The 89,829-nt window shown below is 47.2% G+C and carries 81 protein-coding genes, 1 tRNA gene and 1 riboswitch (1 of these 83 cut by a window edge); of the genes, 47 read left to right on the top strand and 35 right to left on the bottom strand.

Annotation, left to right across the window (positions count from 1 at the left end; all coding sequences use genetic code 11):
• Together ACKU41_RS00270 and ACKU41_RS00275 are read right to left on the bottom strand one after the other, a co-directional pair.
• On the bottom strand, nucleotides 1-942 hold the 5' portion of the coding sequence (locus tag ACKU41_RS00270; RefSeq protein WP_319779365.1) for a DnaJ C-terminal domain-containing protein. It extends 51 nt beyond the left edge of the window; only the first 942 of its 993 coding nucleotides appear in the window; its start codon is at nucleotides 940-942; its stop codon lies off the left edge, out of view.
• A gap of 226 nt (nucleotides 943-1,168) precedes the next feature.
• The gene (locus ACKU41_RS00275; RefSeq protein ID WP_319779367.1) at nucleotides 1,169-2,875 is read right to left on the bottom strand and encodes a Na+/H+ antiporter NhaC family protein; all 1,707 of its coding nucleotides are present in this window, start codon (nucleotides 2,873-2,875) and stop codon (nucleotides 1,169-1,171) included.
• Nucleotides 2,876-3,199: 324 nt separating this feature from the next.
• On the opposite strand from ACKU41_RS00275, the gene thiC reads away from it, so the two are divergent.
• Nucleotides 3,200-4,468 (top strand): phosphomethylpyrimidine synthase ThiC, encoded by a 1,269-nt coding sequence (gene thiC / locus ACKU41_RS00280; protein WP_319779369.1) that lies wholly within the window; start codon nucleotides 3,200-3,202, stop codon nucleotides 4,466-4,468.
• 145 nt (nucleotides 4,469-4,613) lie between these two features.
• Entirely contained in the window at nucleotides 4,614-5,273 is a 660-nt protein-coding gene (locus ACKU41_RS00285; protein WP_321403301.1) for a hemolysin III family protein, read from the top strand.
• A 115-nt stretch (nucleotides 5,274-5,388) separates the two neighbouring features.
• Here the strand turns inward: ACKU41_RS00285 and thiL are convergent, their stop codons facing one another.
• The 5 genes from thiL to ACKU41_RS00310 all read right to left on the bottom strand — a co-directional run bounded on the left by thiL (nucleotide 5,389) and on the right by ACKU41_RS00310 (nucleotide 12,627).
• A complete protein-coding gene (thiL, locus tag ACKU41_RS00290; protein WP_321403302.1) occupies nucleotides 5,389-6,360 on the bottom strand; it encodes a thiamine-phosphate kinase in 972 nt (323 codons plus the stop codon).
• A gap of 158 nt (nucleotides 6,361-6,518) precedes the next feature.
• Nucleotides 6,519-8,642: an ATP-dependent helicase gene (locus ACKU41_RS00295; RefSeq protein WP_321403304.1), complete on the bottom strand. Its 2,124-nt coding sequence runs from the start codon at nucleotides 8,640-8,642 to the stop codon at nucleotides 6,519-6,521.
• A gap of 246 nt (nucleotides 8,643-8,888) precedes the next feature.
• Entirely contained in the window at nucleotides 8,889-10,184 is a 1,296-nt protein-coding gene (locus ACKU41_RS00300; protein WP_321403307.1) for an alkaline phosphatase family protein, read from the bottom strand.
• 173 nt (nucleotides 10,185-10,357) lie between these two features.
• Nucleotides 10,358-11,242: a phosphatidylglycerol lysyltransferase domain-containing protein gene (locus ACKU41_RS00305; RefSeq protein WP_321403308.1), complete on the bottom strand. Its 885-nt coding sequence runs from the start codon at nucleotides 11,240-11,242 to the stop codon at nucleotides 10,358-10,360.
• Complete coding sequence (locus tag ACKU41_RS00310; protein WP_321403310.1) at nucleotides 11,242-12,627, bottom strand: MATE family efflux transporter; 1,386 nt, start codon at nucleotides 12,625-12,627, stop codon at nucleotides 11,242-11,244. The genes ACKU41_RS00305 and ACKU41_RS00310 overlap by 1 nt, the downstream gene beginning before the upstream one ends.
• 287 nt (nucleotides 12,628-12,914) lie before the next feature.
• Here ACKU41_RS00310 and ACKU41_RS00315 point away from each other — a divergent pair, with 287 nt between their 5' ends.
• The gene (locus ACKU41_RS00315) at nucleotides 12,915-13,322 is read left to right on the top strand and encodes a LysR family transcriptional regulator (RefSeq protein WP_319779377.1); all 408 of its coding nucleotides are present in this window, start codon (nucleotides 12,915-12,917) and stop codon (nucleotides 13,320-13,322) included.
• Nucleotides 13,323-13,562: 240 nt separating this feature from the next.
• Here ACKU41_RS00315 and ACKU41_RS00320 read toward each other — a convergent pair whose 3' ends face one another.
• The 7 genes from ACKU41_RS00320 to ACKU41_RS00350 form a co-directional block, all read right to left on the bottom strand.
• The gene (locus ACKU41_RS00320) at nucleotides 13,563-15,821 is read right to left on the bottom strand and encodes a carboxyl transferase domain-containing protein (RefSeq protein ID WP_319779379.1); all 2,259 of its coding nucleotides are present in this window, start codon (nucleotides 15,819-15,821) and stop codon (nucleotides 13,563-13,565) included.
• A 9-nt stretch (nucleotides 15,822-15,830) separates the two neighbouring features.
• The gene (locus tag ACKU41_RS00325) at nucleotides 15,831-17,249 is read right to left on the bottom strand and encodes a biotin carboxylase N-terminal domain-containing protein (RefSeq protein ID WP_321403316.1); all 1,419 of its coding nucleotides are present in this window, start codon (nucleotides 17,247-17,249) and stop codon (nucleotides 15,831-15,833) included.
• 506 nt (nucleotides 17,250-17,755) lie between these two features.
• A complete protein-coding gene (locus ACKU41_RS00330; protein WP_321403319.1) occupies nucleotides 17,756-18,364 on the bottom strand; it encodes a tetratricopeptide repeat protein in 609 nt (202 codons plus the stop codon).
• A gap of 182 nt (nucleotides 18,365-18,546) precedes the next feature.
• Entirely contained in the window at nucleotides 18,547-19,818 is a 1,272-nt protein-coding gene (locus ACKU41_RS00335) for a Y-family DNA polymerase (RefSeq protein WP_321403321.1), read from the bottom strand.
• Complete coding sequence (locus ACKU41_RS00340; protein ID WP_319779383.1) at nucleotides 19,818-20,252, bottom strand: translesion error-prone DNA polymerase V autoproteolytic subunit; 435 nt, start codon at nucleotides 20,250-20,252, stop codon at nucleotides 19,818-19,820. The genes ACKU41_RS00335 and ACKU41_RS00340 overlap by 1 nt, the downstream gene beginning before the upstream one ends.
• Before the next feature lie 94 nt (nucleotides 20,253-20,346).
• Nucleotides 20,347-21,264: an exopolyphosphatase gene (locus tag ACKU41_RS00345; protein WP_319779385.1), complete on the bottom strand. Its 918-nt coding sequence runs from the start codon at nucleotides 21,262-21,264 to the stop codon at nucleotides 20,347-20,349.
• A gap of 120 nt (nucleotides 21,265-21,384) precedes the next feature.
• Nucleotides 21,385-21,807: a universal stress protein gene (locus ACKU41_RS00350; RefSeq protein ID WP_319779386.1), complete on the bottom strand. Its 423-nt coding sequence runs from the start codon at nucleotides 21,805-21,807 to the stop codon at nucleotides 21,385-21,387.
• A gap of 829 nt (nucleotides 21,808-22,636) precedes the next feature.
• On the opposite strand from ACKU41_RS00350, the gene ACKU41_RS00355 reads away from it, so the two are divergent.
• The 3 genes from ACKU41_RS00355 (at nucleotide 22,637) to ACKU41_RS00365 (ending at nucleotide 25,791) form a co-directional block, all read left to right on the top strand.
• Complete coding sequence (locus tag ACKU41_RS00355; RefSeq protein ID WP_319779388.1) at nucleotides 22,637-23,209, top strand: TetR/AcrR family transcriptional regulator; 573 nt, start codon at nucleotides 22,637-22,639, stop codon at nucleotides 23,207-23,209.
• A gap of 154 nt (nucleotides 23,210-23,363) precedes the next feature.
• On the top strand, nucleotides 23,364-24,272 hold the full coding sequence (locus tag ACKU41_RS00360) for a TIGR01777 family oxidoreductase (RefSeq protein WP_321403326.1): 909 nt from the start codon (nucleotides 23,364-23,366) through the stop codon (nucleotides 24,270-24,272).
• 139 nt (nucleotides 24,273-24,411) lie between these two features.
• Nucleotides 24,412-25,791, top strand: coding sequence for an esterase-like activity of phytase family protein (locus ACKU41_RS00365; RefSeq protein WP_321403328.1), 1,380 nt, complete (start codon nucleotides 24,412-24,414; stop codon nucleotides 25,789-25,791).
• 113 nt (nucleotides 25,792-25,904) lie between these two features.
• On the opposite strand, the gene rsgA is transcribed toward ACKU41_RS00365, so the two are convergent.
• Nucleotides 25,905-26,945 carry a ribosome small subunit-dependent GTPase A gene (rsgA, locus tag ACKU41_RS00370; RefSeq protein WP_321403330.1) on the bottom strand — a complete coding sequence of 347 codons (1,041 nt, stop codon included), beginning with the start codon at nucleotides 26,943-26,945 and terminating at the stop codon, nucleotides 25,905-25,907.
• A 222-nt stretch (nucleotides 26,946-27,167) separates the two neighbouring features.
• Here rsgA and ACKU41_RS00375 point away from each other — a divergent pair, with 222 nt between their 5' ends.
• The 5 genes from ACKU41_RS00375 to ACKU41_RS00395 all read left to right on the top strand — a co-directional run bounded on the left by ACKU41_RS00375 (nucleotide 27,168) and on the right by ACKU41_RS00395 (nucleotide 31,714).
• Nucleotides 27,168-28,133: a serine/threonine protein kinase gene (locus ACKU41_RS00375; protein ID WP_319779392.1), complete on the top strand. Its 966-nt coding sequence runs from the start codon at nucleotides 27,168-27,170 to the stop codon at nucleotides 28,131-28,133.
• A 37-nt stretch (nucleotides 28,134-28,170) separates the two neighbouring features.
• Entirely contained in the window at nucleotides 28,171-28,659 is a 489-nt protein-coding gene (locus ACKU41_RS00380; RefSeq protein ID WP_319779393.1) for a universal stress protein, read from the top strand.
• A 39-nt stretch (nucleotides 28,660-28,698) separates the two neighbouring features.
• A complete protein-coding gene (locus tag ACKU41_RS00385) occupies nucleotides 28,699-29,682 on the top strand; it encodes an ABC transporter substrate binding protein (RefSeq protein WP_319779395.1) in 984 nt (327 codons plus the stop codon).
• 107 nt (nucleotides 29,683-29,789) lie between these two features.
• Nucleotides 29,790-30,236, top strand: a complete 447-nt coding sequence (locus tag ACKU41_RS00390) for an arsenate reductase ArsC (protein ID WP_319779397.1) — start codon at nucleotides 29,790-29,792, stop codon at nucleotides 30,234-30,236.
• Nucleotides 30,237-30,505: 269 nt separating this feature from the next.
• On the top strand, nucleotides 30,506-31,714 hold the full coding sequence (locus tag ACKU41_RS00395; RefSeq protein ID WP_319779399.1) for an L-serine ammonia-lyase: 1,209 nt from the start codon (nucleotides 30,506-30,508) through the stop codon (nucleotides 31,712-31,714).
• Between the two features lie 149 nt (nucleotides 31,715-31,863).
• Here the strand turns inward: ACKU41_RS00395 and ACKU41_RS00400 are convergent, their stop codons facing one another.
• Both ACKU41_RS00400 and ACKU41_RS00405 read right to left on the bottom strand, forming a co-directional pair.
• On the bottom strand, nucleotides 31,864-32,820 hold the full coding sequence (locus ACKU41_RS00400) for a dipeptide ABC transporter ATP-binding protein (RefSeq protein WP_321403336.1): 957 nt from the start codon (nucleotides 32,818-32,820) through the stop codon (nucleotides 31,864-31,866).
• A gap of 15 nt (nucleotides 32,821-32,835) precedes the next feature.
• Nucleotides 32,836-33,798 carry an ABC transporter ATP-binding protein gene (locus ACKU41_RS00405; protein ID WP_321403339.1) on the bottom strand — a complete coding sequence of 321 codons (963 nt, stop codon included), beginning with the start codon at nucleotides 33,796-33,798 and terminating at the stop codon, nucleotides 32,836-32,838.
• A 99-nt stretch (nucleotides 33,799-33,897) separates the two neighbouring features.
• Here ACKU41_RS00405 and trmFO point away from each other — a divergent pair, with 99 nt between their 5' ends.
• From trmFO to cobI, 7 genes are all read left to right on the top strand, one after another.
• Nucleotides 33,898-35,214: a methylenetetrahydrofolate--tRNA-(uracil(54)-C(5))-methyltransferase (FADH(2)-oxidizing) TrmFO gene (gene trmFO, locus ACKU41_RS00410; RefSeq protein WP_321403341.1), complete on the top strand. Its 1,317-nt coding sequence runs from the start codon at nucleotides 33,898-33,900 to the stop codon at nucleotides 35,212-35,214.
• Nucleotides 35,215-35,237: 23 nt separating this feature from the next.
• Nucleotides 35,238-36,575: an MATE family efflux transporter gene (locus ACKU41_RS00415; protein WP_321403343.1), complete on the top strand. Its 1,338-nt coding sequence runs from the start codon at nucleotides 35,238-35,240 to the stop codon at nucleotides 36,573-36,575.
• Nucleotides 36,576-36,624: 49 nt separating this feature from the next.
• Nucleotides 36,625-36,830, top strand: a riboswitch (cobalamin riboswitch).
• 103 nt (nucleotides 36,831-36,933) lie between these two features.
• Nucleotides 36,934-37,836 carry a sirohydrochlorin cobaltochelatase gene (locus ACKU41_RS00420; protein ID WP_321403345.1) on the top strand — a complete coding sequence of 301 codons (903 nt, stop codon included), beginning with the start codon at nucleotides 36,934-36,936 and terminating at the stop codon, nucleotides 37,834-37,836.
• Between the two features lie 21 nt (nucleotides 37,837-37,857).
• A complete protein-coding gene (locus tag ACKU41_RS00425) occupies nucleotides 37,858-38,925 on the top strand; it encodes an iron ABC transporter permease (protein WP_321403347.1) in 1,068 nt (355 codons plus the stop codon).
• Entirely contained in the window at nucleotides 38,922-39,698 is a 777-nt protein-coding gene (locus tag ACKU41_RS00430) for an ABC transporter ATP-binding protein (protein ID WP_321403349.1), read from the top strand. The genes ACKU41_RS00425 and ACKU41_RS00430 overlap by 4 nt, the downstream gene beginning before the upstream one ends.
• Nucleotides 39,616-40,548, top strand: coding sequence for an ABC transporter substrate-binding protein (locus ACKU41_RS00435; protein ID WP_321403351.1), 933 nt, complete (start codon nucleotides 39,616-39,618; stop codon nucleotides 40,546-40,548). Before ACKU41_RS00430 ends, ACKU41_RS00435 begins: the two co-directional genes overlap by 83 nt.
• Nucleotides 40,549-41,256: a precorrin-2 C(20)-methyltransferase gene (cobI, locus tag ACKU41_RS00440; protein ID WP_321403353.1), complete on the top strand. Its 708-nt coding sequence runs from the start codon at nucleotides 40,549-40,551 to the stop codon at nucleotides 41,254-41,256. It abuts the gene before it with no gap.
• A gap of 60 nt (nucleotides 41,257-41,316) precedes the next feature.
• On the opposite strand, the gene ACKU41_RS00445 is transcribed toward cobI, so the two are convergent.
• From ACKU41_RS00445 to ACKU41_RS00465, 5 genes are all read right to left on the bottom strand, one after another.
• Nucleotides 41,317-42,267 carry an aminodeoxychorismate lyase gene (locus tag ACKU41_RS00445; RefSeq protein ID WP_321403354.1) on the bottom strand — a complete coding sequence of 317 codons (951 nt, stop codon included), beginning with the start codon at nucleotides 42,265-42,267 and terminating at the stop codon, nucleotides 41,317-41,319.
• Between the two features lie 248 nt (nucleotides 42,268-42,515).
• Nucleotides 42,516-43,544, bottom strand: a complete 1,029-nt coding sequence (locus tag ACKU41_RS00450; protein WP_321403356.1) for an aspartate-semialdehyde dehydrogenase — start codon at nucleotides 43,542-43,544, stop codon at nucleotides 42,516-42,518.
• 161 nt (nucleotides 43,545-43,705) lie between these two features.
• Entirely contained in the window at nucleotides 43,706-44,578 is an 873-nt protein-coding gene (locus ACKU41_RS00455) for a methylenetetrahydrofolate reductase (protein WP_321403358.1), read from the bottom strand.
• 144 nt (nucleotides 44,579-44,722) lie between these two features.
• A complete protein-coding gene (locus tag ACKU41_RS00460; RefSeq protein ID WP_321403360.1) occupies nucleotides 44,723-45,130 on the bottom strand; it encodes a (deoxy)nucleoside triphosphate pyrophosphohydrolase in 408 nt (135 codons plus the stop codon).
• A gap of 105 nt (nucleotides 45,131-45,235) precedes the next feature.
• Nucleotides 45,236-47,230 carry an ABC-F family ATP-binding cassette domain-containing protein gene (locus tag ACKU41_RS00465; protein WP_321403363.1) on the bottom strand — a complete coding sequence of 665 codons (1,995 nt, stop codon included), beginning with the start codon at nucleotides 47,228-47,230 and terminating at the stop codon, nucleotides 45,236-45,238.
• A 361-nt stretch (nucleotides 47,231-47,591) separates the two neighbouring features.
• Between ACKU41_RS00465 and ACKU41_RS00470 the strand changes: the two genes are divergently transcribed.
• Nucleotides 47,592-47,852 carry a GIY-YIG nuclease family protein gene (locus ACKU41_RS00470; protein WP_321403366.1) on the top strand — a complete coding sequence of 87 codons (261 nt, stop codon included), beginning with the start codon at nucleotides 47,592-47,594 and terminating at the stop codon, nucleotides 47,850-47,852.
• A gap of 69 nt (nucleotides 47,853-47,921) precedes the next feature.
• Here the strand turns inward: ACKU41_RS00470 and ACKU41_RS00475 are convergent, their stop codons facing one another.
• Nucleotides 47,922-48,617, bottom strand: coding sequence for a CatA-like O-acetyltransferase (locus ACKU41_RS00475; RefSeq protein WP_321403367.1), 696 nt, complete (start codon nucleotides 48,615-48,617; stop codon nucleotides 47,922-47,924).
• Between the two features lie 150 nt (nucleotides 48,618-48,767).
• On the opposite strand from ACKU41_RS00475, the gene ACKU41_RS00480 reads away from it, so the two are divergent.
• The gene (locus tag ACKU41_RS00480) at nucleotides 48,768-50,441 is read left to right on the top strand and encodes a glycosyltransferase (RefSeq protein WP_321403369.1); all 1,674 of its coding nucleotides are present in this window, start codon (nucleotides 48,768-48,770) and stop codon (nucleotides 50,439-50,441) included.
• A gap of 181 nt (nucleotides 50,442-50,622) precedes the next feature.
• Nucleotides 50,623-50,850 carry a YgdI/YgdR family lipoprotein gene (locus ACKU41_RS00485; protein WP_321403370.1) on the top strand — a complete coding sequence of 76 codons (228 nt, stop codon included), beginning with the start codon at nucleotides 50,623-50,625 and terminating at the stop codon, nucleotides 50,848-50,850.
• Between the two features lie 59 nt (nucleotides 50,851-50,909).
• Here the strand turns inward: ACKU41_RS00485 and ACKU41_RS00490 are convergent, their stop codons facing one another.
• The 3 genes from ACKU41_RS00490 to ACKU41_RS00500 all read right to left on the bottom strand — a co-directional run bounded on the left by ACKU41_RS00490 (nucleotide 50,910) and on the right by ACKU41_RS00500 (nucleotide 55,589).
• Nucleotides 50,910-52,448 (bottom strand): methyl-accepting chemotaxis protein, encoded by a 1,539-nt coding sequence (locus tag ACKU41_RS00490; protein WP_321403372.1) that lies wholly within the window; start codon nucleotides 52,446-52,448, stop codon nucleotides 50,910-50,912.
• Between the two features lie 263 nt (nucleotides 52,449-52,711).
• On the bottom strand, nucleotides 52,712-53,254 hold the full coding sequence (locus ACKU41_RS00495) for a hypothetical protein (RefSeq protein WP_319779424.1): 543 nt from the start codon (nucleotides 53,252-53,254) through the stop codon (nucleotides 52,712-52,714).
• A 148-nt stretch (nucleotides 53,255-53,402) separates the two neighbouring features.
• Complete coding sequence (locus ACKU41_RS00500) at nucleotides 53,403-55,589, bottom strand: glutamine synthetase III (RefSeq protein ID WP_321403376.1); 2,187 nt, start codon at nucleotides 55,587-55,589, stop codon at nucleotides 53,403-53,405.
• Nucleotides 55,590-56,410: 821 nt separating this feature from the next.
• On the opposite strand from ACKU41_RS00500, the gene glnH reads away from it, so the two are divergent.
• The 4 genes from glnH (at nucleotide 56,411) to ACKU41_RS00520 (ending at nucleotide 59,365) form a co-directional block, all read left to right on the top strand.
• Nucleotides 56,411-57,154, top strand: a complete 744-nt coding sequence (gene glnH, locus ACKU41_RS00505; protein ID WP_321403378.1) for a glutamine ABC transporter substrate-binding protein GlnH — start codon at nucleotides 56,411-56,413, stop codon at nucleotides 57,152-57,154.
• A 78-nt stretch (nucleotides 57,155-57,232) separates the two neighbouring features.
• A complete protein-coding gene (locus ACKU41_RS00510; protein WP_321403381.1) occupies nucleotides 57,233-57,901 on the top strand; it encodes an amino acid ABC transporter permease in 669 nt (222 codons plus the stop codon).
• A gap of 4 nt (nucleotides 57,902-57,905) precedes the next feature.
• Nucleotides 57,906-58,637, top strand: a complete 732-nt coding sequence (locus ACKU41_RS00515; protein ID WP_319779428.1) for an amino acid ABC transporter ATP-binding protein — start codon at nucleotides 57,906-57,908, stop codon at nucleotides 58,635-58,637.
• Nucleotides 58,638-58,789: 152 nt separating this feature from the next.
• Nucleotides 58,790-59,365, top strand: coding sequence for a calcium-binding protein (locus ACKU41_RS00520; RefSeq protein WP_321403382.1), 576 nt, complete (start codon nucleotides 58,790-58,792; stop codon nucleotides 59,363-59,365).
• 248 nt (nucleotides 59,366-59,613) lie between these two features.
• On the opposite strand, the gene ACKU41_RS00525 is transcribed toward ACKU41_RS00520, so the two are convergent.
• From ACKU41_RS00525 to ACKU41_RS00535, 3 genes are all read right to left on the bottom strand, one after another.
• Nucleotides 59,614-60,888 (bottom strand): hypothetical protein, encoded by a 1,275-nt coding sequence (locus ACKU41_RS00525; protein WP_321403384.1) that lies wholly within the window; start codon nucleotides 60,886-60,888, stop codon nucleotides 59,614-59,616.
• Nucleotides 60,889-61,137: 249 nt separating this feature from the next.
• On the bottom strand, nucleotides 61,138-62,976 hold the full coding sequence (locus tag ACKU41_RS00530) for a UbiD family decarboxylase (protein WP_319779432.1): 1,839 nt from the start codon (nucleotides 62,974-62,976) through the stop codon (nucleotides 61,138-61,140).
• A 129-nt stretch (nucleotides 62,977-63,105) separates the two neighbouring features.
• Complete coding sequence (locus tag ACKU41_RS00535) at nucleotides 63,106-63,483, bottom strand: PH domain-containing protein (protein ID WP_319779434.1); 378 nt, start codon at nucleotides 63,481-63,483, stop codon at nucleotides 63,106-63,108.
• Nucleotides 63,484-63,669: 186 nt separating this feature from the next.
• Here ACKU41_RS00535 and ACKU41_RS00540 point away from each other — a divergent pair, with 186 nt between their 5' ends.
• The 3 genes from ACKU41_RS00540 (at nucleotide 63,670) to ACKU41_RS00550 (ending at nucleotide 65,889) form a co-directional block, all read left to right on the top strand.
• Complete coding sequence (locus tag ACKU41_RS00540) at nucleotides 63,670-64,560, top strand: AraC family transcriptional regulator (protein WP_321403386.1); 891 nt, start codon at nucleotides 63,670-63,672, stop codon at nucleotides 64,558-64,560.
• 87 nt (nucleotides 64,561-64,647) lie between these two features.
• Nucleotides 64,648-65,352 (top strand): HAD family hydrolase, encoded by a 705-nt coding sequence (locus ACKU41_RS00545; RefSeq protein ID WP_321403388.1) that lies wholly within the window; start codon nucleotides 64,648-64,650, stop codon nucleotides 65,350-65,352.
• A 144-nt stretch (nucleotides 65,353-65,496) separates the two neighbouring features.
• Nucleotides 65,497-65,889 carry a ferredoxin-thioredoxin reductase catalytic domain-containing protein gene (locus tag ACKU41_RS00550; protein ID WP_321403390.1) on the top strand — a complete coding sequence of 131 codons (393 nt, stop codon included), beginning with the start codon at nucleotides 65,497-65,499 and terminating at the stop codon, nucleotides 65,887-65,889.
• Between the two features lie 92 nt (nucleotides 65,890-65,981).
• Here the strand turns inward: ACKU41_RS00550 and ACKU41_RS00555 are convergent, their stop codons facing one another.
• Nucleotides 65,982-66,707: a PAS domain-containing protein gene (locus tag ACKU41_RS00555; RefSeq protein ID WP_321403392.1), complete on the bottom strand. Its 726-nt coding sequence runs from the start codon at nucleotides 66,705-66,707 to the stop codon at nucleotides 65,982-65,984.
• A gap of 201 nt (nucleotides 66,708-66,908) precedes the next feature.
• On the opposite strand from ACKU41_RS00555, the gene ACKU41_RS00560 reads away from it, so the two are divergent.
• Entirely contained in the window at nucleotides 66,909-68,603 is a 1,695-nt protein-coding gene (locus ACKU41_RS00560) for an FAD-dependent oxidoreductase (protein ID WP_321403394.1), read from the top strand.
• A gap of 60 nt (nucleotides 68,604-68,663) precedes the next feature.
• On the opposite strand, the gene ACKU41_RS00565 is transcribed toward ACKU41_RS00560, so the two are convergent.
• Together ACKU41_RS00565 and ACKU41_RS00570 are read right to left on the bottom strand one after the other, a co-directional pair.
• Nucleotides 68,664-69,836 (bottom strand): iron-containing alcohol dehydrogenase, encoded by a 1,173-nt coding sequence (locus ACKU41_RS00565; protein WP_321403396.1) that lies wholly within the window; start codon nucleotides 69,834-69,836, stop codon nucleotides 68,664-68,666.
• 152 nt (nucleotides 69,837-69,988) lie between these two features.
• Nucleotides 69,989-71,338, bottom strand: a complete 1,350-nt coding sequence (locus tag ACKU41_RS00570; RefSeq protein ID WP_321403399.1) for a DEAD/DEAH box helicase — start codon at nucleotides 71,336-71,338, stop codon at nucleotides 69,989-69,991.
• Between the two features lie 189 nt (nucleotides 71,339-71,527).
• On the opposite strand from ACKU41_RS00570, the gene ACKU41_RS00575 reads away from it, so the two are divergent.
• Nucleotides 71,528-72,907, top strand: a complete 1,380-nt coding sequence (locus ACKU41_RS00575) for an ATP-binding protein (RefSeq protein WP_319779446.1) — start codon at nucleotides 71,528-71,530, stop codon at nucleotides 72,905-72,907.
• A 222-nt stretch (nucleotides 72,908-73,129) separates the two neighbouring features.
• On the opposite strand, the gene ACKU41_RS00580 is transcribed toward ACKU41_RS00575, so the two are convergent.
• Nucleotides 73,130-73,220, bottom strand: a tRNA-Ser gene (locus ACKU41_RS00580).
• Between the two features lie 450 nt (nucleotides 73,221-73,670).
• Between ACKU41_RS00580 and ACKU41_RS00585 the strand changes: the two genes are divergently transcribed.
• Nucleotides 73,671-74,597 (top strand): hypothetical protein, encoded by a 927-nt coding sequence (locus tag ACKU41_RS00585; RefSeq protein WP_321403401.1) that lies wholly within the window; start codon nucleotides 73,671-73,673, stop codon nucleotides 74,595-74,597.
• Between the two features lie 50 nt (nucleotides 74,598-74,647).
• On the opposite strand, the gene ACKU41_RS00590 is transcribed toward ACKU41_RS00585, so the two are convergent.
• Together ACKU41_RS00590 and ACKU41_RS00595 are read right to left on the bottom strand one after the other, a co-directional pair.
• Nucleotides 74,648-75,157, bottom strand: a complete 510-nt coding sequence (locus ACKU41_RS00590; RefSeq protein WP_319779449.1) for a nucleoside deaminase — start codon at nucleotides 75,155-75,157, stop codon at nucleotides 74,648-74,650.
• Between the two features lie 46 nt (nucleotides 75,158-75,203).
• The gene (locus ACKU41_RS00595; protein ID WP_319779450.1) at nucleotides 75,204-76,013 is read right to left on the bottom strand and encodes a phosphoribosylformylglycinamidine synthase subunit PurQ; all 810 of its coding nucleotides are present in this window, start codon (nucleotides 76,011-76,013) and stop codon (nucleotides 75,204-75,206) included.
• Between the two features lie 290 nt (nucleotides 76,014-76,303).
• Here ACKU41_RS00595 and ACKU41_RS00600 point away from each other — a divergent pair, with 290 nt between their 5' ends.
• The 16 genes from ACKU41_RS00600 (at nucleotide 76,304) to panD (ending at nucleotide 89,763) form a co-directional block, all read left to right on the top strand.
• A complete protein-coding gene (locus tag ACKU41_RS00600; RefSeq protein ID WP_319779451.1) occupies nucleotides 76,304-77,935 on the top strand; it encodes a CTP synthase in 1,632 nt (543 codons plus the stop codon).
• Nucleotides 77,936-78,059: 124 nt separating this feature from the next.
• The gene (kdsA, locus tag ACKU41_RS00605) at nucleotides 78,060-78,824 is read left to right on the top strand and encodes a 3-deoxy-8-phosphooctulonate synthase (protein ID WP_321403404.1); all 765 of its coding nucleotides are present in this window, start codon (nucleotides 78,060-78,062) and stop codon (nucleotides 78,822-78,824) included.
• Nucleotides 78,814-79,335: an HAD-IIIA family hydrolase gene (locus ACKU41_RS00610; RefSeq protein WP_321403407.1), complete on the top strand. Its 522-nt coding sequence runs from the start codon at nucleotides 78,814-78,816 to the stop codon at nucleotides 79,333-79,335. The genes kdsA and ACKU41_RS00610 overlap by 11 nt, the downstream gene beginning before the upstream one ends.
• Complete coding sequence (gene lptC, locus ACKU41_RS00615; protein ID WP_319779455.1) at nucleotides 79,336-79,926, top strand: LPS export ABC transporter periplasmic protein LptC; 591 nt, start codon at nucleotides 79,336-79,338, stop codon at nucleotides 79,924-79,926.
• Between the two features lie 44 nt (nucleotides 79,927-79,970).
• Nucleotides 79,971-81,566, top strand: a complete 1,596-nt coding sequence (locus tag ACKU41_RS00620) for an LptA/OstA family protein (protein ID WP_321403409.1) — start codon at nucleotides 79,971-79,973, stop codon at nucleotides 81,564-81,566.
• Nucleotides 81,567-81,722: 156 nt separating this feature from the next.
• Nucleotides 81,723-82,445 carry an LPS export ABC transporter ATP-binding protein gene (lptB, locus tag ACKU41_RS00625; RefSeq protein ID WP_319779458.1) on the top strand — a complete coding sequence of 241 codons (723 nt, stop codon included), beginning with the start codon at nucleotides 81,723-81,725 and terminating at the stop codon, nucleotides 82,443-82,445.
• 319 nt (nucleotides 82,446-82,764) lie between these two features.
• Nucleotides 82,765-84,180 (top strand): RNA polymerase factor sigma-54, encoded by a 1,416-nt coding sequence (gene rpoN / locus ACKU41_RS00630; protein ID WP_319779459.1) that lies wholly within the window; start codon nucleotides 82,765-82,767, stop codon nucleotides 84,178-84,180.
• Nucleotides 84,181-84,230: 50 nt separating this feature from the next.
• Entirely contained in the window at nucleotides 84,231-84,767 is a 537-nt protein-coding gene (hpf, locus tag ACKU41_RS00635) for a ribosome hibernation-promoting factor, HPF/YfiA family (RefSeq protein WP_319779460.1), read from the top strand.
• A gap of 3 nt (nucleotides 84,768-84,770) precedes the next feature.
• Nucleotides 84,771-85,220 (top strand): PTS sugar transporter subunit IIA, encoded by a 450-nt coding sequence (locus ACKU41_RS00640; protein WP_319779462.1) that lies wholly within the window; start codon nucleotides 84,771-84,773, stop codon nucleotides 85,218-85,220.
• Between the two features lie 99 nt (nucleotides 85,221-85,319).
• Nucleotides 85,320-86,201, top strand: a complete 882-nt coding sequence (gene rapZ, locus ACKU41_RS00645) for an RNase adapter RapZ (RefSeq protein ID WP_319779463.1) — start codon at nucleotides 85,320-85,322, stop codon at nucleotides 86,199-86,201.
• 30 nt (nucleotides 86,202-86,231) lie between these two features.
• Nucleotides 86,232-86,660 (top strand): PTS sugar transporter subunit IIA, encoded by a 429-nt coding sequence (locus ACKU41_RS00650; protein WP_319779464.1) that lies wholly within the window; start codon nucleotides 86,232-86,234, stop codon nucleotides 86,658-86,660.
• Between the two features lie 3 nt (nucleotides 86,661-86,663).
• On the top strand, nucleotides 86,664-87,125 hold the full coding sequence (locus ACKU41_RS00655) for a PTS sugar transporter subunit IIB (RefSeq protein ID WP_319779465.1): 462 nt from the start codon (nucleotides 86,664-86,666) through the stop codon (nucleotides 87,123-87,125).
• Between the two features lie 64 nt (nucleotides 87,126-87,189).
• Nucleotides 87,190-87,837, top strand: coding sequence for a PTS sugar transporter subunit IIC (locus ACKU41_RS00660; protein WP_319779581.1), 648 nt, complete (start codon nucleotides 87,190-87,192; stop codon nucleotides 87,835-87,837).
• 76 nt (nucleotides 87,838-87,913) lie between these two features.
• Nucleotides 87,914-88,834 (top strand): manganese-dependent inorganic pyrophosphatase, encoded by a 921-nt coding sequence (locus ACKU41_RS00665; RefSeq protein ID WP_319779467.1) that lies wholly within the window; start codon nucleotides 87,914-87,916, stop codon nucleotides 88,832-88,834.
• 167 nt (nucleotides 88,835-89,001) lie between these two features.
• Nucleotides 89,002-89,229, top strand: coding sequence for a MoaD/ThiS family protein (locus ACKU41_RS00670; protein ID WP_319779468.1), 228 nt, complete (start codon nucleotides 89,002-89,004; stop codon nucleotides 89,227-89,229).
• Nucleotides 89,230-89,412: 183 nt separating this feature from the next.
• The gene (gene panD, locus ACKU41_RS00675; RefSeq protein WP_319779469.1) at nucleotides 89,413-89,763 is read left to right on the top strand and encodes an aspartate 1-decarboxylase; all 351 of its coding nucleotides are present in this window, start codon (nucleotides 89,413-89,415) and stop codon (nucleotides 89,761-89,763) included.
• The last annotated feature ends 66 nt before the right edge of the window (nucleotides 89,764-89,829 follow it).

Consider the following 89,829-nt stretch of genomic DNA (forward strand, 5'->3'; position numbering starts at 1 on the left):
TTTTTTTATTTCGTCTGTTTCGGCCTTGGGCACCTGAATCATGATGCGTACAAACTGATCGCCTTTCTTGGATCCGGTACCAAGTCCGCGTCCTTTGATGCGAAGTTTCTTGCCGCTTCCAAGCCCTGCGGGAATATTCATTTCAACCATTCCGTCAAGGGTGGGCAGCTTGAATTTTCCGCCGAGCGCCGCTTCCCACGGGGCAAGGTGCAGGTCAAGGATAACATTGCTTTCTTCGACCTTGAAATCCTTGTGCGCTGCAAGCTTGATTTTCAGGTACAGGTCGCCGCGCGGTCCGTCATGCTGGCCGGGTGATCCCTGACCGGAAAGGCGGATTTTCTGGCCTTCCTTGATACCTGCGGGAATCTTAACATCCAGAGTCTTTGATTGGACCATGGGATGCCCGCCCGGACCGGTTGCTCTTTCCTGTACTGTCACGGATTTCGGTCCGCCCTTGTAGGCTTCTTCAAGAGTCAGCAGCAGGGTGGTTTCTGAGTTTTCACCTTTGCGCGGACGCTGCTGGAATCTTTGTCCACTAAATCCTCCGCCACCGAAATTGGCACCGCCGAAGTTTGCACCGCCTCCGCCGAAGATGGTTTCAAAGAAGTCGCTGAAATCACCGCCTCCGGCACCTCCTCCGCCGAAGCCTCCGAATCCGCCACCGCCGAAGTTCATGTTTTCGTAGCCCGGAGGCGGACGGAAATTCTGTCCGTGCTCCCAGTCCGCACCGAACTGGTCGTACATTTTACGCTTTTCCGGATCCTTGAGAACTTCGTAAGCTTCGTTGATTTCTTTAAACTTCTGCTCTGCTTCCGCTTTATCCGGGTTCAAGTCAGGGTGATACTGCCGGGCCAGTTTTTTAAAGGCCTTGGCTATCTCATCCTTGCTTGCGGAGCGGGAAACCCCCAGAAGTTTGTAATAGTCCTTATATTTGACGCTCATCTTGTAATTACTCCTTGAGTGATTGGACGATCAGTTTATGTTCGCCACTCTATCAGAGTAAATCAGAGTTTGAGCAAGTCAAGCGTAATAATTGAAATTTGAAGGATGGATAGTGGGTGGTTTGTGCTAAAAGTAGTAATAGCAAAGTTTACCGATGTGAAAAAAATCCCTCCCACCGATTTTAAACGGGGGTGGGATTTTTTTAATACGTATATTCTGCTTCGCGCTAATTGGAAACTGGCTTACCCAGAAATCTTACTACTGCGAGAACTGCGATGATTCCGGCGGGCAGGACAATTGATACGGGCATTCCTAGTCCTGCGGGAATGTATCCGAACAGGATGGAGATGAGAGCCACCGGGATGGCGTAAAAGAGCTGTGTTCTGGTGTGGTCGATGTGGTCACATGCGGAACCCATGGAGGACAGGATTGTGGTATCCGAGATGGGAGAGCAGTGGTCGCCGAAGATAGCTCCGGTAAGGACCGCACCGATGTTCAGGATTACGTATCCCTGCTCAGGTACCAGCGCGTAGGCCAGCGGGATGCAGAGCGGCATGAGGATACCCATTGTTCCGTAAGATGTTCCTGTAGCAAAGGAAATGATGGAACCCATTATGAAAATAATGGAGGGCAGCAGGAAGGTCGGAATGGTGTCGGAGAGCACGTTTACGAGGTAGGCGGCAGTTCCGAGTTCCTTGATGATGCCGGACAGTGACCATGCCAGCAGCAGGATTACCGCAGTGATGTTAAGTGATTTAACACCCTGAATCCAAGTGGAGATTGCTTCGTCCACAGTCAGAATGCGTTTGCCGATGGCGATGGCCAGAGCCACAACACCTGCGATGAGTGCAGCCTGAAAAAGTACAACTGATGCATCTGATGCACCGAATGCTTCGCGGATAGCCACAAAGCTCATGGGTGCGTCCTCGAAAATCTTTTTCAGCGCGGCATCGTCACCGCCCATAATTCCGTTGTAACCGTTGAAGTAGAAACCGAGGAAAGCTGCAACAATCAGTGTTCCGATAGGGATGATTGCATACCAGATGCTGGGAGTTACGTTTTCCGCTGGCTGCAGTTCAGTTGCTTCATCCGCGACCATGGGTTTGGCCTTGTCGTCAATTACTTTTCCGGTGGTGCGGGCGCGGTGTTCAGCCTTGTACATGGGGCCGAATTCGCGCATGAGCCAGATGGTGGCGAGAATGAAAACCAGAATAAGAATATTGTAAAATCTGTACGGAATGGTTTCCACGAAAACTCCGTATGCATTCATGGTATAGCCGATACCCTGAAGGCCATCGCGGATCAGGCCAACTTCGTAGGCAACCCAGGTGGAGATCAGGGCGATGCCTGCAATGGGTGCTGCGGTGGCATCGATGATAAAAGCAAGCTTCTCACGGGAGACCTTCATTTTATCAGTTACCGGACGCATGATCGGGCCGACGGTGAGAGAGTTCGCATAGTCATCAAAAAAGATGAAAAGCCCGAGCACCCAAGTCACAAACTGGGAACTTCTCGGGCTTCTGGCTTTTTTTGCCAGAGCATCGGCAATTGCCTTTGCGCCGCCCATCTTGGATACCAGTGCGATAAGCCCACCGATGGCGAGACACTGGAGTACGATACCCGCGTTCCATGAGTCGGCAAGAGAAGCGAGAATTTCGTTTGAAAGACGCAGGAAGCCGCCGATAAATCCGTTGTAGATGTCAAATCCTTTGGCTTCCAGCATGAAAGCACCGGAAAACACACCGATGAAAAGTGACAGGACAACGTTCTTTGTAATGAAGGCAAGAACAATTGCCACCAGTGGTGGAATCAGTGTGAATAAACCGTAAATTTTGGCATTGGCCGGTCCGAGGCTGGAGTCAGCAGCAAAGGCCGGTTGACAAAGCAGTGTAAACAACACCGTGAGTATAAAAAATCCACTCCATTTGCGCATTTTAAATTTCCCCCTTGAAATATTAGTGTCGCAAAAAATATGATCTGCTCATCTACTAGATTTGTTACATAAATGCAAATTTGATTTTGTATCTGTTTAATTTTCCATGATAAAATTATGAAATGACAGACTTTAGCTTAAAAAAATTAATGAAAAACAAATTTATGCTGGTTGTGGTTAAAATCGGTTAGTCTCACTCTTATTTGCTTTCGGGGGTAAAAGTACCATTGTACCCTGTTACAATTTGGGGTATGCACTTGCCTGTACAGACACCATTGATAATACGATAAATGCACAATTCTAAATAAAATATAAGGAAATCAGATGTTTTCAAAAAATAAAGCTCTCAAAAGCATATTTGATTCCAGCATTGATGAACTTTGCAAGAGCGAAGGGCTCTCCAAAGAGACCATTATTCAGGGCATTGAAGACGGGACCATGGTTCTGCTCGGGAACCCCAACCATAAAAATGTAACTCCCACCCTTATCGGGCAGCCCGCAAAGGTAAAAGTAAACGCTAACATCGGTACTTCTCCTTTTAAGAATGACCGTGAAAAAGAAATGAAGAAGCTTGATGCCGCATGGAAGGCAGGCGCACATGCCGTTATGGACCTTTCCACTGCGGGTGATCTTGACGGAATCAGGACCGATATGCTGAACAGCTGCCCCCTGCCGCTGGGTACTGTTCCCATCTATGCCATGGCGCAGCAATACGTTGCCCGTGATGAAGATCCTGCCGGTTTTTCTATTGATGAGCTTCTTGTCGAAGTGGAAAAAGAAGCAGAACAGGGCGTTGATTTCATGACTCTGCATTGCGGCCTGACCCGTCGCGGAGCAGACTGGGCAACAGCTGAAGACGAGCGTCTGCTGGGTATTGTTTCCCGAGGCGGGTCCATCCTTGCCCGTTGGATGCGTGATCACGACGAGGAAAATCCGTTGCTGACCAACTACGACAGACTTCTTGAAATCTGCCTGAAACACAATGTTACCTTGAGTCTCGGTGACGGCCTGCGTCCCGGTGCCGGTGCAGATGCAGGCGATGCCGCACAGTGGGAAGAAGTTCTTGTCCTCGGCAAGCTTGCCAAGCGCGCGCATGAGTACGGCGTACAGGCTATGATTGAAGGCCCGGGCCACGTACCCATGAATCTCGTTGAAACCCAGATCCGTGGTATCAAGGCAGCTACTTACAACGCTCCCCTTTACGTCCTCGGACCTCTGGTTACCGATTCCGCTCCCGGTTACGATCACATTGCCGGAGCAATCGGCGGCGCTATTGCCGTAATGAACGGTGTTGACTTCCTTTGCTATCTTACTCCCGCAGAACATCTGACCCTGCCTGAGATTGATGATGTCTGGAACGGCGTCAAGGCTTCCCTCGTAGCCGCTCAGTGCGGTGAAGTCGGAATGGGCCGTAAAGATGCTGTTCAGCGTGACAGGGATATTTCCATAGCACGTAAGGAACTTGACTGGGATCGTATTGCCGAACTCGCAATTGACCCCGCACTGGCGTGTGCTCGTAGAAAAGACCATAAAGACGAAAAAGAATGCGCTATGTGCGGAAAATTCTGCGCTGTACGCATGCTTTCTGAATAATCCTGAATTTGAATTAGAGCCGCTCTGTACATACTAAGATGCTAACGGCCCGTAACACCTCTGGTGTTACGGGCTTTTTTTATGTAAGCTGATGCTGACTTATTAAACAAACGTTTAAATTGCATCTTTTGCAGGAGAATCAGCAATGTTTCGATATGTTCGGGACCCCATGAGTGGGCTGACACATTTTATTGGTTTTTGCCTTGCTATTGCCGGATTGGTAATGCTGCTGCTTGCTTCTGTGAATCCCACAAGTGTGATGCATGTGGTTACTTTTTCGATATTCGGCGGCGGGATGATTCTGCTTTACCTCGCCAGTACTCTCTATCATTGGCTGCCCCTGTCCAAGCGGGGGATAATGTGGCTGCGCAAGCTCGATCATTCCATGATCTATGTCTACATCGCCGCAACTTATACGCCAGTCTGCCTTGTTGGTCTGAAGGGCGCTTGGGGGTGGTCGCTATTCGGGGCTATCTGGGGAATGGCGGTCGCCGGAATCATAACCAAAATGCTTTGGCTGCATGCACCGCGATGGTTGTCCACAGGCTTTTATCTTGCTATGGGCTGGCTGGTGATTGTAGGGGCTTATCCTTTGATTCAGGCATTGCAGACCGGTGCTTTACTTTGGCTTTTGGCCGGTGGGGTCATGTATTCAATCGGTGCGGTGATCTACGCCACAAAGCATCCTGATCCGTGGCCCGAATTTTTTGGCTTTCACGAAATTTTTCATGTTTTTGTCATGGCCGGAAGCTTCTGCCATTTCTGGGTTATGTATGAGTATATTACGGAACTGGGGTGGAGTTAGCTTGAATGAGCCATCGCGCTTTTGATGTAAGAATATTACCCTGCGGTCAAAGGAACCAAAATCTATTTGGAATCTCAATCAGGGCAAGCAGAGAGTTATTTGCTTTAGATTTTTGTTAGCTGGAAAAGTGATCAAATCCCCCGGCTGTATATTCTTTGCCGTTGAGCATGATTTTATTCTCCCCGGTGATTGTGCCTATCTGGTGCAAGCCGGGGATTGTCTTTTTCAGTTCTTCAAATCCTTCCGCTGAGGCGGCTCCGAAAAGAGCATAATCCTCACCGCCGAGAAAAGAATGTTCAGTTGCGGAGATGGATTTTGATTTTGCATAACGCACTATTTCTTCATGCAATTGCGATTCATCAAGCAGAATTTCAGCACCCATATTTCCCTTACAACAGCCCAGAAAACGGGGCAGGTCACGGGCCAGACCGTCTGACAGGTCCATAAGACCTTTTACATATGGAGATTTTGCCAGCTTGATCCCTGCGGCAACCCGCATGGGCGGACGCAGGTGGGTTCGAACGCATTCAGGGTAAATATCTGCAGCTTCAGGGCCAGATTCCTCAAGTGCAAGTAATCCGGTTCGGGCCATCCCTGCCGGGCCGTGCAGGAATAAAACATCACCCGGTCCGGCGTTGCCCCTTGAAAGAAATCGTCCTCCGGCAGATTCACCCCAGACGGTGACCGAAATACCAAGATATTGTCCCCCGGAAAGATCGCCTCCCGCCAGAATCAGTCCGTGTTGTCGCGCAAGGGCAGACATGGACTGAAAGAAAGGTTCCCAGAATTCACTTTCCAGACTGGGCGGTACGATCAATCCCAGTGCGAAACCGCAGGGCTGACCTCCCATGGCCGCAATATCGCTGATATTTACCGCAAGGGATTTATAGCCGATGTCTGCCGGTGAAAAGTATGATCTCCTGAAATGAACATCTTCCAGAAACAAATCTTTACTGATGCACAAGTCTTTTCCTGTGCGTAGAATTGAACAGTCATCCCCGCGTCCAAGGGTGACATGACCGTTTTCGGACGGAAAATATCTATCTATTAACGTCAGGAAATCCTGTTCAGAATTTAGTTTTGTCATTAATGCCTCAGGCGGCCCTTTCGGGGATCCCAAAACTTTTTGTTAGGGCTTTGCCGAGTTGGTTTGGATGTTTTGTCTATTAAAAATCTTTTGCAGTTTAATACAAAGATGCGAAGCAAACTAAAAGGTTCTGAAGGGGATGGCGTCCGGTGAAGGCATCACAGCATCTCAACAAAATCTTCGACAATAACCTTGGGGCCGAAGCCGGGGAAATTGATACGCAGCTTATTGGGTTCGATGCGTTCGATGATTTTGCCGCGTCCGAATATCTTGTGTTTGCAATGTCCCAGCTTCATGGGAGATGGTTTCTTGGAAGCTGTTGCTGAAGGCGTGTAATCGGCGTAACTTGCGGGTTGCACCGGGGTGTTCTTTTTGACACTCATGCCGCCGGAATAAGATTCCTGCAACTCTTCGAAAAGATCGGTATCCAGTTCACGCAGAAAAGGGCTGGGTACCGCAGGTTCTGAAAAATCGGTGTTCTTTCGGTTGATTGAAGCCGGGGCGCACATGATCAGCTCCTTGCGCGCACGGGTGCAGGCCACGTAGAGCAAGCGGCGTTCTTCCTCATACTCATTGGGCTTCTGCATGGATTTGCGTGAGGGAAATCGGTCTTCCACCAGATCAATGATGATGACCGCATTCCATTCCAATCCTTTGGCGGAATGGATAGTGGAGAGGGTTACCACATCTTCTTTTTTTTCTTCTTCGCTGTGCTGATCGGGGTCAAGGCAGAGGTCGGTGAGAAAAAATTCCAGATCATCATAGTTTGAAGCAATCTGCCCCAGTTGTTCAATTCCGGCCTCGCGGCGCGGATAATCATCGGGATACTGGGCTACCAGCAGCGGCCTGTAGAGAGGGATAATAACCTCAAGGCAGGTTGCCGGGGTGGATTTCTGTTTACGCAGGCCGTCAAGATCCCGCAGGATGTCTCCCAGCAGTTCGTACTTCTTGGTAAATTTTGCCACAGACTTTTGGTCTGCGGAAATGACCGCTTGGGCAATTTTGGTGGCAGTCTTGGGACCGACTCCCTTTATATGTCCGAGAGTGCGTTGCCATGCGATAATATCCGCCGGATTGCTGACCAGACGCATGAAGGCCAGTACGTCCTTTATATGTGCGGCTTCGTTGAATTTCAGCCCGCCGTATTTTTTGAAGCCAACCCCCAGACGTTTCAGGGCCACTTCCAGACCGTAACTCTGGTATCCGGCGCGAAATAGTACAGCTACTTCTTCAGGACCGTGTTTCTTCTGCAGTTCAATGATCCGGTCCAACACGCGGTTTGACTGGCTGAAATCACTGAGCGGGACCATGAGTTGCGGTTTGTTGCCCCATGTCTGCTCGGTAAAAAGTTTTTTATCGAACTTGATTTCCGCTCCGTCCAGAATTGCGTTGGTCAGGTCTAGAATCGGCTGGGTGGAACGGTAGTTCTGTTCCAGGCGTACGATTTTAACATCTTCAAAAATATCAGGAAATTTAAGGATGTTGGTAACGTCCGCGCCTCGGAAGGAATAAATGGACTGAGCGTCATCCCCGACAGCCATCACATTGCCGTTCTTTCCGGCCAGTAATCCGACGATGCGGGCCTGAACAAGGTTTGTATCCTGATACTCGTCTACCATAATGTATTGGTAGCGCGAACGCAGGGAATTACGCAGAAATTTATCATTCTGCAGCAGTTTCTCAAGGTAGAAGAGCAGGTCGTCGTAATCCATCAGCCCATGCTGTTTTTTATACACAGCATAGCCTTTGGCGATTTCCTCCATCTCGGAAGCATAGGTTGCAAGATGAAAAGCTTCGGAATTGACCAATGTATCAATGGAGACCTCTTTGTTCCGTGACTTGGAAATCATATCCAGCAGAGTGGATTTTTTCGGGTAGGAGCGGTCACCTTTACCATATTTCAGGCTGTCTTTTACTTCTTTGACAGCTGCTTCGCTGTCGCTGCGGTCCATGAGGGTGATGCCGTTTGGAAAGCCTATCTCTGCCGCGTTCTGGCGTAGAACTGAATAAGCGAATGCATGAAATGTCCCGCCTTGAGTGCCATGTAGCGGCCTGCCCAGAATTAATTCCGTACGTTGCAGCATTTCATGCGCTGCCTTGCGGGTAAAGGTCATCAACAGAATGGACTCAGGCGGAATGCCTTGTTCCACCAGCCATGCAAGGCGGTATACAATGGTTCTGGTCTTACCGCTTCCCGCTCCGGCAATAACAAGCACCGGACCTTGAGGATGGGTAGCAGCTTCATACTGAGCAGCATTTAATTCATTTTTAAAATCTATCATAATATTTTGTGCCTCCGGCGGCTGGGGAAGGGGAGAGAAAACTTTGCTAACGCCCAAAGTTTTCTCTCCCCTTCCCCAGACCCCATCCCCTCTCTTTCAAAGACGTTTTAGTTAAGCTTCGCTTGTAGCTTGCTAATCCGTTCTTTGAATAAAGAGACGGTGAAGCTTTAACAAAAGGTTTTAAGGCCCCCGGCAGGGCCGCCGGAGGCGAAATCTATTCATCAAAAAGCGCGATAGCGCATTAAATTAATCTGTCAAAGTAATATTAAACCAGTCAAGTATGATTTGTCCGGTCTGGTGCATAGTGCTTATCTGCTGCCCGTCTGAGCTGTAGAAGAATGCGTCCTGCACCGTATGTATACCGGTCCTGCCATGGAATCCGAAGATTTCTGCACGGTCGAATTTGGCCTTGAGATCGAATCCCGGCTTTGCGGTGCAGATCAGGTCCGGCGGGTTGCCGACGGGGTTTTCGCCATAAGCTTCGCGTCTGGTGAGAACCTTATCCATGACCTGTTGTCCATTGAACTCCAGCTGCATGAGTTGATCTGCTATTTCAGCAGCTATTGCCTCAACGTGTGCCGGATCAATCTGCCCGCGCGCGAAATCAGATGTATGGATATATATTCTTCCGGGATCAAGGGCAAATGCTTTACTGACTGGGGAAATGATCGTGGAATCCCATTGGTTCTTGGGGCGGTGGGTGTATCCAAGGTAGCCTTGCTGGGCTAAAAAAGTGTTCAGATCCACTTCGGTTTCAAGGGCGGCAAAGCCGTGATCCGCGAATGAAATCAGTTTTTTTTCCCCCGGCAGGGCTTCGAATTTATCCAGAACAATGCCAATAGCCCTGTCCCATTTGTACATGAATTCGGCAGCCTTGGGGTATAGTGGATGGTTTTCGTCCTCGAATGCGGGGTAAAAAAAATGGAACAGACGGTCTGTTTCCGTAAAGACAATGGTGAATAAATCCCACGCAAGGTCATTCCAGAGCATTTCAAGTGCATGCAAGCGGCAATCAAGGGTGTGCGCAACCTGATTGAAAAGGTAATCCGGTTCTAAAATGCCCCGGCTGGTATCCGCCTCCAGTTGGTAACCGGCATCGCGTAACGGGCCGAGCAGGAAAGGCGGTTGAACTGCACGTTCTAATGAATCGGCTACAAAACCGGAAATAAGCATACCCCGCAGCGGTTTGGCCGGGTAAGTGTTGGGTAGGTTAATTATTTTGCAAACCAGATTGTTTTCGCCAAGTGCATCAAAAATTGTCGGGCAGAGCACCTGCGCAAAATTATTTATGGAAAGGGTATAGGTTTGCGGATCTATTGATGTGAAACCGTAAAGTCCATGCTTTTCCGGTTTCCGGGCAGTAAAGAAGGAAGTCCAGTTTACCGGGGAAAGTTCCGGCAGTTCAGCATTGATCGGCTCAGATTTGCCTGCAATGCGACTTAGGTTGGGCAATTTTTTTGCCCATCTCAAAGCGAGAGAGGCTGGAAGTCCATCCAGCCCCAATACTACGAATCTTTTACGTTCTGTATGATTAAAAAGCATACGAATCCCAAACTTTTTTACTAGGCTTCGCCATGTTGGATACAAAATCTATATGTAACCCCATGATTAAAACTGTTAAAAGTTTTTGGGGTTCTTAGCCCTTTTTCCAAAAAGGGCTAAGCCGCCGGAGGCGAAATCTTTTAAAAAAAAGCGCGAAGCGCATCAAATCAAAATTAAAGTACTACAAGCTCATACTTTTTCATAAAATGTACGGGATTGTACGATTCTTTTGCCTTGCGCAAGCCGGGTTCTCCGAGATCCTGTTCGCGGTTTACGAATTTTTTGTCACTGGCGTTGTTTTCAAGAAACATCTGGTTAATGGCCTGATAAACGCCTTTGAAATAGGTGTTCCCTTTTTCAAAATGGATAACGATTGTGTCTTCGCCAAGCGGTTCGGCAATGGTATAGGCTATGATGCGGTTGCCGATGCGCAGGGTGCCTCCGGTGAGATTCTTGATGGTGTCCATTTCCTTCAGCACTTTGGCGATGGCTTCGTTCTCGGCAACTAGCGCGGGGGAAGAGTTGTTTTCTTCCTGCCAGCGATACCATTCCAACTGCATTTCGAGCACTTCCTCTACGCAGTCCGGGGTTATTTCGCGATACTCGTAATCGTATTTTTTCATGAACTGGCGGTAAAGATTCTTTTTTTTGTGAAAACGGTTGCCGCGAAGTTCGATCAGTTCCTGAACAGAGTATACGTAATCAAAGTGGTCGCGGTTTTCGCTGATTTCGATTTTATCGCCGAAGATTTCCTTGAGATGCAGGGCCAATTGTTCCGGTACGCGGGTGAATTTGGTGCCCGGCGTGTTCATTAGTTCGCATTTGGTCCAGTCCGTACTGAACCAGTCCCCGATAGGTGCCCAGTGGATGACTTCAGGTTTGGTCTGGCGAATATGGATGAGTCCTGATTCTCCGCAACGCAGTTCAAGGCCGTAATGCTCGGTCCAGCCCCATATATTGGCAAAAGTGAAGTCAGAGGTGTGCTGCGGGCAGGCAGCAAGGGCTTCATCAAATTTATCCTGACAGTCAAGGGTTATTGGGTTGAAATTATTAGTCATTACTGATCCTTTTTCTTGTTTTTTTTGATCATACTGAACTTCTGCCAGTTTTTGCACGAGAATGTGTAAAATATAATGGATGCCTGTATCCCTTGCGAGATGAGCATGGCCATCCAGATTCCTGTGGCTGAGTGCATTACTTCATGGCCGAGTACATAGGCCAGCGGCAGTCGGCAGCCCCAGACTGTGATAGCAAAAATGAACAGGTTGTAGATGGTCGCTCCAGCTCCGTTCAATGCCCCGGCCATGATCATGGAAGTCAGGGTAAACGGAATAGCGAGCATGTTGTAGAAAAGGTAGTTTACAGCTTCATCAAGTACTACCTGTTCAGGGGCGATAATAGCGGTCACCGGATATATAACCTGCCAGAGCAGCAGCGCGCTGATGCTCAGGAACCCGATTGCCAGAAACAATATTCTATAACCGAATTTTTTGGCTTCGTCAGCTTTGCCGTCTCCAAGATAATGCCCGATGATGATGGAGGCGGTCATATTAAAGGCGAATGCGGGCAGAAATAGAATTGATTCAATGCGTATTCCTGCGGTCATGCCTGCCAGAGCGATAATATTGTTCTCCGGCAGACTGGCTGTGATGGAATAAAGCACCATATACCCAGAGTGCCAGACCAGCTGCATTAATCCGCTGGGCCACGCTACTTTGAACAGATATGGAAACGCACTTTTCATCCATCTGAAAGGAGCCATGGTTTTGCGGCGTAGATGCCCCATACGGAAAAGGGTAAGCATATTGAACACTGCTCCGGCGGTGATGGAGCCGAATGTAGCCCATGCAAGACCCTTGTAGCCTAGATTCGGCAATCCCCACATGCCCAATCCGAGACCTAGGTCACCGATTGTATTAAGCATGGTGACAATAATCATACTGTAAAGTGGCAGCATGACCCGTTTTTGGGCTCGGAAAATGGCGTTGGTAATAATGAGCATGTAGTAGGTCGGCACAAGGTAGAGGAATACTTCAATGAAATATTCCATTACATAACGCATTTCTTGTGGAACCTGCAAAATGGTCAGAATGCCGTTTCGAAAAGGGAATCCGATTATTAATATGGTTAAACCAAGCAGTGCTCCTAGGATGATGCACAGCCCTACGTAACGTCTCGCCCGTTTAAGCAGTCCCGCACCTATGGATTGGCTTATGGCTGCGACTGCTCCGTTTGCCGTTGCCATGGCAATCACTAGAAAGAAAACCAGAGACTGGCTGATCATGCCCATTGATGCCTGAATTTCTCGGCCCAGTTTTGATGCCACCCAGACATCGACAAGTCCTATCATCAGGTGGAAAATCATCATCAGGATTTGCGGCCATGACAGGTTCCATATAGTTCTATATGGAGCGTTGGTCATGTCTGCTGTGGTAATGTTCATAAGCGGGAAAAACTCCGTAAGTATTCAAATCGTATGCAGCTACTTAGTGCAAATCCGGTGGAATTAAATCAGAGGAAAGGTGGATTCTGCTGCGGAGCTAGGAGTTTAGTTACAGTTTCAGGAAAAGCAAGGATTGAGTGACAGGAATATTATTTTTGATTTGAATCCGGTTTTGTAGGTTATAGATTAATTCTCATGCTTTCGCCTCTTGTACTTTGTGCCGCGCTTTGTTTATGCTATCAAAAACATTGAGCCAAATGAGATTGTAAATATAAGGAGGCTGGATAATGTCGAGTGATGAAAATTTCTGCCCTAGGGTGCGGCTGAATTTGTGGCTGGAGACAGAAGAAGGTATGCTTTTTGGTCTTGGCAGGGCACAGTTGCTGGAGCAGATAGAAAAACAGGGCTCGCTGAATAAGGCGGCCAAGGAACTCGGCATGTCTTACCGTGCAGCATGGGGCAGGCTCAAGAATACCGAAGAGGTACTCGGAGATTCTCTTGTTCTCAAGACCCGTGGACGCAAAGGCTGTAGTCTGACTCCCTTGGGGGAGCGTGTACTGGAGGATTACCGCCAGTGGGTACAGGAAGTGGAAAATTTCGCAGTCATGACCGCCAGAAAGTCTTTCCCATGGAATATTGCCTCTTATGATGAAGATATGGAGCGCATAGCGCAGGAGAAGAAGGGTAAGAAGTGATGTCCAAGCATGCTGTTTTTGCTAAAAAAAAATTAATTGTTCTGGTTGTCGGGCTTATGATCTGTTTCGCGTGTGTGTCTTGCAAGACAGTAGATTCTTCAGGAGATGTGTCCGCTACCATGACAACTGTGAAAAAAAGAAAGTAAACAGGCGCTGAAGCCTGAAAAAAGCATTCAGCTAAAAGTCCCCCTGTTCCATTTGGAACAGGGGGCCTTCTGTATATGAGGGGTGCAAGGTGTATTAGCGGTAATACAGGTTGCGTCCGCCTACCGTCAGGAATGCCTGATGCAGGTTGCGGCGGATATCGCGGCGGTCCCAGATGTCCTGAATGTGACCTCTGGAGAGCGCGTTGTATGCGGAATGGTAATCCGGCGGAATTTCCATGCCGGTGGTTTCTTTGATAACACCCGGCCCTGCGAATCCGATACGTGAAGAACGCACAGCGTACTGGTAAGGGGAGCAGCCGAGGAAACTTGCCACCGGTCCGGCGTAGGAGTTGGTATCGTAAAGGACGATGTACAGCCCTCCGGACTCGATGTAACGGCGTACCGCCATGGTTACGCGCGGCATCTGGATCAGGCCGTTGGTTCCTTCCTGAATACGGATTCCGGCTGTTCCGTGTACGTATGCGAGGAAGGGGTAACGTTTCTTGCCTGCCAGCTCAAGGGCGCGGATGAATTTTTCACCCTCAGCAGCCCCCACGGAGCCGCCTCGGAAAGGAGCGACAAGAGTTGCGCAGGTAACCTTGGTGTGCTTGATGGCACCTTCAAAGGTGATGCAGCCGGACTGCAGTCCGGTTTTTGCTTTTGCTGCGTCAAGCCGTTCCTGAAAGTTAGGGAATCCGGTGGGGTTGGCGGAGCAGATGGATTTGTTGAACTCACGCACTGTGCCCCAGTCAAAGAGGTTGGCCATGTACCAGCGGTATTCCATAGGGAAATGGTGTCCGCAGGTGGGGCAGACCCCGGCAAATTCGTCAAACAGGTCACGGGACCAGATCTCGAGACAGCCGTTTTTGTCAGCGTTGGGGCAGGTGATTTCTTTATCTTCACTGGCACGGGGGCTGACGTAGTGGCGATAATCAGACGGTGGAATATCCGGCTCTGCGTCTTCAGACAGTTTGGTCAGGGCTGCTTCAACTTCGGACACGCTCTTGGAGCCTGCACCCATCTTGCCGATGAGCATATGCTTAAGCTTGTCGAATTTGTTGGTCACCACGTGTATTTCGTCCTTGGCTTCATCAGCAAGGGCCTGAATCTTGGACTGGTACTTCCTGATCATGTCGTAGCGAACAGTAGAGTAGGCTGCAGCCATGGCGTCAACTTTTGCTGAGTTGAGTTTTTCAAGGAATGACCGTTTGTCCTCGAAGCTGTCCTGAGCCATGCGGCGGTATTTTTTGTAACGCTTCCAGAGCAGTCTGTCCTTGGCATTGGGGCTGATCTGCCAGCGTACGAATACGGATTCGTCAGTGATATCTTTTTTGTTGCGGTTCTTTATGGCTGCTTTACTGAAGAGGCGGAAACCCTTAACGCTCAGCACAACTTCATCGGTGGCGCGGATAACTTCTGCACGAACCATCTTGTAGAAATCAAAATGTTCGGGACGCGCACCAAGAGCAGGTTCGCGGATGATGCCGTCGATATAGCCGAAACGCAGGTTGTCATCCGCAGTAATGCACTGGGACTTGGCACAGGTTTCGATCAGCTCGGCAGGAGCGCGTTCTCCGCCTCGGATACGGCCTTCAATAGCGGCAGCACCTTCGGGGGAGATAACGGAGTAGTATCCGTGGGAAAGCATGAGCCGTTTATCGGCCATGGCAATTGCTTCGGCTCCACCGGAACCGCCTTCGGAAATAACGGAAATAACGGGAACTTCAAGACCGCACATTTCGTATATGTTTTCCGCAATCTGCTGGGCCGCACCGGGATAATCCTCCACGGGATAGGAACCGGGGGTGAAGACATAGGTGTGGATGGGGATGTTCTCGCGGGCGGCAACCTTCATGTAGCGCAGTGCGTTGGCATTACCCCAGGGCTTGATGCAGCCTCCGTTGCGGAATTCCTGACCGTGGCCTTTCTCCTGACCGACCACCATGACCGGCTGGTTGTGAACTTTTTTGCCCACGCGGCGGGTAATATAGGCACGGGCAATGACCATGCCGGGGTCGATGCTCATGTCATCCTTGCCGCCGACAACTGTGTAGTTGTCGTATACGTTTTCAAGAATGTCTTCGAGGCAGATGCGTTCGGAATGACGTACGATGCGCACCTTGTCCATGGCGGACAGGGTTTTGTCTATGTCTTTTTCCAGTACTGCGAGGCTCTCATCATAAGTGTTGAGCTTATCCCACAGTTCTTCCTGAGTTTTGTTTATGCTGGTTTCCAGGAAGGAATCAAGCTTGTTGGCGAACGCAGTAAGGCGTCTGTCCTCGGAATCACCGAGAATATCACGCGCATACTGGACCCGCTTGACCAACCCGTCCAGTTTTTTTTCTATATCCATAATGTATTATTAGAATTCCAGTATGTTTGTTGTTTTTTTGGCCAGAAACTTAAGGTTGGACTTCAGGGATACTTCCTTTCTGTCTTTGCCTTCCAGAACGAATTCATCGAGGAATTCAAGTCCGCGTTTTTTGGATTCCTCAAGGTCCTTGCCCCAAATGATGGCCAGTGCCAGGTTGGGGTCAAATTCTGTGGGAATCTGGTAGGGCAGCTCTTTGGGGATGTGGGTGTGCATCCTGAGCCAGTCGTGCTCATTCCAGCGGAGGTTATCAATTTCTCCTGCCCATGGAGCGAATTTCTCATCAGTGTCTTCGGCGATGATTCTGTATTCGATTCCCACACCTTCAAAAGTAATGTCTTCCTGAGTGTAGCCCAGATCATCACCCAGCGCGAGCCTGATCTGTTCTTTGATCAGGTTTACGTCCGGGTTGCCTTTAATGCGCGAGATTGCGGCAGAAACACCGTTTTCAACCTGAATACGGGTGTTTACCTCCATGAGAAAGGGGTCGCCTTTAGGAGTTACAATCCATTCCCATGTTCCCACGTTATCGTAGTTGATTTCGCGGGCCATGTTCAGGGAGTGCTCCACAATGTCGTTGAGAACTTTTTTGGCATCAAATGAATAGGCGATGCTTTCAGGACAGAATCCGGGTGCAACTTCAATCCTTTTCTGGCGGCCCGGACTCTGCACTGAGCAGTTACGGGTGCCGAAATGGACGTGTTGTTTTCCTGAGCGTTCGGAAACAATCTGTACTTCAAGGTGGTTGAAGTTGAAGATGCGTTGCTCAATGAGAACACCTTCATCGTTGAAGGTACGCAGTGAGTAGTTCCTGATGCGGCGGTATACCTGACGGAATTCTTCGATGGAATAAACTTCATCGATTCCCATTCCACCTCCGCCTGCGGATGCTTTTACAAGGACAACGGGGTTGCGTACACCTTGCTCCTCCTGGAACTTGAACAGGTTGGACGCGATTTCTTCCGCTTCCAATTCATCGTAGATGGCCCTGTCGGAGCCGGGGATGGTGGGAACACCAAGCTTTCTGGCTAGACGCTTGGTGTTGATTTTGTCACCAAGGTCGCGGATTACCCACCATGAAGGTCCGATGAAGGTCATGGGACGGTCACGCTCGGTCACCCGGCGAGCAAAACGGAAGTTTTCCGAGAAGAAACCGTATCCCGGATGCACTGCGGTACACATTGTCTCGTCCGCAACTGAGAGAATGTCCCCGGCATCGTTATAAGATCTGATTTTGTAGACTGCGGCTTCTCCGCCAAGTTTTTTGGCGATGGTTATGTGCCCTGAGTCTTTGTCCTCTTCAGTGTATACGCTGACAAAACTAAGTCCGAGAGCTTTACACGCCTGCATGATGCGGACTGCAATTTCACCTCGGTTAGCAATAAGTACTTTATCTGTTTTGGGATTCAAAATGACTCTCCTGAGTCTTTCTGGTTAATTTCAATATATAATTTTGTGAATTTTTTTCCAAAAAATACGCAACCGTTTTAAGCCAAATAAGGCTTCTGTCAAGTTAAATATAACTAACACTTACGTAGGTATAATGCGGCCCGCTGGGTTTGCAAGGGCAAAATTATAACCGGTACGCAGCGTTAGCTTGGTGGTTTTGTTGAAAGTTGACTTTTAAGGACGTTCCGATTTTTCGGACATGAACTCCGCCAGAATTCATTTCAGTTTGCCCTGATAAAACAAACTCACCTTCTTAGTCAAATTTTCAGACTGCTGATGACAGAATGCTTACGTCTCTTGCTGAGAGGTTAGCGAGGGCATAAATTTTCAGGCTTTGAGCTGCAAAAAAGTTATGCATCCTGCTCTTTTACCCGCTGTCTGTAAATAAATTGCGGTTTTTGTTCTAAAAAGAAAATCCCGCATTTTATTGCTAAAATGCGGGATTAAATTGTTCGTGCCCAAAAAAATTAAATGAGGCCGAAACTGATCATATCAAGGAAGTCGCTATCGTCTTCCTGATTTTCTGCAGCTGCCGGTCCTGATTTGGCTTTTGCGGATTCCTGTACGATTTTATCGACCGCAAGGTTTTTCTTTTCTTCAGGAAGGTTAAGTTCGGCCACGAAGGTTTCTGTTTCGGAAATCTTCTGCGGGGTGAACTTGTCCTGCCAGACGGACATGCGGGTGTATATGGTTATGTGTTCCAAGGCCTTTTCGGAATCTCCGAGCTCTTTATAGGCCCGGGCCAGCTTGCGGTGGGCCAGCCTTATGTGTCCTTGGTCCAGCTCAAGCTGGAGGCCTTTGTTGATGCTTTCAACAGCTTCCTTGTATTTGCCTTCCCGGAGGTAACAGTCGCCGAGCATGATATAGCTGGGGCCGTATTCCGGGTTGCTGGCGATTGCCTTTTCAAAATAGACGGAGGCTGCCTTGTCCTTATTGAGCATGAAGGCGACAGTTCCGGTCTGATGAAGCCCTGCGGCTTCGTTTTTTGTGCCGCAGCCGGTAAGAAGGGCCGCGACGATCAGGGACATTCCTATCAAAGTTGTCTTGGTCCTGATGCTGGTAAATGTTTTTTTCATAGCTTTGTAGACAGTAATCCTGTTTATCCCGAACTGGGTTTTTGAGTTTTACTTTCAATCCGTTTAATGCCCTAAAGTTTTCGAATGGGCAAGCTGGATCGGTGGGCAATTTTATTTTCTGCGGTTCGGAAAAGAGATTCGCGCTGAGCCAAAGCTGTTGCCGGGCCTGTGATTTCAGGCGATTACCCGATTTTAGGCAGTTCGTCCCAGCATGTTGTGTAGGCGGGTGATTTAAATTTCCTGTTCATCTGCCACGGTTGTTTAATTCCTTCAGAAGCATAGCTTAGGGTTTGCCTTCCGAAACGGATGTTGGCTGAATCAAGAAGCTTCATAACTCTTTCTTTTTTTCCGGGATTATCTGTCCGCTCCAGTTCCAGCAGGTTGCACTGGCGGTTGTATTTCCCGCATAGGTCCAGCAGTATGACCCCGGTTTTTTTGTACCTGTACCCTTCTTTATAAATAGAGCGGATGCAACGTGTTGCCGCATTGATAAGTTCCGGGGTGTAGTCTGTGGCAATGGGGAGCAGGCGGGTGGCGGAGTTGGAGTACTGCGGGAGATTGTTGAAGCGGTTGGTGGTCAGGTAGACCATAACTCCTCCGGTAAGGGATTGCTGTTCGCGAAGTTTTTCGGCGGCCCGGGCTACATAGGCGGCAACCGATTCTTCAAGGTCGGTAAGAGTGGAAACCGGACATCCGAATGATCTGGACGAGGATATGGTCTTCTTGGGTTGCGGACTGTTGTCCAATTCAAAGCAGGGCGTGCCGCGCAGTTCAAGAGCTGTATGCAGTCCGGTTACGGACATGTTTTTTTTGAGCCATAAATTGGGCAGGTCCCTGAATGCGCGGGCAGTGCTAACCCCTCTGGCAATTAACCGTTTACCGTGCCTTCTGCCGATTCCCCAGATATCAGTGACCGGGATTTTTTCCAGCAGGCGGTCCATATCATTGCGTCCGCAGAGGCTGAATATCCCTTCGGCTGGGGGATATCTTTTGGCAAATCTGCTGGCAGCCTTGGCCAGTGTTTTGGTGGAACCGAAGCCTACGGAAACCGGAATCCCGGTCCATTTAAAGATTCTGGCCCTGATCTCTTGGCCGATGGACGGCAGTTCTTTCAACATGCAGGGCGGAAGTTCAAGAAATGATTCATCAATGGAGTAGACTTCAAGATCAGGGGTAATGGTGGCAAGAGTGGCGGTCACCCGTTGTGAAAGATCGCCATAGAGGGCGTAGTTGGAAGAAAAGACTTGCACACTGTTGTGCAGAAAAAAATTATTATACTTGTAAGCCGGGGCGCCCATGGGAATACCTATGGCTTTGGCTTCCTGTGAACGGGCTATTACGCAGCCGTCATTATTGGAAAGAACAACCACCGGGCTGTTTCTGATTTCCGGCCGGAAAAGTCTTTCGCAGGAAACATAAAAATTATTACAGTCCACAAGGCCAAAGATTCTCATCACGTCGCCTTGTGGATGATGTAGGTTACCACTCCCCAGACTTCGAATGATGTTTCCGCGGTGATTTCAAGTGCTGAATAATCCTGATTTTCGGGGATAAGAAAGAGCCGTCCTTCCTGCTGTTTGATTCGTTTTACTGTAAGTTCTCCGTCAACTACTGCAATAATGATAGAGTTGTTATGGGCATCCATGGAGCGGTCTACCACCAATATGTCACCTTGTCTGATGTTGGCATCAAGCATGGAATCCCCATAGGCCCGGACGAGAAAGGTAGCCGCTTTATTGCTGATTAACTGTTCATTGAGGTCCATTTTTTTATCGATGTAGTCGTCGGCAGGGGAGGGGAAACCTGCGATAACTTCGGACAACAGCAGGGGGAGTTCAATTCTGCTGGCTGCTTCTGGGCAAAGTATTTCTGCGTAAGTTGAATTCATGTTTACTTGGTATTTACTTTTATGGCACTATGTCAATCTTAAATAAACAATATGTCTAAAAAAGAACCTGACCAGTGTGGTCAGGTTCTCGTAATTATTTTTTGTCCATGAACATGGCTACCATCTGCCCGAGAGCTGCGTCAGCTTCATCATGGGGGACCTGACAGGTTCCGACCTGCTTGTGTCCGCCACCGCCGAATTTGAGCATTACACTGCCCACGTCGATCTTGCTGGTGCGGTTGAGGATGCTGTGTCCTACTGAAAAAACGGTGTTCTGCTTCATTTTACCCCAGATAATCTGGATGCTGATGTTGCATTCCGGATACATGGAGTAGAGGGTGAATCTGTTACCGGGATAGATTTCTTCCTGTTCGCGCAGGTCAAGAATTGCCACGTTGGCGAACATTTCAGTTCGTTGCTGCAGCATCTCGCGGAATTGTTTATCCCGTTCAAAGTAGAGGTCCACGCGCTCTTTGACATCCGGAAGGGCAAGAATCTCGCTAATGGGCAACTCGCGGCAGTAATCGATGAGGTGTTCCATCAACTGGTAGTTACTGACATTGAAATGCCTGTACCTGCCTAGCCCAGTGCGCGGGTCCATAATGAAGCCGAGCATAATCCAGCCCTTAGGGTCCGCGATTTCTTCGGCTGTAAGGTCTCCGCTGTCCACTTTGTCCACGTAGTGGAGCATCTCATCGAATTTGTCGCCGAATTTATTGTGGCCTCCGAAGTATTCCCAGATAACGCGGGCCGCACTTTTGGCTTGCTTGGACATTCCTTTGTAGTCCAGATCCATGGTGAGGCGTTCCTCTTCGCTGGAATGGTGGTCGAACCAGTATCCGCACCCTTCAATATAAGGAACGTTGGCAACAATATCATTGGGGTCGCCGGGATATCGTCCGTCCTGTACGTCTTTAGGGTGGACAAACATCCAGTTGTCCATAATTCCTATTTCCTTAAGCAGTACTGCACAGGCAAGGCCGTCAAAGTCTGATCGTGTCAAAAGCCGCATTAAAAAACTCCGTCTTCTGGGAATGGCAGTTAAAAATCCAGCAATAATTTTTGCAATACTTAATTGAAAACAAGCATAATTACAATGCCATTTTATTTATAGATTGCAATATCGCAAAGGTTATTTGATGACCAGAACCGGGCATGAGGCAATGTGCAGGACCTTATGTGTAACGCTGCCCACAACCAGTCCTTCAAGGTCTGATTTGCCTTTGGAGCCTATGACAATCAGGTCGCAACCTTCAGTCTCAGCAATGGTTTTGATTGATTTCGCTGTAGAGCCGCCGATGATTTTTTCTTCGTAATCAACTCCCTCGTCTTTCAGCAGGGCGGATTTTTTTTCTATAATCGCATAGGACTCACGGGTGGCGTTATCAATAGCTTTTTGAAAGTTCGGTTCGCCAAGACCGGTAGGAACAGGGCGGTGACAGTGGAGGATAATGATTTTTCCTCCCGACATTTTTGCCAGAGACGCTCCATAGCGGACAGCGCTTTCAGAGTGTTTGGAGTCGTCAACGGGAATCAGTATTTTTTTGAAGATCATGATTTTTCTCCTTCTGAGTGTTTGAGGAATACTACTTTAAGCGGCCATTAGCTGCAATAGCGCTTGTTTGATCTATTGCATAAGTTCCTTTTTTTGTTACGATTGAATGAACGACCAGCCTTATTTGTGGTAGGTTTGCCCTGTATATTTAGGAGTTAATTCTGCTTTAATGAAAAAAATATCTAAGTTTTAGTCAATAAAATTCAGTATGTTAAAAACTTAATTGATTGAAAAATCAAAAAGTGTCCAAAAGTTGTTGACAGGAGCCAAAACTGAACGTAGATACTGTTTTCAGTTGATGTCGCTCTGCAGAAGAGTTCAGAGTAGATGTCTGCAAGAGGCGGATGTAGCCTTCGGGTCTGGCAAGTTTCCTGCTTCCGGTGACTGTAGGGGTCTTCGGAAGAGAGTTTGAAAGCTTCACCTGATAAAGTTGGATGACGATTCAACCGCAGCAGCAATTTGCAAGAACTACTTTGACACAACACGGGGAGAAGCCCGCATCTCTCCCCCGAGTATGATGGACATCAGCTTTTGATCAATAAAAAATCTGGGCTTCGGAGACGTACCGAATGCCGGTTTTTATAGATCAGCTTAGTAAAACACCTTCCGTTTCCATTCCTTAAAGCATAGGCCCCTCCACCACCGGAGGGGCTTTTGTTCTTTACGGCAAAGTTTAGTGGGTATGCGTTCTCAGGGAAAAGGGAATCACTAGTAACAAGGGTTGATATCAGAGGTGTGATCACTTTCAGAGTTGACCTTTGTTTGTTTTTACGTGTAAAGATTTTTTGTGTCGATAAATTTCAACAAATTGAAATAACGAGACTTTGTAATGAGCAAAAAGGATACAGTTTTAAAGGCGGCCAAGGAGCTTTTCGGTGAGCTGGGGTACAGCGGTACTACTTTCAAGAAGATCGCGGACCGTGCCGGGGTTGCTGTAGGGCTTCTTTCCCACCATTACGGGAACAAGGAAAAACTTTTCCGTGCGGCCGGTTTTGACGTGGCAGAACGGTTGACTCTCGCCTTGCAGGATGAAGTTGTGCAGGCAGATAACGGTTTTGATGCTGTGTACAGGTTTGCTCGCCGATATCTTGAATTTTCCGTTGATCCTGATGAAGACTTTCTGGTGCTGATCAGGTGTTCACCATACAGCGATCTGAAGACCGGGGAAGACAGGGATGCCATGGTTCATAAGTTTGTCCAGATTCCCGTGCTGCTGGAAAATTGTGTAGCCCGTGGAGTGCGTGACGGTTCCATCCCCGCCCTGCCTGTTTCTGAAACAGCTTCCGTTGTCCTTTGCAACCTTGTCGGTGCTGTCAGGACCAATCTTCTTACACCGTACAGCCCTCCCAGTCTTTACGATGAAATTTTGAAATTTATCAGCAGGGCTTTGAAAGCTGCATAGCTTTTGCTCAATATTGTTTTTAGTACCCCGGACGGCTTAAAGTTGTCCGGGGTTTTATTTTTGTGAGATTTATTGGAAATTTGGGCAAAAGTCGGTAATATTGACCTACGAAAAAGTAATTGAAATCTTGTTGCCAGCCCGGCAGGGAGGGACCATGCGCGTAGTTATTACCGGGGGAACCGGATTTATCGGGAAAAGATTGAGTTCTGAACTGGTTGCAAAAGGTTATCAGGTTGTTTGTCTGACCCGCTCCAGCCGGCCTTCAGATATTTCCGGGGTGCGTAATGTTGTCTGGGATGGACAGAGTTCCGCCGGTTGGGTGGATCACGCCGACGGTGCTGCAGCCATAATCAACCTCGCCGGGGAAAATATAGCTTCCGGTCGTTGGAGTGCAGCAAAGCAGAAATCTATTCTTGCCAGCCGGGTTGATGCAGGTCGGGCAGTCTCCGAGGCAGTGGCTAAGGCGAAGGTGAAGCCGCAAGTGTTTGTTCAGGGTTCAGCTATCGGATATTACGGTAACTGCGGACCTGAACCTGTTAACGAAGGAGCGCCTAAAGGAGATTTGTTTCTTTCCGGTGTTGTTGAAGAATGGGAAGCGAGCACTGATCCGGTAGAGGGCTACGGCGTGCGGAGGGTGATTATCCGGACTGCAATGGTTCTGGGAAGCGGCGGAGCGCTGGCAAAGATGCTTGCTCCGTTCAAGGCAGGCTTTGGAAGTTATCTTGGACACGGTCATCAGGGTGTGTCGTGGATTCATCTTGAGGATGAGGTTCGTGCCATTATTTATCTGATTGAAAATGAAAAGTGCAGCGGAGTATTTAATCTCAGTTCCATTCATCCGCTGACGTTCAATAAATTTGCAGATACCCTTGGTAAGGTCCTTGGTAAAAAAGTTCGGTTACGCGCCCCGGCTTTTATCCTGAAGCTTGCCTTGGGCCGAATGGCTGAAGAAGTGCTTTTGGGCGGGCAGTTTGTTCTGCCCGAAAAGCTCGTTTCTGCCGGATTCAAGTTTAATTTTCCTGAAGCAGAAGAAGCTCTACGGGATATTATTAAAGAAAAATAGCAGGGTGTAGCTTAGGAAATTCAGAAAATGTAATTAAATCGGTTTCAAATTTTTTCATGGGTGACTTGTTTGTAACCTGTGTGTGGCTTTTTTTGCCGACAAAAAGTGTAGCTCCATGTAATAAAAATTGGAGGCTACTATGTTAAAAAAGTTGATTGTAGCAGGTGCGGCCGTTGTGCTGAGTTCCGGCCTTGCATTTGCGTCTGAGTTAGAAATTGAAAAGTATGAAATTGATACCCCCCTGAAGTACAATGTCTCTTATAACGGACAGTATGCTGCTGAATTTTCGAATGGATTTCCCATAGGGATCGGGTCCGGCATGACCTATATCGGTGTGGGCAAGGACGGTACCCGTTTTTTCTACGCCATCGGGGACCGTGGTCCTAATGCTGACAGTCCCAAGGTTTTGGTGGACGGTAAAAAAGTATCTTCCAAGGTTTTTCCGGCCCCTGACTATAATCCTTCCTACGGTGCTCTTGGGCTTAAAGACGGTAAAGTTACTCTTATGAGTACCATTGAAATCAAGGATACCAAGGGAAGGAAAATTTCCGGCCGTCCCATTCCTCCCGGAACAGTAGGTTCTACAGGTGAGATTCCTCTGAATGATTCCTACAAGGTTCTCCCGTACGATTCGGAAGGTCTTGATACTGAAGGTATTGCTATTGATCGCAAGGATGGGAATCTCTGGATTTGTGATGAATACGGTCCGTTCATTGCCAAAATGGAAGCCAATACCGGACGTCTGATCAAAAAATACGGTCCCGGCGAAGGACTGCCTGAAATAGTGGGTAAGCGGCAGCCCAACCGAGGCATGGAAGGTATAGCCGTTACTCCTTCTAATAAGGTCCTTGGCGCAGTTCAGTCTATATGTGACATTGACGGTAATGTGAAAGATAGTAAGGCTCCTTTTACCCGCCTTGTCCTTCTTGATCCCGAAACCGGGGAGACGAAAATGTTCGCTTATCCGGTGGATGTTGAAGCCTACAAGAGGTGTAAGGATGTAAAGATAGGCGATCTTCACGCCGTGAGCGATACTGAATTTTTGATTGTTGAGCAGGGTAAAGGCAAGGATGGTCTGCGTAACCTGATTTACCTTATCGATATTAGCGAAGCTACTGATCTCACCGGCAAAAAGACTGCTGAAGGTAAAGAGCTTGAAGCTGTTTCCGGTGCTGGAGAACTTGAATCGCTTGGTATCAGAATGGCAACCAAGAAGAAAATTATCAGCCTGCGTGATTATGGCTGGAAGCCCAGCAAAGCTGAAGGGTTGGCCCTGTTGCCTGATATGCGTACAATTGCTGTCTGCTCAGATAATGATTTTGGTTTCGGTTCCAAAACTATTGATCCCGCTACAGGCAAAGATGGTAAGCCAGTCAAGAAAGCATCTAGCTACGTGATCGACGGTAAGAAAATGACATATGACGGTCAGGAAGTTGCTACTTCTTTCAAGCTGGTACCTACCGGAGAAAAAGCCGGGTTCTGGTTGATAAAATTGCCCAAGAAAATCAGTTTGTACTAAGAAATTTAAAAGAACGGTGTGATATAGATCACACCGTTCTTTTAAATGCTGTCGTGGATCCATTGAAATACTTACGGATTTTCGCACTGACTTTCAAGAAGGCCGTTTTTCGTTTATTTCTTCCACTTGCGGGAATATTGTTTCTTTTTTCCGGACTTGCGTTTGGCCCGTTCCGCTATCTCTTCAGTATTTTTTTCAGCTTCTTCTTTCAGTTTAAGGTAATTTTCCAACCTGCGGCGGGTAATCTCCCCATTTTCCAGGGCTTCGCGAATTCCACAGCCCGGTTCCCGTTCGTGGCTGCAATCGGAAAAACGGCACATCTCTTCTGCTTCCACTATTTCACTGAAGGCCCGATCAATACCGGCATGGCAGTCATGCAGTTGTAGTTCTCGAATCCCCGGTACATCAATGAGCAGCGCCCCGGACGGCATTACGTGCAGGGAACGCGTGGTAGTGGTGTGACGTCCTTTGTCGTCCCCTCCACGGATGGAGCCGGTCTTTTCTTTTTCCGTGCCGTTTATGGTGTTCAGCAGGGTTGTCTTGCCGACTCCGGAGGAACCCAATAAAGCGATGGTCTCACCTGGTTCGAACCATTTTTGCAGACATTCCACGCTTTGCGGGTCCTTACCATTGATGGTTACGACTGGCATGGATTCAAAAAGATGCTCGGCTTGTTTGCGGTATTCCTGCGCTTCTGGGGTCAAATCTTCTTTAGTCAGTACCAGTACGAAATTCACTCCGGCCTCAAGTGCAAGACAAATGTATCTTTCAATGCGGTTCAGGTTGAATTCGTTGTTGCATGACGAAACAATGAAAAGAGTATCGATGTTGGCGGCAATGGGCTGCAGCTTGACCTCCTGACCGGGAGCCATGCGCTGGAGCAGGCTGGTGCGTTCAAGCACTTTTACCGGGACCATTGTTTCCCGGTCCATGAGCAGCCAGTCGCCTACTGTAGGCTGTTCATTCAAGCTGCCTATGCCTTTTCCTGCAATTTTCAGCAGCAGTTCGGACTCTCCTGTTGAAACAACAAGATGTCCTTTGTGAGTCATGGTAACCCGTGCCGGGAGCAGCTCTGTGCTTTTTTCCGCGTCAAACTGTTTTTTGAAGTTATCTTTCCAGCCCAGTTCATTCAGGGAGTAATGTTTTTGATTCAAGTAATCCTCTATGGATGACATTGCGGTTAAAGTGTTTTGTTCAACTCAGAGAAGTAAAATACAAATGGCATACAGGCAAGAGCTGGCGGGGAATATATTGTAATTGGGGTATAAGCGGGGCTGCTTTTGTCTGTTTTGCTTTCATTCTTTTTGGTGGTGTGTTAATTTTTGAGTAAGGACTGAAGTGGGTTTGCCGAACAGTTTCAATCGCGGGAGTTGCATATGAGCAAGGAAGTCCGGGATTTGATCCAGAAATATCTGCCGGATTACAGTAGTTCAAGATTCGGAAATCTGTATACCGATACCACTGAATTCATGAATATTGATTTCAGCGATGTTATTAAGTTGGGTGATGAGCATTTCCTTGTTTCAAAGAACGAAATGGAGCGCAGGTTCGGGCTTTCCGACCCCAAGTACTGGGTGAAGAGATGTAAAAGGCTTGAAAACGGGCAGCTGCAGATTTTAAAGCTCGTTTTTTATGAAAAATTTCCCATGAACATCGGTCCCTTCAAAATTGAATGTTATCGCAGTCCCCGCAAGGAAGCCCGTATACTCGATCTGGTGCGTGGCGATATGCGTTTTATGCAGGGGTATTCCAAGAGCGATTCCGCCGGGAACAATGTCCGGGTGCTGGATATTATCCGCGGGAAGCGCCTTGATGTATGGGTTCATAATATTCCAGTTGATCACCGCACTTATTTTCATGAATATTTTCCGGAAATTTTAGAAAAGTATATAGGGGCTTGTGAAGCCATAAAATTTTTGCACGATAATGATGAGAAGCATGGAGATATCCGCCGGGATCATCTCTGGGTTGAGTATGGAACTGAGGATTACCGCTGGATAGATTTTGATTATGCGTTTGAACTTTATGAAAATCCTTTCGGGCTGGATGTTTTCGGTTTGGGAAGTATATTGATTTATCTGGTGGGCAAGGCAAACCTTACTCCCCAGACTCTGCATGAACACGGTGTTGATCCGGCTATGCTTTCCTCTCTTTCCCTAGGGGACTATTCGGTAATCATCGGAAACAGGATCGTAAATTTGCGTAAGATTTATGAGTACATTCCTGTTTCCTTAAATAATATTCTTATGCATTTTTCATCTTCAAGCTCAGTGTTTTATGAGAGTGTTGATGAATTGATAAACGATATGTCTCGGATATTAAATGAAATACGTGGCTTGTAGGTAAATTCGTTCAGGTCAAAGCTGGAGGGAGGTCGTGATGGAAACCATGAAGATGCTGATTGCTTTTGACGGTTCTGATAACTCATTAAAGGCAGTGGAATATGTCGGTAATATTGCCCGTAACTGCTCCGGTTGTAAAATTGTTCTGCTTTATGTGGAAAGGCTGCCTGACAAGGATAGATTTCCCGATGATAGTGCATGGGAAAAGCAGTGTGCTGAGAACGAGCAGAATATTAAGCTGAAGATTTCTGAAGCTGCTGAAAAACTTGTTTCCATGGGTGTTCACCCTGAAGAGGTGCAGACGGAGTATTTTGCAAGTTGCAAGTCTCCGTTTCATGAAACAGATATTTGTTCCACCGGACGCAGTATCGGGATGGATATTCTGCGTATTCGGGAAGAGGGTGGCTACGGGACCATTGTTATCGGCAGGCGCGGAGTCAGCAAGGCAGAGGAATTCCTGTTCGGTTCGGTTTCGACCAAGGTCGTCCAGTCTGCAGTGGGATGTACTGTCTGGGTTGTGAATTAATTGCTGCATATTCCGGTTTCTAAATCAGGGAGAGTTCTTTTGAAACGATACTGCATTCTCTTTGTGCTGGTCTTTATTTTTGTTTGTGCGGCTGTTGCGCAGGCGAAGCCGAAGGTGCTTTATATTGAGAGTTATCATATCGGTTACAAGTGGGATCAGGAACTTTCCAGAGGATTCAAGTCTGTTTTGAAAGATGAGGTTGAACTCTTTAATTTTCAGCTGGACACAAAGCGATTACCTGTTTCTGAGTATTCGGAACGTGCAGATCTGGCATGGCGGTATTATCTTGATGTAAATCCTGATCTGGTTGTTCTTTCGGATGATAATGCCATGAAATTGCTCTCCGGGCGCTTTTCGAAAACTGACACTCCGGTTGTATATATGGGGATAAATGATAACCCCCGGATTTATTCCCGGTTGGGAAACAATATTACCGGAGTTCTTGAACGTCCCCTTTATAAAAGGACTGTTAAGTATTTGAAGGAGCTGCTTAATCTTGATGACGGCAAGGTTCTTATTTTGTTGGATGAGGGAACTACTTCCGAAGTTTTCAAGGAGGTTGTCTTTAAGGATAGGAAAAGCCTGCTTATCAGTGGCATCAAAACCGATGTCTGGTCTTGCTCTGATTATAGTGAATGGCAAAAAGCAGTTAAAAATGCTCGTAAAAATGGCTATAAGGCTATCATCGTCGGTCTATATCACAGGTTATTTGATGATGGGGTCAATATTGATGGCGAAAAAGTATTGAGTTGGACTTCAGAGAATTCTCCGGTCCCCATATTTGCTTTTTGGGAAATGAGTGTCGGTAGAGGTAGGGCCGTCGGGGGAATGGTCCTGAGTGGAGAAGTGCAGGGACAGGCAGCCGGGAAAATTGTGCTGCAGATTCTTCATGGAAAACCTATCGGCACCCTAAATCCGATTATTCCGACCCAAGGGGCTTTTGTTTTCAGCAGGTCCGAGCTGGACAGATGGAAGATTCTGCTTCCGCGTTATATAAAAAGGCAGGCCCGTATCCTTGAGTAGCAGGCGTCCTGTGTCATTTTCGTTACACTGTGCTGAATTACTTGATTCAAACTTAATGCTTCGATACGTAGTTTTCTCTTTGGCAAAATATCCAAACAGGTGAGAAAATGACAAACAAGATAAATGTTCTTTTTTTGTGTACAGGAAATTCATGCCGCAGCCAGATGGCCGAGGGGTGGACCCGCCATCTCAAAGGTGACCTGATCAATGTATACTCCGCCGGTATTGAGACCCATGGCCTCAATACCAATGCAGTAAAGGTGATGGATGAGGCCGGGGTGGATATCTCCGGTCATAAATCACAGCACATTGATGAGCTTCGGGATGTGCAGATTGATTATGTGGTTACCGTATGTGATCATGCTCATGAAACGTGTCCCTTTTTTCCCGGTGGAAGCAAGGTCGTCCATGTCGGTTTCGATGATCCGCCGCGTATGGCTAGGGAAGTTGCAGAGCAGGGCGGTTCAAATGACGAACAACTGGATTGTTTCCGCAAAGTCAGGGATGAAATCAGGAGCTATGTGGAAACTTTGCCGGAAGCTCTGACTGATTAACATATCAGGATAATATGGATTACTATGGCCTCCATTATTTTAATGGGGGCTTTTCTTTTAATTGTTGTTCATGTTTTTCAAGTCATGTAAACAAAGGTTATGAACTGACAAGATATTCTATTTATATGAATTAGCCGCGACTTGGTCGCGAAATTAGTATTTTCTTGTTGTCTTTTTTAGTTATTGCGTAATATGGGTGGCTGTAGATAAGGCTAAAGCACAGAGGGTGCTTTCAGGGGATATGTAATCTTTACAAGGTGGCAGGAGTGATGGAGTCTTTAAGAGAGTTGTACCGTATTGGAGTGGGGCCTTCTTCCAGTCATACAATGGGTCCGCGTATGGCAGCGGAAAGGTTTTTGAAAAAAAATACCGATGCACCCCGGTTCAGGGTTACCCTTTTTGAGAGTCTTGCCGCTACAGGCAAGGGGCATCTCACTGACTGGGCTGTTCTCAGCGTACTGGGCAATGAAAAGACTGAACTGGTCTGGAAACCGGAAGATAAAATGCCTGAACATCCGAATGGGATGTTGTTCGAGGCGTTGGACAGTTCTGGATCAGTAGTAGACCGTTGGAAAGTATACAGTGTCGGTGGCGGAGCCATTCGTGAGGAAGGCGTTTCCGTATCTGCTGTGGAAAAGGTTTACGGACTGGGCACTATTGCTGAAATTATGGCCCATTGCGAAAACAAAGGCATTACCTATTGGGAATATGTTGAGCAGTGTGAAGGCCCTGAAATCTGGGATTTCCTGCGTGAAGTATGGGAAGTGATGGAAGCGTCCCTCGAGCGCGGTCTTGAAGCAGAAGGCGTGCTGCCCGGCTCTATCGGATTGCGTAGGCAGGCCAAGTCTTATTTCCGCCGCACAAAGCTTGCCGGACCGGATATGCAGTTGACCGGTATGACTACCGCTTATGCTCTCGCTGTTTCCGAAGAGAATGCCGGTGGCGGTGAGATTGTGACTGCACCGACCTGTGGCTCCTGCGGTATAGTTCCGGCAGCCCTGCGTTACCTCAAGGATACTCAGGCCCTTAAGGATAATGATCTGCTCCGCGCATTGGCTACTGCCGGTCTTTTTGGAAATGTGATTAAAACCAATGCCTCAATTTCCGGGGCGGAGGTCGGCTGTCAGGGAGAGGTCGGTTCGGCCTGCGCCATGGCTTCCGCCGCCGCTACACAGCTCATGGGTGGAACTTTGCGTCAGATAGAATATGCGGCGGAGATGGGGCTTGAACATCATTTGGGCCTGACCTGTGATCCCGTGGACGGATTGGTTCAGATTCCCTGTATTGAACGTAATGCCTGTGCTTCCACCCGTGCTCTTGCCCGTGCCCAGATGTCTATCCTTTCAGACGGTTCCCACCGTATCCCGTTTGATGAGGTTGTGGAAGTGATGAAGGAGACCGGGCATGATCTGCCCAGCCTTTACCGTGAGACATCCGGTGGCGGTCTGGCAAAAGCTTATAATGAGCGTGCCAGGTAAATAGGAATTGTTATCTGGAATACGAAAGTCCGGGGCTCAAGCACCGGACTTAGAATATTGATACAGCATCCTTTGCAGCGCCAATGTGAAAAGGCTGAAACCAGCGCAGAGCTATCTGCTCATGGTTCCGGCCTTTTTTTTAATGGAAGTCAATAGAGATGACAGGCTGTTTTATGTCCGATTGCGGTTTCTTTGAGTTTCGGTTGCTCTTGCGAACAAATATTCATTGCCTTAGGGCAGCGGGGGTGAAAAGGGCACCCAGCCGGGGGTGAAATGGGGCTGGGCATATCTCCGCTGATGATTATTTCTTCCTTCTGTAGTTCTGGGTCCGGGACCGGGACGGCATCAAGAAGGGTTTGCGTGTACGGATGGTGCGGGTTGCGATACAGTTCTTCGGATGAGGTAATTTCCATGAGCCGGCCGAGATACATGACGGCTACCCGGTCACTGATGTGGCTGACCACCGAAAGATCATGGGAAATGAAAACGTAGCTCAGGCCGAATTTCTGCTGAATCGATTTGAGCAGGTTGAGGACCTGTGCCTGCACGGATACATCCAGTGCGGAAACAGGTTCATCACAGATTATAAGGTCCGGATTCATGGCGATTGCTCTGGCAATTGCAACGCGCTGGCGCTGCCCGCCGGAAAATTCATGGGGGTATCGTTTGTGATGCTCCGGCCTTAAGCCGACCTGAACCAGCAGTTCCTCCACCCGTTGTTGAATTTCATCTTTGCTGCCGGATTTGTGGATGCGCATGGATTCGGAAATGATTTTACCTATTCGCTGGCGCGGATTAAGCGAAGAGTATGGATCCTGAAAGACCATCTGGATCATGGTGCTGCGTTCTTTTGCGGTCCAGTCCGAAAGTTTTTTTCCTTTAAATTTTATGTTGCCGTCATCCGGTTTTTCAAGCCCGGTCAGTAATCGGGCAAGAGTGGATTTACCGCAACCTGATTCGCCTACAAGGCCGAGGGTTTCGCCTTCTTTTACTTCAAGTGAGATTCCGTTAACAGCTTTAACCGTAGCCTTGGACAAGGAGAACATTCCGTTGCTGATCGGGTAGTGGCGTTTTATGTTTTCTATTTCCAGTATGTTTTCACTCATTTTTTATCCAGAAATTTAAGTGTGCAGCCAGCAGCGCACCTGCCTGCCTTCTTTATTTAAAAGTTGCGGTTCCTGTTCGCGGCAGAGCTCAAAAGCACGAGTACAACGGGGATGAAAACGGCAGCCTTTCGGCAGATCCAGCAGGGCCGGAACATTACCGGGGATGGGGGTAAGCTCGGTGCGGCATCCCAATCTGGGTACGGAGTTAAGCAGGCCCTGTGTATACGGATGCAGAGGTCTCTTGAAAATATCCAGAATTGGTGCGGATTCTACAATCTGACCTGCATACATGACTGCTACCCGTGTTGCGACTCTTGCTACCACGCCGAGATCGTGGGTGATGAGCATAAGAGAGCCGTTCATTTTTTGCTTGAGTTCATCAAGCAGACGTAAAATCTGGGATTGGATAGTTACATCCAGTGCGGTCGTCGGTTCATCGGCAATGAGGATTTCCGGCGAGCAGACCAGAGCCATGGCAATCATGACCCGCTGGCGCATTCCGCCGCTCAGTTCGTGGGGAAAGTTGTTGATCCGTTTGTGGGGATTGGGGATGCCGACCAGTTTGAGGGCTTCCACTGCAGCTTCGGCGGCTTGGTATTTATCCAGACCTCTATGCAACCTAAGGGTTTCGCCGATCTGGTCTCCGATTTTGAACACCGGGTTAAGGGATGTCATGGGTTCCTGAAAGATCATGGACAGTTGGTTACCACGAATTTTCTGCATTTTCTGTTCGGAAAGCTGCACAAGATCCTGGTCTCGGTAAAGAACCTGTCCTGCAGTGATCCTTCCCGGCGGGTCTGGGATAAGGCCCATTACCGAGAGGGATAGTACGGTCTTTCCGCAACCGGATTCTCCTACAATGGCTAAAGTTTCTCCTTGCCCTAAGTCCAGACTGGCATTATCCACAGCCTTGACGATTCCGCCCGGTGTGGCGAAAGATGTGGTCAGATTCTTGATTTTTAAGATTGGTGCGGTCATAAATGGTGAGTTATGTATAATTTTGCAGGATCGCGAAGCACATCTATAATTTATTAATTGAGATAACTGAAAAATTCAATCGACTTTGGAGTAATATACGTGGATAAAATTGCAGTAATCGGTGGCGGGCTGGCTGGTTGTGAATGTGCAATGCAGCTGGCTAAGGCGGAAGTTCCGGTAGTTCTTTATGAAATGAAGCCCGATAAATATTCCGAGGCTCATCATCTGCCCGGTCTGGCTGAGCTGGTTTGTTCCAATTCACTGCGTTCCGGTGAATTGAATACTGCTATCGGAGTGCTCAAAAAGGAAATGGAAGCCCTTGATTCCGTGCTCATGAAAGCGGCTATGCAGGCCCGCGTCCCCGCAGGTTCTGCGCTGGCCGTGGACCGTGAGATCTTTTCCAGACTTGTCACCGAGGAAATTGAGCAGAATGAATTTATCACCGTGGTGCGTAAGGAAATTGCTTCCCTCGATGATCCTGAACTTGCAGATTTTTCTAAGATCGTTGTTTGTGCCGGGCCGTTGGCTTCCGAAGGGCTGACCGAGAGTTTGATTTCCAAGATCGGAGAACAGCGTCTCTATTTTTATGATGCTATCGCGCCGATCGTCAGTCGTGATTCCGTGAACATGGATGTTGCCTTTTACGGTTCCCGCTACAAGCCTGAAGATGATGATTACCTGAACTGCCCCATGAACGAGGAGCAGTACAATTCGTTCATTAAGGAACTTAAGGAAGGCGATCGGGTAGTGCCACGCGAATTTGAAAAGGAAATTCATTTTGAAGGTTGCCTGCCCATTGAGGAAATGGCAGACCGTGGTGAAATGACCCTTGCCTTCGGTCCGCTTAAACCCGTAGGACTTATAGATCCGCGCACTGAAGAACAGGCTTATGCCGTGGTGCAGTTGCGCGCAGAAAATAAGGAAAAGACCTCTTTCAACCTCGTAGGTTTTCAGACCAAGCTCAAGTATCCGGAACAGAAGCGCATTTTCCGCATGATCCCCGGTCTTGAGGATGTAGAGTTCCTGCGTATGGGTTCAATACACCGCAATACTTACGTCAACGCCCCCGAAGTGCTGGACGATAAGCTGGCTCTCAAGGCCGATCCGCGTATCCATCTTGCCGGGCAGATTACCGGAGTGGAAGGTTACCTTGAGTCCGCAGCCTGCGGTCTCTGGGTCGGGCGTATGCTTGCCGAGCAGTCCAAGGGCAGAGAGTTGCCCGCACCGCCGCCGGAAACTTCCATGGGTGCGCTGCTTGGACATCTGCGTGAAAAGAAAAAGAATTTTCAGCCTTCCAATGTTCAGTTCGGACTTATGCCTGCCCTCAAGAAGCGCGCACCCAAACGTGCTCGTAAAGAGCTTTACGGTAAACGGGCTATGGAAATTTTTAAAGAGTGGTTTGATAAGAATATTTAATGATGCCTCCGGAGGCATCTCACATGACAAACAAACAACATCCTTTTGAAATAAATCCGAACCGGACATTGCTGACTTTGGCGATTCCGGTTCTTTTCTCTATGGTAGCCGAGCCTTTGACCGGGCTGGTAGACACCGCTTTTGTTGCCAAACTCGGCCCGGAACCGCTGGCCTCTCTGGGAATCGGGACAATTGTATTCTCCTCCGTGTTCTGGGTTTTCGGGTTTCTCGGTATCGGTACCCAGACCGAAGTCTCACACGCTCTGGGAAAGGGCGATCTGGAACGGGCATCGTCTTTGGGCTGGATGGCTGCTGGGATTTCTGCGGTTTTGGGGTTTTTACTGATGCTCCTTGTCTTTCCTTTTTTAAGCAGTATTGCCGGAATGATGGGTGGAGAGGGAAGTGTCCGTGAGTTGGCTGTTGATTACATGACTTACCGCTTGCTTGGAGCCCCGGCGGTGCTGGTGGTGCTCTCCTGTTTCGGTTCTTTGCGCGGTTATCAGGATATGCGCTCCCCGCTGTGGATTGCGGTGGGCATGAATGCGATTAACGTGGTTCTGGATTGGGGTCTGGTTTTCGGCATAGGTCCTTTTCCGCTTATGGGCGTGGGCGGTGCTGCCCTTGCAAGTGCAATCAGTCAGTGGATCGGCGCGGTATGGGCAGTGCTGGTGGTTCGTAAGCATTACGGATTCAATACCGGGTTCAGTCTTGCTGATGCGCGCAGGCTTTTTGTGATTGGTGGGGATATGTTTGTACGTACCGGGTGCGTGTGCATGTTTCTGATGCTCTGTACCCGCTTTGCAACCAAGGCCGGAGCCGAATCCGGCGCGGCGCATCAGGCCATCCGCCAGTTTTTTGTTTTTCTGGCTCTGTTTCTGGATGCTTTTGCCATCAGCGGTCAGTCTCTAGTGGGCTACTTTGTGGGCCGTGCGGACCGGAAGACGGCGCGTAAAGTCGCTTCTTTGGTCTGTAAGTGGAGCTTCGGCACCGGAATTCTGCTGACCATCGGTATGTACTTGGGGCAGCAGCCTGTAGCCTGGCTGCTGGTGCCTCAGGAGTCGGCTATGGTTTTTGCCCCGGCATGGCTGGCGGTTACATTTTTGCAGCCTATAAACGCTCTTTCATTTGCCACGGACGGAATCCATCTGGGAACCGGGGATTTCCGTTATCTGCGTAATGCCATGCTTGCCGCGGTCCTGACGAGCTCGGCAATTCTTTTTGTGGTAGACTATTTTCATCCGCAACACATGCTGCTTTGGATTTGGATTGTAGCCGGAATATGGACCAGCCTGCGAGCCCTGTTCGGTATGATTCGCATCTGGCCCGGAGTCGGTGCCGGACCGCTTGTTTTGAAAAAATAGGAAATTAGGCTGAAAGTAAGCACATATTGACATAAAAGAAGAAGAATCATATCAAGCTTCTGCCTAAGGTGCTCTCATGAGCTTAATAGGGAATCCCGTGAAAGTCGGGAGCGGACCCGCCGCCGTGAGTCCTGTCTAAAGTTTTACCCCTTGTGTCCGGAGTAATTCCGGTACGTTGTGCCACTGAATTCATATTTGGGAAGGCCGGGTAAAATGGGACGAGTCGGAAGACCTGCCTAGGTGCAAATCACGATTATTCTGCCGGATAACGGGGCTTTTATCTGTCAGAAAAGGCTGTGCATGCTTTCGCGTGCACGGTTCCGCTATTCTTAAGCCCCCCAAATTTGAGGAGACTGTTATGCAGTACCGTTTTGGGGACAAAATCAAGTTCATCCCCGCATTTATTCTGGTTTGTTTTCTGCTGATCCCTTCCTTTGCCATGGCCGGACACGGCGATGCGAAGCCTGTTAAAAAAGGAATTCTGCTTGCAGCCTTCGGCTCCAGCATGCCTGAAGCCCAAGCCTCCTTTGATGCTATTGACAAGGCTGTTAAAAAGGCTTTCCCCGGTGTTCCTGTTCGCTGGGCGTACTCTTCATCCATAATCAGGAATATTTTGGCTAAAGAAGGCCGCAACATTGATTCACCGGTCATGGCTATGACCAAAATGATGGACGAAGGCTTCACCCATGTTGCTGTTCAGTCCCTGCACACCATTCCCGGTGAAGAATATTGTGGTATCCTTGAAACCGTGAAAGCTTTCGAAGGCATGCCTAAGGGTATGAGCAAAGTGACTGTAGGTAAGCCGCTTCTTTATTCCAATAAAGATATGCAGCGTACCGTAAAAGCCATTATTTCCAACATCCCCGAGGACCGTAAAGCCAAAGATGCCGTAGTGCTTATGGGCCATGGAACTCACCATGTCGCCAATATCTACTATCCGGCTTCTCAGGATTACTTTTCCAAAGTTGATCCCATGATTTTTGTCGGAACCGTTGAAGGTACTCCCTCTCTTGATGATGTAAAAGTATTGCTCAAGAAGAACAAAGCCAAGAAGGTTTACCTTATGCCTTACATGTCTGTAGCCGGAGATCATGCCCGAAATGATATGGCCGGTGCAGACGCTGATTCATGGAAATCCGAGCTGACCAAGCTTGGTTACAAGTGTGTTCCCGTACTCAAGGGTACCGCTGAATTTCCGCAGGTTCTTGATATCTGGGTTGACCATCTCAAGGTTGCGTTCAAGCACCTTGGTGACCATTAGCAATTAAACCGGGCGGTAAGGATGAAATCTTCAGGTAACCGAAGGACGCAGGCCGTTCTAGTCTTGTCTTTGCTTGTACCTGTTTCCATTTTTGCCGCCTGTCTTTTCGGGGCTTACGGTACAGAAACTGCCCAAGTGCTGGCGGTTTTCAAATCCGTTCTTGGAGTCAGCACAGCAAAAGTTGATCAGGCTTTATCCTTTATTGTCGCTGATCTGCGCTTGAGCCGGGTCTGTCTCTCTTTTTTGGTGGGTATGTCGCTGGCTGTGGCCGGGACTGTCTATCAGGGAATTCTGCGTAACCCTTTGGCTGATCCGTTCACTCTGGGCGTGAGCAGCGGGGCGGCTTTCGGGGCCAGTCTGGCTATCTTTTTCGGATCTACCGTACTCGGTGCGGAGCTTTGGGCCAGATTCGGAAATCTGTTCCTGCCGCTTGCAGCCCTTACCGGGGCTATGGCCGCACTTGGTTCAGTTCTTATGCTGGGCAGGATCGGAGGAAGGCTTCGCCGCGAAACCATGGTTCTTGCCGGTATCGTGGTGGCGACTTTCCTCTCTGCACTCATTTCCCTGCTCAAGTCTCTTGATGAAGAATCCGTATCCTCTATTGTTTTTTGGATTATGGGTAGTTTCCAAGGACGTGGTTGGTCCCATTTGCAGCTGTTTCTGCCGTATTTTATCGCCGGAATAGTGCCTATTATCTACTACTCCCGTGAACTGGATATCCTTTCACTCGGAGAAACTCAGGCCCGTCATCTGGGCATGGATGTTTCCAGAGTACGTATGGCTTTGCTTATCGGTTCCGGGCTTTTGACCGGGGCGGCGGTGGCCGTATCCGGGATTATCGGATTCGTAGGGCTGGTTGTACCGCATCTGGTGCGTATGTTTCAGGGTGCGGAACACAGGCCGCTCCTGCTGTCGTCTTCCCTATTGGGAGGACTGCTGTTGGTATGGTCCGATGTTATTGCCCGTTCGCTGCTTTCCGGTGGCGAGGAGCTTCCAGTGGGTGTAGTAACTGCGTTGCTAGGCGGACCGTTTTTTTGCATTGTGCTGCGTTCCGGTTTCCGCAGTGGAAGCGGGGGAAGCGGCTTATGATCAGGATCACGGACTTAAAAGCAGGGTACGCAGGGAATGAGGTCCTGCATGGTCTGAACCTCGAGTTTGCCAAAGGGTCCATGACCGCGATTCTCGGTCCTAACGGCAGCGGCAAGACCACCCTCGTCTCATCAATTTCAGGTATACTTTCGCCTCTGGCCGGGAGCATTGAGATTGAAGGCAGGAGAGTTGATGCATACCGTCCCCGTGAACTGGCCGGAATTATGGCTGTATTGCCGCAGCGTGTCGATCCGGCTTTCGGGCTGACCGTTGAATCCATGGTCATGATGGGCCGTTATGCTCATGGTTCCGGTTTTTTCGGTTATGATGCCGAAGATGAGCGGATTGTGGCGGAAGCTATAGAGCGGGTCGGCATTAAACATCTGGCCGAGAGGTCAGTTGCAGAACTTTCCGGTGGTGAGTTCCAAAGAGTGCTTATGGCCCGCACAGTTGCCCAGCAGGCTGGGATAATGGTCTTGGATGAAGCCTCTTCCGGTGTGGATGTTGCGGGTAAGATTGAGCTTTTTGATCTGTTGAAAAGCATGAATCGTGGTGGAGCAACTATTGTCTGCGTAATTCACGATCTTAATCTGGCTGCCCTTTATTTTGAGCGGTTGGTCTTTCTTTCCGGTGGAAACGTGGCACTTGACGGTTCACCTGTGGAAGTGATCACAGAGGAGAATATTTCAAATGTTTATGAAACATCTGTCGCGGTTGTTGAGCATCCCAGTCTCGGCGTTCCGCAGGTTCTTTTTTCTCCTGCTGCTGATTAGTTTTTCAAGCAGCGCACAGGCTGCGGTTTCCATTGTTGATGATTTCGGCAATGAGCTGACCCTGAAGTCTCCGGCAAAACGCATTGTGGCCCTTTACGGATCGTTTAATGAGATTCTTTGCGCCATGGATCTTGGAGACAGGCTGGTAGCCCGGACAGCTGCGGATCATTACCCGGAACAGATTACAGCTCTACCTTCAATCGGTACCCATATGCGTCCCAATCCGGAACTGATCGTGGCTATGAAGCCCGATCTGGTTCTTCAGATGGCCGGGCGTTCGAAAGCGGCAAGCGCACTTGAACCTTTGCGTACAAGGGGTATCCCCTGCGCAATGTTCAAAGTTGCTTCATTTGAGGAAATGTTTTCCATGATCCGCAGGCTGGGTATACTCACCGGGAAGCCGGGAGCAGCGCAGAAACTGGTGGATTCAATGAATGCGCGGCTTAATGCTGTGTCGGAGCGATGTGTGAGATCCTCATCCGAATCCGCACCGTCGGTGTTTTTCGAAATACGGTATCCCAATCTTCTGGCAGCCGGACAAGGCTCAATAGTAAATGATATTATCCGTCATGCCGGGGGAATTAATTGTGTAGACAATCATAAAAAGATTGTGCGTCTGGGCGAGGAAGAGTTAATGCGCCTCAACCCGCAAAATTATGTTTACCAGACCGGGCGCATGAATCCGTCCCCGGTCAGGCCGGATGAGCGCAGTCATCTCAGATTTCTTGATGCGGTGCGCAATAAAAAAATTTTAAATGTGGACGAGTCGGTTTTTTCCCGGCCCGGACCCAGAAATGTAGAGGCCGTTGAAATTCTGGCGGACTTCCTGCTCAATCAAAAAGAGAAATAAATGAATAGTTCCGGAAAAATATATGGAATCGGGGTCGGTCCCGGTGATTCTGATTTGCTGACCGTGAGAGCGGTCCGTGTGCTTGAGAAAGTTGATGTGGTTTTTGCTGCCTCATCCACCAAGAATGAATATTCACATTCCCTTGAAATAGCATCCGAATTTGTGCGCGAGGATTGTGAAGTGGTCAAGCTTGGCTATCCCATGACCCGTGATAAAGATGTACTTAATAGAGCGTGGGAAGAAAATTGCCGCATTGCCTGCAAAGTGCTGACGGGCGGTAGGACTGCAGCTTTTCTTACCCTTGGCGATCCGTTGATTTATTCCACTTTCGGCTACATGATGCAGACCATGAAGCGGCTTTTTCCAAAAGTTGAATTTGAAGTTGTACCCGGCATTACCTCGTATCAGGCTGCCGCTGCAAGATCACAGCAGGTACTGGTGGAATCGGGGCAGAATCTACTGCTTACTTCCGGTGTTGCTGATGCAGGAAAGTTCGCTGATTCCTTGGAGAATGTAGATAACGCCGTGATTCTTAAAGCCTACCGTAATTTCCCGGAATTACGTGAGAGAGTAAATGCGATGGAGAATATGGATGTAAAATTTTATACCCGTCTGGGGCTGGATGGGGAAGCTATCTATCTCGATATCAACGAGGTACCGGATAAAACGACCTATCTTTCGCTTATGTTGCTTACGGCTAAAAAATAGTTGATATTGCAGGTTGTTATTTGAAAAGGCCGTGAATCTATCGGATTCACGGCCTTATTTTTAGCTTTTTATGATCGGTGTCCCTGTTTCCTGAAGGTCTTTTTGCAATAATTCGCGCATGCGTTTGCAGATGGGACCGGGGCGGACATCGTGGATAGGTTTTTTATTGAAACGGACAACCCCTACGGCATCAATGGATGTGCCGCAGATGATCACTTCCTTAGCCAGCAGGATGTCGTCTTCTGATATGGCCCGGAAATCCACTTCAATCTCATCTTCAATGAGTTGGATGGCGCGGGCAATGGTTGTCCCGGCCAGTGAGTTGGTGAATTTAGGGGTATAGAGTTTGTTGTCACTGCTGACAATGCACACATTTTCAGTGGCTCCTTCTGCAAGGAAGCTCAGGCTGTCAAAACAGAAAGGTATATCGAACCCTTCCTCTTTGGCGTTGATTTTCATCAATACGTTGGGCAGGTAATCGATGGATTTGATGGTCGCCAGATATGGTTGTTTTGCCGGAACCTTGCTTCTGAAAGCGGTTATTCCTTTTTCGTACCATGATTCCGGTTTCGGGGTGTATTTGTAGACTACGATATACAGGGAAGGTACCGGGCATTCGTAAGGATCAATGCCGAATCCGCCGGGGCCACGACCGAGCAGCACCCGCACCAGACCTGAATCAACCCCGGATGCTCCTGCAACTTCCAGAATGATATTGCCTAATTCATCCCATGAGCAGGGCGGCTCGAGGCTGATTGTGCGGGCGGAGCGTTTCATGCGTCGCAGGTGCGGTTCAAGCTGATAAAGCTTGCCGTCCACAAATTTCATGGTTTCAAATACGCCGTCACCGCGATGCACGAGGTGGTCGTCCCACGGCATGAGCATGAGTTTGGGATCTGTGCAGACCAGCCCGATGCGGTGTTCATAGAAAGCGCACACTTTTTCAGTCCCCGCACGCATGGCTGAAAGCATGGCATCAATATATTCGTTACTGTCTACTTTTCTGATCAATTCCGGACTCCGTATAATTATTAAAACCCCGTCAGGGATCATCACCGCCATAATCTTCAGGAAAAACTACTTCCGTGAAGCGGAGTTACATTACCGCCAAAGGGCGGACTTTCGCAAGAGGGAATAGGCGTTAAAAAAAGCGGTAAAGCCGAAAGACGACTTCACCGCTTTTTAATTATGAAAGGAACCTTTTATAAACTTTGCAATGATCTAACTACCTAAAGGTGGTTGTGATTTACAAAGTTTTTTTATTTTACACGAACCAGATCACGTTCAATGAGTGTTTCGGCTATCTGTACGGTGTTCAGGGCTGCACCCTTGCGGATGTTATCGGAAACGATCCACATGTTCAGGCCGTTTTCAATGGTTTCATCCTCACGGATACGTCCTACATAAACATCATCTTCGCCAGCGCAGTCGACAGCCATGGGGTAGAGATTCTTCTCAGGATAATCAACAACGGTCACACCGGGGAAGTTTGAAAGCAGATTACGGCATTCTTCAACAGTAATCTTTTTCTCGGTCTCGATGTTAACGGACTCGGAATGGCTGTAGAAGACGGGGACGCGCACTGTGGTGGCAGTGAGTTTTATGGAATCATCACCCATGATTTTTTTGGTCTCATTGACCATTTTCATTTCTTCTTTGGTGTAGCCGTTATCCATGAAAACATCGATGTGCGGCAGGCAGTTGAAAGCTATCTGATGCGGGTAGACATTGGGGACAACTTCCTTGCCGTTGAAAAGTCTGCTGACCTGAGTTTCCAGTTCGGTGATGGCTTTCTGGCCGGTGCCGGAAACTGCCTGATAAGTGGAAACAACGATACGTTTGATTTTAGCTGCATCGTGGATGGGTTTAAGAGCTACGACCATCTGGATAGTGGAACAGTTGGGGTTGGCGATGATGCCGGGATGCCAGTCGAGGTCCTCGGGGTTCACTTCAGGTACTACGAGAGGGATTTTAGGATCCATTCTCCAAGCACTGGAGTTATCAACCACTACACAACCAGCTTTTGCAGCTAGGGGAGCGAATTTTTCGGAGGTACCGCCGCCTGCGGAAAAAAGAGCAATGTCGAAACCTTCAAAGGAATCTTCTTTAAGTTCGATAACAGTCAGCTCTTCGCCTTTAAAGGGAACCTTGGTCCCGGCGGAACGGGAGGAAGAAAAAGGAACAACTTCAGAAGCTGGGAAGTTGCGTTGCTCAAGCACTTTAAGCATTTCACGGCCAACGGCTCCAGTGGCCCCTACAACAGCAACTTTGGGATTTTTGGTACTCATAGCTAAACCTCCATATTCTAGACCCGGACCATCGGCAGCCCGGTTTTTGTGTTGATTTCATCCGTCAATGTAAAAATTGCCGGTTCAATTGCCTCGTTATAATAAATACATCCAACTTCATCATGATGTTGTTGGAGATGATAAACCAATATTTTTTAAAACTAAAATTTCAATGCCTTACCGATTTCAAGGCAGGCCTTAGCTCTGTTCAGTGTGTAAAGATGCACACCGGGAGCGCCTCCATCAAGCAGTTCCTGCGCTTGTTTGGTGGCAAACTCGATCCCCAGTTTGTAGACAGCATCATCACCGCCTTCCGCATGTGCTTTTTCCAATGCACTGAGGAATTTTCCGGGAATTGCCGCTCCGCACAATGAAAGGATGAATTTAGCAGACTTAAGGCTCATGATTGGGAGAACTCCGGGCAGTACCGGCACATTAACGCCCATCCCTTTCAGTCTGTCGCAGAAGTCAAAGTAGACTCGGTTATCAAAAAAGAGCTGGGTGATGATAAACTCACCACCTTCATTGATTTTATATTTCATCCATTTGAAATCATCCTTGATGGAAGGGGATTCAAGATGGGCTTCCGGGTATCCGGCCACAGCAATGCCTACGCCGGGATGTTTTTCCTTTACATAAGTAACAAGGTCGGAGCCGTGCTTGAAGGTCTGGGTGTTGAAGTCGAAATCTTTGTCATCTGCCGGGGCATCGCCACGCAGGGCAAGGATGTTTTCGACTTCCGCTTCCTGGAGAGCGGAAACAAATTCACTGATGTTTTCAGGGCTGGCACCGACACAGGTCAGGTGTGCGAGAGGCTCAATACCGGCATCCTGCTTCATTCTTTTGACAATTTCAAGTGAATTGTCCTGTGTTCCTCCACCTGCGCCGTAAGTAACTGATGCGAAAAGGGGATTCAGAGCCTTCAGTTTCTCCACAACCTCAAAGAATTTGGGCCACGATTCGCGGTCCTTGGGAGGAAAGAATTCCAGCGAGATGAACTGTCCGTTTTTATTAATCAGATCAATAATTTTCATGCTTGCTCCAATTTGATGCGCTTCGCGCTTTTAATAATTTGGTTATGCCTCCGGCGGCTTAAGCTCTCTGGAAAGGGCTTAATTGTCCCAAATATTTCAATAAGGTTTCGCCGTGTTGTATGACAGATTGTGCGGGGAGGGGATTTATTTGTTAAATTCCCTTTTCTTTAACATTTCGAGGATTTCGTAATTTACTGGCAGGAATTTTACTTCACGCATGTTTTTGAGATCAAACCAGTCAAAGTGCTGGTTTTCAAGTGATTTAACTTGTCCGCTAAATTCCCAGATGTCGAAAAAATATAAGCGCACCGTGTATTCGGGGTACTCTACAGTTTTTTCCATCCAGAAGTCAAAGCTTGTAGGAGTTATGCCCAGCTCTTCCTGAAGCTCACGCACCAGTGCCTCACCAAGGGATTCACTGGTTTCAACTTTGCCACCGGGAAATTCCCACCACCCGGCGTAATCTTTACCAGTTGGACGTTCTGCGGAAAGGAAAAGATTCTCTTTCCAGATAATTCCCGCAACGACTTTGATGGGTTGTGTCTTTTTCATTATGCGTTAATTCAAAAAGCTGCACAGCGAAGCTTGATAAAAAGTTTAGGAGTGTCCAGAGAAACCTTTTCAAAGGGTTATTGGGATCCCGGAGTGCACCGGAGGCTAACCCTCTTCCAAAAGTTGCTTTTTACGTTCTTCCAGTTCGGCGATTTCTTCTTCAAGCACAGCCATTTTTTCCATCAGCTCGTCGGCCCAGGCGCAGGTTTCGGTATATCGGGAATTTAATTCAACTGCCGCGGCGCCGTCATTGTACAGTTCTGGATCATTTAGCTGTTCTTCCATGGTTGCCTGATCTAGCAAGGTCTTTTCAAGGTCTTTTTCCAGCTTTTCATACTCGGCACTCTTTGGCTTAAGCTCTTTGTAAAGGGCATTACGAATCTCAGCCTGACGGCGTTTATCTTCCTTGCTCAGCTTGCGTTTGGCAGGTTTGTAGCTGTCGTCTGATCCTGTTGATTCAGATTGGCCAGCTGGTGCTGCAAGTTTTTCTTTACGATAATTATCGTACTCTTCAAAAGAAAAAAAAGTTTCGATTCCCGAATCAGTCAACGCCCAGATTTCGTCAGCGACTTCTCCAAGCAGGTAACGGTCATGCGCTACAAAGAAAAGGGTTCCGTCATAGTCTTTCAAAGCCCGGATAAGACCTTCACGGCTTTCAAGGTCCAGATGGTTGGTGGGTTCGTCAAGGATGAGCAGGTTGGCCCGTGACAGGAACAGGGATGCGAGGATCAGCCTGTTTTTTTCACCGCCGGAAAGGGCTGAAACCCTGCGTTCGAAGTATCCTTCGCCCAGCAGAAAGAGTCCGAGCACACTTTTGAGTTGTTCCTCGGTAGTGTCCGGGTCACAGAGGCGCCTGATTTCGGAAAGAGCTGTGGCTTCATCGCGTAGAATATCACTTTGATGCTGGCTGAAATAGGCAAGTGACGTGTTTTGCCCTATCTTGGCGAAGCCTGCATTAGGCTTCAGAGTTCCCATAATAACCTTAAGCAGGGTGGATTTACCGGCTCCGTTGGGAGCAGCCAAAGCAACTTTTTTGCCACGGAACAGCTGGAAGTTGAGCAGGGGCCAGATGGACGGCGGTTTTCCGTCATAGGAGAATTCAAGATCAACTACGTTGATAGCGGCTTTGTCGCCACGTGAAGTTGGCGGGAGACGAAAACTCAGGGTCCTGCCGGAACGGTTGAGGTCGGCTTCTTCCTGAATTTTATTCAGCTCTTTGGACAACTTTTCAACTTTTTTGATCTTGGACTGGGCTTGAGCTGCTTTGCGGGCTTTGACCCGGAAGCGGTTAATGTATGAGTTTTCAGCTTCGATACGTGCAGAAAGCTTGGCTGCTTCGCGGCTGCGCTGTTCTGCGTTTTCCGCCTGCCATTTAAGAAATTCAGTGAAATTACCGCGCCGCACAGTGGGGCGTCCTGAGCCGAGGAAAAGTACGTGAGTTCCGACTTTATCCAGAAAAATACGGTCGTGGGCCACGTAAATTACCGCGCCACGGAAGGATAGCAGGTAGCTTTCCAGCCATTCGACAGCTTCCAAATCAAGATGGTTGGTTGGTTCGTCCAGAAGGAGCAGGTCCGCACCCTGCAGCAGCACCCGGCCAAGTTTGGCGCGTTCCCGCCAGCCGCCGGAGAGTTCCTTGATTTTGCTAAGCAGGTCGTGCTCGGAGAAGCCCAGTCCGGTCAGGATGGTGCGGGCTTTATGTTCAGGGTTATAGCCGAACTGGTGTTCAAGCTCGGCCTGCTTTTCGGAAAGTTTTTCCATAAGCGCCTGATCATTTTTTTGCCCGGCTTTTTCCCATTGCTCCCAGAGATTGTTCCACGAGGGCAGGGCGGAAAGAACCCAGCTGAGCAGGTTGTTTTCAAGAATATCCCCGGTAAGTTCCTGTGCAACATAGCCAAGCCGAGCGCCTTTGGAGATGGAAAGTACACCTGCATCCGGTTCAATCTTACCGGCAATCAGCTTGAGCAGGGTGGATTTACCGCAACCGTTTGGTCCGGCGACAGCAAGACGCATCCCGGCGCTTACTTCAAATGAAAGATCGCTGAAAAGATCTTCGCCGTTATATGATTTTTCAAGGGATGAAATAGTAATTTTTGGCATCTTGTCTCCGGGGGCAGGGCTGCCGTCTCTTTCATAAAAGGCAGAAAATTAAATGATATTTTGCGTATATATGCACGAGCCTCAGAAAAGGAGGCAGTTGCGATCATAGACTGGGTAAGCGGAAGAAATTATATGTATGCAGCTTAGAAAGCAAGTTAAATCGGGCTTCAGATTTTTTTTTGTGTGCAGGCAGATTCAATTGTATTTGTTATTAATTTTGTCAATAATTCCTCTGCCGTGGATTATGGATAGACCTTTAGTGCAGGGCTTGAAAATATGTCCTGAACGGAGGCCGTTTGCAGGACTTTGCCGGCTTTTATTTGTCTTTGACCAAACTGTTTGAGGACGTTATTGCCAATTCATGAGCACATGGTACGTCTATCTGCTGCGTTGCAGCGATAAATCACTTTATTGCGGAGTCACAACTGATCCTGAGCGCAGGTTGAAAGAACATAATGCCGGAACCGGGGCCAAATACACCCGCTGCCGTCTTCCGGCGACCATGGAAGCATACGAAGCCTTTCCGGATAAGCGTGCTGCCTATCGCGCTGAGTACGCTGTTAAGCAAAAGCGTGCTGGGCAGAAAGTTCTTTTTTTAAAAGAGTTAGCAACTAAAGATTGATTTGAATGCAGCTTAAGCCGGTTTTTGCATGGTATATTATAAACTATCCTTTGCCGGTTGCCTGTTGACCTACAGGTACTTCCCCGGATCTTTACACATCGTATCGAATCTACTGAAAAATTCTCCGAAATGTTTGCCGTCCATGAATTCGTGACGGGCTTCTACTGATACGGGCATAATCTTTTGGCCGGATTCATTTTGGACAATGTTTCCGAATAGTATTCGCGGTGCTGAATCTTCAGTATCGCCCCAGGGGTTGCTTGCGGCGGTAAAGCCAACTCCGTTTACCACGCTGAAATAGAAGAAATGTTGTTTGTCGCCGCCTGCTGGGTTTAGGGTAGGATTCTCATCTGAAGCATGACGGGCTATTTCAATGTTGGCAGCCGTTTCTTTGAAATTTTTATCAAAGGTACACAGGCAGTTTGCATGCAGGTTGCGTCCTTTGGGAATATAGGTGAAAGCCGGGTGGATCACATCGAAGATAACAGGCTTGCCTTCTACTCTTCGGGTGCGAAATTCGGGGATTTTATTGGCCGCACGGGTTGCGAGGTAGTAAAGCATGGATGAAAAGCGGATTTTGGTGGATCCATTGTTAATCCCTTCGCGGTAATTGCAAAGCCCGGTAATATCCTGCTGTACAGTGAAGCCATACTGGCTGTTGCTCATCGAGCTGAAAAAAAGATAGTGTTCAGCTCGTTCCCAGGTTTCCATGTCAAGCAATTCCATTTTGCTTTGGGGGGTCAGGGCTTTGTTCATGATATCCATTGCTTATCTCATTATATTTGAAATGTTAGGTGAATGTTGTTGGTAGAGCTATAGCGAATGAAGGGCCGGGTAGTAAACTGTTCATTACGGATTTAAAAAAATACCAATCAAGCATTGTCACAGTATGCTGTAATGACATACATAATCAGAATGTCGAAACGAACCTACAATGTTGAACCTTTGCTGAATCAGGGGCAGGTGGTGGATGTACGCATCCATGTGGACGGCAAGAAGTGGCACCTCTGGGGCCGCAGTGGGGCGGAGCGTGAAAAGGCCCTTGCTGCCACGGTGGCTTCGGGAAATCTGCCTGTGCTGCTCGGTTCCGGGCTTGGCGTATGTATTGCTGAACTCTTGAAATCAGGTCCTGTGGCGGTGCTGGATAATGATCCGTTGATTGCAGAATCTTCCGGGGCAGATAAGTATCGGAATCATCCTCAGGTATTATGGCTTAGCGGTGATCCGTTACAGGTTCTGAACAAGGTTCGTGAATGGAGGGCTTCCAATGGCAACGCTCCTCTGAAATTGGTAAAGATACCACTATACCAGCGTCTGGACCGGGAATGGTATTCTGCTATCGGCAATACTCTTGAAGATGAGTCTGAGCCTGTTTCTGTGGATTTCTGGTCTGAGGTTGCGTATCCGAAATTCAGAAACAAAAAGCCAAGAGTTCTTTTTTTCCACCGGCCATATTTTTTAGTAGGCGAAATTACAGCTGCACTTGAGCGTTTGAATATTGAGTTTTGCAGTATTGATATCGGCATGGGAGATACTGTCCGTGATGGATTTGTCGAAGATCTGCTGCGAACTGTTCTTGAATTCAAGCCTGATTTCGCTTTGACCGTTAACCATTTCGGCGTGGACCGGGAAGGGCGTCTGACCGATCTGCTGCTGAAAATGAAGTTGCCGCTGGCCTCATGGTTTGTGGATAATCCCCACCTGATCCTTTACCGTTATGCTGATGTTTTGCCTGATTTGACGGCTATATTCACTTATGATGCCGGAAATCTCGGTATAATGCGGGATAAAGGCTACCGCAATATTTTCTATCTCCCGCTGGCAACAGACATTGAGCGTTTCAGACCGGGACAACCGGGGCGCGAAGAGTGGAGGGCGGAAGTTTCATTTCTTGGTAATTCCATGGTTCATGCGGTTGATAAGTATCTGCACTTGAGTGAACTTGATGCGGGGTTACAGCGTCGAGTGCCGGAACTGGCAGCGGAATTCGGTGAAGGTGTTGAGCTTTCGGTAGAAGAGTTCTTGCGTAATTCGTATCCTGATTTGTTGCAAAGGATGGAAAATTTTCCGACTGATGAACACCGGCTTTCTTTTGAAGCCCTGATCACATGGGAGGCCACACGGCATTACCGTTTATCTTGCGTGCGCGAACTGCTGCCTTTTAGGCCACTTATTGTAGGCGATGAAGGTTGGAAAACATTATTAGGGGAAGGGAACTGGCGCTACCTGCCTTCTCTGGATTATTATAATGACCTGCCCGGTTTTTATCCTATGTCCAAAATCGGTTTTAATTGTACCAGCAGGCAGATGAAGGGGGCAGTGAACCAGCGTGTTTTTGATGTTCCGGCCTGTGGCGGTTTTGTCCTTACTGACCACCGGGAGCAGATGGAAGCTCTTTTTGAGCCGGGAAGTGAGATTATTTCGTACAATGATATTGCTGAAATCGGCCCGTTGCTGGAAAAATGGCTGGTCGATGATGCCGGTCGGGGCAGGGTGACTGCTGCGGCTCGCAAACGGATTATGGCTGAACATACCTATGAACACAGGCTTTCCGCGTTGGTGGAAAAAATGCGTCAAACTTTTGGGTAGTCGAGATTATAATTAGCGGTTGGAAATTTGATCAATCTGGCTGGCTCCACCCAGTTTGGTGTAGACTCCTCTTATTCAGTATTTATAGCAGCAGAGTATAAAAAGGTGATTCTTTTTGATCCGCGTTGTTGTGTAGCCGGATATTTGTTATTCTGTCGCTAAATCATAAAAGGAGTGTAAGATGAAAAATATTTTTATTGCGGGTTTGCTTTGCGCTGGACTGATGGTTTTTGCTGGATGTGGTGCAAAACATCATACTATTACTAAGACCGACGGCTCCAGTATTGTCAGCGTTGGTGCTCCACAGTTCGACAAGGATTCCAACACATATACTTTTGAAAATGTTGATGGACAGCAGACTACAATCAAGAGGGAAGATGTGGAGCAGATTGAAGAGAATAAAGATTAAGGTTTTACTATTAGGCGAGATAAGAAAAGCCGGACCAACTGGTCCGGCTTTTTTGTTTTTTAAGCTTCCTCAATCTGCATCTTGTTCATAAATTCGTCTAGACTGGTTGCCAGTGAAGCCAGCTCTGCAACAGCTTCGGCGACCATTTCCATGGAGTCGGATGTCTGTGCCGCAATGCTGTTTACCGCTTCGATTGCGCTTGTTACTTCCTCGCTTGCTGCAGATTGCTCTTCAGCTGCGGTGGCAATTCCTTCCACCTGACTGGCTGTTTCTCGCGATATTTCAAGAATCTGTTTGAGCGCCGCATCTGCTTTTCCACATAGTTCTGTGGCCTGTTGGATGCTGTGCAAAGTATCTTCTGTTGCGGTGGTGCTTTTGTGTGAGCTGCCTTGAATGGCATTTATATACTCGCCCACTTCTTTAGTGGCGAGCATTGTTTTTTCGGCCAGCTTTCTGATTTCGTCAGCGACTACGGAAAAACCGCGTCCTGCTTCTCCAGCCCGTGCCGCTTCGATTGCAGCATTGAGAGCCAGCAGGTTGGTCTGGTCCGCAATATCAGAGATAACCTGCATAATGGTGTTTATGCCATTACTGTGGGTTTCAAGGGTGCTCATTTCCTGTTTGAGGTTGCCGGCCTTGGTGTTTACTTCATTCATGACGCTAATAACATTTTCGACGAGTCCAGATCCGTCGCTGGCAGTTTCCTGAGTTTGTCTGGCCATTTGCGCTGCATCACTGGAGTTTTTGGAAACTTCAAGTATGGAAGCATTCATCTGTTCCATGGCTGTTGCAACTTCTTCAGTTCGTGACCGTTGCTCATGGATACCGTTACTGGAATTTTGAACTTCAGAGCTGATTTCATCCGAAGTGCCGGCAAGTTGTTCTGAAACTTTACTTGCGTCTGCTACCCCTTTTGCGATTTTTTCGTTTTGGGCGGTAATGAAATCTTCTTTCAGTTTGATGTTGGTGAAATCCATAATAGTGGTGAATCCGCCCATAAGATTCTTTCTGGAATCAAAAATAGGAGAGGATGCAACTGAAATGTACTTTGTAGTCCCTTTGCGACCGTCAACCTGACCTTTATGAAATTGCTTCTTTTTTTCCTTTATACATTTCTCGGAAATCGTTTCTTGTTTTACTCCGTAGAAAAAGGTTGAGAAGTCCTGACCTATATGTTTTTCAGTATCTCCGTCTTCTTCTACTAATTTAACAATACTTTCATTTAACCAACGGATATTACCGTCATTACCGACTACTACCATAGGGGTCATGATGTTATTCAGCATGGACTCGCTCATGCCTACTTTTTCATTTAACATATTATTGAGACCTTCTATCTCAGAGGCGAGAACTCCAAGCTCCGCTAAGTAGTTGTGATGCGGAATGGGGTTGAAGTCACCTTTTGCGATTCTTCGTATCTCATCGATAATATCATTGATGGGAGAAATTAAATGGCTTTGTACTACGTAACCAAAGAGTAACAGTGCTGCAATGGAAACTGCTACTATAATTACAGCTACTTGATTGTGAACGAAAAAAAATGTTGTACAAAGTAGAAAGGCAATGGCTGCAATACTTGCAAATAGACGTCTGCTCATATCATCTCCCCTGAATCAAGTTTAGTACCTGAATTTAATAAGCATATTCAATGCCATGTGTTTATTGACAACGATCAGTCCGGTTCGGTTAGTGTTAATGATGCTGTTTATGCGTAAAAAGTGGATCAAAAGGTTACATTTTGGTTACAACAGTGCTGGTTGCTGCTTTTGCTCCTTATATTTAGGATAGATACGCTGTGTCATAAGGACCCATGGATAGAAAAGAGGCCTTACGGCCTCTTAAAGTGGGTACCAAATTTAATTTATTCCAGCGTACTTGATAATTTATCAAAATATGGCCGTACAACCTCCACATCTTCATCCGAAGCCTGCATCATAGCTTTTGCAGTTTTCATGGATGAAAGCATGTGTTCTTTCATCATTTTTTTCTGTTCAGAGCTCATGTTGGGGTCGGCTTCCATCTGGGCTATAGCTGCTTCAAGCTCTGCCATGCCGGCGTTGCCGTCAGCTTCCATTGCTATTGAGGCAAACGCCTTGACCACACGTCCTGCTGTTTCAGGCCATGTTTTATAGGTAAAGCCATTAGCTTCAATGATTCGTTTGGCTTGTGGGGTGTAGCCGTAAAGCATGGCAAATTCCTTGTGCAGCATCTCCGGGTCAAGCGGGTCTGCATCACTTTCTCCAGATTCTTCTATTTCCGCATCCATCTGGTCCATGATTGGGTCAAGTTGTTCCAGCGTTTTAATTACTCTTTCAACCTGATCTCCAGTTAAAGGTGATGCAGCATTGGCAGTGAATGCGAAAAGGAAGGTTAAAACGATCAGCATCAGTATTTTTTTAAGCATTATTCCTCCATACGGATTGTTGCCCCGACTTAATACTTAAAAATATATATGAAATTAAAAATTTGTAAAGAGGGGGTAAAATGAAAGGCCCTCGCTTCTTTCGAAACGAGGGCCTTTCTAAGCTTAAGGATATGGCAGTAATTGATACTTATTTGATGAACAGCATTTCGGAGTAGCTGGGCAGGCACCAGAGGTCGTCTGCAACAACTTCTTCGAGCTGGTCAGCGTACTTGCGAACTTCCAGCATTGCGGGAAGAGCAGTATCGCAGAGATATCTAGCTTCTTTCAGAACGTCGCCTTCAGGCTTGGCTTGCATAATTTTTTCAAGCTCAATGTTGGCAGTCTGCATTCCGCGAAGTTTTGCAGTCAAGTCTTCAAGAGTGCCGGTGGTGAACTCAACGCCGATTTCTTTCATTGCAGCGCAGGTTTCAGCCAGCTCTTTCTGGTAGCGAACAGCGCCGGGAAGGATGTGGGTCTTGGCGAGTTTGGTAACCAGTGCTGCCTCGGTGACGATGGCCTGGTTGTACTGTTCAAGGTAGATTTCCTTGCGGCTTTCAAGTTCTTCCTTAGTGAATACACCGTATTTGGTGAACATTGCTACTGATTCAGGAGAAGCGATTTCGGGGATGGCATCTGCGGAGGTACGCAGGTTGGGCAGGCCGCGTTTTTCAACGGCTTCCTTGTGCCATTCGTCAGAGTAACCGTCACCGTTGAAGACAACCTGACCGTGAGTGTCCATGATGTCTTTGATGACTTTGTTAACCGCATCATTGAGCTTGGATTTGTCGCCGCCCATGATTTTTTCCATTTCATCAGCGATGAAATCAAGAGATTCAGCCATCATGGTGTTCAGAGCAACCTGAGGACCGGCGATGGAGAGGTGAGAACCTACTGCACGGAATTCAAAGCGGTTACCGGTGAAAGCAAAGGGGCTGGTGCGGTTACGGTCACCGGCATCTCTGGGCAGGGGAGGCAGAGTGTCTACGCCTGCTTTGAGGAAACCAGTGGAAGTAGGAGTCGGAGAATTACCTTCCTGAATCTTGCTGAAAATTTCAGAAAGCTGGTCGCCGAGGAAGACGGACATGATTGCCGGGGGGGCTTCGTTTGCACCGAGGCGGTGGTCGTTGGAAGCGGTGGCAACTACTGCACGCAGGAGTTTGCTGTGCATGTGCACTGCGCGGATTGCAGCTGCGCAGAAAACGAGGAACTGTGCGTTTTCAGTGGGATTGTCGCCCGGATCAAACAGGGAACCGTGGCCGTTGCAGCTCAGGGAGTAGTTGAGGTGCTTACCGGAACCGTTGATTCCTGCGAAAGGTTTTTCGTGGAGCAGACAAGTCATGCCGTGTCTTTTTGCTACACTTTTAAGGGTGGTCATAACCATCTGGTTGTGGTCGGTAGCAATATTGGACTGCTCGTATACAGGAGCAATTTCGAACTGTCCGGGAGCTACTTCGTTGTGACGGGTCTTGACCGGAACGCCCAGTTTGTAGAGCTCATGTTCAACGTCCATCATGAAAGAGAGGACGCGGCGGGGAACTGCTCCGAAGTAATGGTCGTCCAGTTCCTGGCCTTTGGCGGGCTTAGCGCCGAAGAGGGTTCTGCCGGCCATCATGAGGTCAGGGCGGGCAAAGAAAAAGTTGCGGTCAATCAGGAAGTATTCCTGTTCGGGGCCGGCATTGGAGACAACGCGGTTGCCGGAATCGTCGCCGAAAATTTTCAGGATACGCTGAGCGGAAGTATTAACTACCTGAGATGCTTTGAGCAGGGGAGTCTTTTTATCGAGTGCTTCACCTTTCCAGGAAATGAATGCGGTGGGGATGCACAGGAATGTTCCGTTGGGGTTTTCAAGAATGTATGCGGGGCTGGTTACGTCCCATGCAGTGTATCCGCGTGCTTCAAAGGTGGCGCGCAGTCCGCCGTTGGGGAAGCTGGAAGCATCAGGTTCACCCTGAATGAGCAGCTTGCCTTCAAATTCAGCAATGCAGTTGCCTTTGCCGTCAGGGGAGATGAAGCTGTCGTGTTTTTCAGCGGTCAGGCCGGTCAGGGGATAGAAAACGTGGGTGTAGTGGGTTGCACCTTTTTCCAGTGCCCATTCTTTCATTGCGTTTGCAACGGTATCGGCGATGGAAGGATCGATTGCAGCGCCTTCTTCAATGGTTTTTTTCAGGGATTTGTAGACTTTCTTGGGAAGTCTGTCCTTCATTACATTGTCGTTGAAGACATTGCAGCCGAAGAGTTCGGTGGGTTTGGTGTCGGCAAAGCTGAAGGAAGCTTCAGGGGTGGAGTAGCCGGTTACTGCGGTGATCGCGCCCTGACGAGAGGTGTTTGAACTCATTTGAAAAAACTCCTTGAATATTTTTTATTGGTGATCCCCGCTCGGCGGAGAATTTTGGGCTTTAATCAAAACTTCTTTTCGCTAAGCATTTAGCGTGCCTAATAACTTTTTTTCTATTTTTTCAAGTGTTTAATTTAAAAAGTGTTCTGTCGTTCAGTTTGTGTTCTTACAAAAATGTAGAATAGGTTGGTTGTCGAATAAATCTTTGTTACAAAATTGTAATTGGCTTTCTCGGTCTGCGTGTTGGTGTTTGTTTTGCTTACAAAAATGTATAAAATTTGCCACATGCGGGCTGTTATTATCTGGAAAGTGGTGAATTTTCGTAAAATATGAGCTTGAGAAAGAATGAACGTATCAGTTTTGAACGTTTGTTTTCTACATTAATATATTGAGCTTGTCAGTATTTAATTTTGAAAAATGATTCGTAGTTGAATTTGGCATGCTGATTTTGCAGTTATTTGAGAAAAACGATCTTTGATCGAAGCGGTTTTTTGATAGTTAATGATGAAGTATATTTTAAATAATTAATGTGTGCGGTTGCAGTTATTTGTTGTTTAGTCGCAGGTAGATTGATTTAGAAATCAGTAAAAAAAGTAGAAATAAAATACGTGTATTTTTGATTTGTTAGCATTATTTTGGTTTTTGATAAGTTTTCTAATAATGTGTGAGTGTCGGTAATGTCTTGAATTAAGTTGTGTTTAATGCTAATTTTTCCTCCTTCGACAAATAATCGACGGATTATTTTCTTGTTGATCGGTCTATCTTCATTATTTCTGGTGAAGATTTTTTTAAAGAAATGATATTTCAGTCTTGGAGGATTCATGAAAAAACTGCTTTCACTCATCGTTGCTGCGCTGATTACCGCAATCATGGTAGGAACTGCTTTCGCCGGTAAACTTACTGTTGCCTGTGATACCAGCTTCCCTCCTTTTGAATTTAAAGATCCTGCTACCGGAAAGCATACCGGTTTCGATGTTGAGCTCTGGGAAGCCATTGCTAAAAAGATTGGTGCAGAGTACGACCTGCAGCCCATGGATTTCAACGGAATTATCCCCGGCCTGCAGTCTAATCAGCTGGATGTAGGTATCGCCGGTATCACCATCAAGCCCGAGCGTGCTAAAGTAGTCGATTTCTCCGATGGTTACTACAACTCCGGCCTGCTCATTCTCGTTAAAAAGGACAACAATTCCATCAATGGTATTGAAGACCTTAAAGGTAAGATTATTTCCACCAAGTTGAGCACTTCTTCCGCTGACTTTGCAAAGAGCGCAGATGCCAAGGAAGTCAAGCTTTACCCCAACAACGACGCCATGTTCATGGAACTCATGACCGGCGGTGCTGATGCTGTTATCTTTGACTCCCCGGTTATCGCTGATTTCATGCGCAAAGCAGGTAAGGGTCAGGTTAAAGTTGTGGGTCCTCTTTACAACGGCCAGCAGTACGGTATTGCTTTCCCCAAAGGAAGCGAGCTTGTTGCAAAAGTTAATGCAGCTCTCAAGGACCTGCGCAAGGACGGTACCTATCGCGAACTGTACGTTAAGTGGTTCGGCACTGAGCCTAAATAATTTATTCAATTATTCCTAACGTGTTCAATAGGGCGGCCTTTGTTGCCGCCCTTCATTCTTTTTTAAACAGGGGTCCTAATGGCATTTGCATTTGACACTACAGTTTTCTGGGACACTTTTCCCATGCTCATGCGTGGTCTTAAGCTTACTGTTGAGATCACTATCGGCGGTTTGGTTTTCGGGTTCTTATTTGGAAGCGCAGCAGGCCTGATGAAGCTATCGCGTAATTTTTTTACCCGAAAAATTGCCGGGGTTTACGTAGAAGCCATCAGGGGTACTCCCATGCTTGTACAGGCCATGTTTCTCTATTACGGGGTTCCTATGGCTATCGGGATGCGTATTCCGCCAATGACCGCCGGTATCATTATTATTGCTGTCAATTCAGGTGCCTACATCGCCGAAATCGTTCGAGGTGCGGTCCAGTCCATTAACAAGGGACAAGTCGAAGCCGGCCGTTCCATCGGCCTTACCAGTGCTCAGACCATGCGCTACATTGTCTGGCCGCAGGCGCTTAAGCGTATGATCCCGCCTCTCGGAAACCAGTTCATCATCAGCCTCAAGGATACTTCTCTGCTTATGGTCATCGGTGTCGGTGAGCTTATGAGAACCGGGCAGGAAATCACCTCTGTTAACTTCCGGGCTTTTGAAGTTTATCTTGCTGTAGCCTGTGTTTACCTTGTTATGACACTCTCCATTGCATATGTAATGCGTCGCATTGAGAAAAAGCTGAATACTTCCCGGAGGTAGTAAAATGATTGAGATTAAGAACCTTCATAAAAATTTCGGGAAGCTGGAAGTCATTAAAGGTATCGATTTAACGGTCGAGTCTGGTGAAGTTGTCTGTATTATCGGGCCTTCCGGTTCAGGTAAATCTACTGTACTGCGCTGTATCAATAAGCTTGAAGAGCCGACTTCCGGCACTATTATTGTGGATGGTCATGATATCATGTCCCCGTCTACCAATATTAATGAAGTGCGTACTGAAGCTGGTATGGTTTTTCAGCAGTTCAATCTTTTTCCGCATATGACCATTCTTGAGAATGTGACTCTCGGTCCTGTCAAAGTCCGCAAGATAGGCAAGAGTGATGCTGATGAACTCGGCTTGAAACTGTTGGCCAAAGTCGGCCTTAAAGATAAGGCCCATAACTATCCGGAACAGTTGTCCGGAGGCCAGAAGCAGCGTGTTGCCATTGCTCGTTCGCTTGCGTTGCAGCCCAAGGTAATCCTTTTTGATGAACCGACATCCGCTCTTGACCCCGAACTTGTCGGAGAGGTGCTGGAAGTAATGCAGCAGCTTGCCAAAGAGGGCATGACCATGATCGTGGTTACCCATGAAATGGGATTTGCCAAGGAGGTTGCCGACCGCCTGATTTTTATCGATCAGGGCATTATTCAGGAAGAAGGTGATCCTACTGAGGTTTTTGCCAATCCGAAGAATCCGAGACTGAAGGATTTTCTTGGAAAGGTTGTTTCCCATATCTAATTGATCATCAAAGTTTAATTTCAAAGGGCAGTCCTCAGGGGCTGCCTTTTTTTCTTTTGTAGCAGGTTGTTTTACGGGAACAGGTTGACGTATTTGCTGCTTTGATAAATAAAAGGAAGATCTTTAATTTTGAATTCCCGGAGGCTGATTAAATGAAGAAATTTTTTAGTTGCAGCATTGTTTTTCTTGTTTTGGTCCTAGTTAGCTCTTTTGCTTATGCCGATGGTTATCCTGAGTTGCGTGGAACATGGGTCGGTTTAGTTAAAATGATTAGCAAAGACGGTGCTGTTAAGGAAAGCAAAGCGGCTTTGATCATTAAAAAACAGGAAGGAAATCTCTTTACCGGTGAAAAAGCCTGGTTTGCCGCCAATAAAGAAAATCTGGTAACCGAGGGTTTCAGCGGAATTATCGGGGTTGATGGTGTGAGCCTTTATTTTACAGAGCATGAAGATGGTTACACTTTTGGAGCCTTGAACGGTAAAGAACACATGTCGCTCTATTATTTGGAGAACGGACGTAAAGCGAAAGCAATCTACTACCAGATGGAAAGGATTCGTTTTGCCCGTGCATTTGTGGATATCGATAAAGACGGCAGTAAAACCATCATCCGTTCGGAAGTGGTCAAAGTTTATCCTTTGAATGCTGAACGGATTATGCGCGAAGCCGACCTGAATAAGGATGGAAAGTTGAGTAAAAAAGAGTGGGAAGAGTGGAAAAAAGATAAGTAAAATTTTCTTATCTGATTTGAAAAAGGCACGGATTACGTCCGTGCCTTTATTGTTTTTGGGATGTTTTTGCCGTTTCTTATTGGATTAATTCAAAGCTTCCACAATGGTTTCGCCGAATTTTGCTGCAGCTAATGCAGGGAGAGTCTTGGTGTTGCACAGCAGATTCTGGGGCGGGGATTGGAGTTTCTTGCATGCTGAAGCCAGTGCAATAGACCTAAGTATAAATACCCATATCCGCCAGGTGATATTTATTTGGCAAAGAAGTTTCTTTCTTCTTCTGTTAAATGTATGTCTTCATTTTTTTTGGTGGTGGTATATAGGTTGAAAACCATCAGGTGAACCCAGTGATAATCTTCAATGTCATTAAAAGTATTAATGGTGGTGTGCCATTCGTTTTTAGCAAATTCGTTCTCAATCCTTACCATACATGGATGTTGAAGGAACGTTTCTCTAATTAGTTCAAGTAATACATTGAAATTTTTTTCAGTTCTATTGAATATAGTCAGTATTATTTTGCATGATTGGCAGAGTGTGTCTTGAATGAGGGTGTTGATAGTATATGTCAAACCTTCGCCGCATCGCCATGTGAAGCATCTGCCTATGATTGCGGGCCGGTTTGCGATCGACACTTCAAAACCATTTTCACCAACATGGTTAAACATATCTTTCCCATTATTGCCTGAAAAATGGGTGTTTAGATTTGAAACCAAGATGTTTCGCAGGTCATGATCATTGTGGACGTCTAAAATTGTAGGGGTACGTTCAAAGCTGTTTCCGGTGTGGCGTAGTACCTGTATTGCTTTGGTGAAGTCTTCATCGGAGATAATAGGCATCTCGGGATTGACATTTTGACGGCGAAAGTTTGCATGATTGCAGTTAACATGCCCTGATGCAAAATTATTTGCTCCGGGGTTGGAAACAAGGTGGAGGGGAATTGTCTTGCCTCTTTTTTTTCTGATTGCAACTGCGGAAATTACAAGTCTGCGCATCCTTTGGGCAAACAAATTTATATCATGAGCCTGCCATTCAAGATATTTGCTTATTGTTTCGTAATTACGCTGGAAATGCCTCTTGAATGATTTTGGATCGGAATAAAGAGGACTGACATAATCTTTTATTATGCGGTCTTCTTTGATAGTGAAGCTGGGGCCTCCGTGCGCGTAATGCATGCTCGGCCTACTGACCAGAAGCCGTTTGTCACCGGTAAATGGAATTTCCACTTGCGTTGTCATTCCATCATTTAAATCTGGTGGGTCCTGTCCACTCACGGGCCTGTAGATTTTTCCCGCCGGGGTTAGCTTACAGAGGGCGGGCTTGCTCATGGTAATCTTATCTTCGCGCAGGGTTATTTGTTTGATGGAATTTTGCGCAACCAATTTTTCAACAAGCTCGGTTTCGGAAGCAGAAAAAAATATCTCTTTAGGTATAGATTCCACCTGCGGAATGATGCTGTTGTATACATTCTCCAGAATGATGCTTAGTTCGCAATCATTAAAGAGATTATTGCGATGTTGTTTAACCATACCCTGCCTCCCGAGAGGCAATAATTTGACTTTTTTTTGTGTACTAGGATTTATGCATGAATTATTCCGAAAATATTTTAAGTTGAGTGGGAATTGATCTGAACAATCTTCAGATTATTTTTCTATAATCTATATTAGTAATAACTAATTGAGAATTGTCAACGTGAAGTGTCGGGCAATTGTTCTTGCTGCAGGATTTTGGAATCTCCCCGGTTCGTTTGAACCGGGGAGGGGGGGATTGCAATTGTTTTATATCACGCCATAAAGCGGTCCGCCGGAGGCAGCTAGAGCATCAACCCTTTTTTCCACTTCAGGGTCGGGGTCAAGTGGCGGTGCTTGATATGTCTTCATTCGGGCGTCGATAATAAACGCTTTCTCAGTTCCCCAATGTTTAGCCTTGGTAAAGGACCCGGCTCCGTAAATATCGGTTGCCGGATCGGAACGGGTGAAGGTTACCCAAAGAAAGTTATCCCAGTCTTTGGCGGTGAAATCAGGATCATCCACAACAACGATCATGGGCAATCCTTCTATCCCTTTAGCGTATTTGAGAGCTTCGCCCAGTTTTTCCATCTGCGGGTCCTGTTCTCCTTGGGCGGTCTCACTTTTGCGCCCTTTGAGCAACATAATCCCGGGGGCGAAGATCTTTGCTTCACCGAATCCTTCTGGCAAGGCAGGAAGTTCCGGCAGTTCTTTTGAAAGCTCCCTTTTCTTTGATCCGGCGGCAGCGAATATCAATTTTGACCCTTCATTGAAGCCCCTACCAGAATAATCGAGGGTGTCGATGGTGGTCTGGGTGATGAAATGAAGATCGCGTTTCAGGTTTGCCCGTTCAAGCATATGTTTGAAGAAAACCGGAATGTTGTGGCAATTTTCGCCATGATCCATATCTTCCTTGGCGCCTATGAACAGATATTTGGCTAGAGCGGTCTGAGTATTTCCAAGCAGAGCCATACCGTTAGTCAACAGTTCCTGGGGCTGGCGTTCTTTTGCGTAAGGCACGTAGCGTTCGCTGCCGACTGCCAGCAGCAGCGGGTGGACTCCGGCCACATCCACAGCATGAACCTCATGGACTCCGGTAAACACGGACGGAACAAGTTCGGAAGTCAGTTCATGGATAAAATCACCGAACATAGTGTCTTCCTGAGGCGGACGACCTACAGTGGTGAACGGCCATATTGCATCACTACGGTGATACACTTTGTCTACTTTTAGTACCGGAAAGTCGTGGGTCAGGCTGTAGTATCCGATATGGTCCCCGAACGGTCCTTCTGGTTTCTGCTCGTTGCTGATGGTTCCGCAAATACAGAAATCGGCTTCAGCCGGAACCGGCAGGCCGTTTGGACGCATGACCATGGGGATCCGGTGTCCTCCTAACGCTCCGGCAAAGAAAATTTCCGCCAGTCCTTCAGGCAGAGGCATTACCGCAGCAATCGTCATGGACGGTGCTCCGCCGACAACGATATTCACCTTAAGTTTTTCGCCTCTTCGCAATGCCTGTGCGTGGTGGTGTCCGATACCGCGATGGATCTGGTAATGCAGCCCCACTTCGGTGTTATTGTATTCATTACCGGATAGCTGGACTCGGTACATGCCGATATTGGAGCCTGCGAAACCGGGGTTATCCGGGCTTTCCGAATAAACCTGAGGCAGGGTGACAAACGCACCTCCGTCCATGGGCCATGCTTTAAGTTGTGGAAGCTGGGCTATGGTAGTTTCGTTGGCTGTGACCGGGCCTTCAGAGAGCTTGCGTGGCATGGTGTGATAGGCTGTTCGAGGAGCACCGAGATATTGCCACGGTTTTTTGAATGCTTTCATGGGATACATTTTCAATTTCATGAGCCGTTCGACAGTTTCGATAGTGTCGCGGAAGATGGATTGCAGGCGTTCTTTAGTGCCGAAAATGTTGGCGGCCATGGGAAATTTGCAACCCTTAACATTAGTGAACAGCAGGGCCGGTCCGCCAGCCTGAAAGACACGGCGCTGGATGACCCCGGCTTCAATTTCGGGATCAATTTCATGGTCTATGCGAATGAGATCGCCTTTGGCTTCAAGAGCATCAAGGCATTCTTTGGTGTTTTTGTAGCCCATTATTTATATCCTTTGCAGATGTTATGTTCGTGCGGCAGAGTGTATGGATTCGCAGGCCGGGAATCAAGTTTTATAGGGCGTAAAAAAGCCTGCCGGGTCAGGGCAGGCTGAAAAACGCATGTGGCATGATTATTTGAGAACTTTGTTGGCAAGCAGTTTCTGGATGCCTACCACATCACTACCTTTTTTAAGTTCTTTAATTATAGGCTCGTGACGACCGGAAACCCACATTTTCAGTTCGGAATCCATGTCGAAATGTCCGGCTGTTTCCACGGAAAATGTTGAGATGGATTTGTATGGTATGCTCAGATATTCGACTTTTTTACCGGTCAAACCCTGCTTGTCAATGAGGATCAGCCTGCCTGAGGTAAAAACATACATATCGCGGATGACCTTGAAAGCCCTTTCAACTTCTTCAGTGTTTCCCAATATCGGGGAGAGTTCTTCCTGTACGTCCTCTACGCTGATTTCAGATGCATTGCCCATTAATCCGTCAAGAATTCCCATAATATCTCCGTTTGGTTTGTGGCTCATGGCCGTTGTATCTCTTTAATGTTTCATGAAATATTCATTCGCCAGCTTAGCCTAATTGCTTTTTAGCGTCACTATTTGTCTTGGGCTTGAAGTTCGTTCTCTTAAATGGCCGTCTATTACCCCTTGATGTGCATTCCCGGCAAATGCTAAAAAAGACTCATGAAAGATAACAGTACCGTCTACAAGGCTGAAGATCTTTTCGGTCTTGAATCCAATTTTAAAATTTATCCGTTTACAGATGGCACCGGATGCCCGATCAGCGATGTTCGTGAGACTCATTTGCATGATTTTCATGTAGTACATTTTGTTTCCAGTGGGAGAGGCTGTTGTGTAATCGATTTTGAAACTTACGATATTCTTCCCGGTTCCCTGTATTTTGTTTCTCCGGGCCAGTTGCATTTCTGGAATCCGGAATCTGAAATTGAAGGTTTTGTCATGGTTTTTACTGGTGAGTTTTTGAAGTTGCCTGAAGCTCCGGTCAAAAGTGTTTTTGAACTGGAGTTTTTCAATAGTGTGGTCAATTCTCCCATGTTCATGCTTTCTTCTGATCAGAAGATTGAACTCTACGGAATTATGAAGAATTTGTACAACGAGTTCAGCGCCCGCAAGCCGGGTTATGTCACTGTGTTGCGCTCCTATTTTCATATTCTGATGGTCAACCTGCAGCGCATGTTTGCGGATAGGCTGCAAAGACCCGGTGCACGGGCCGAAAATCGTATTGTGCGTGAGTTCAAAAAACTTGTTGCATCTGATCACAGCCTAAAACTACGGGTTCAGGACTATGCTGAAATGATGAATGTCAGTGTCAGCAGGTTAAGTGCGGTGATCAAAGAGGTTACCTGCATGACTCCCGGTCAGATTGTGCGTAATGAGTTGGTTGTCTCCGCTAAGCGTATGCTGGCTAATTCAGACCTGAATATTTCCGAGATATGCTATGAGTTGAAGTTTGACGATCCCTCCTATTTCGGTAAATTTTTTAAGCGGGAAACCGGATTTTCTCCTTCTGTTTTCCGTGAACATGTTAAAGGAAAGTACCGGCAATTGGCGTAAAGTCCGCTTCTTTCCATGTGCTCCACTTTATTTGGGGGATTTGACTTGTCTCCGGCTAATGCTTAATTTTGCGCAAGGAGAAGCGTAATGTTCCATGGACAGATTAAGGCTGTGGCTTTTGATGCTGATGATACACTTTGGGTCAACGAGCCTTTTTTTGATCGGGTCAAAGCCGATGTTGCCGAGATGATGTCCGACTATATTCCGGCGAAAGGGTTTATGGAAATTCTTGAGCAGACCCAATCCAGAAATATCGGTGTCTTTGGTTATGGGGTTAAAAGTTTTGTAATTTCCATGGTCGAAGCAGCTACTGCTGTTGCCAGCGGAAGGGGAATAAGTTCTGAAATTGAGCGCATCGTCGAGCTGGGCAGGTCCATGCTGACTAATCCTGTCGAGCCTATTGCCGGAGTGGAAGATGTGTTGCGCAGCTTGTGCGGAAATTATGAACTATTGATGATTACAAAAGGCGACGTGGCCGAACAGCAGCGCAAAATAAGTCTTTCCGGCATGGCTCCATATTTTGATCATATTGAAATTCTGGCAGAAAAGGATGAGTCCTCTTATGAAGGAATCCTGCGGAAACATTGTATCCGTTGTGATGAATTCCTGATGGTTGGTAATTCTGTTAAATCCGACATTCTGCCGGTAGTGGGAGTCGGTGGAAGTGCTGTCCACATACCTTTTCATACCACCTGGGTTCATGAAAAAGTCAGCGAAGTAGAGCTTCGTGGGCGGGAATATATAGAGCTCGGCAGTGCCTGCGAACTTTTGCCCCTGTTAATGATATCATAAGCCGTAATATGTATGGCAGAATTTTCTCAATATTTCTTTCTTTCAATCTATTGCAATGAGTGGTAATAAGGCGCTGCCTGTGCATATCTGAATGCATTTGCCTTCTTTAGTGCGCAGTTTGTATTAAAACTATCAATAACCAAGGTGAAAGCTTTGTCTCAGCCTACAGAAAAAAATTCAAAATTGATCCACAATTACGTGGAAAAGTATTGCAAGCGTACCGGGCTTACTCTCCATCCCATGAAAGATGTATCAGATGCCGTGACTACGGGGCTGGCTATGCATCTTGATGAGTTGAAACGTCCTCTCTGTCCTTGCCGTTTTTATCCGGACAAACAGCAGGCCGCAGCAGAACGCGAGTGGCTTTGTCCCTGCTCGGACATGAAGAATTACAAGTATTGCCATTGTATGCTTTTTGTTAACGAAGAAGGGATGCCAGTCACTGAACATCTTCCTGAAGGTCATGAAGGCCGCGAGACTTATGGTGACATTGCTGATCCTGCTCCGGAAAAGATGCATCGTAATCTGGCGAATTAAGCAGCATTGATTGCAGTGAAAACAGAACGGACACAAGTGTGATGCTTGTGTCCGTTTTTTGTTTTATGGTGTAACTTTCTAGAATAGCCGTATTATTTTTTGTTGTTTTTACGTTTTTTTCTGCCTTTTATATACCACTGCTTATCTCCGTACAGTTCTTCAGAGCATTCAGGGCATAGTCCGTGACTGAAAGATGCTTCAGAGTTCTTTTCAATGTAAGCTTCAAGATTGTTCCAATAACCTTTATCGTCACGTATCTTTTTGCATTTGGCACAGATGGGCATAAGGCCGCTGAGGGTTTTTACTTTTTCCAGAGCATCGTAAAGCTCCCTGATGAGTTGTTCTTTTGCCTGCTCAGCCTCCTTCTGTTCAGAAATGTCGATGAAGCTTTCAATATAGTAACTCCGTTCTCCGATGGAAATTGTCTTCACTGTCTTAAGAATGCAGATGCGCCCGGAATTTATTGTGAGTAGTTCTCTTTCTGATCGGTCCACAGTTTGACCCAGATCGGCAATGGGGCATTTCCCTCTTTCTGCCGGACAAATGAAGTTGTGGCATTCTTTGCCGATAACATTCTTTTTGCTGCGTCCGAGCATCTCAAGGGCTGTGCTGTTGACATCAATTATTTTTCGGTTCGCCGCGTCTACAACAACAACTCCACTGAGAATGGAATTGAAAAGCTCATTTATAAAGAAAGTCGATTTTTCCGTTGTGTCTGATTCTAAGTCAGGTATACAACGTAGGGACAGGTTTTCTCGGCTTTCAAGTTCAGCTATTCTCTGTTCCAGTTCTTCATATGTAGGTTTTTGTGAATTCACAGAGTTCCCTTGTTTAAAAAAATAATTTCGAATTTCAGACCATACGGCACAAGAGGAAAATCGTCTATTAGCAATGTTAGTAATAGCTGTTTAGTTTTGTGCAATTTTTATTTAAGTTAAAAAAAAATGTTGATCTCGATCAATGTTTTTTTTTGTGACCGGAGTATTTCCATTAAAAAACAAGATTAAAAGGAGAGATAAATGAATTCCAGAAAAATCGTTGTTATCGGAGGTTCTGCTGCAGGACCCAAAGCAGCTGCCCGTTCTAAACGTCTTGATGCCGGAGCAGATGTTCTTTTGCTCCAGAAGGCTCCGGAACTTTCCATGGCTTCATGCGGCTACCCTTACTACATTGGCGGTAATTTTGATGAGCGTGATGCTTTGCTCGCCACGCCTACCGGAGTGGTGCGTGATGAAGGTTTTTTTGCAGCAGCCAAGGGTGTAAACGCCAAGGTCAACACTGAAGTTACAGCTATTGACCGCCGGAACAAAACCGTAGCCTGCACCGATGTGATTACCGGGGAAAAAAGCACGGTGGAATATGACAAACTGGTTCTTTGTACCGGGGCTACTCCGCGTCGTCCTCCTATTCCGGGTATTGATCTTGAGGGCGTGCGGTCCCTTTCTGAAATGCGTGATGCCGACAAACTGCGTGCGCTTGTGGATTCCGGTGAAGTAAAGAATGCAGTAATTGTCGGTGGAGGACTGATCGGTATTGAGGTTTGCGAGGCTCTTTCCGAATCCGGTATGAATGTGAATGTGGTGGAGATGCTTTCCCAGTTGCTTATGTTCCTTGATTGGGAAATCGCAAAGCTGGTGGAAAAGCATGTGGCTACCAAGGGTGTAACCGTTCATACCGACAACGGTGTGGCTGAATTTCTGGGTGAGAACGGCAAGTTGACCGGAGTTAAACTTAAAGACGGTTCCGTTGTTCCCTGTGAACTTGCTGTGGTCGCTATCGGTGTAGTGCCTAATGCCAAGTTAGCCGCAGATGCCGGGCTTGAGCTTGGTGATTTCGGTGGTGTTGCCGTCGATGAATTTATGCGTACTTCCGATCCTGATATTTATGCCGCCGGGGATTGCGTTGAAATCAACCACCGGATCACAGGTAAAAAAACTTTTGCTCCATACGGCGACCTTGCCAACCTTGAAGCCCGTGTTGTTGCGGATAATATCGCCCGTGGTGACAAACATAAATTCCCCGGTACCATCAACAGCGGGATCTGCAAAGTTTTCGACCTAAGCGCCGGAGCCACCGGACTTTCCGAACAGAGGGCCAAGGCTGAAGGGTATGAAGTAGTGACTGCAACCAATGCCAGCCCGGATAAACCCGGATTCATGGGCGCTAAGCTGCTTGTTTCCAAGATGGTTGCCGATGCCAAAACCGGGCGGGTCTTAGGCTTCCAGTGCGTTGGCCCCGGTGAAGTCAACCGCCAGCTTGCCGAAGCCGCCATGGCAGTCATGAACGGCAATACGATTTATGAAATCGGCATGGCTGATCTGCCGTACGCTCCTCCATTTTCGCTGGCTATCGACCATTTTATCACCACTTCCCATATCCTTGATAACAAGATAGCCGGGCAGATGAGTGGAATCAGCAATGCTGAAGTTAAGGAAAAGCTGGATGCCGGAGAGAAGCCATTTATTCTGGACGTTCGCGCACCCAATGAATTCGAGGAAATGCGTCTCGGTGTGGGGGAAAAGCTCATCCCGCTCGGCAAGCTGCGTAATTCTTTTGATCAGCTGCCGCAAGATAAGGACACTGAAATTATTACTTTCTGCAAGATTTCCATGCGTGGATACGAAGCCCAGCGGGTTCTCGAAGCCAACGGCTGGACCAACGTCAAAGTCATGGAAGGCGGTATAATGGCCTGGCCTTTTAAAATTGAAATGTAGATTTTGTATTGAACAGGATTTAAAGGGCCGTGGTGTTTTTTGCCACGGCCCTTTGTTAAATTAGAGTGCAGTTTCCAGCATTTTGCGTGAGACTTCAAGTGTCACGTCTCCTCGTTCGGAGAGTTTGGTCATGCCGTGTTTTTCAAGTCCGGCGACTACCCGGTCAACGATATCGGAGCCGATATCGTAATCGGAAAGTCTGGTTGCCATGCCGATGCTTTTGAAGAATTCTTCAGTTTTGGCAATAGCCATATCGATGCGGGCATCATCATCACCTTCACGGATATCCCATACCCGCTCGGCGTACTGGATTAATTTTTCCCTTTTCTCAGTCCGACGCACTTTCCAGTTGGCTGGTTGCATCACAGCCAGTGTCTTGGCGTGGTCCAAACCGGTAAGAGCGGTGATTTCGTGGCCGATCATATGGGTGGCCCAGTCTTGAGGTACCCCTGCTCCGATGAGGCCGTTAAGGGCCATTGTAGAGCACCAGACAAGATTGGCGCGGGCATCATAGTTTTCCGGTTCATTGACGGTTGTCGCGCCGATTTCAATCAAAGTCTGCAAAATCCCTTCAGCTGTGCGGTCTTGAAAACGTCCCTCTGCTGGGTAGGTCAGATACTGCTCAATTGTATGGATGAATGTATCGACAACGCCGTTTGCCACCTGAGTTTTGGGAAGGGTGAATGTTATTGTCGGGTCGAGGATGGAAAATTTTGGAAATGTGTGCGGTGACATAACAGGAAGCTTGTCTTCACCGTCACTGATAACAGCCCCGTTGTTCATTTCCGATCCGGTTGCCGGAAGGGTCAGCACGGTTCCGAAGGGGACAGCGCTGTCAACAGGTACGGGGGTGAAACCGAATTTCATCAGTTCCCGTTCACGGCCTTCATACTCTTTCGCCGGTGCTGCGAGCGCAATGAATTTTGTGCCGTCAATTACAGAACCGCCACCGACGGCGAGAATGAAATCAATTTTTTCATCGCGGACAATCTGTACGGCTTTCATGAGAATTTCAAATTTGGGGTTGGCAGGAATCCCGCCGAATTCGAGAACACTGCGTTCGCTTTTGGCCAGTTCTGCATTTACCCGGTCCAGCAGACCTGTTTTTTTAGCACTGCCGCCGCCGTAGGTAATCAGTACTTTAGCCTTTTCAGGGACAAGATTGTCCAGCTCCTGAAGCTGGCCTTCTCCGAAAACAATGGTTGTAGGATTGTGAAAGGTAAAGTTAAGCATTTTAGCTCCTTTTTTGATGAAAAATATTGCACAAAAACAATTAAGTACAATCGGATTGTCCGCGGGCAATGGTCAGCTTGCTATTATAAAATAATTTTTAAAAATAAAAAAGTGCCGCCGTCTTGTCTCAGTCTTTTTTGGGCAGGATTAATTTACGCAATTTCAGCGTAAATCTTTTGCCGTAGCCCGGCACTATGTTTTAATACCCCGACCTCGATATCAACAAAATCATAGAGCCTCGGGCGTTTGCCGTCTGCAGGGCGCAGAATTCTACCGATGATCTGGACCAGTCTTCCTTTTGATTTGATGGGTGAGCAGAGGAAAAGGGTGGATAATCCCTTACAGTCGAATCCTTCTCCGATAAGTGATGCTGTGCTGGCTAGAACTTTGATCTTCCCGGCATTAAGGTCTGCTATGATTTCTTCACGTTCTCCGGCAGGCGTTTTCCCTGTCAGCACAGCTACTTCCACCCCTTGGTCAAAAAGTAGATCGGATAGAGCGTCCAGGTGGGCGGTACGATCGGCAACGAGCAGCAGTGTTCCCGGATTCTGCTGCAGTTCTTTTTGTACATACGATGCGATAATTTTGTTGCGCGGGTAATCTTCAGCAATGGCGGTCATCATGAGCGGATATTCTTCGGAAGGGTTTCCGGCAAACCTGAAAGCTGTTTCCACGGTGAAGACTTCCGGCTTGAGGATAGCCCCGGTATCACGCAGCAGCTCAGGGTTTACCCGGTGCACTACAGGGCCTAGGGTCAGGCTGATCATTCTGTCTAGTCCATCTGCACGGTAGGGTGTTGCGGAAAGTCCGGTCAGGTATTTTGCATCGAAATTTTTGACTACTTTTTGGAAAGTGCTGGCCGGTGTGCGGTGGCATTCATCAACCACAATGTGACCAAAAGTTTTTTTTAAATCTTTCAAACGGTTACGGGCCGTCTGGATAGTAGCTACGGTTAAAGGTCTGACCTTGAATTTACCGCCGCCGATCTGTCCGGCTTCCATGCCCAGAAACTGGTTGATGCGATCGATCCATTGTAAAAGCAGTTCTTTGGTATGTACGATGATAAGGCAGGGCTGTTTACGTTCGGCGATCAGGGCCAGAGCCATGACTGTTTTACCTGCTCCAGTTCCGGCTTCCAACAAGCCCTGAGTCTGTTTGGAAAAGGATTGCAGGGCTGCTTTTTGGTAAGGGCGCAGTTCTCCCTTGAAGGAAAAGTCAACAGTCTCAAGTTCCAGCCGTTTATCTTTATAAGTAGGTTCAATGTCCGCAGCTTTAGCAATCTGATGCAGTTCGATGCCGAATCCGCGCGGGCAATGCAGCCGTTTTTTGCTGTCACCGGACCACATCTTGATATATTTGGGAATTTTTTTTCCGACCCGGCCCCGGTATTTTATAGCGTTGACGTAATCTGGATTCATCAAGGTTAAGGCTTCCTTGATTTCGTCAACCAGTTCTTCCGGGGCATCGGTAATAGTCAAATCTTTTGAAATTTCAATCAGCATGGAGTCTCCTGTTGCAATCCGGTGTATCTTAAGGTGGAGATCAAGTCGACTATGAATATTATTCCAAAATGTAGCATTATTTTGAATAGTTTGGTGTGAGATGTATTACTGAAGATGTCTGTGCGTAAAATTAATACATAATTATTTAATAAATATTGCACATCAATGAGATGATGGGTATCTGGAATTATGAAAATAAGATTCTTTCCAGTAATAATTTCTTTCCTGACAGGATCTGCTCTGGGCTGGGCTTTTTCAATTCTAGAAAATTATCTGGTTGGTAAGCTGGGTAGTTCTGTTACATTGCTTTTTCCGGTTGTTTCCGGTGGGCTTCTCTGTTTTTCCCTTTATATGTGTTATGCCTATGCGACAACAAGAAAGGAAGTTGAGGATAATCTTAAATTCCAAGATGTTTTGTTAAAGACGATAAGCAGGACGGCTCCGGTGGGAATAGGACTTATTCGGGATAAAACGTTTATTCATGTAAACGATTATTTTTGTAATATGCTTGGCTATACCCAAGAAGAGTTGATAGGTCATCCTACCTCAATTATTTACCCCACTGAAGAGGAATTCAAATTTGGGCTTGAAATAAGAAAGGACCAAATGGAAAAAACGGGTACGGGGTCAATTGAAACGGTAATTCAGTGTAAAAACGGTACACTGAAGGATGTAATAGTTAATTCTACTCCTCTGGACAGAGAAGACTGGCAAAAAGGAATATCTTTTACGCTGTTGGATATTAGCAAACGCAAGCATGCTGAGAATGAATTAAAAAAATCATATGCGGAATTAGAAAAAAGAAAAGACGCATACAAGGAAGCTCATCGTATTGAGCAGCTAGCTAATATTGAGAGAAGCAATTTTCAGGACAATATGTGTCATGAAATACGCACTCCACTGAACGGCATATTAGGGATGCTGCAGGTTTTGCAGTTAAATCTTACAGATACTAATGATTTGGAATGTCTTGGATATACAATGTCGTCCTGCAAAAGGCTGGCAAATCTTTTGAATGAGATAATAGAATACTCAAGGCTTCAGGATGGCAGGGTTTGTGTACTGCACGATCCTTTTGATCTCATGGATGTTTTTAAGGACACCAGATTACTTTTCGAAATTTCATCGCGTCAGAAAAAACTTGAATTTCAGATAAAAGATTCAAACAAGCTGCCTCCGTTGCTGATCGGAGATTATAGAAAATTAAATCAGATTCTTAACAATCTTGTTGGCAATGCTGTAAAATTCACCAATTCCGGAAGTGTCAGTATTGAAGCCTGGCCCGTGCCTAATGCTTGTTCTTCGGGGAAATGCCGTATTTTGTTTTCTGTTTCTGATACGGGGATAGGTATTGCTGACGAGAAAATAGAGTATATTTTCAAACCATATTCGCAGGCGGACGGAAGCAGTACCCGGAGTTATGAAGGGGCCGGTTTAGGACTGACAATTGCCAAAAGATTGCTTGATACTCTTGGCGGAGAGATTTTTATAGAAAGTGAATTGGGAGTAGGGACCACAGTTTATTTTTGTCTTGAATTCAAGGTACCGTCACCGGAAATTGATTACTGATATCTCTGAATATTTTTTGATAAATTTCATATACGACGTCTTCAAGCCTGCTGGAGTTGGAAGTTAAAGTGGAAGGTGCCTTCCGCGCAGGCTCGGTAAATCAAAAAGACGATCAAGAAATAAGTCCGTTTTTAAAATCAATCACGTATATTTTCACGTATTGCGGTTTTCAGGCAAACAAAAAGGGCTTAGGAAATTATTCCTAAACCCTTGTTTTTATTGTGGCGGAAAGGGTGGGATTCGAACCCACGTATGGTTTCCCATAACTCGATTTCGAGTCGAGCGCGTTACGGCCGGACTTCGCTACCTTTCCGCATTTTTTAAGCAAGACCGTTTCCGGCTTGTCCGGTCTTGGAAGGCAAGATTTATATGTTTTTTTAAGGAGTTTGGCAAGCATAAATGATTGGGATTGTGGGTTGATAATCAAAAACAATACATTTGATGCCGGGTAGATGCGGGTAGTGGTTAAAATTATATTTGGTGATTTCCGAAAGATTAAATTTGAAGTATAATTTAGGGCAAAAGACCCTTAGCAACTTACCGCATACAGTTTTAATCTTAGGGATTGAAGTTTGTAGTGAATGCCAATTCTTGTGTCATAAACGTAAGAGTTTGTAAGAATTTGCCGTAATGTCACAATTGGCGGTGATGAGGAAGTAACTTATGTATTAGGTGAGGATAAAAATTGTGCAGTATTGGCTTTTAATTAAGTTTGTCACGGAATAGAAATTCGAAAAAATAAGTAAGATTTTTGGAAATATATATGGTTAAACTGGAAGAAATACAGAAAAGAATTAAGGCTGCTCCTGATCGTAAAGATATAAAGACATGCCTTCGTGAGTCCTACTCTATGGTCAGAGCTGGGGATGCTCTTTTGAGTATAAAATTTTTGCTTGTAGGAATTTTTGGAATTATAAAAATCAAGGATCTGACCAAGCCGGAACGGAAAATTTTTAATGAAGATATTTCAAAGAGTGTCAGCGGTATTGATCTTCTGCCGATTGTAAAAGAAGCAACTGAAGGAGAAATGTCTTTGATAACCACATTCGAAGAGAAGGGCTTGAAAGAGCTGGTTATCAGGTTGCAATCAATTACTGGTGAGATGAAAAAGATCGAACAGGCAGCCATTAGAAAAAAGGCGGCCAAACAGGAGCAGGAAGTAAAAAAAGTTTTTTCTTCTATCGGCAAAGAGCTTGATAAAGGGAATGTGGCTGCTGCCAAGGCTAAAGCTGACCGGCTTTTGGGAAAAGATCCCAAGCAGAAGAGCCACTTTTTGGAAGAACTTATTAATATCTTTGAAGAAAAGTCTTCTCTAAAGGGCTGGTGGCATTATTTTCAGATGCGTTATGATCCAGATAAATGTTCGTTGGAGGAAGCTAAATATTGTGCTGCCAAAGTAGCTAAAATGAGGTCGCTGGATGATCCCGGAAATTCAAAGTCATGGTATCGAAACAATCTTGATTATAGGCTAAAGGTATGGGAACTAATGCTTGAAGGCGGTCCGGTAGAAAATGATTCAGTGATAGAGGCCTGCTATAATCTCGCTATCTGTGTCTACTATTGTAGAGATAATATTCGCGGTAAGAGCCCAAAGTCTTTTGGACATGACCTGATTGAGGAGGGGCTGAAATACGCACCCGATTCTCCTCATCTTAAAAAGATGGGTAAAACTTTCGGGGTTCGTGTTTAAACGACTGGCAACTGAAAATTAATAGGCTGGAAATATAATGTTTCCGGCCTTTATTTTTTTCTCTTATGTAGAAAAAAACTTTGTAAAATTTCTTTACATTCATTCTCGCATACCCCGCCGATGGTCCAGAATTTATGATTGGAGAAGGGAAGTTCCGTTCCTTCCATATTTGAGACTACCGCACCGGCTTTTGGGTCAGGAGCACCGAAGACAACCCCTCCCACTCTTGCATGAATAATCGCGCCGAGGCACATGATGCAGGGCTCCAGCGTAACAACCAGAATTGTCCCCTGTGGCAGGCGGTAGTTATCCAGTCTTTCGCATGCATTGCGGAGGCAGTTGATTTCCGCATGTCCGGTGGGATCTTTTTTTGTGAGCGGGGTATTATTCCCGGTGGCGAGGAGTTTACCACCCGAGTCGAATAAAGCTGCACCGATGGGAACTTCGCCGTGCTGGCGTGCTTTAAAGGCTTCACGAATGGCAATATCCATCATGGATCGCCATGTCTGGCCCTGCGGAGGTTCTGCGGGCGGGGTTCCTCTGGTGATAATGTTTGGCATAACAAAAAAGAGGGGAGTTAGTAACTCCCCTCCTTAATTTAGTGACTTACAGCGATTTAATATAATTCACGCCACCTTCGAGAAGTGCCAGACCGAGAGTGGGGATGTTGCCTCGGGTCCATTTGGGGTGGTTGGTTGGGTGGTTGAAAGCCTCGGGATGCGGCATGAGTCCGAGAATACGGCCAGTGGGGTCGGTCAGCCCGGCGATGCCCAGCGGTGAACCGTTGGGGTTGGCAGGGTAATCCATGGTCACTTCGCCGGATTCGGGGTCAATGTACTGCACTGCATGCAGGTTGTTTTCCACGATTTTTTCAAGCATGGCGTCGTCTGCGGGGATGATCTTCCCTTCGCCGTGACGTACAGGTACGTTCAGGGTGTCGATTCCCTTGGTGAATACACATGGGGAATCGGGATTTGCCTTGAGGTGGACCCAGCGGTCTTCATATTTTGCGGAATCGTTGTAGCTGAGGGAGACCTGGCGGGTGAAATACTCGCCGCCAACTGCGGGCAGCAGGCCGAGTTTTACAAGCAGCTGGAATCCGTTGCAGATACCTAAAATTACGCCACCGTCTTCAAAGAATTTTTTGATCTGGTCCACAAGCGGGGTGCCGTCTGCGGTATGAGCGTGTTTCCAGCGGAGCGCCGCAGCCTGTGCTGCTCCGAGGTCGTCGCCGTCCAGAAAGCCGCCGGGAAATATTAGGAAGTTATATCCTTCAAGAGTTTTTTTACCTGCGGCGAGATCGGAAAAATAAGTGATGTCCACTTGGTCTGCGCCGGCTTTTTTAGCGGCATGGGCAGATTCGTGTTCACAGTTGGTTCCGTAACCGGTGATGACCAAAACTTTAACGCGGGCCATATATTTTTGTCCTCCAGATGTTGACAATAGAAATATTCCAAGATTAATTAATGCCTGTTTAGAAGAGAGGAACATAATTGCGGGTCAGCTTCCCGTCAACAGTCTATATTCCTCAGGACGTACCGCTAACACATTTTTTTAAAGTGGGATATGCCTGAATATGGGATTGTTAACGGGGGTAGGTCCTTTTTTGTGTTTTTTTCCTGCTTACTGACTTTATTCGCTGTCGATTTTGTTTTATGTAACAGCGATATTTTAAAATAATTTGTCCGCCACGGGACAGGAGCGTTATGAAAACCAAATTTATATTCATCACCGGGGGCGTGCTGTCCTCACTTGGTAAAGGGCTTGCAGCAGCATCCATAGGCGCACTCCTCAAAGCCAGAGGAATGACTGCAACCATCCAGAAGCTTGATCCTTATATCAACGTTGACCCCGGCACCATGAACCCCTTTCAGCACGGGGAAGTTTACGTAACTGACGATGGGGCTGAAACCGACCTCGACCTCGGTCATTACGAGCGCTACCTTGATGTTGCATTGAGCCAGAAAAACAACATGACCTCCGGCCGCGTTTATCACAACGTAATCACCAAAGAACGCCGTGGAGATTACCTCGGCGGTACCGTACAGGTGATTCCGCACATTACCGACGAAATCAAGAATGCGGTGATAAATATGCCTAATGGTGAGGATGTGGCCCTCATCGAGATCGGTGGTACTGTCGGTGATATCGAAGGTCTTCCTTTTCTTGAAGCCATCCGTCAGCTGCGTTCCGAGTTGGGCAGCGAGAATGTGCTTTACATCCATCTGACCCTCGTTCCCTACCTTGCCGCTGCTGGTGAAGTTAAGACCAAGCCCACCCAGCACTCCGTTAAGGAACTGCGCAGTATCGGTATCCATCCCGATATCATTCTTTGCCGCAGCGAAGTTGACCTTGATGAAGATATCAAGCGTAAAATTGCTCTTTTCTGTGACGTTGACCGTGACGCCGTTTTCACTGCTGTTGACGTTAAGTCCATCTACGAAGTTCCGCTCAGTTTTTATAATGAAGGCCTGGACCAGAAGATTGCCATTCTGCTCAAGCTTCCGGCTAAAAATTGTAATCTTGAGGCCTGGAAAGAACTCAATTACAAGCTCAAGCATCCCAAAGGTTCAACCACTATTGCCATTGTCGGTAAGTATGTTGACCTTAAGGAAGCTTACAAGTCCCTGCACGAAGCTCTCATCCACGGCGGCGTTGCCAACGAGGTTGAAGTCAAGCTGCGTTATGTGAACTCTGAAGAAATAACTCCTGAAAATGTTAAGGAGAAGCTGGCCGGTTGTAACGGTGTTCTCGTTCCCGGCGGTTTTGGAACCCGTGGTGTTGAAGGCAAGATTAATGCTATCAAGTATGCCCGTGAAAACAAGGTTCCCTTCTTTGGAATCTGTCTCGGAATGCAGTGTGCGGTTATTGAATACGCCCGAAATGTCATGGGCCTTAAGGCTGCCAATTCCGAAGAATTTAACCCCGACGGAAATGAGAACGTAATTTACCTGATGAAAGAATGGTACGATTACCGCACCAAGAAGACCGAAAACCGTTGCGAAGAAAGCGACAAGGGCGGCACCATGCGTCTCGGTTCCTACCCCTGCAAAGTTGTTGAGGGCACTAAAGCCATGGCAGCTTACGGCAAGGCTGAAATTCAGGAACGCCATCGTCACCGTTACGAATTCAACAAGGAAAAATATGCGGACCAGCTTGTTGAAGCAGGTCTGGTTCTGAGCGGTCTTTCTCCTGATGAAACTCTGGTTGAGATTGTTGAAGTTGCTGATCATCCATGGTTCCTCGGTTGCCAGTTCCACCCGGAATTCAAGTCCAACCCCATGCATGCCCATCCGCTGTTCAGGGATTTCATCAAGGCTGCCTGCGGCAATAAATAAAAATTAACTATCGATTGCCCGGGAGCACTGTTATACGGTGTTTCCGGGCAACATTATATCTGGAGGGCAGTTACTTTTGACCCCCGATGAATTATATCAGAAAAGTTTGCAGGGACCGTTTATTATGGCGGGACCTTGCGCACTGGAAACCATAGATGTCGCCCTGCGTGCTGCAGAAGTGCTGGCTGACATCGCCTCCCGTCTTGATGTGACGGTAATTTTTAAGAGCTCTTTCGACAAAGCCAATCGGACCTCTATCACTTCGTTCAGGGGACCGGGCATGGAGGAAGGGCTTAAATGGTTACAGCGGGTGAAGGATGAATCCGGGCTGCCCGTTGTCACCGATATTCATATCCCTGATCAGGCTGCAGCTGTCGGTGAAGTTGCTGATGTTATCCAGATTCCGGCGTTTCTCTGCCGTCAGACTGACCTTCTTGTTGCAGCAGCCAATACAGGCCGTGTCATCAATGTTAAAAAAGGACAGTTCCTCGCACCTCACGACATGCGTCATGTGGTGGGTAAATTGCGTGAAGCAGGAAACGAACGTATCTGGCTTACCGAGCGCGGGTCATCCTTTGGGTACAACAATCTTGTGGTGGACATGCGCTCAATGGCGATCATGAAAGAACTCGGTTGTCCGGTTGTTTTCGATGCCACCCACTCCGTGCAGCTTCCCGGCGGTCTGGGTGGCAAGTCCGGCGGTCAGCGGGAGTTCGTGCCTGTGCTTTCCCGTGCGGCCGTGGCTGCGGGGGCATCCGGTGTGTTCATGGAAACCCATCCCGACCCGGACTGCGCATTGTGTGATGGTCCCAACAGCTGGCCCCTTGATCGTGCCGAAGACTTGATCAAGGATCTTTTGGCTGCATGGAGCGTGGATTATGTCTGCTAAGGAACATGCTGCAAAAATTAAACTGCTTATTCTTGACGTGGACGGCGTGCTTACTGACGGAGGTCTCTATTATGACCACGAAGGTAACGTCATGAAGCGTTTCAATGTTCAGGACGGCCTCGGTATCAAGTATGCTCAACAGGCCGGAATTGAGTTGGCGGTAATTACCGGCCTGAATCACGGGGCGGTTGAAAAACGTGTTACCGAACTGGGGATTGCCGAGTATTACCCCGGCCAGCGTGAAAAGCTTCCTTTTTATGAGAAGCTGCTCAGGGATAAAGGGTTGAAAGATGAGGAGGTAGCTTACATCGGTGATGATTGGATTGATGTTCCGGTTATGCTTCGAGTGGGGCTGCCCATGGCAGTGAAGAATGCCCAGCCCGAGATTTTTGGTATTTCCAAATGGATTGCCAGTCGTGACGGCGGACATGGTGCCGTGCGTGAGGCGATTTCATTTATCCTTGACGCACAGGGCAAGTTGAATGAAATCTGGAAAGAGTGGGCAGGCTAGATGGGCCGTGTCGGCTTGGTTTTATATTTGATTCTTGCCCTGTTTACGGGCTTCTGTGCGGGAACCCTGCTGGGCAAGAAGTACGGAGTTTTTCCGCATATGGCCCGTGGCACAGTGGAAAGCCCGTTGGTGGCTGACAAGAACAAGTCCGATATTTCCGCTGAAGAGATTGAGCTGATTCAGGGGACCGGCGGTGATATTGAATGGATTCTACGGGCCGGAAGTGCTGACTATGATCAGGAAAAGGGGTTGGTCAAGGCTGACAAACCACGGGTCACATATTATCTTGGCCGGGATCGCAAGGAAGTTTTTGTCCGCGCCCTGCATGGCGAGGTCAGCCAGAAGGGTGAAGGTCTCAAGCTTTGGGACAGTGTGGAAGGTAATTACGGCGAGATGGGCCTTGTGGCTGATCGTCTTGACTTTAAGCCCAAAGAGAATCTGCTTTTCCTTGAAGGAAATGTAAAAGTTCAAAGTCCGGCTGTCTATATTACTTCCAACCGGGTCAAGGTGGATCTTGTCACCCGTGAAATAATGATTGAAGACGGAATGGAAGCCTTGATTTCACCTGATATGGTGGTAATGCCTCAATAGAAGCGAGCATTCATTTGATTAATATATTTGGAAATAATTCATTGTTGAGCTGCAGGCCCGTATCGGCTTTTTTTTATTCTGCCTTAATTGGTGTGGTGCTTTTTCTGGCTCTTTTTCTGGTCAGCCCGGCTGCGCATGCTTACGATAAATCTGAACTGAAAATTACCCGGACAATAGCCAACGTCCGCGCAAAACCGGACCTTAAGGCTCCGGTGGTTTGGGTGCTTTCTCCGGCGGAAAGTTTTCTGATCGGCAAAGCACAGGGGAACTGGCTTCCTGTTTTTCCTGTCTCTGATGTAAAAGACGCTTCTCCGGTCGGCTATGTGTCCAACAAGGTAGTTGTTCCAGCCCCTGCCGACGGTCCTGTCGTGGACTGGGGTGATATTCGCTATGTGGGCAAAGATCTTAAATATTATTTGGAGCGTACAGTTAAGTCCTCCACCGGGGGCATGCTCAAGTCCGGAGATAAGATTAAGGTCGGTTTTTTGCGGGACGGCTGGTATGCAGTTTTCAAGGCCGATGCAAAAGTGGTTTCCGAAGCGGAAGCCATCGGATATGTACAGCAGTCTGCCGTTGATTTAATTAACGACGAAGCCCGGATTCGCTACGCTGTGCGGCGTATTAATGTGATTGAGAAGCCTGTGGCTACTTCCAGAGCTGTCGGGGTGCTCAGCCCCGGACACCGCGCTCAGGTGGGAGATGAAAAAGGCGGCATGTATGCCCTTTTCCGCATTGATACCATGGTCAAGAAGGATACTCCGGTTTGGGGTTATGCCTGGGGACCTTTTCTCGCACCGTATCCTGAAAATCTGGAAAAAGCCCAGATGGCCGGAATAGATGCCCGTAAAGCCGAGATCAAGGCTGAAAAAGATCGCAAGGCGCAGGCGGAAGTAAAGAGGGACAGTGAGTTGGCTGCCATGGAAGAAGCCATGGACGAAATGTTGCTTGCTCCGGTGAAGACCAAAACCATGTATGCTACCGCAGTGCTCAACGTCCGCTCCGAACCCGATGCCAAATCCCTCATAGTTGATAAGCTTGAATTTGGTGAAGCTGTGAGCGTCGGGCAGGAGGAAGGGAAATGGTTTCCTGTCTTCAAGCCCGGAGAGAAGAATGAACTTAAGCGAGTAGGGTATGTCTTTGGTACTTACCTCAAAGCGGAAGCTCCGGTTATGAAAAAAGAGGAACCGCGGAAGAAACGTGTTCCCGGCGGTCCTGATGAAGTGCCTATCAAGATAACTTCCACCAAAATGACATTCAGCGAAAATCGTAACAGGATCACTTTTTCCGGTAATGTAAAGGTTGTTCGTCTGGATGTTACCCTGACTTCCGATACTCTTACCGCTCATCTCAGACCGGACGGAGATTCTCTTTCCGATACTCAGGACAAGATTAAAAAAATCGTGGCCGGTGGCAACGTCAAGGTTGTTATGAAAAAGCGCAAAGGACATTGCGATGAGTTGACCTATGTGGTCGGTGATTCCATTATTTACATGAAAGGGAATGCTGAATTACAGGACGGCCCCAACAATATTCAGGGTGCTGAAATCAAATTTTACCTGAAGGATAACCGTGCCGAGGTTGTCGGCGGCAGCAAACCCATTGAGGCAATTTTCTATACTCCGAAAAATGTCTCACCGTAGAGAATATGGTGTAATGACAGTACGTCATCAACAGCGCCGAAGCCGGGATAAAAGTTTTTGGAATGCCTAAACCCTTTTGTAAGAGGGTTTAGGTCGCCGGAGGCAAAATCTATTACAGGCGCATGAAGCGCATCAAAATTTAATTACAGGAAATATATGTCTTCGATTATCGCCAAGAAACTTGTCAAAAACTACGGACCTAAAGAGGTTGTCCGCGGAATCGGGCTGACAGTGCGCGAGGGCGAGGTCGTAGGGCTGCTTGGACCTAACGGGGCCGGCAAAACTACTACATTTTATATGCTTGTAGGTGTGGTGAAACCAACTTCCGGAGATGTCTATTTCAATAAAAAGCCCATCACCACACTGCCTTTGCATGAGCGGGCACGCCTTGGTCTCAGCTATCTGCCGCAGGAGAGTTCTATTTTTAAAAAACTTTCCGTACGTAAGAATCTTGAGATAATCATCGAGCATACCGGACTCTCTGGTAAAAATATTCCTAAAAGGGCGGATGAGTTGTTGGATCAGCTCGGCATCCTGCGTCTTGCGGACCAGAAGGCCATGTATCTTTCCGGCGGTGAACGCCGACGCCTTGAGATAGCAAGAGCCATGATCAATAATCCTAAATTTATTCTGCTTGATGAGCCCTTTGCGGGTATCGACCCAATTGCGGTTATTGATATTCAGGATATTATTTCTTCGCTTAAGGATATGGGGCTCGGGATTCTTATTTCCGACCATAACGTTCGTGAAACCCTTTCCATTTGTGACCGCGCATATCTTGTTTATGAGGGACGGGTTATCCTTAACGGTTCGCCGGAAAATATTGTGAAGAATACCAAGGCGCGCAGGCTGTATCTTGGAGACAGTTTCAGCCTTTAAGTCCGTTTCTGCCGATGGTTAAATATTCTGGCCGGAATTACTTCAGTAATTCCGGTCTTTTTTATGCAAAGTTTAATTAATTTTGTCTTTGTTGATTTACAGTCTGCCGGATCATTGGTACACTTTTTTCATGTACTATTTCTGTATGTAAAAAATCCATAAATTTCAGATGATTCAGAGGTCTTTGTTGCATCTTGCAAATTGCTGTGGCATAGTGGAATCAAGGGTCGGGCAGAATATAAAATATTTTTTTATTGCCTGGCCACACAACTTACTGAAATAAATTGAATTTGAGATAACTATAAGGTGGCCTGAATATATGGGATTGGAACTTAGACAACAATTAAAGCTTACTCAACAGCTGGTCATGACTCCCCAGTTGCAGCAGGCGATCAAGTTGTTGCAGCTTTCCCGCTTGGAGCTGGTGGATTCTGTCCATCAGGAACTAATGGAGAATCCTATTCTTGAAGAAGCTGATGCGCAGGAGAGAACTGATGCTGCTGATGCTGATGCAGGCACCGCTACTGCAGAAGAAGCCCAGATTTCCAAGGAAGCCGAGTGGGAAAACTATCTCGGTGAATTTTCCAGTACTTCCAAGCAGTCCGCGTCCCGTGAATCTGAAGCTTATGAAGATGGGACTTCCTTTGAAGCCCGTCTGACCAAGACTACTTCACTTGAGGGACATCTGCACTGGCAGATGTGTCTTTCTGATTTTACTGAAAAGGAAATAGCCATCGGCGAATGTCTTATCGGTAATTTAAGTTCCGGCGGTTTTTTACGGATTGACTTGGAAGAAGTATGCGAAACATGCTATGCTGAAATCGAAGAAGTAGAAAAGGTGCTCTACCGCATCCAGCGTTTCGACCCTGTAGGTGTGGCGGCACAGACTCCGCAGGAGTGTCTGCTTATTCAGCTTGAAGCCCTTAAGCTTGACGATGATCCGATTCTGGTCTCGCTGGTCCGGGACCATCTGGATGATCTGGAAAAGAAGCGCTACAAGCCGCTGGCAAGAAAATTTAAGCTCAGTATGGAGGACTTGAAGAGCTATCTGGACTTGATGCAGACGCTCGACCCCCTGCCTGGGGCAAGTTTTTCAAGTGGAGACTCTTTCTATGTCAGCCCTGATGCTTATGTTTATGAATATGACGGTGATTTTGTCATTGTCTTAAACGAAGACGGTCTTCCCAAGCTGCAGATGAATGCATTCTATGTGGAGACACTCGCATCAACCAAGGGAGAAGATAAGGAATATTTTCAGGATAAGATGCGTTCCGCACAATGGCTGATGAAGAGCCTGTACCAGCGTCAACGTACCTTATACAAAGTTCTTGAATCCATAGTGAGATTTCAGCGCGATTTTTTCGCCAAAGGTGTCACCAAGCTTAAGCCGCTTATTCTCAAGGAAGTGGCGGAAGACATCGAAATGCATGAATCCACTGTGAGCCGAATTACAACAAATAAATATGTTTCGACTCCGCATGGAATTTTCGAACTTAAGTTCTTTTTTAACAGTGCGCTCGGTCTGGATGACGGGTCTCAGGTCGGTTCCGAGTCCGTCAAGGCGACGATCAAGAAGTTGATCAGCGAAGAAGACGGAAAGAAACCACTCAGCGATGAGAAGATAGCTGAGATTCTCAAAGAGAAGCTGGAAGTCAATATCGCCAGAAGGACCGTAGCTAAGTACAGGACTGCAATGGGGATACTCTCCTCATCCAAAAGGAAGAAGGTATTCTGATGTAGTCCGGAGAAATAACGCATATTCACCATTTACTAAGGAGGCTCTTTATGAACGTAGCATTTACTTTTAAGAACTTCGACGCGTCCGAACATCTTAAGGAATATGCAAACTCTCGTTTCTCCAAGTTGGTAAAGTACGTTAGTAATCCTGACAATACTGACATGCAGGTGAACCTGTCTGTTGATAAGTTCAGGCATGTTGCGGAAGTTGTCTTCGCCTCCGACCATCTGCATGTCTCAGCTTATGAAGTGTCCGAAGATATGTATTCCACCGTGGATATGGTTTTGGACAAGCTTGAAGCACAGCTTCGCCGTGCTAATGAAAAGATGAGGAGCCACAGGCGTAAGGAAACTGCTCCTGCCCGTATGGATATCCTCAGCTATGCGGAGGAAGAGTACAAGGAGCCGGTAATTGTGGAATCCGACTCTTTTGTTCCCAAGCCCATGAGCGTTGATGAAGCTGCCGAGCAGCTGCAGACCCTTGATCATGAATTCCTCGTATTCCGCAATGCGGACAACGAAACCATAAACGTAATATACCGTCGTAATAACGGCGACTTCGGTTTAATTGACCCAGGATACTAACTGATGAATATAACTGATAATCTGGCGAAGGACCTTATAGTACATGAACTGAAGGCCTCTGATAAGAGTGAAGTTCTGAAAGAAATGGTTTCCACCCTGAAGGACGCAGGTCTGGATGTGGATGTGGAAAATGCCCTGAAGGTCCTTAATGATCGTGAAAAACTCGGAACAACCGGAATCGGGGATGGCATAGCCATCCCCCATGGTAAACTGGAAGGTCTTGAAGAGATTGTAGTTGTGGTCGGCCGCTCAAGTGAGGGTGTCGACTTCGAATCTCTGGACATGCAGCCGTGTAAAATATTCTTTATGGTACTGGCCCCCGAGCAGGGGGCCGGTGCTCATTTGAAGGTACTGGCGCAGATATCCCGGCAACTTAAAGATGAGGCGTTCCGGCAGGCTTTCATAGAGACTGTGGATAAGGATGAGCTCCTTAGACTCCTCGGTGTTGCATAAAACCGAAATTATAAGAAAATTAAGATTAAATCAGATTAGCAATGAACTCAGGTCATTGCTAATTTTGTTTGTAGGCCATTGCGCAAGGAGGGTGAAGGGGTGGTTGATGTGGATTCCTTTCCGGTGATTGTTGTAAGCGGTCTTTCCGGGGCCGGCAAATCTACTGTACTGAAAGTCTTCGAGGATCTACGTTTTTTTTGTGTGGACGGTTTGCCCGCCAGTATGCTTCCGCGTCTGGTTGAATTGTTCAACACCCGCGACAATGCTTATCGTGGGCTTGTACTGGGTATGGATTTGCGGCAGCTGGAATTCAGCGTTGACTGGGAAGCCACCCGTGAGGAGCTGACTTCTAAAGGCTATCGCCCGAGTATTCTCTATCTTGAGGCCCGCCTACCTGAACTGGTTCGTCGGTACGCTACCACCCGCCGCCTGCATCCGCTTGAATCAAGAGATATCGGGCTTGAACAGGCTCTTGAAAAAGAGAAAGAAATTCTTGGTGAAGTCCGTCAGCAGGCTGATCTGGTTATTGATACAACGACTTATTCCATCCATGACCTGCGCCGCAGGATTCAGGAAAAATGGGCCGAGTTGAGTGAAAAGACTCGTGGATTACGCGTTCATGTCATGTCTTTTGGGTTCAAGCATGATGTGCCTACTGCAGCGGATATGGTCATGGACCTGCGGTTTTTGCCAAATCCATACTTTGAAGAAGATCTTAGACCTTTGTCCGGTCAGGATAAGGCTATTTCCGATTACGTACTCGGCACGGAACCGGGGTCAATTTTTATTGAGAAATATCTCGATTTCCTTCAATATGTGCTTCCCCTTTACGAGGCGGAGGGGAGATACAGGTTGACCATCGCTGTAGGTTGCACCGGTGGAAGACACAGGTCTGTTGCTACAGCTGAAAGGATATTTGCAACTCTTAAGGATAATGGTTATTCTGTCTCACTTGAGCATAAGCATATTCATTTGAAATAGTTATTTTAGTTGATTATATTGGGAAATTTGATGGGCATAGAATCAAGCAAAAACGGAATAGTTCTCGTTACACATGGTAACTTCGGACAGGCTCTTATCGAAGCCGCTGAATTAATAGTAGGTCCGCAGGAAGGTGTGATTTCGCTCAGTGTGGATGTCTCTCAGGGTATCGATGCTGCCGTGGAGTCTTTGAAAAGCAACATCGCCGAAGTTAATAATGGTAACGGGGTCCTGATTCTTACCGATATGTTCGGAGGAACACCCACCAATCTGAGCTTATCCCTCTTGCAGGGGGATGATATCGAAGTGGTTACCGGGGTTAGTCTGCCTATGCTTCTGAAGGCATTTCAGAAGCGTAATGAATCTTTGCAGAAGATGGCTGAAGAAGTCAGCAAGGCAGCGGCCAAGGGTATTGTCATTGCCGGCGAAATGCTGCGAAAACGAACTTCTAAAGGATAGACCGTGATGTGGGTGAGAATTGATAACCGTCTTGTTCATGGGCAGATTATTGAAACATGGCTCCCGTACACCCACGCGAAGAATATTATCGTGGCTAACGATGCTGTCGCTGGGGATGATTTACAGAAGCAGATTATGTCTCTGGCTATTCCCCAATCTGTAAACTGCTCTTTCTGTTCCGTTGATGATTTGAATGATATGGCTATGGCCCTGAGAGATGGAAACGGCAGTACTATAATTCTTTTTTCTTCCTGTGCCGATGTGCGCCGGGCTCTGGACTCCGGTTTTCGGTTTAGTACCGTCAATATCGGTAATATCCATTACGGTCCTGGTAAAAAACAGATTTCACCCAGCGTGGCATTGAGCTCCGATGATGAATCTTGCCTTCATTACTTTAAAGGACAGGGAATTGAGCTTGATTTTCGTTGCGTTCCCAATGATCCCGTCCAGGTGAGGTTTTCATGAGTCTGTTTCAAGGTTTAGCTTTGTCTTTTCCCGTCTGGGTTGCGGTTGTCGGTTTTTTTTTGCAATTTTTTCGCTCTTCCGCTTTACTTTTAATCCCGGACTGCTTGAGCGGCCACTGGTGGTCGGAGCCCTTTGGGGAGCTGTTACCGGAGATGTGGCCACAAGCCTTAAGATAGCTGTTTTTTTCGAGCTTTTCTGGTTGGATAACATTCCTGCCGGAACATACATTCCACCACATATTCTTGCCCCTACATTTGCCGCGTTGGCTCTGACTACCTCTTTTGCCTTTACCGAAGCCCGGCAGGTTATGGTCATTCTGCTGGCCTGTCTGCCTCTTGCCCGGATAGGAGCTTGGCTCGATTCCTCGCTCAGACAGTGGCATAATCGTGGCCATAATAGACTGATCGGTTGGGCTAGAAAGGCAAAGGCCGGAGATCAACTCCCGCAAAAGCTGGTTTTTCAATCTATTTTGAGAACTTTTGCCACTTCTTGGCTTTTTTTCTGGACAAGCACCATCATCCTTCATTATATGCTTTGTATATTTTTTCACAAATGGGGGCCGTTGGTCGCCGGAGTGGATATGAAATGGTCTTTTTTATGGATAGCGGCTAGTCTTGGGGGCCTTCTGGCTCTTAGATTGCGCAAAGCTTATGCCACTTTTGTCTTCGGAGTGGTTTTTTTGGGCTTTATTATCCTTGCCGGGATCATGTAGACTTGGCAGAAAAAAAAGTTTGTGATAGAAGACACAAGCTCAATTAAGCTACCATATTTCTTAGGAGGAAATTATTATGGCTATTATCGCAGTAGGACACAAAAACCCCGATACCGATACCATTGCATCCGCAATCGCAATTGCAGACCTGTGGTCCAAGGCTAAAGAAGAAACCAAAGCTGTTGCACAGGGCGAAATTGCTCCTGAAACTGCATTCGTTCTCGAAAAGTTCGGTTGCGCTGCTCCCGAAATCGTAACTGATGCTACCGATCAGAAAGTCATCCTCGTTGACCACTCCGACCTCTCTCAGAGCATGGACAACCTCGACAAGGGTGAAGTTGTTGCAGTAGTTGACCACCACAAACTCGGTGATGTTACTACCCCCAACCCCCTCGAAATGTGGGTATGGCCTGTTGGCTGCACCGGTACCGTTATCAACGCAATGTACAAATTCTACAATGTAGAAGTTCCCAAAAACATTGCTGGCGTACTCCTCTGTGCTATCCTCTCCGACACCGTTATGTTCAAGTCCGTAACCTGCACCGAAGCTGACAAAGAAGCTGTTGCAGAACTGGCTAAAATTGCAGGTGTTGAAGATGTTATGGCTCTCGGAATGGAAATGTTCAACGTTAAGTCTGCTGTTGCCGGCGCAACCATGAACGAACTCATTTTCCGTGACTACAAAGATTTCGATATGTCCGGCAACAAAGTTGGCATCGGCCAGCTCGAAGTTGTAGACCTGTCCGTTTTCAATGACATCAAAGATGACCTCTACGCTGAACTTGAAAAAGTTAAAGCTGACGGCCGTCACAGCTGCTTCCTGCTGCTTACCGACATCATGAAAGAAGGTTCCGAAATGCTCATCGTTTCTGACGATCCTTCCGTTGTTGAAAAAGCATTCGGCGTTGCTCCTGAAGGTACCAAAGTATACCTCGATGGCGTAATGTCCCGCAAAAAGCAGGTTGTACCTAACTTCGAGAAAGCTTTCTCCGCATAAGTTAGTAGATATAGCTTTTTTAGGTCCGGCAGGTGTATCCTGCCGGACTTTTTTTTACGTCTTTGCAAGTTGAAGCAGTTGATTTACCGATTGGAATTTCCTACATTTTAAACATTGTTCCGGTTCCAAAACTGACCAGCGTTTAAAAAGTATAAAAAAGAGGTCCCATGAAAGTTACCTTGCTCTGTTACGCCACTTTTTCTGTTAAAAGTCCCGAGAACTCCGAGGCCTTTCCCATTTCAAAGGGAGAAACGGTTTCAGATGTGCTTGAGAGGATCGGAATTCCAATTGAGGAGGTTAAGATCGTTTTTATTAACGGTGTGTCCTCAAAGTTTGAAACAGAGCTTCATGATGGCGACCGGGTTGGAGTTTTTCCGGCAGTTGGGGGCGGTTGATTTTTTTATTTTATATTCGGTTTAAGGTGCTTGTGTTTAATCTGCTGATATTTTGTTGTTTATGAGCTGAGTGACGACATTCTTTTGGCAATAAAGGCTAAGCTTGTTGTGTTGATAATATATTGCTCCCGTGGTATCGGCTTATCCGTTCAGGACAATTAAATGCTCCTGAAGGAGGAAATTATGGGCAGTCGTTGCCTTTTAAAGTCGAAAATCCATAGAGCAACCATTACCGACGCTAATGTCGATTACGAAGGCTCAATTTCAATTGATGTGGAGCTGCTTGAAAAAGCAGGAATCCTTCCCTTTGAACGAGTGGACGTGTTGAATGTCGACAATGGGGAAAGGCTCACCACTTACGCCATTGAAGGCGGACCAGGTGAGTTTTGTCTTAACGGCGCAGCCGCACACAAAGGCAAAGCCGGGCAGAAAATTATTATATGTTCCTACACATGGCTGGATGAAGCTGAGCTAGCTCATTATAAGCCGCAGGTTGTCCTGCTTGGTGACGGGAATAATGTCAAGAAAGCTTAATCGCTCTACTTAAGAGGCGCGGAAAACCGCGCCTTTTTTTATTCCTATTTATTATGTATAAAGAGT

The organism is Maridesulfovibrio sp. (assembly GCF_963678865.1).
Classification (GTDB): domain Bacteria; phylum Desulfobacterota; class Desulfovibrionia; order Desulfovibrionales; family Desulfovibrionaceae; genus Maridesulfovibrio.

What these genes read in the sequence shown, in the direction of transcription:
- ACKU41_RS00345 (WP_319779385.1), bottom strand. Translation starts at nt 21,264, where the DNA reads ATGCGGCTTTTGACACGATCAGACTTTGACGGCCTTGCCTGTGCAGTA.
- kdsA (WP_321403404.1), top strand. Translation starts at nt 78,060, where the DNA reads ATGGCGGGACCTTGCGCACTGGAAACCATAGATGTCGCCCTGCGTGCT.
- ACKU41_RS00490 (WP_321403372.1), bottom strand. Translation starts at nt 52,448, where the DNA reads ATGAGCAGACGTCTATTTGCAAGTATTGCAGCCATTGCCTTTCTACTT.
- thiL (WP_321403302.1), bottom strand. Translation starts at nt 6,360, where the DNA reads ATGACAAAACTAAATTCTGAACAGGATTTCCTGACGTTAATAGATAGA.
- ACKU41_RS00455 (WP_321403358.1), bottom strand. Translation starts at nt 44,578, where the DNA reads ATGAAAATTATTGATCTGATTAATAAAAACGGACAGTTCATCTCGCTG.
- ACKU41_RS00340 (WP_319779383.1), bottom strand. Translation starts at nt 20,252, where the DNA reads ATGAATTCAACTTACGCAGAAATACTTTGCCCAGAAGCAGCCAGCAGA.
- ACKU41_RS00425 (WP_321403347.1), top strand. Translation starts at nt 37,858, where the DNA reads ATGAAATCTTCAGGTAACCGAAGGACGCAGGCCGTTCTAGTCTTGTCT.
- hpf (WP_319779460.1), top strand. Translation starts at nt 84,231, where the DNA reads ATGAACGTAGCATTTACTTTTAAGAACTTCGACGCGTCCGAACATCTT.
- cobI (WP_321403353.1), top strand. Translation starts at nt 40,549, where the DNA reads ATGAATAGTTCCGGAAAAATATATGGAATCGGGGTCGGTCCCGGTGAT.
- lptC (WP_319779455.1), top strand. Translation starts at nt 79,336, where the DNA reads ATGGGCCGTGTCGGCTTGGTTTTATATTTGATTCTTGCCCTGTTTACG.
- ACKU41_RS00500 (WP_321403376.1), bottom strand. Translation starts at nt 55,589, where the DNA reads ATGAGTTCAAACACCTCTCGTCAGGGCGCGATCACCGCAGTAACCGGC.
- ACKU41_RS00530 (WP_319779432.1), bottom strand. Translation starts at nt 62,976, where the DNA reads ATGGGCTACAAAAACACCAAAGAATGCCTTGATGCTCTTGAAGCCAAA.
- ACKU41_RS00355 (WP_319779388.1), top strand. Translation starts at nt 22,637, where the DNA reads ATGAGCAAAAAGGATACAGTTTTAAAGGCGGCCAAGGAGCTTTTCGGT.
- glnH (WP_321403378.1), top strand. Translation starts at nt 56,411, where the DNA reads ATGAAAAAACTGCTTTCACTCATCGTTGCTGCGCTGATTACCGCAATC.
- ACKU41_RS00310 (WP_321403310.1), bottom strand. Translation starts at nt 12,627, where the DNA reads ATGAACATTACCACAGCAGACATGACCAACGCTCCATATAGAACTATA.
- ACKU41_RS00430 (WP_321403349.1), top strand. Translation starts at nt 38,922, where the DNA reads ATGATCAGGATCACGGACTTAAAAGCAGGGTACGCAGGGAATGAGGTC.
- ACKU41_RS00350 (WP_319779386.1), bottom strand. Translation starts at nt 21,807, where the DNA reads ATGATCTTCAAAAAAATACTGATTCCCGTTGACGACTCCAAACACTCT.
- ACKU41_RS00470 (WP_321403366.1), top strand. Translation starts at nt 47,592, where the DNA reads ATGAGCACATGGTACGTCTATCTGCTGCGTTGCAGCGATAAATCACTT.
- ACKU41_RS00460 (WP_321403360.1), bottom strand. Translation starts at nt 45,130, where the DNA reads ATGAAAAAGACACAACCCATCAAAGTCGTTGCGGGAATTATCTGGAAA.
- ACKU41_RS00535 (WP_319779434.1), bottom strand. Translation starts at nt 63,483, where the DNA reads ATGGGAATTCTTGACGGATTAATGGGCAATGCATCTGAAATCAGCGTA.
- ACKU41_RS00515 (WP_319779428.1), top strand. Translation starts at nt 57,906, where the DNA reads ATGATTGAGATTAAGAACCTTCATAAAAATTTCGGGAAGCTGGAAGTC.
- ACKU41_RS00360 (WP_321403326.1), top strand. Translation starts at nt 23,364, where the DNA reads ATGCGCGTAGTTATTACCGGGGGAACCGGATTTATCGGGAAAAGATTG.
- ACKU41_RS00610 (WP_321403407.1), top strand. Translation starts at nt 78,814, where the DNA reads ATGTCTGCTAAGGAACATGCTGCAAAAATTAAACTGCTTATTCTTGAC.
- ACKU41_RS00365 (WP_321403328.1), top strand. Translation starts at nt 24,412, where the DNA reads ATGTTAAAAAAGTTGATTGTAGCAGGTGCGGCCGTTGTGCTGAGTTCC.
- ACKU41_RS00375 (WP_319779392.1), top strand. Translation starts at nt 27,168, where the DNA reads ATGAGCAAGGAAGTCCGGGATTTGATCCAGAAATATCTGCCGGATTAC.
- ACKU41_RS00300 (WP_321403307.1), bottom strand. Translation starts at nt 10,184, where the DNA reads ATGCTTTTTAATCATACAGAACGTAAAAGATTCGTAGTATTGGGGCTG.
- ACKU41_RS00335 (WP_321403321.1), bottom strand. Translation starts at nt 19,818, where the DNA reads ATGAGAATCTTTGGCCTTGTGGACTGTAATAATTTTTATGTTTCCTGC.
- ACKU41_RS00400 (WP_321403336.1), bottom strand. Translation starts at nt 32,820, where the DNA reads ATGAGTGAAAACATACTGGAAATAGAAAACATAAAACGCCACTACCCG.
- panD (WP_319779469.1), top strand. Translation starts at nt 89,413, where the DNA reads ATGGGCAGTCGTTGCCTTTTAAAGTCGAAAATCCATAGAGCAACCATT.
- ACKU41_RS00590 (WP_319779449.1), bottom strand. Translation starts at nt 75,157, where the DNA reads ATGCCAAACATTATCACCAGAGGAACCCCGCCCGCAGAACCTCCGCAG.
- ACKU41_RS00395 (WP_319779399.1), top strand. Translation starts at nt 30,506, where the DNA reads ATGGAGTCTTTAAGAGAGTTGTACCGTATTGGAGTGGGGCCTTCTTCC.
- ACKU41_RS00495 (WP_319779424.1), bottom strand. Translation starts at nt 53,254, where the DNA reads ATGCTTAAAAAAATACTGATGCTGATCGTTTTAACCTTCCTTTTCGCA.
- thiC (WP_319779369.1), top strand. Translation starts at nt 3,200, where the DNA reads ATGTTTTCAAAAAATAAAGCTCTCAAAAGCATATTTGATTCCAGCATT.
- ACKU41_RS00595 (WP_319779450.1), bottom strand. Translation starts at nt 76,013, where the DNA reads ATGGCCCGCGTTAAAGTTTTGGTCATCACCGGTTACGGAACCAACTGT.
- ACKU41_RS00275 (WP_319779367.1), bottom strand. Translation starts at nt 2,875, where the DNA reads ATGCGCAAATGGAGTGGATTTTTTATACTCACGGTGTTGTTTACACTG.
- ACKU41_RS00485 (WP_321403370.1), top strand. Translation starts at nt 50,623, where the DNA reads ATGAAAAATATTTTTATTGCGGGTTTGCTTTGCGCTGGACTGATGGTT.
- rpoN (WP_319779459.1), top strand. Translation starts at nt 82,765, where the DNA reads ATGGGATTGGAACTTAGACAACAATTAAAGCTTACTCAACAGCTGGTC.
- ACKU41_RS00320 (WP_319779379.1), bottom strand. Translation starts at nt 15,821, where the DNA reads ATGGATATAGAAAAAAAACTGGACGGGTTGGTCAAGCGGGTCCAGTAT.
- ACKU41_RS00545 (WP_321403388.1), top strand. Translation starts at nt 64,648, where the DNA reads ATGTTCCATGGACAGATTAAGGCTGTGGCTTTTGATGCTGATGATACA.
- ACKU41_RS00650 (WP_319779464.1), top strand. Translation starts at nt 86,232, where the DNA reads ATGGGCATAGAATCAAGCAAAAACGGAATAGTTCTCGTTACACATGGT.
- ACKU41_RS00600 (WP_319779451.1), top strand. Translation starts at nt 76,304, where the DNA reads ATGAAAACCAAATTTATATTCATCACCGGGGGCGTGCTGTCCTCACTT.
- ACKU41_RS00285 (WP_321403301.1), top strand. Translation starts at nt 4,614, where the DNA reads ATGTTTCGATATGTTCGGGACCCCATGAGTGGGCTGACACATTTTATT.
- ACKU41_RS00540 (WP_321403386.1), top strand. Translation starts at nt 63,670, where the DNA reads ATGAAAGATAACAGTACCGTCTACAAGGCTGAAGATCTTTTCGGTCTT.
- ACKU41_RS00585 (WP_321403401.1), top strand. Translation starts at nt 73,671, where the DNA reads ATGGTTAAACTGGAAGAAATACAGAAAAGAATTAAGGCTGCTCCTGAT.
- ACKU41_RS00640 (WP_319779462.1), top strand. Translation starts at nt 84,771, where the DNA reads ATGAATATAACTGATAATCTGGCGAAGGACCTTATAGTACATGAACTG.
- ACKU41_RS00465 (WP_321403363.1), bottom strand. Translation starts at nt 47,230, where the DNA reads ATGCCAAAAATTACTATTTCATCCCTTGAAAAATCATATAACGGCGAA.
- ACKU41_RS00570 (WP_321403399.1), bottom strand. Translation starts at nt 71,338, where the DNA reads ATGCTGATTGAAATTTCAAAAGATTTGACTATTACCGATGCCCCGGAA.
- ACKU41_RS00665 (WP_319779467.1), top strand. Translation starts at nt 87,914, where the DNA reads ATGGCTATTATCGCAGTAGGACACAAAAACCCCGATACCGATACCATT.
- ACKU41_RS00390 (WP_319779397.1), top strand. Translation starts at nt 29,790, where the DNA reads ATGACAAACAAGATAAATGTTCTTTTTTTGTGTACAGGAAATTCATGC.
- ACKU41_RS00450 (WP_321403356.1), bottom strand. Translation starts at nt 43,544, where the DNA reads ATGAGTACCAAAAATCCCAAAGTTGCTGTTGTAGGGGCCACTGGAGCC.
- ACKU41_RS00405 (WP_321403339.1), bottom strand. Translation starts at nt 33,798, where the DNA reads ATGACCGCACCAATCTTAAAAATCAAGAATCTGACCACATCTTTCGCC.
- ACKU41_RS00475 (WP_321403367.1), bottom strand. Translation starts at nt 48,617, where the DNA reads ATGGATATCATGAACAAAGCCCTGACCCCCCAAAGCAAAATGGAATTG.
- ACKU41_RS00480 (WP_321403369.1), top strand. Translation starts at nt 48,768, where the DNA reads ATGTCGAAACGAACCTACAATGTTGAACCTTTGCTGAATCAGGGGCAG.
- ACKU41_RS00415 (WP_321403343.1), top strand. Translation starts at nt 35,238, where the DNA reads ATGACAAACAAACAACATCCTTTTGAAATAAATCCGAACCGGACATTG.
- ACKU41_RS00305 (WP_321403308.1), bottom strand. Translation starts at nt 11,242, where the DNA reads ATGACTAATAATTTCAACCCAATAACCCTTGACTGTCAGGATAAATTT.
- ACKU41_RS00330 (WP_321403319.1), bottom strand. Translation starts at nt 18,364, where the DNA reads ATGAAAAAAACATTTACCAGCATCAGGACCAAGACAACTTTGATAGGA.
- ACKU41_RS00380 (WP_319779393.1), top strand. Translation starts at nt 28,171, where the DNA reads ATGGAAACCATGAAGATGCTGATTGCTTTTGACGGTTCTGATAACTCA.
- ACKU41_RS00565 (WP_321403396.1), bottom strand. Translation starts at nt 69,836, where the DNA reads ATGCTTAACTTTACCTTTCACAATCCTACAACCATTGTTTTCGGAGAA.
- ACKU41_RS00295 (WP_321403304.1), bottom strand. Translation starts at nt 8,642, where the DNA reads ATGATAGATTTTAAAAATGAATTAAATGCTGCTCAGTATGAAGCTGCT.
- ACKU41_RS00575 (WP_319779446.1), top strand. Translation starts at nt 71,528, where the DNA reads ATGAAAATAAGATTCTTTCCAGTAATAATTTCTTTCCTGACAGGATCT.
- ACKU41_RS00510 (WP_321403381.1), top strand. Translation starts at nt 57,233, where the DNA reads ATGGCATTTGCATTTGACACTACAGTTTTCTGGGACACTTTTCCCATG.
- ACKU41_RS00315 (WP_319779377.1), top strand. Translation starts at nt 12,915, where the DNA reads ATGTCGAGTGATGAAAATTTCTGCCCTAGGGTGCGGCTGAATTTGTGG.
- ACKU41_RS00560 (WP_321403394.1), top strand. Translation starts at nt 66,909, where the DNA reads ATGAATTCCAGAAAAATCGTTGTTATCGGAGGTTCTGCTGCAGGACCC.
- ACKU41_RS00520 (WP_321403382.1), top strand. Translation starts at nt 58,790, where the DNA reads ATGAAGAAATTTTTTAGTTGCAGCATTGTTTTTCTTGTTTTGGTCCTA.
- ACKU41_RS00420 (WP_321403345.1), top strand. Translation starts at nt 36,934, where the DNA reads ATGCAGTACCGTTTTGGGGACAAAATCAAGTTCATCCCCGCATTTATT.
- ACKU41_RS00670 (WP_319779468.1), top strand. Translation starts at nt 89,002, where the DNA reads ATGAAAGTTACCTTGCTCTGTTACGCCACTTTTTCTGTTAAAAGTCCC.
- lptB (WP_319779458.1), top strand. Translation starts at nt 81,723, where the DNA reads ATGTCTTCGATTATCGCCAAGAAACTTGTCAAAAACTACGGACCTAAA.
- ACKU41_RS00435 (WP_321403351.1), top strand. Translation starts at nt 39,616, where the DNA reads ATGTTTATGAAACATCTGTCGCGGTTGTTGAGCATCCCAGTCTCGGCG.
- ACKU41_RS00525 (WP_321403384.1), bottom strand. Translation starts at nt 60,888, where the DNA reads ATGGTTAAACAACATCGCAATAATCTCTTTAATGATTGCGAACTAAGC.